The organism is Pseudomonas sp. Irchel s3f19 (assembly GCF_900187555.1).
Lineage (GTDB): Bacteria > Pseudomonadota > Gammaproteobacteria > Pseudomonadales > Pseudomonadaceae > Aquipseudomonas > Aquipseudomonas capeferrum.
This window is the reverse complement of sequence record NZ_FYDW01000002.1, coordinates 800067-881785: the sequence shown is the minus strand read 5'-3', so window position 1 is coordinate 881785 and position 81719 is coordinate 800067. Positions and strand designations below refer to the sequence as shown.

Sequence of the window (81719 nt, the reverse complement as noted above, 5' to 3'; positions counted from 1 at the left end):
GGCTTGGATGAGTACATCCACTACTACAACCATGACCGCATCAAGCTGAGGCTCAATGGCCTGAGCCCTGTCGAGTACAGGACCCAGGCGGCAGCATAGAACTGTCCAACTTTTTGGGGGCAGTCCACAAATGTGGGAGCGGGCTTGCCCCGCGAACCAGGGCGAAGCCCGGGCTATACACACTGGCCGCCTGGGCTGGCCTCTTCGCGGGGCAAGCCCGCTCCCACAAGGAGGTGTATTGGCGCTTGGCAATTTAGCCCGGACGAACGACTTCGCCAGTCGCCAGGTTGCGAATCACACTCGGGTTCTTCCGCCCGCCCAGCGCCCCGCCCAGTACCAGATCCAACTGCCCATGGAAGTACTGCTCCACCCGCAACCGGGTTTTCGCCGCCGGGCGCCCGCCGGGGTTGCACGAGGTGGAAATCAACGGCCCAACCAATGCACACAACTCACGCACCTGCGGGTGGTCGCTGACCCGCAGTGCCACCGTGTCGTGCTCACCTGTCACCCACTCGGGCAACAGGTCCTGGTGCGGCACCAGCCAGGTATTAGGGCCAGGCCAGGTGCTGCCCATGCGGTCGATCCAGTCCTCGGGGAAATCCTCGAACAGGAAGTCGAACTGGCGGATGTTATCGGCGACCAGGATCAGGCCTTTATCCACAGGCCGCGACTTGAGCGCCAGCAGGCGGTACACCGCGTCCTCGTTCCACGGGTCGCAGCCCAGGCCCCAGACCGCTTCAGTCGGGTAGGCAATCACCGCGCCCGCCCGGATCTCACGTGCGGCTTGTTGCACACGAAAACTGCTCACCATTTCTCTCTCTCCGCCTATGAACCTTGCTTGCGCGCAGTGTACTTAGCCCGCACGGGCAAACCAACGCCCGGCTTCATTGCTGACCTGGCCTTGCAGCTCCAGTTCGGTCAGTTGCGCCAGCACGTCGGCCAGCGGCTGCTCGCTGCACCGGGCCAGGCTTTCGGTAGTCTGTGGCGCAGCATGCAGCAGAGCAAGCAGGGGGTGGACATATTCGTCCACTATCGCAGGGGGCAGGTTCTGCCAGCCTCGCAGGCTTTCCAGAATCTGCTCCACGCTTTCCACCAGTAGCGCGCCATCACGGATCAACTGGTGACAGCCTTTGGCCCCTGGGTGGTGGATCGAACCGGGGATGGCGTAAACCTCACGGCCCTGCTCGGCCGCCAGCCGCGCGGTTATCAACGAACCACTGGCCAGGCTCGCCTCCACCACCAGCACGCCCAGCGACAAACCGCTGATGATGCGATTGCGCCGTGGAAAATTGCCCGGCAGCGGCCCGGCATCCAGCGGGTACTCGGAAACCAGTGCGCTACCGCTGTCGATGATCGCCTGGGCAAGCTCGCGGTGGCGCTGTGGATAAAGTTTTTGCAAGCCCGTGCCGAGCACACCGATCGTCCCCCCGCCAGCCTGCAGAGCAGCCCGATGAGCGGCACCGTCGATGCCCAACGCCAGCCCACTGGTAATGGTGAAACCGGCCTGCGACAGGTAACGGGAAAATGCCCTGGCGGTGTCGAGCGCGGGGGGTGAAGCACGCCTGCTGCCCACAATTGCCAGCTGTGGCCGCTCAAGCAAAGCAGGGTCACCGGCGACGAAAAGCAACGGCGGTGGATCGTCGATTTCACCCAGCAACGCTGGGTAGCCAAGGCTGTCCCACATCAGCAAATGCTGGCCGGGATGCTCTAGCCAGGCCATCGCAGCCAGTGCGCCGTCGCGTACTTCGGCGCTGCGCCGCGCGTCGATGGTGGCCTGCGCCATGCCCAGCGCTCGCCAGGCGCCGGCCGGCGCACTCAGCGCTGAAGAGGCGCTGCCGAAGGCTTGCAGCAAGGTGTGAAAACGACGCAGCCCGGTCTCGGGAAGGCGGTGCAGGCGTAATCGCGCTTCCAGTTCGGCAGGCGGGCAAAGCGACGAGTGGGGGATCGGCATCGAGATCATCCTTGATCGAAACAGGGCCATTTACGTGGCACAACCTGTGGATAAGTTTGTGGGTAACACTTTGAAAAGCTGTCCATTAATCGGACGCTATCAAGCCCATAGACACCCTAGACGAGCTTGCCAGGTGCCGAAATCGCCGATTACCTTTATTATGTGTGTTCAGTTTTCAACCGAACGCACAGTGACTGCCCGACCTTATGGCCATCTTGAACATTCTCGAATTCCCGGACCCGCGCCTGCGCACCATCGCCAAACCGGTGACGGTGTTCGACGACGCCCTGAGCCAGCTGATCGACGACATGTTTGAAACCATGTACGAGGCGCCTGGCATCGGCCTGGCGGCGACCCAGGTCAACGTCCACAAACAGCTTGTGGTGATGGACCTGAGCGAAGACCGCAGCGAGCCACGGGTTTTCATCAACCCGGTGGTCGAAGAGCTGACCCACGACATGGGCCAATACCAGGAAGGCTGCCTGTCGGTGCCTGGCTTCTACGAGAACGTCGACCGCCCTCTGCGGGTGCGCGTCAAAGCCCTGGACCGCGACGGCAAGCCCTTTGAGCTCGAAGCCGAAGGCCTGCTGGCCGTGTGCGTGCAGCACGAGTTCGATCACCTCAACGGCAAGCTGTTCGTCGACTACCTGTCCACGCTCAAACGCGACCGAATCAAGAAGAAGCTGGAAAAGCAGCACCGCCAGAACGCCTGATCCCCACCTTCCAGAAGGCTTGCTCCGGCAAGCCTTCTTCTTTTTTGCAGCGAGAACTCCATGCGCATCGTCTTCGCAGGCACTCCAGAGTTTGCCGCCGAACACCTCAAGGCACTGCTCGACAGCCCCTATGAGATCGTGGCCGTCTACACCCAGCCAGACCGCCCCGCCGGCCGTGGCCAGAAGCTCATGCCGAGCGCGGTCAAGGCCCTGGCCGTGGCCCACGACATCCCGGTGCTGCAACCGCCGACCCTGCGCAACGCCGATGCCCAGGCAGAACTCGCCGCGCTCAAGCCCGACCTGATGGTGGTGGTCGCCTACGGCCTGATCCTGCCCCAGGCCGTGCTGGATATTCCCCGCCTGGGCTGCATCAACAGCCACGCCTCGCTGCTGCCACGCTGGCGCGGTGCTGCGCCGATCCAGCGCGCCGTGCAAGCCGGTGACGCCGAGAGCGGCGTAACCGTGATGCGCATGGAAGCCGGCCTGGACACCGGGCCGATGCTGCTCAAGGTGGTCACCCCGATCAGCGCCGAAGACACCGGCGGCACCCTGCACGATCGCCTCGCCGAAATGGGCCCACCGGCCGTCCTACAGGCCATCGCTGGCCTCGCCGCCGGCACGCTGCAAGGTGAAGTCCAGGACGACACCCTGGCCACCTATGCACACAAGCTGAACAAAGACGAAGCGCGCATCGACTGGAGCCGCCCGGCCGTGGAGCTGGAGCGCCTGATCCGTGCCTTCAACCCGTGGCCGGTGTGCCATAGCACCCTGGACGGCGAAAGCGTGAAGGTGCTGGCGGCCAGGTTGTCCACAGGCAAGGGCGCCCCCGGCGAGATCCTGTCTGCCAGCAAAGATGGCCTGGAGGTCGCTTGTGGTGATCAAGCCTTGAGCCTGACCCGCCTGCAACTGCCCGGCGGCAAGGCGCTGAACTTCAGCGACCTGTTCAACAGCCGCCGCGAGAAGTTCGCCAACGGCAAGGTGCTCGGCCAATGAACCCACGCCTGGCCGCCGCCCGTGCCCTTGCCGCTGTGCTCAGCGGCAAGGCCTCGCTGAACAGTTCGTTGCCGGCGCAACTGGACAAGGTCGATGAACGCGACCGTGGCCTGACCCAGGACCTGGCGTTCGGCACCGCCCGCTGGCAGCCGCGCCTCGACCTGTTGGCCGCGCAGTTGCTGCAAAAGCCGTTCAAGGCCGCCGATGCCGATGTGCAGGCACTGCTGCTGGTCGGCTTGTACCAGCTGTTCTACACGCGCATTCCGGCACACGCCGCCATCGGCGAGACCGTTGGCTGCGCCGACAAGCTGAAAAAACCGTGGGCCAAGGCCCTGCTCAATGCCGTGCTGCGCCGCGCCCAGCGTGAAGGCGAAGCGCTGCTCGCCAGCATGGAGCGCGACCCGGTGGTACGCACTGCGCACCCTCGGTGGCTGCAGAAAGCGCTGAAAGCCTTCTGGCCAGAGCAATGGGAAGCCATCTGCGCCGCCAACAACGCCCACCCGCCGATGATCCTGCGGGTCAACCGCCGCCGCCACAGCCGCGATGCCTACCTGGCCTTGCTGGCAGAGGCCGGCGTCGGCGCCAGCGCCTGCCAGTTCAGCCGCGACGGTATCGTGCTGAATGAGCCCTGTGATGTGCGCAGCCTGCCGGGCTTCGCCGAAGGCTGGGTGAGCGTGCAGGACGAGGCCGCGCAATTGTCTGCCGACCTGCTCGAACTGGCCCCCGGCCAACGCGTGCTCGACGCCTGCTGCGCCCCGGGCGGCAAGACCTGCCACTTGCTCGAAGCCGAGGCCGGCCTTGCACACCTGGTGGCCATCGACCTGGAGGCCAAACGCCTGACCCGCGTGCGCGAGAACCTCGAGCGCCTGCAACTGGACGCCGAACTGATCGCCTGTGATGCCCGCGACACCGCCGGCTGGTGGGACGGCAAACCTTTCCAGCGCATCCTGCTCGACGCCCCGTGCTCGGCCACCGGCGTGATCCGCCGCCACCCGGACATCAAGCTGACCCGCCAGGCCGACGACATTCCGGCCCTGGCCACGCTGCAAGGCGAGCTGCTCGATGCCCTGTGGCCAACCCTGGAAGTAGGCGGCATGCTGCTCTACGCCACCTGCTCGAGCCTGCCGACCGAAAACACCGAGGTGATCGAGGCGTTCCTCGCCCGCACCCCGGGCGCCCGTGAGCTGGACCTGGCCACCGAGGCCGGCTTGCGCCAGCCCCACGGCCGCCAGTTGCTGGCCCAGGAAGGCGGCCACGACGGTTTCTATTATGCCAAGCTGATCAAGATCGCCGCTTCACGCGGATAAGCACAACGGTTCAGGGAGTAGCGGATGAAGATCATCATCCTCGGCGCAGGGCAGGTGGGCGGTACGCTGGCAGAGCACCTGGCCAGCGAGGCCAACGACATCACCGTGGTCGACACCGACGGCGAGCGCCTGCGCGACCTCGGCGACCGCCTGGACATCCGCACGGTGCAGGGCCGCGGCTCGCTGCCGACGGTGCTGCGCCAGGCCGGCGCCGACGACGCCGACATGCTGGTGGCGGTGACCAACAGCGACGAGACCAACATGGTGGCCTGCCAGGTCGCCTATTCGCTGTTCCATACCCCGACCAAGATCGCCCGGGTACGCGAATCAGCCTACCTCACCCGCGAAGAGCTGTTCCACAACGACCACATCCCGGTGGACGTGCTGATCAGCCCCGAGCAGGTGGTGACCAACTACATCAAGCGCCTGATCGAGCACCCGGGCTCCTTGCAGGTGATCGACTTCGCCGAAGGCAAGGCGCAACTGGTGGCGGTCAAGGCGTACTACGGCGGCCCACTGGTGGGCCAGCAGCTGCGCCAGATCCGCGCGCACATGCCCAATGTGGACACCCGCGTGGCGGCAATCTTCCGCCGTGACCGGCCGATCACCCCACGCGGTGACACCGTGATCGAGGCCGATGACGAAGTGTTCTTCATCGCCGCGAAAAAAGACATTCGCGCGGTGATGGGCGAGCTGCGGCGCATCGACGAGACCAACAAGCGTGTGGTGATCGCCGGTGGCGGGCAGATCGGCGAGCGCCTGGCCGAGGCCATCGAAAGCCGCTACCAGGTGAAGATCATCGAGATGAACCCGGCCCGCTGCCGCCACCTCTCCGACACCCTGGAAAGCACCGTGGTGCTACAGGGCAGTGCGTCAGACAAAGACCTGATGCTCGAAGAGAACATCGCCGACGCCGACATCTTTCTGGCCCTGACCAACGACGACGAGGCCAACATCATGTCGTCGCTGCTGGCCAAGCGCCTGGGTGCGCGCAAGGTGATGACCATCATCAACAACCCGGCCTACGTGGACCTGGTGCAGGGCGGTGAAATCGACATCGCCATCAGCCCGCAGTTGGCCACCATCGGCACCTTGCTGGCGCACGTGCGGCGTGGCGACATCGTCAGCGTGCACTCCCTGCGCCGCGGCGCGGCCGAGGCCATCGAGGCCGTGGCGCACGGCGATTCGAAATCGAGCAAGGTGGTGGGCAAGGCCATTGAAGACATCGCCCTGCCACCGGGTACCACGATCGGCGCGATCATCCGCGACGAAGAGGTGATGATTGCCCACGACGACACGATGATCGCGTCGGGTGACCACGTGATTCTGTTCGTTGTGGATAAAAAACACATTCGGGATGTGGAGAAGCTGTTCCACGTCGGCTTGAGTTTCTTCTAGGAGAAGTGGGCATGCGCGAGTCGCTGGAGAAAATGCTGGCCAAGGGTGTGGATAACCCACTGCTGAGATTTGGCCTGGGCAAAGGCTGGCTGGATGAGGGCAACGGGGCTGAGGCGGCGGTGCACCTGGCACGGTGCGTGGAGCAGGACCCTAAGTATTCGGCGGCGTGGAAGCTGCTGGGCAAGGCGTATCAGTTGCAGGGTGATTTGGCGGCGGCGCGCAAGGCCTGGGAGGACGGGATCGTGGCGGCGCAGGCCCATGGGGATAAGCAGGCCGAGAAAGAGATGGCGGTGTTCCTCAAGAAGCTGAATAAAGTCTGAAATTGCCGGGGCTGCTTTGCAGCCCATTCGCGGGGCAAGCCCGCTCCCACAAGGTACAGAGTGACCCTCAGGCTGCGCAGGACTTGTGGGAGCGGGCTGGCCCCGCGAATGGGGCGCAAAGCGCCCCCAAAAAATCTCAATACCAGCGCGGCTCACCGGCCGGGCGCTTCTTGAAGCGCTTCATGCTCCACATGTACTGGCTCGGGTACTCGCGCACATACCGTTCGACCACCTTGCTCATGGCCGCCGCCGATTCGGTCACATCCGTGCTGTACATCGCTTCAGGCGCCGCTTCCAGAATCACCCGGAACCCAGAGCCATCCGGCAGCCGCAGCGCATGCAGGAACACCCCTACCGCCTTGCCACCGGCCAGCATGTTCGGCACGAACTTGCTGGTCAGCGCTTGGGTACCGAGAAATGGCACGAACACCCCGGCCGATTCCGCCGGCTCCGGGTCGGCTGGGATGCCCACTTGCCCACCGCGGCGCACTTCCTTGATCACACTGAGGATGCCTTCCTTGGTCGAAGGCGCGACGCGGTTACCCATCTGCACCCGCTGCTCACGCAGCAGGTCATCCACGGCCTTCAGTTTCGGCGGGCGGTAGAAGATGATCGGTTTGCACTGGTTGCAGTAGAAGTGGTTCAACACTTCCCAGTTACCCAGGTGGCTGGTGATGCCGACCACGCCCTTGCCCGAGGCAAGGGCCTGCTCCAGCACTTCCAGGCCTTGCACTTCCTTGACCAGCTCCAGCGAACGCTGCGGTGGCCAGATCCAGGCGCACGCACTCTCGACGAAGGACTTGCCGATATCTCTGAGCGCATGGCCAACCAGCTGCTCACGCGCGACCGGGTCCATCTCGGGGAAACACTTGGCCAGGTTGATACGCACCACGTTGCGCGACCCGTTCGGGACCTTCCACATCAGCCAGCCGATACCGGCGCCGACGCGCTGTACCGCGCCCCAGGGCAACTTGGCGAACAGTCGAAGCACCCCGACCATCAGGGCGCCCTTGAACTTTTCCACAGGCGAATTCCTTATTTCAGCAAGGCGCGCATTGTACCCCTTCAGCGCGCCAAGGCGGCGTAGCGATCACAATCGGTGGTGTGGTCCATGACCATGCCGGTGGCCTGCATGAAGGCGTAGCAGATGGTCGGGCCAACAAAGGTGAAGCCAGCTTTTTGCAAGGCCTTGCTCATCGCCTTGGCTTCGTCGGTGACCGCCGGCACGTCGCTGCGGCCCACGAAATGATTGACCTTGGGCTTGCCGCCGACAAACGACCAGAGCCACTCGGCGGGGTTATCCACAGCCAGCCAGGCCTGGGCGTTGCGCCGGGCGGCCTTGAGCTTGAGGCGGTTGCGGATGATGCCGGCGTCGAGCATCAGCGCTTCGATGCGTTCATCGCTCATCTGCGACAACTTCAACGGATCGAAGCCGTGCAGCACCTCGCGATAGCGCTCGCGTTTACGCAAAACCGTGATCCATGACAGCCCAGCCTGGAACCCTTCGAGCAAAAGCATCTCGAACAGCAACGCCGGATCACGCTGCGGTGTTCCCCATTCCTGGTCGTGGTAGGCCTGGTACAACGGATCGTCGGTACACCAAAAGCAGCGTGGCATAAGGCTCCAATGAGTAGAGGGCGAGGCGAATCAGGTTATACTCCCGCTCTTTACATCCGCATCCCCAGATACAGGTGAATTTCGTGAGCCAGCCTACGCCAGCCGTGCGTACCTTCCAAGACCTGATCCTCGCCCTGCAGAACTACTGGGCAGCTCAAGGTTGTGTGGTGCTTCAGCCCTACGATATGGAAGTAGGCGCCGGCACTTTCCATACCGCCACGTTCCTGCGCGCCGTTGGCCCAGAGACCTGGAACGCCGCCTACGTGCAGCCTAGCCGTCGCCCTGCCGACGGGCGGTATGGCGAAAACCCAAACCGCCTGCAGCACTACTACCAGTTCCAGGTAGTGCTCAAGCCGAACCCGGCCAACTTCCAGGAGCTGTACCTCGGCTCGCTGAAAGCCATCGGCCTGGATCCGCTGGTCCACGACATCCGTTTCGTCGAAGACAACTGGGAATCGCCGACCCTCGGCGCCTGGGGCCTGGGCTGGGAAATCTGGCTGAACGGCATGGAGGTGACCCAGTTCACCTACTTCCAGCAGGTCGGCGGCATCGAGTGCTACCCGGTCACCGGTGAGATTACCTATGGCCTGGAACGCCTGGCCATGTACATCCAGGGCGTCGACTCGGTCTACGACCTGGTCTGGGCCGATGGCCCGTTCGGCAAGGTCACCTACGGCGACGTGTTCCACCAGAACGAAGTGGAGCAGTCGACCTACAACTTCGAACACGCCAACGTCGAGAAGCTGTTCGAGCTGTTCGATTTCTACGAAAGCGAAGCCAACCGCCTGATCAAGCTGGAGCTGCCGCTGCCGACCTACGAAATGGTCCTGAAGGCCTCGCACACCTTCAACCTGCTCGACGCCCGCCGCGCCATCTCGGTGACCGAGCGCCAGCGTTACATCCTGCGTGTACGTACCCTGGCCCGGGACGTGGCGCAAAGCTATCTGCAAGCCCGCGCACGCATGGGCTTCCCGATGGCGACCCCTGAACTGCGTGACGAAGTGTTGGCTAAGCTGGAGGCTGCACAATGAGTGCTCAAGATTTCCTGGTAGAACTGGGCACCGAAGAGCTGCCACCCAAAGCCCTGGCCACCCTCGGCGACGCCTTCCTGGCCGGTATCGAGAAAGGCCTGCAGGCCGCAGGCCTGAACTACGCCGCCAAGTCGGTGTACGCCGCGCCGCGCCGCCTGGCCGTGCTGATTCGCCAGCTCGACGTGCAGCAGCCTGACCGCAGCATCAATATCGATGGCCCGCCCCGCCAGGCGGCCTTCGACGCCGAAGGCAACCCGACCCAGGCCGCCCTGGGCTTCGCCAAGAAGTGCGGCGTCGAGCTGGCCGAGATCGACCAGAGCGGCGCCAAGCTGCGCTTCTCCCAGCACATCCCGGGCAAGGCCACCCTCGGCCTGCTGCCGACCATCGTCGAAGACTCGCTCAACGACCTGCCGATCCCCAAGCGCATGCGCTGGGGCGCCAGCCGCGAAGAGTTCGTGCGCCCGACCCAGTGGCTGGTGATGCTGCTCGGTGACCAGGTCGTCGACTGCACCATCCTCGCCCAGCAAGCCGGCCGTGAGTCCCGCGGGCACCGTTTCCATCACCCGGAAAACGTGGTCATCACTACCCCGGCCAACTACGTTGAAGACCTGCGCAAAGCCTACGTGCTGGCCGACTTCTCCGAGCGCCGCGAGCTGATCGCCAAACGCACTGCGGAACTGGCCATGCAGCAGGAAGGCAGCGCCATCGTGCCGCCCGCGCTGCTGGACGAAGTGACCGCCCTGGTCGAGTGGCCAGTGCCGCTGGTGTGCTCGTTCGAGGAGCGTTTCCTCGACGTGCCGCAAGAAGCCCTGATCACCACCATGCAGGACAACCAGAAGTACTTCTGCCTGCTGGACAGCGAAGGCAAGCTGCTGCCGCGCTTCATTACCGTGGCCAACGTCGAAAGCCGCGACCCGAAGCAGATCGTCGAAGGCAACGAGAAGGTCGTGCGCCCACGCCTTACCGACGCCGAGTTCTTCTTCAAGCAAGACAAGAAGCAGCCGCTGGAAACCTTCAATGAGCGCCTCAAGAACGTGGTGTTCCAGGCTCAGTTGGGCACCGTCTACGACAAGGCCGAACGCGTTTCCAAGCTGGCCGCATTCATCGCGCCACTGATTGGCGGGGATGCCCAGCGCGCCGGCCGCGCCGGCCTGCTGTCCAAGTGCGACCTGGCCACCGAGATGGTCGGCGAATTCCCTGAAATGCAGGGTGTTGCCGGTTACTACTACGCGCTCAACGATGGCGAGCCGCAAGACGTCGCCATGGCCCTGAATGAGCAGTACATGCCGCGTGGCGCTGGCGCTGAACTGCCGCAGACCCTGACCGGTGCTGCCGTGGCCATCGCCGACAAACTCGACACCCTGGTCGGCATCTTCGGTATCGGCATGCTGCCTACCGGTAGCAAAGACCCGTACGCCCTGCGCCGCGCCGCACTGGGTGTGCTGCGCATCCTGATCGAGAAGCAGCTGGACCTGGACCTGACCGGTGCCGCCGAATTCGCGGTCAAGCAGTTCGGCGCCAAGGTCAAGGCCGCTGGCCTGGCCGAGCAAGTGCTGGAGTTCATCTTCGACCGCCTGCGTGCGCGCTACGAAGACGAAGGCATCGACGTTGCCACCTACCTGTCGGTACGTGCCCTGAAGCCGGGCTCTGCCCTGGACTTCGACCAGCGCGTGCAGGCCGTGCAGGCTTTCCGCAAACTGCCGGAAGCCGAAGCCCTGGCGGCGGTGAACAAGCGCGTATCGAACCTGCTGAGCAAGGCCGAGGGCGCCATCGCCGAACAGGTCGAGCCGAAGTACTTCGACAACGCCAACGAGTTCTCCCTGTACTCGGCCATCCAGCAGGCCGACCAGGCTGTGCAACCGATGGCTGCCGCACGCCAGTACAGCGAGTCGCTGGCCCGCCTGGCTGCCCTGCGTGACCCGGTCGACGCCTTCTTCGAGGCGGTGATGGTCAATGCCGAGGACGCCAAGGTCCGCGCCAACCGTTATGCCCTGCTCAGCCGCCTGCGCGGTCTGTTCCTGGGTGTAGCCGACATCTCGCTGCTGGGGTAAGCCTTGAAACTGCTGATTCTCGATCGTGACGGGGTGATCAACTACGACTCCGACGCCTACATCAAGTCGCTGGAAGAGTGGGTCCCCATCCCCGGCTCGGTCGAGGCCATCGCGCAGTTGAGCAAGGCGGGCTGGACGGTGGCCGTGGCCACCAACCAGTCCGGCATTGCCCGTGGCTACTACTCGCTGGATACCCTGGAGGCCATGCACACGCGCCTGCGTGCGTTGGTGGCCGAGCAGGGCGGTGAAGTGGGCCATATCGTGTATTGCCCGCATGGGCCGGACGAGGGCTGCGCTTGCCGCAAGCCCAAGCCGGGCATGCTGCTGGCAATTGCCGAGCATTACCAGGCCGCCCTTGGCGGCGTGTGGTTTGTCGGCGACAGCCAAGGTGACCTTCAGGCCGCCCTGGCCGTCGGTGCACGACCTGTGCTGGTGAAAACCGGCAAGGGTGAGCGGACCCTGGAAAAAGGCGTCCCTGAAACTACACTGATTTTCGACGATCTGGCAGCTATCGCCAGAGAACTAATTTAAACAGTGCGCCTTCTGGCGCATTTTTCTCAAGCGGGCACGCCCGCAATGGTACAAGCCACTATGTCGATCCTGCAGGCGATCAGAATCTTTCTTTTTTACCTGCTGCTGGGCACCAGCTCGTTGCTCTGGTGCACCCTGAGCTTTTTTGTCGCGCCATTCTTGTCATTCCCCAGGCGTTACAAGTTCATCAACGTGTTTTGGTGCCGTTGCGCGTTATTTTTGAGCCGCACCATCCTTGGCATCGATTACAAGATCACCGGCGCCGAAAATGTGCCCAGTGAGCCGTGTGTGATCCTGTCCAACCATCAGAGCACCTGGGAAACCTTCTTCCTTTCCCAGTACTTCTCGCCGCTCAGCCAAGTGCTCAAGCGCGAGCTGCTGTACGTGCCGTTCTTCGGCTGGGCCATGGCCATGCTGCGGCCGATCGCAATCAACCGCGACAACCCAAAGGAAGCCCTGCGCCAGGTCGCCAGCCAAGGTGACGAGCTGCTCAAGCAGGGTGTATGGGTGCTGATCTTCCCGGAAGGTACCCGCGTGCCATTCGGCACCGTCGGCAAGTTCTCCCGCGGCGGTACCGCGCTGGCAGTCAATGCTGGCCTGCCGGTGCTGCCCATTGCGCACAATGCGGGCAAGTTCTGGCCGAAGGCTGGCTGGGGCAAGCGGGCGGGCACCATCGAAGTGGTGATCGGTGAGCCGATGTATGCCAACGGCACCGGCCCGCGTGCCATCGCCGAGCTCAACGACCGCGCCGCCGCCTGGAACGAGGCCACGCAAAGGGCCCTGGGTTCGCTGCCACCGGTGGATGAAAAACCGCACGAGCAGATGGCCTGACGTTCTGTGGATAACTTGTGAGCAGTTTTTTAATGAGCGGTTGCAAGTACGCGTTAAGTGATTGAATTAACTGTTTATTTCTTCACGCTACAGATTTGCGAAAAACGTGCATAAGTTTTTCGGAGGCATAAAAAAACCGGCGCTTAAGCCGGTTTTTTTATGGGCGTTTTACCCCCTCAGACCTTGTCGATATCCACGTCCTTGGTTTCCTTCAGGCAGAAGATCCCTACCACCAGGCTGATGCCGGTCACCAGCACCGGGTACCACAGCCCGTAGAAGATATCCCCGGTATACACCACCAGCGCGAACGACACCGTCGGCAGGAAGCCACCGAACCAGCCGTTGCCGATGTGGTAGGGCAGGGACATCGAGGTATAACGGATACGGGTCGGGAACAGCTCGACCATCACCGCCGCCAGTGGGCCGTAGGTCATGGTCGCGATCAGGATCATCGCCACGATCAGTACCACCACCATCACCTGGTTCACTTGCCCCGGGTCAGCCTTGGCCGGGTACCCCGCCTGCTCGATCGCCGAACGCATGGCGGTTTCGTCGAAACCGTTGATGGTCTTGTCGCCAATGTTGACCACCACCTCGCTGCCGGCCACGCTCACCGAGCTGTACGGCAGCCCCTGCTTGACCAGGAACGTCTTGACCTTGTCGCACGGGCTGTCGAAACGCGCCTTGCCGACCGGGTCGAACTGGAAGGTGCAGCCCTGCGGGTCGGCAGTGACCACGATCGGCGCCTGACGGCTGGCGGCGTCGATCTGTGGGTTGGCGTAATGGCTGAGCGCCTTGAACAGGGGGAAGTACAGCACGGTCGCCAGCAACAGGCCCAGCATCAGAATCGGCTTCCGCCCGATGCGGTCCGACAGCCAACCGAAGAACACGAAGAACGGCGCCCCGATCACCACACTGATGATCAGCAGGGTGTTGGCCTGGGCGGGGTCCATCTTGAGCATCTGGGTCATGAAGAACAGCACGTAGAACTGCGCCGTGTAGAAGGTCACCGCCTGGCCAGCGTTGATGCTGAACAGGGCGGTGAGTACCACCTTGAGGTTCGGCCAGGAGGTGAACGATTCACGGATCGGCGACTTGCTGATCTTGCCCTGGGCCTTCATTTTCACGAAGGCCGGCGACTCGTGCATGCTCATGCGGATCCAGGTGGAGATCGCCAGCAGGAAGATCGACAGCAGGAACGGCAGGCGCCAGCCCCAGGTTTCGAACTGGTCGCCACTGATGTAGCGGCTGCCCAACACCACCAGCAGCGACAGCAGCAAGCCAAGGGTGGCGGTGGACTGGATGAAGCCGGTATGGAAGCCGCGCTTGCCTTGCGGCGCATGCTCGGCCACGTAGGTTGCCGCACCGCCGTACTCACCACCCAGCGCCAGCCCCTGCAGCATGCGCAGGATCACCAGGATGATCGGTGCCGCGATGCCGATGCTGGCATAGGTTGGCAGCAGGCCGACGGCAAAGGTCGACAGGCCCATCAGCACGATGGTCACCAGGAAGGTGTACTTGCGCCCGATCATGTCGCCCAGCCGGCCGAACACCAGCGCACCGAAGGGGCGAACCAGGAAGCCGGCGGCGAAGGCCATGAGGGCAAAGATGAAGGCCGTGGTGTCGTTGACCCCAGCAAAGAACTGCTTGCTGATGACCGCTGCCAGCGCGCCATAGAGAAAAAAGTCATACCACTCGAAAACCGTCCCGAGGGATGACGCGAAAATGATCTTTCGTTCTTCGCGACGGCTGGTGCCGCTGGCCGTCGCACCCTGCTCTTGGATGTAATCCGACATCGTTGCTGTCCTCGGCCCACAGGCCACAGTGATTATTCTTTTTGTTCCACTGTCGGCAGCTTCCGACCGCAAGCTGCCGGTGTTGCACGCACCCGGGTCAGGGCGTCGGTATTGCGTCTTCGTTTAGGTAGGTCTGGGTTGCGGCTCCTTTGAGGATAAGTTGCGCCGCCTTCTCGGCGATCATCAGCGTGGGTGAACAGGTATTGCCGGAGGTGATCTGCGGCATGATCGAGGCATCGGCCACACGCAGGCCGGGTATGCCGTGTACCCGCAACTGGTTATCCACAACATCCAGTGGGCCGCTGCCCATGCGGCAGGTACCCACAGGGTGGAAGATGGTGGTACCGATCTTGCCGGCGGCCTCGAACAGGTCCTCTACACTTTGCAGGGCTGTGCCCGGCAGGTATTCCTGTGGCGCGAACGCGGCGAGGGCAGGGGCCTGGACAATGCGCCGGGTGATCCGGATGGCGTCGGCGGCAACCCGCAAATCTTCAGGGTCACTGAGGTAGTTGGGGTCGATCCGTGGCGCGCTGTGCATATCTGCAGCACCGATGTCGATGCGCCCGCGGCTGAGCGGCCGCAGGTTGCACACCGAGGCGGTGAATGCCGGGAAGCGGTGCAACGGCTCGCCGAAGCGCTCCAGCGACAAGGGCTGCACGTGGTACTGCAAGTTGGCGGTGGCGTGCTCGGGGCTGGAGCGCACGAACGCGCCCAACTGGCTGGGGGCCATGGCCAGTGGGCCGCTGCGGTCGTACAGGTAACGCAGGCCCATGCCCATCTTGCCCCACACGCTGTTGGCCATCTGGTTGAGGGTGCGAGTGTTGCGGACCTGGTAGATCAGGCGCAATTGCAGGTGGTCCTGCAGATTGCCACCGACGCCGGGCATGTCATGGCGCACGCCGATCCCCAAGTCTTCCAGCAATTTGCGCGGGCCGATACCGGAGCGCTGGAGGATGCCCGGCGAGCCCACGGCCCCGGCACACAGAATGATCTCGCGCCGCGCAGCGAATTCGTGCCAGGCATTCTGCCAGCGGGCTTTTACCGCACGCGCACGGGTGTTGTTGAGCAGCACCTGGTCGACTTCCACGCCGGTCAGCACCGTCAGGTTCGGCCGGCTCATCACTGGCCGCAGAAACGCCTTGGACGCATTCCAGCGCACACCGCTGCGCTGGTTGACCTGAAAGTATCCACAGCCCTGGTTATCACCCGTGTTGAAATCGTCGACGTTGGCGATGCCGCTTTGCTCGGCCGCATCGCGGAAGGCGTCGAGAATCGGCCAGCTGTAGCGCTGGCGCTCGACCCGCCATTCACCGGCAGCGCCATGGTGCTCGCTGTCACCGGCAAAGTGGTTTTCGCTGGCCTTGAACAGGGGCAGTACGTCCTGCCAGGCCCAGCCTGAGTTGCCTTGCTCGGCCCAGCGGTCATAGTCGGCCGCCTGGCCGCGCATGTAGATCATGCCGTTGATCGAGGAACAACCGCCAAGCACCTTGCCCCGTGGGTAACCCAGGCTGCGGCCGCCCAGGCCGTTCTGCGCCTCGGTCTTGAAGCACCAGTCGGTGCGGGGGTTACCGATGCAGTAGAGGTAGCCGACAGGAATGTGTATCCAGGGATAGTTGTCACGGCCACCCGCTTCAAGCAGCAGCACGCGGCAGGAAGGGTCGGCGGACAAGCGATTGGCCAGCAGGCACCCGGCAGGACCGGCACCCACGACCACGTAGTCGAAGACAGAATCGGCTGATGGCATGTGCAACCTCGCGCCTGATTATTATTCTTGTCCCGCACCATCTTATTGATTAATTTCGCTGTGGAAACACGAGATTTCGCGCAGCCGCTGTGCGTTTTAGCACAGCGACAACCATTGAACGCACACGGTCATTGTGGGAACGACCGCGTAATCGAGATGCAGGGATCAGCATGTTCGACTGGAACGATTTGCGGTTTTTCCTCGAGTTGCAGCGCAGCGGCCGCCTGCTCACCGCTGCCAAACGCCTCAACACCACCCACAGCACAGTAGCCCGGCATATCGAGAGCATCGAGAAAAGCCTGGGCACGCCCCTGTTCGTGCAGCACGCCCAGGGCTACGACCTGACCCCCTCCGGCCAGGCCTTGCTCAAGCACGCCGAAGCCATGGAAAACGTGGCTTTGCTGGCGCAGGAAGAAATTACCCAGGCCATCACCCCGCTGGGCAAGATCCGCCTGGGGGTGACCGAAGGCATCGGCATCATGTTCTTCACCCCGCGCATGAACGCGCTGTTCGAGCGCTACCCGGGCCTTGAGGTGGAGCTGGTGGCCGTACCGCGCTTCGTCAGCATCCTCAACCGCGAGGCGGAAATCAGCATCCACCTGGAGCGGCCCAATGCCGACCTGCTGATCACCCGTAAGCTCACTGACTATCGCCTGGCCCTGTACGCGAGCCGGGCCTACCTCGACCGCGCGCCGCCGCTGCGCACCCGCGAAGACCTGGCCCGGCACAGCTGGATCGGCTACGTCGATGACCTGCTGTTCAGCCAGGAGCTGCTGTTTCTCAACAGCTTCTGCCGGTCGCCCAGCGTGGCATTTCGCAGCACCAGCGTGATCGCCCAGCAACAAGCCGCACGCGCAGGGCTTGGCATTGCCGTGTTGCCCAACTTCATGGCGCGCCACGACCCGACGCTGGTCCGTGTGCTGCCCAGCGAAACCATCCAGCGCAGTTACTGGATCTGCACGCGGCGTGAGCTGCACAAGTCAGTGCGCCTGCGGGTCGTGTGGGACTACCTGCTGGCGCTGTGTGCCGCCGAACAGGGCGAGCTGTTAGCTCAATAGAACCTTGCCAGCCAGCAGCAGGGCGGCCAACCAACCGGCCACGGCAAACATCTGTTGCAAGCGTGGCCCAGCCAGCCTGGCCGCCAGTGGCCGCGCCAGCAGCAAGCCGGTCACCGCGCCGACCGCAAAGGGGGCACCAACCTGCCAGTGCATTACCCCCGCCAGGCTGGCGCTGACCACGCTACCGGTGGACACCAGCGCAATCACCGCCAGCGAGGTAGAGACGATGCTGGCCATGCGCAGGTTGGTGTAGCGGTTCAAGGCCGGAATAATCACGAAGCCACCGCCCACCCCCAGCAGGCCGGACAACAACCCCGACAGCGCACCGGTCATTGCCAGGGCCCGTGCGCAGGGGAGCGTCCAACGCAAACGCCCTTGCAACGGGTTGAGCACGCAAGGCTCGATGTAGCGGTGCGCATCGTTAGCTTCGCCGCGCAGCTCCCTGGCGGCCTTGCGCCAGATGCGCAGGCAGGCGTAGACCAGCACGCAGGCGAATATCAGCACCAGCGGTGTATTGGGCACGCGGTGCGCCAGCATCAAGCCAAAGGGGGCGACCGCGATGCCGATCAGGGCAATGAACAACGCCGCCCGGTAGCGCACCAGGCCTTGGCGCAAACCCAGCACGGCGCCCACGGCGGCAGCCAGGCCCACGGCCAACAGGCCGACGGGCGCCGCCTCGACCATCGACAGGCCAAGGCCAAACACCAGCAGTGGCACCGCCAGAATACCGCCCCCGGCGCCGGTCAATGCCAACACCGCACCAATGATCGCGCCCAGGCCCGCGCCCAACAGTTGATGTTCGATCACTTGCCGGCCTCGGCTACCAGTGGCTGCGGGCGCGCCAGCCATTCACGCCCTTTGAGCATGCCTTTCCAGTACAAGGGTGGCAGTACCCGTGCCTTCAGCAACCAGGCCAGGCGCGTCGGCTGGCGGCCATCGAGCAACCAGCGCGGGAAGCTCGGCGCCACCTTGCCGCCATAGGTGAACTCGGCCAGCACGATCTTGCCGCGCTCGACGGTCAGTGGGCACGAGCCATAGCCGTCGTACTGGGCGAGGGTAGGCAGCCTGCCCAGCGCCACCAGCACATTGTTGGCCACTACCGGCGCCTGCTTGCGCGCTGCTGCGGCAGTCTTGGCATTGCTGGTGCTGGCCACGTCGCCCAAGGCATGGATGTTGGTGAATTTTCGGTGGCGCAAGGTCTGCGGGTCCACATCGACCCAGCCTGCGCTATCGGCCAGCGGGCTTTCCCGAATGAATTCGGGCGCCACTTGCGGCGGTACCACGTGCAGCATGTCGAAGGGCTCGATGCGGGTTTCATGGCTACCATCGGGCAACGTACGTACGAACGTCGCGCGCTTGCCAGGGCCATCCACCGCCACCAGGCGGTGGGCGTAATTGAGGTCCACGGCGTACTTGTCGATATAGGCCATCAATGCAGGGACGTAGTCGGCTACGCCAAACAGCACGGCACCGGCGTTGAAGAAACTGGCTTTTACATCGCCCAGATGGCCCTGGCGCAGCCAATGATCGCAAGACAGGTACAGCGCCTTCTGCGGCGCGCCGGCACACTTGATCGGCATTGGCGGCTGGGTGAACAGGGCACGGCCTTGCCTGAGATTTTGCACCAGCTGCCAGGTGTAAGGCGCCAGGTCAAAGCGGTAGTTCGAGGTCACGCCGTTGCGGCCAAGGGTCTCGCTCAGGCCGTCGATGGCCTGCCAGTCGAGTTTCAGGCCAGGGCAAACCACCAACTGCTCGTAGCTGATGGCGCGGCCATCCTCAAGCACGACCAGTTGGCCCAACGGGTCGAAGCCCTGCACCCGCGCCTTGATCCATTGCACACCCCGGGGAATGGTCGAGGCCATGGTGCGCGCCGTGCTCGGCGCCTTGAACACACCGGCGCCGACCATCGTCCAGCCCGGCTGGTAGTAGTGCACGTCGGCGGGGTCGATCAGTGCGATGTCCAATGACGGATCACGGCTGATCAGGCTGGACGCCGTGGCGATACCGGCGGCACCGGCACCGACGATGACCACTTTGTGGTGGTCGGTAGCGGAAGCATTGGCAGGGGACAGCAAGGCAGGCATGGCGGTAGTTCCTGGAAATCTCGTTATGGGTAGAAGCGATCAAAGCGTGTTCAGTGGAATCTTCAGGTAGCTCACGCCATTGGCCTCGGGCTCGGGAAAATGACCGCTGCGCATGTTCACCTGCACCGATGGCAGAATCAGCACGGGCATGTCGAGGGTCTTGTCACGGGCCTCGCGCATGGCTACGAAGCTGTCTTCATCAACGCCGTGATGGATGTGAATATTGCTGCCGCGCTGCTCGGCCACGGTCGTGACGTACTGCATCGCGCGCCCGCCAGGCAGGTAGTCGTGGCACAGGAACAACCGGGTCTGGTCGGGGAAGGCCAGCAGGCGGCGGATCGACCGGTACAGGGTGCGTGCGTCGGCGCCGGGGAAGTCGCAGCGCGCCGTACCGTAGTCGGGCATGAACAGCGTGTCGCCGACGAACACCGCCGTTTCACCACCATCCACCACCACATAACTCATGCATGCCGGGGTGTGCCCCGGGGTGTGCAAGGCACGGGCGTGCAAGTTGCCGATGCGAAAACCTTCCTCGTCCTCAAGCAGTACATCGAACTGGCTGCCGTCCCGGGCAAAACCCGGCTCGGCATTGAACAGCGCGCCGAAGACTTTTTGCACCTGGGTGATGTGCGCACCGATGGCGGTGTGGCCGCCAAGTTTTTCCTTCAGGTAGGCGGATGCCGAAAGGTGATCGGCGTGAACATGGGTTTCCAGAATCCACTGCACCTGGCCACCCAGCGCCTCAACCTGGGCGATCAAGCGGTCTGCCGATGCGGTGCAGGTACGCCCGGACTTGGGGTCGTAGTCCAGCACACTGTCGATCAACGCGCACTTGCGCGTCTCGCTGTCCATGAGCAGGTAGCTGATGGTCGAGGTCGCCTCGTCGAAGAAGGCTTCCACGTGAAGGTTGTTACCGATGATCATCACGTTCTCCAAAGTTTCCTGCACCCTTTGTAGAGGCGTAGGCAGTGACCGGAGGTTTATCAAGATACATGCCAGGGTTTTTCATGGGCATGGGCCAATGAATGCGGCCCTGCCTGGCACGCGCCAGGCAACATGGCAGCCACATTGACAGTCGACTGTCAGCCAATGGCAGTGTTTGGCAGTCCTTGCTACCCTCCGCCGGGTTATCACATCGGTGCCCCCATGCCTGAAGCCCATCACATCATCCTAGCGCTGGTTTCCTACCTCGAACACGATGCGCTGCCCACCATCGTGCTGGATACCGACTACAACATCCTCGCCGCCAACGCCGCCTACCGCCGCCAGTTCGGCCGAGACGAGCAGGCGCCGTTGGGTGAAAAGTGCCACAAGGTCTCGCACCACTACGCGGTACCTTGCGACCAGGCAGGTGAACATTGCCCGATGCGCAAGGCGTGGGACAGCAAGGTGCCGGAGCGCGTGCTGCACATTCATCACACCCCGCGAGGCCCTGAGCATGTGGATGTCGAACTGCGGCCGATCCTGGACGAGCAGGGCAGGGTGGTCGCCTTTGTCGAGCGGCTCACCACGATCACCCTAGCCTCGGCGCAGCCCCAGCAAAAAGGCTTGGTCGGGCGGGCGCCAGCGTTCAAGGCGGCACTGGCCAGCCTGCAGCGCGCCGCCCCCGCGCAAATTCCGGTGTTGTTGCAGGGTGAATCGGGTACCGGTAAAGAGCTGTTCGCCCGCGCCATCCACATGGGCAGCCCGCGCGCCAGTGGGCCGTTGGTGGTGGTCGACTGCACCGGTTTGACCGAGTCGCTGTTCGAGAGCGAATTGTTCGGCTACGAGAAGGGCGCGTTCACTGGCGCCAACCAGCGCAAGATCGGCCTGGCCGAAGCGGCCCATGGCGGCACGTTGTTCCTCGATGAAATCGGCGAGGTGCCGATGGCGATGCAGGTGAAGTTGCTGCGCCTGATCGAATCCGGCAGCTTCCGCCCGGTGGGCAGCCTGCGGACCGTGCACGCGGATTTCCGCCTGGTGTCGGCAACACACAAACCGCTCAAGAAGATGGTCGCTGAGGGTACTTTCCGTGAGGATCTGTATTACCGCATCAGTGGCTTTCCGATCCGGCTGCCCGCACTGCGCGAGCGTGTGGAAGACCTGCCATTGCTTGCCGAGAGCCTCCTTCAGCGTATGGCTGGCAAGCCAACGCCGAGCCTGACCGATGGCGCGCTGAAACAGCTAGGCCTGCATCCATTCCCAGGCAACATCCGCGAGCTGCGTAATATCCTGGAAAGGGCAAGGCTGTTTGCCGATGACGGGCTGATCCGCCCCGAGCATCTACCCGAAGATATCGGCCCACAGAGCGCGCCAGGTTTCACCAAGGGCAGGGGGCATGGCGACTTGAGTGAGCTGGCGCAGGCGCTGGATCAGTTTCAGGGGCCACGCAGTGAACTGGCCCGGCATCTTGGCATGAGCGAGCGCACGCTCTATCGGCGGTTGAAGGCGCTGGGCCTGGGCACGATGTGATCGCCTGGTTCACCTTTACCCGACCTTTACCTCTGGCCAAGGATTAGGCTGGCAAAACCGCTGTCTGAACAGTTAACCGCACCAGGCGCTCAGTGAGTTGCGCCGGGCCTTAACATGCAGAGGATCAGCATCACATGAAGAAAACCCTGACCGTGCTTTGCGCCGCGCTGATGTTCAGCGTACCGCTGGCCAGTTTTGCTCAACCTGGCCCGCCCCAGGGGCATGACAACGGTCCCGCCCATCAGGGCAACCCTCAGCATGGCGGCCCCCAACATGGAAAGCAGCCGCAACAAGGGCGCCCGGGCAACGGCCACGCGCCGGCCTACAAAAATCCAAACTACCGCCCTCAAGCGGGGATGCCGGTACCGCATCAGCAATGGCAACGCGGTCATGCCGTTGCCCCCCGTTACCGCGGCGACCGCTATTGGGTGACTGACTGGCGCGCACGTCACCTCTATGCACCGCCGCGTGACCACCGTTGGTTGTCGGTGAACGGCGATTACGTGCTGGTGGCCATCGCCAGCGGGGTGATTGTAAATATTCTCAGTGGGTACTGAGGTCGCCAAAATCGAGGTATAAAAAAGCCCGCTTGCGCGGGCTTTCTTATGGCGGTTGTCTGAACCTGATCAGAAGTCCAGGTTCGACACCGACAACGCATTGCTTTCGATGAACTCGCGGCGAGGCTCCACCGCGTCACCCATCAGGGTGTTGAAGATCTGATCGGCAGCGATCGCGTCTTCGATAGTGACCTTGAGCATGCGGCGCACGGTTGGGTCCATGGTGGTTTCCCACAGCTGGTCCGGGTTCATCTCACCCAGCCCTTTGTATCGCTGGATGGTGTGGCGCTTGGTGCTCTCGTTCATCAGCCAGTCCAGGCCTTCCTTGAACTCGACAATCGCCTTGCGACGCTCACCGCGCTTAACATAGGCACCTTCACCCAGAAGGCTGGACAGCTTGGCACCGATGTTGACCACGGTACGGTAGTCGTTGCTGCCGAAGAAATCGCGGTTGAACGTGATGTAGCTGGCCAGACCGTGCGAGGTGATTTCCACTTCCGGCAGCCAGACATTGCGCTCTTTGTCTTCGCGAAGGCTGGCATTGTAAGCCAGGCCCGACTTCTGGGTATTGCTCAGACGCTCCTGGAACTTGGCCAGCCAGGCCTGCATCACAGCGTGGTCGCCCAACTGCTCCAGGGTGACTTCCGGCAGGTAGATGAAGTGCTCGGTCAGCTCCTGTGGGTACAGGCGCGACAAACGCTTGAGGGTCTTCATCACACCACGGAACTCGTTCACCAGGCTTTCCAGTTGTACACCGGAAACCGCTGGCGCCGACTCGTCCAGGTGCAGGCTGGCATCTTCCAGGGCCGATTGGGTCATGTATTCTTCCATGGCCTCGTCGTCCTTGATGTACTGCTCCTGCTTGCCTTTCTTCACCTTGTACAACGGTGGCTGGGCAATATAGATATAGCCACGCTCGACCAGCTCAGGCAACTGACGGAAGAAGAAGGTCAGCAACAAGGTACGGATGTGCGAACCGTCAACGTCAGCATCGGTCATGATGATGATGTTGTGATAACGCAGCTTGTCGATGTTGTACTCTTCGCGACCGATACCACAGCCCAGCGCAGTGATCAGCGTGCCGACCTCCTGGGACGAGATCATCTTGTCGAAGCGAGCCTTCTCGACGTTGAGGATCTTGCCCTTCAGCGGCAGGATAGCCTGGGTGCGACGGTTGCGACCTTGCTTGGCCGAGCCACCTGCGGAGTCACCCTCCACCAGGTACAGTTCGGAAAGGGCAGGGTCCTTTTCCTGGCAGTCAGCCAACTTGCCAGGCAGGCCAGCGATGTCCAGTGCGCCTTTACGGCGAGTCATCTCACGCGCCTTGCGCGCCGCTTCACGCGCTCGGGCAGCGTCGATCATCTTGCCGACAACAGCTTTGGCTTCGTTCGGGTTTTCCAGCAGGAAGTCCGAGAAGTACTTGTTCATCTCCTGTTCCACGGCAGTCTTCACTTCCGAGGAGACCAGCTTGTCCTTGGTCTGGGAGCTGAACTTGGGGTCCGGGACTTTGACCGAGATAATCGCGGTCAAGCCTTCACGGGCGTCGTCGCCGGTGGTTGCGACCTTGTTCTTCTTGGCCAGGCCTTCCTGCTCGATGTAACTGTTCAGGCTACGGGTCAGCGAAGAACGGAAGCCCACCAGGTGAGTACCGCCATCACGCTGCGGAATGTTGTTGGTGAAGCACAACAGGTTCTCGTTGAAGCTGTCGTTCCACTGCAGGGCGACTTCAACGCCCACGCCATCTTCACGCTGAACACTGAAGTGGAATACCTGGGTGTTAACCGGCGTCTTGTTGGTGTTCAGGTACTCGACGAAAGCCCGCAGGCCACCTTCGTACTTGAAGAACTCTTCCTTACCGCTGCGTTCGTCCTTGAGCAGAATGCCGACGCCCGAGTTGAGGAACGACAGCTCACGGATCCGCTTGGCCAGGATATCCCAGCTGAAGTGGATGTTTTTGAACGTCTCAGCCGAAGGCTTGAAATGGATGTGGGTACCGGTCGTTTCGCTGTCACCGACAATCGCCATCGGCGCCTGGGGGACACCATGAACGTAGGTCTGCTCCCAGATCTTGCCGCTGCGACGTACTGTCAGTACCAGCTTTTCGGACAGAGCGTTCACTACAGAAACACCCACGCCGTGCAGGCCGCCGGAAACTTTGTACGAGTTGTCGTCGAACTTACCGCCGGCGTGCAGCACGGTCATGATGACCTCCGCTGCGGAAACGCCTTCTTCTTTGTGCACATCAACCGGAATGCCGCGACCGTTGTCGCGCACGCTGATGGATTCATCCGTGTGGATGATGACGGTGATGTCATCGCAATGACCGGCGAGGGCTTCGTCGATCGAGTTGTCGACCACTTCGAAGACCATGTGGTGCAGGCCGCTACCATCATCGGTGTCGCCAATGTACATGCCGGGACGCTTGCGTACGGCATCCAAACCTTTCAGCACCTTGATGCTGGAGGAGTCGTACGTTTGATTTTCGCTCATGCCTTCACTCCCGATGGTCGTGGGTCTGGGTGATACAGCCTTGTTCCACGTGGAACAAAGCAACTGGCGTTTCCGTCTGCCAGCCTTCCCTCAGTAATTCGTGATCTACACAGGTGATGAACACCTGGCAGCGTAATTCTTCAAGCAAGCGGCACAATGCGCGGCGGTGTTGCTCGTCCAGTTCTGACGGCAAATCATCCACGAGATAAATACAGTGACCACGGCGAGCCTGACTGACGAGGTGCCCTTGGGCAATGCGTAGCGCACACACCACAAGTTTCTGCTGCCCTCGCGACAGAATGTCGGCTGCGTTGTTGGCAGCCAATCGAAGTCGTAGATCAGCACGCTGCGGACCAGCCTGGGTATGGCCCATCTGCTGATCACGAAGGAGAGAGGAGGCGAGTACTTCGTTGAGTTCCCGGTCCTTGTCCCAGCCTCGGTAATAGCTCAGGGTCAACCCGTCAAGCTCGACCAGTTCGCTCAGGGTTCGCTCGAAGACGGGCTTCAAGGCCATGATGTAGTTGCGACGGTATTCATCTATTTCCGCGCTGGCCAGGCACAATTCCCGGTCCCAGGCGGCTTGCGAAGCTGGGTCAAGTGTACCATGCCGCAACCACGAGTTTCGCTGCCTGAGCGCCTTCTGCAGACGCTGCCAGGCAGGCAAAAACCGAGGTTCCACGTGGAACACTCCCCAATCCAGGAACTGGCGGCGAATTTTCGGGGCGCCCTCCAGCAACCTGAAACTGTCTGGGTTGATCAGCTGCAATGGCAACAGTTCGGCCAGCTGCGCAGCACTTTTGGCATTCTGCCCGTCGATGCGAATTGTGAACTCGCCTTGCCGTTCACGAGATACCCCCAGGTTGCTGGTGCCTCCCGACGTCAACTCGACCTCGCCAAACACGGTGCACGCTGGCTGCTCGTATTGGATGACGGGGTTAAGACGCGTACTGCGGAAGGACCGCGCCAGCCCAAGCAGGTGCACAGCTTCAAGCACACTGGTCTTGCCGCTGCCATTAGCACCGTAGAGGATGTTGATGCGGGGAGAAGGTGAGAGGGTCACCGGGTGCAGGTTGCGCACCGCGGTGACCATGATACGTCGAAGGGACATTCGCTCTGCTACAGGTTACAGACGCATTGGCATGACAACGTAGGACGAATCATCATTGCCAGCCTCCTGCAGCAGCGCACTGCTGTTGGAGTCGGACAGAATCAGACGCACCTGCTCGGTTGTCATGACGCCCAGCACGTCCAGCAGGTAGCTGACGTTGAAGCCGATTTCCAGCGCGCTGCCGTTATAGTCGACGCTGATTTCTTCTTCAGCTTCTTCCTGTTCCGGGTTATTGGCCTGAATCTTCAATTGGCCAGCGGCCAGTTGCAGGCGAATACCGCGGTACTTCTCGTTGGACAGGATGGCAGTACGGCTGAAGGCCTCGCGCAGTGCCTGACGATCACCCACCACCAGTTTGTCGCCGCCCTTGGGCAATACGCGCTCGTAGTCAGGGAACTTGCCGTCCACCAGCTTGGAGGTGAAGGTGAATTCGCCGGTGGTCGCGCGGATATGGTGCTGCCCCAGGACGATACTGACCATGCCTTCAGGGTCGGTCAGCAGACGCGCCAGCTCAAGGATACCTTTGCGCGGCACGATGACCTGATGGCGATCATCCTGCTCGATGGGTGCACTCATCGAGCACAGTGCAAGGCGGTGACCATCGGTAGACACCGCACGCAGGGTGTTACGCGATACCTCCAGCAGCATGCCGTTGAGGTAGTAGCGAACATCTTGCTGGGCCATGGCGAAGCTGGTGCGCTCGATCAGGCGGCGCAGCTTGCTCTGCTCCAGGTTGCAGGTCAGCGAGCCCGGGCCTTCTTCCACAGTCGGGAAGTCATTGGCAGGCAGGGTCGACAGGGTAAAGCGGCTGCGGCCGGCCTTGACCAACAGTTTTTGCTCGTCGACCTTGATATCGATCAGGACGTCGTTCGGCAGGCTTTTGCAGATGTCCATCAGCTTGCGCGCCGGGACAGTGATTTCGCCAGGCTCGGCTGGCTCTTCGAGTTGCACGCGGCCTACCAGTTCGACTTCCAGGTCGGTACCGGTCAACGACAGCTGCTGGCCTTGCACAACCAGCAATACGTTAGACAGGACCGGCAAGGTCTGACGGCGCTCGACGACACCGGCGACCAGTTGCAGGGGTTTCAACAGGGCTTCGCGTTGAATGGTGAAATGCATGGTCTAGTCCCTTGCCTTCAATTAGCTGCGCAGACGGCCATCAGGTCGTCAGCGTCCGCAGCAGGTTCTTGTAGTCCTCGCGGATGTCCGCGTCGGATTCCTTCAGTTCGTTGATCTTGCGGCAGGCGTGCAGCACGGTCGTGTGGTCGCGACCACCAAACATGTCGCCGATCTCCGGCAGACTGTGGTTGGTCAGCTCCTTCGACAGGGCCATGGCCACCTGGCGCGGGCGCGCGACAGAGCGCGAGCGCCGTTTGGACAACAGATCGGAGATCTTGATCTTGTAGTACTCGGCCACGGTGCGCTGGATGTTATCCACACTGACCAATTTGTCCTGCAGTGCCAGCAGATCCTTCAGCGATTCGCGAATCAGTTCGATGGTGATGTCGCGGCCCATGAAGTGCGAGTGAGCAATCACCCGCTTCAGTGCACCTTCAAGTTCACGGACGTTGGACCGGATGCGCTGGGCAATGAAGAAGGCTGCGTCATGCGGCAGCTCGACTTTGGCCTGGTCGGCCTTCTTCATCAGGATCGCCACACGGGTTTCCAGCTCTGGCGGCTCGACTGCAACGGTCAGGCCCCAGCCGAAGCGGGACTTCAGGCGTTCTTCCAGGCCTTCGATTTCTTTCGGGTAGCGGTCGGAGGTGAGGATCACCTGCTGGCCGCCCTCGAGCAGGGCGTTGAAGGTGTGGAAAAACTCTTCCTGCGAGCGCTCCTTGCGGGCGAAGAACTGGATATCGTCGATCAGCAGCGCATCGACCGAGCGATAGAAGCGCTTGAATTCGTTGATGGCATTGAGCTGCAGCGCCTTGACCATGTCGGCGACGAAACGCTCCGAGTGCAGGTAGACCACCTTGGCATTCGGGTTTTTCTTCAGCAGGTGGTTACCCACAGCATGCATCAAGTGGGTTTTGCCCAGGCCGACGCCGCCATAAAGGAAGAGCGGGTTGTAGCCATGCTTGGGGTTGTCGGCGACCTGCCAGGCAGCCGCACGCGCCAGCTGGTTCGACTTACCTTCGACGAACGTGTCGAAGGTGAACGTACGGTTCAGGTAACTGGTGTGCTTGAGCGCGCCTTCAACCTGAACGGTGCGCTGTTCGGTACGGGTGCTGGTAGCCGGCACCGGCGCAGGCTCGGCCATGGCATCGAAGCTGTCGCGCGACGACGGCTCAGCCACCTCGTTGACCAGCACAGGGTCTACCGGTGCAGCGGCAGGTTCTGCCGACACAACAGCGGGCGCAGCCTTGTGTACCTGGGTCTGCGCCAGCGAAGCAGCCACAGCGGCACTGACAGGCGCATTGGGGGCGGCACGCGGCGCCGAACTGCGACGGCTGCCTATTAATAAGGAAAGGGCAGGTGCAATGCCGCTGCCGTTTTCACCCAACAGTTCGAGCAGACGACCCAGGTACTTTTCATTGACCCAATCGAGAACGAAACGGTTAGGCGCATAGACGCGCAACTCGTCGCCTTCGGCTTCGACCTGTAGCGGACGGATCCAGGTGTTGAATTGCTGGGCAGGCAGTTCATCGCGCAGAAGCTCCACGCACTGCTGCCAAAGTTCCACTGACACGGATATCCCCTGAGTTTGAAAGCCGGATGAGGCAAAAGCAAACCGCCATTGTACCGGTCGAGCGATCAGTTATCCACATGTGGATACGTTAGGAGTCATGGCAAAACAGCCATTTATCGACCAAAACGTCTTTATACAGCTGTGCATAAACCCTGTGGATAACAGTACCTGAGGGCTATGCACAACCCTGGGTCGAAATCTGTGGATAATTCAACTGTGGATAAAGCGCGTTTTTATACACAGATTCTACGCAGGCGCAGCACAAGCGCAGCACCGGATACCGACAGGGTTTCAAAACTCTGTACAGCCCGATTTTTCTGGGCTGTAGGATGTTATCCACAGAAAGTTATCCACTTAAGATTTATAAGTTCTTTAAGAAAGCTTTTTAAATGTCTCTTCTTTTTTATCATGTTATCCACGGTGGGGGGATCCCGAATGGCTCGTGTCTGGGCAACCGCTGGCCGAGCAAACGCATCACGCCGTCTATAAGGAATGACTGGTTGGAAATTGACCTATTGCCTTGCTTTCTCTAGAATCGCCGGTCTCTTAAAAAGGGGGCCATCCCGGCCGTCGTCGACAAACCCAGGTAACACGCCATGAAACGTACTTTCCAACCAAGCACCATCAAGCGCGCGCGCACTCACGGTTTCCGTGCTCGTATGGCTACCAAGAACGGCCGCGCTGTTCTGTCGCGTCGTCGTGCCAAAGGCCGTAAGCGTCTGGCCATTTGATTTTTCGGCACAGGTGGTGAGTCAGGACTTCAGTCGGGAAAAGCGACTGCTTACACCCCGACATTTCAAAGCGGTCTTCGACTCCCCAACCGGCAAGGTTCCAGGGAAAAACCTGCTGATCCTTGCTCGCGAGAACGGCCTCGATCATCCACGCCTTGGCCTGGTGATTGGCAAGAAGAGCGTCAAGCTCGCCGTTCAACGCAATCGCCTCAAGCGCTTGATGCGCGATTCCTTTCGTCTGAACCAGCAGATACTCGCTGGCCTGGACATCGTGATCGTCGCGCGCAAGGGATTGGGTGAGGTAGAAAACCCGGAATTGCATCAACACTTTGGCAAGCTCTGGAAACGCCTGGCGCGCAGCCGGCCATCTCCAGCGGTTAGCGCCGATTCCGCAGGGGTAGACAGCCAAGATGCGTAAACTGGCACTCGTTCCGATCCAGTTTTACCGTTATGCCATCAGTCCACTGATGGCCAATCACTGTCGTTTCTTCCCCAGCTGCTCCTGTTACGCTTACGAAGCCATCGAAAACCATGGCCTCTGGCGTGGTGGGTGGCTGGCCGTTCGTCGCCTGGGGCGTTGTCATCCGTGGAACGACGGCGGTTTCGACCCCGTTCCACCCGCTCCTTCCTCCCGAACTTCTTCGATAGCCGAGTAATCATGGATATTAAACGCACGATCCTGATCGCCGCGCTGGCAGTCGTGTCCTACGTCATGGTCCTGAAGTGGAACGATGACTACGGCCAAGCTGCCCTGCCGACTCAGAATACTGCTGCCAGCACTGTTGCTCCGGGCTTGCCCGATGGCGTGCCGGCCGGTAACAACGGTGCCAGCGCCGATGTACCGAGCGCCAACGCCGAATCGAGCCCTGCCGAACTGGCACCGGTCGCACTCAGCAAGGATCTGGTCCGGGTCAAGACCGATGTTCTGGAACTGGCTATCGACCCGGTCGGTGGTGACATCGTCCAGCTGAACCTGCCGAAGTACCCACGCCGTCAGGACCACCCGAACATTCCGTTCCAGCTGTTCGACAATGGCGGCGAGCGTGTGTACCTGGCCCAGAGCGGCCTGACCGGCGCCAACGGCCCGGACGCCCGTTCCACTGGTCGCCCGCTGTACGCGGCCGAGCAGCGCAGCTACCAGCTGGCCGATGGCCAGGAACAACTGGTGGTCGACCTGAAGTTCAGCGACAACGGTGTGAACTACATCAAGCGCTTCAGCTTCAAGCGCGGTGAGTACGACCTGACTGTCAGCTACCTGATCGACAACCAGAGCGCACAGCCCTGGAGCGGCAACATGTTTGCCCAGCTCAAGCGTGACGCCAGTGGCGATCCGTCTTCGAGCACGGCAACCGGCACCGCCACCTACCTGGGCGCCGCCCTGTGGACAGCTGCCGAGCCGTACAAGAAAGTGTCGATGAAAGACATCGACAAAGGTAGTTTGAAAGAAAATGTGTCCGGCGGCTGGGTCGCCTGGCTGCAGCACTACTTCGTAACCGCCTGGATCCCGGCCAAGTCTGACAACAACGTTGTCCAGACCCGCAAGGACAGCCAAGGCAACTACATCATCGGTTACACCGGCCCGGCCATCAGCGTCCCTGCTGGCGGCAAGGTCGAAACCAGCGCCATGCTGTACGCCGGCCCGAAGATCCAATCCAAGCTCAAGGAGTTGTCCCCAGGCCTGGAACTGACCGTCGACTACGGCTTCCTGTGGTTCATTGCCCAGCCGATCTTCTGGCTGCTGCAACATATCCACAGCCTGCTGGGTAACTGGGGCTGGTCGATCATCGTGCTGACCATGCTCATCAAAGGCCTGTTCTTCCCGCTGTCGGCTGCCAGCTACCGCTCGATGGCGCGCATGCGTGCCGTGGCGCCAAAGCTTGCCGCGCTGAAGGAACGCTTCGGCGATGATCGCCAGAAGATGTCCCAGGCGATGATGGAGCTGTACAAGAAAGAGAAGATCAACCCGCTGGGTGGCTGCTTGCCGATCCTGGTTCAGATGCCGGTATTCCTGGCCCTGTACTGGGTACTGCTGGAAAGCGTCGAGATGCGCCAGGCCCCATGGATGCTGTGGATCACTGACCTGTCGATCAAGGATCCGTTCTTCATCCTGCCTATCATCATGGGCGCCACCATGTTCATTCAGCAGCGTCTGAACCCGACGCCGCCGGACCCGATGCAGGCGAAGGTCATGAAAATGATGCCAATCATCTTCACCTTCTTCTTCCTGTGGTTCCCGGCTGGTCTGGTGCTGTACTGGGTTGTGAACAACTGCTTGTCGATTTCCCAGCAGTGGTACATCACCCGCCGTATCGAAGCAGCGAGCAAGAAAGCTGCTGCTTGACGGGCTGCTAGTCTGTGAATAAAAACGCCCCCTAGTGGGGCGTTTTTGCTATCTGTCGTTTTTTGTCGTAGAGGCTTTCGAGCATGAACACTGTGCGTGAGACCATCGCCGCCATCGCTACCGCCCAGGGCCGCGGAGGCGTGGGCATTGTCAGGTTGTCCGGCCCGTTGGCTGCCCAGGCAGGCCAGCTCATCACCGGCCGTACCCTGACGCCTCGCCACGCCCATTACGGGCCGTTTCGCGATGACCAGGGCCTGGTGCTGGACGAAGGCATCGCCTTGTACTTCCCAGGGCCCAACTCGTTCACCGGTGAAGATGTGCTCGAGCTCCAGGGGCATGGCGGGCCTGTGGTCCTGGACATGCTGCTGCAGCGCTGTGTACAACTCGGTTGCCGGCTGGCCCGCCCGGGTGAGTTCAGCGAGCGTGCGTTTCTCAACGACAAGCTCGACCTGGCACAAGCCGAGGCGATCGCCGACCTTATCGAGGCCAGCTCCAGCCAGGCGGCGCGCAATGCCTTGCGCTCGCTGCAGGGGGAGTTCTCCAAGCGTGTGCACAGCCTCACCGAGGCGCTGATCGCCTTGCGCATCTACGTGGAGGCGGCGATCGACTTCCCGGAGGAGGAGATCGACTTCCTCGCCGATGGCCACGTGCTGTCGATGCTGGATACCGTGCGCAGCGAGTTGTCCACAGTACAACGCGAAGCCGGGCAGGGCGCGCTGCTGCGCGATGGTATGACGGTGGTGATCGCCGGCCGCCCGAATGCGGGTAAATCCAGCCTGCTGAACCGCCTTGCCGGTCGCGAAGCGGCCATCGTCACCGACATCGCCGGCACCACCCGGGATATCCTGCGTGAACATATCCACATCGACGGCATGCCGTTGCACGTGGTGGACACCGCAGGCCTGCGTGATACCGATGACCATGTGGAAAAGATAGGTGTCGAGCGGGCGCTCAAGGCCATTGGCGAAGCTGATCGTGTATTGCTGGTGGTCGACTCCACGGCACCCGAAGCCAGCGATCCCTTCGCCCTCTGGCCGGAGTTCCTCGATCAGCGCCCGGACCCTGGCAACGTCACGTTGATCCGTAACAAGGCCGACCTCAGCGGTGAACCCGTGGGCCTGGAGCAGTGTGACGACGGCCATGTGACTATCACCCTCAGCGCCAAGGATGACGATAGCGGCTTGCAGCTGCTGCGTGACCACCTCAAGGCCTGCATGGGCTACGAACAGACTGCAGAGAGCGGTTTCAGTGCCCGCCGGCGCCACTTGGATGCCCTGCGCCAGGCCAGCGATCACCTGGAGCATGGCCGTGCGCAGCTGACCCTGGCTGGCGCCGGTGAACTGCTGGCAGAGGACCTGCGCCAGGCTCAGCACGCCCTGGGAGAGATCACAGGGGCGTTCAGCTCGGATGACCTGCTGGGGCGTATCTTCTCCAGTTTCTGCATCGGCAAGTAATCCACAGGCCTTCACAAGGCCATTGGCGACACCAGGCCGCTCCTTCGGGAGCGGTTTTTTTTTGCTCGTCAGTCACCTCACTGGCTGTGCGTTGGCCAAGAAGGCCGTCCAGATCCTGGTTTTTTTCATCCACAGGTGAAAATAGGTGCGCCTTTACCCTGGGGATAACCCACCTTCAGGTCTCTTGATAACCCACTCTTTTTCTTGAGGAAAAACCGGCCTGTGGGTAAATAGGCATTTAATCCACAGGTTAAATGACGTTATCCATAGCCCTCATGGCACTTGAATAACAGGGTTTAATTTCTCTGTACACAGCGCCAGATAAGGCCTGTGTAACCTTATCCACAGAAAGGTGTGTGCGTAAGAATAAACATAAAAACAAAGCTTTTTAAATTCTTATTCTTTGATTTCTGTTGTTTGCCACTCATCCACAGCCTGATCAAATTTTGCGCAAACGGTTCCTTTGCAAGGGGGTAAGTCCCTATACTTGTCGGCTTACCTTCTCTATTCGCAAAAACAGGCACGAGGTGCGTGGTGGATTTCCCTTCCCGTTTTGAAGTGATCGTCATCGGCGGCGGCCATGCCGGTACCGAGGCTGCGCTTGCGTCTGCACGCATGGGTGTCAAAACCCTGCTGCTGACCCACAACGTGGAAACCCTCGGTCACATGAGCTGCAACCCCGCGATTGGCGGTATTGGCAAAAGCCATCTGGTCAAAGAGATCGATGCGCTCGGCGGCGCCATGGCGCTGGCCACCGACAAGAGCGGCATTCAGTTCCGCGTGTTGAACAACCGCAAAGGCCCGGCCGTACGCGCCACCCGAGCGCAAGCTGACCGCGCCATCTACAAGGCAGTGGTTCGCGAAATCCTGGAAAACCAGCCAAACCTGTGGATATTCCAGCAGTCCTGCGACGACCTGATCGTCGAACAGGACCAGGTCAAAGGCGTGGTAACCCAGATGGGCCTGCGGTTCTTCGCCGAATCCGTGGTGCTGACTACCGGTACCTTCCTCGGTGGGCTTATCCACATCGGGTTGCAAAACCATTCCGGCGGCCGCGCCGGCGATCCGCCCTCGATCGCGCTGGCACACCGCATGCGTGAACTGCCGCTGCGCGTCGGCCGACTGAAAACCGGTACCCCGCCACGTATCGATGGCCGCTCGGTGGACTTCTCGGTGATGACCGAACAACCGGGCGACACACCGATCCCGGTCATGTCGTTCATGGGCAATGCCCAGATGCACCCGCGCCAGGTGAGCTGCTGGATCACCCACACCAACGCACGTACCCACGAGATCATCGCCTCGAACCTCGACCGTTCGCCGATGTACTCTGGTGTGATCGAAGGCGTCGGCCCGCGCTACTGCCCGTCGATCGAAGACAAGATCCATCGCTTCGCCGACAAGGAAAGCCACCAGGTGTTCATCGAGCCGGAAGGCCTGACCACCCATGAGCTGTACCCCAACGGTATTTCGACTTCGCTGCCGTTCGATGTGCAGCTGGAGCTGGTGCGTTCGATCCGCGGCATGGAAAACGCCCACATCGTGCGCCCGGGTTATGCCATCGAGTACGACTACTTCGACCCGCGTGACCTGAAGTACAGCCTCGAGACCAAAGTCATCGGCGGCCTGTTCTTCGCCGGCCAGATCAACGGCACCACCGGTTACGAAGAAGCCGGTGCGCAAGGCCTGCTGGCCGGTACCAACGCTGCGCTGCGTGCGCAAGGCCGCGAAAGCTGGTGCCCGCGCCGCGACGAGGCGTACATCGGCGTACTGGTCGACGACCTGATCACCCTGGGTACCCAGGAGCCGTACCGCATGTTCACCTCGCGTGCCGAATACCGGCTGATCCTGCGCGAGGACAACGCCGACTTGCGTCTGACCGAGAAAGGCCGTGAACTGGGCCTGATCGATGACCAGCGTTGGGCGGCGTTCTGCACCAAGCGTGATGGCATCGAGCGTGAGGAACAGCGCCTCAAGTCGACCTGGGTTCGCCCTAATACCCCGCAGGGGCAGGCGGTTGTGGATAAGTTCGGTACGCCGTTGAGCCACGAATACAGCCTGCTCAACCTGTTGGCACGGCCAGAAGTGGATTACGCCGGCCTGATCGAGGCTACCGGGGGGGATGCCATCGACCCACAGGTTGCCGAACAGGTCGAGATCAAGACCAAGTACGCGGGCTACATCGACCGCCAGCAGGACGAGATCGCCCGTCTGCGCGCCAGTGAAGATACCCGCCTGCCTGTGGATATCGACTACACCACGATTTCCGGCCTGTCCAAGGAGATCCAGGGCAAGCTCGGCCAGACCCGTCCCGAGACGCTGGGCCAGGCTTCGCGTATTCCTGGTGTGACGCCAGCGGCCATTTCGCTGCTGCTGATTCATCTGAAAAAACGCGGCGCAGGCCGCGAATTGGAGCAAAGCGCTTGAGTTCCCTGGTCACCCCGCAACACGCCGAAGAATTGTCCACAGGCGCGCGCCAGCTCGGCATCGAGCTGAGCGCGCAGCAGCACACGATGCTACTGGGCTACCTGGCCCTGTTGATCAAATGGAACAAGGCCTACAACCTCACTGCCGTGCGCGATCCGGACGAGATGGTTTCCCGGCACCTGCTCGACAGCCTCAGCGTCATGTCGTTTATCCACAGCGAGCGCGATAACTGGCTGGATGTCGGCAGCGGGGGTGGCATGCCGGGCATTCCCTTGGCTATCCTGCACCCGCACAAGCGGGTGACGGTGCTGGACAGCAACGGCAAGAAGACCCGCTTCCTGACCCAGGTGAAAATGGAGCTCAAGCTGGACAACCTGCAGGTTATCCACAGCCGGGTTGAAGCCTTCAAACCGGCGCAACCGTTCAGCGGAATCATCTCGCGTGCCTTCAGCAGCATGGAGAACTTCACCAACTGGACCCGCCATCTGGGCGACACCGGGACGCAATGGCTTGCAATGAAGGGGCTGCATCCTGCCGATGAACTGGTAGCATTGCCCGCAGACTTCACAGTGGAAAGCGAGCAGGCCCTGACCGTTCCAGGTTGCCAGGGCCAGCGCCATCTGCTGATACTGCGCCGCAAGGCATGACTGGGAACACGCGCATCAATGGCTAAGGTATTCGCAATCGCGAACCAGAAAGGTGGTGTGGGCAAGACCACCACCTGTATCAATCTCGCGGCATCGCTGGCCGCGACCAAACGTCGTGTGCTGCTGATCGACCTCGATCCGCAAGGCAACGCCACCATGGGCAGCGGTGTCGACAAGCACGAGCTCGAGCACTCGGTATACGACTTGCTGATCGGGGAATGCGACCTGGCTCAGGCCATGCATTACTCCGAGCACGGTGGTTTCCAGCTGTTGCCGGCCAACCGTGACCTGACCGCCGCCGAAGTGGTGCTGCTGGAAATGCAGGTCAAGGAAAGCCGCCTGCGCAACGCCCTGGCGCCGATCCGCGAGAACTACGACTTCATTCTCATCGACTGCCCGCCGTCGTTGTCGATGCTGACCCTCAACGCGTTGGTGGCTTCCGATGGGGTGATCATCCCTATGCAGTGCGAGTACTACGCACTGGAAGGCCTCAGCGACCTTGTGGATAACATCAAGCGCATTGCCGCCCGGCTGAACCCGGAGCTGAAGATCGAAGGCCTGCTGCGGACTATGTTCGATCCGCGCCTGAGCCTGAACAACGATGTTTCGGCCCAGCTCAAGGAGCACTTCGGCGAGCAGCTGTACGACACGGTCATCCCGCGCAACATTCGCCTGGCCGAGGCCCCGAGCTTCGGCATGCCGGCCCTGGCCTACGACAAGCAGTCGCGTGGTGCGCTGGCTTATCTGGCCCTGGCCGGGGAACTGGTGCGCCGTCAGCGCCGTCCATCACGCACTGCACAAACAACTTAAGGAATCCGTATGGCCGTTAAGAAACGAGGTCTCGGACGTGGGTTGGATGCTCTGCTCAGTGGTCCTTCCGTCAGCGCGCTCGAAGAGCAGGCTGTCAAGATCGACCAGAAGGAACTGCAACACCTGCCGGTCGAGCTGATCCAGCGTGGCAAGTACCAGCCGCGTCGCGACATGGACCCGGTGGCGCTGGAAGAACTCGCGCACTCGATTCGCACCCATGGCGTGATGCAGCCGATCGTGGTTCGCCCGGTGGGCGACAACCGCTACGAGATCATCGCCGGTGAGCGCCGCTGGCGCGCTACCCAGCAGGCTGGCCTGGACACCGTGCCGGCCATGGTCCGCGAAGTGGCGGACGAGGCGGCCATCGCCATGGCGCTGATCGAGAACATCCAGCGCGAAGACCTCAACCCGCTGGAAGAGGCCCTCGCCCTGCAGCGCCTGCAGCAGGAGTTCGAACTGACCCAGCAGCAGGTGGCCGATGCCATTGGCAAGTCGCGGGTTACCGTGGCCAACCTGTTGCGCCTGATCACGCTGCCTGAAGCGATCAAGACCATGCTCGCCCATGGCGACCTGGAGATGGGTCATGCTCGCGCTTTGCTCGGCCTTGAAGAGAATCGTCAGGAGGAGGGGGCGCGTCATGTTGTCGCACGTGGCCTCACCGTGCGCCAAACCGAGGCACTGGTACGTCAGTGGCTCAGTGACAAGCCTGATCCGGTCGAACCGAGCAAACCTGATCCGGATATCGCACGCCTTGAACAGCGGCTCGCAGAGCGCCTGGGCTCGGCCGTGCAGATCCGTCATGGGAACAAGGGCAAAGGGCAGTTGGTTATTCGCTACAACTCGCTTGACGAGTTGCAAGGCGTCCTTGCTCACATCCGCTGAAACAATTCCTGTTGTAGCGCGCAGTCGGAAATCACTACCGAAGAGTTGAATAGGGGTTAATCCACCCCTATACTCTGCGCGCATTTTGTCGGCACAAATTATGCCAAGTCATGGCTGACTTGTTGGTCGACTTCCGAGGAGCAGTTGTGATGGAAATCCGCACGCCAAACCGCTTGCCTTTCCATCGCTGGGCGGTTTTTCCGGTACTGTTGACTCAATGTGTAGTACTTCTGCTGGCAACCTTGGTGGTGTGGCAGTGGAAAGGGGCGGTCAGTGGATATTCAGGTCTCTGCGGAGGTTTGATTGCCTGGCTACCCAATGTGTATTTCGCCTGGAAGGCGTTTCGCTTTAGCGGAGCCCGGGCAGCGCAGGCCATCGTCAAGTCGTTCTACGCTGGCGAGGCAGGCAAAATGATTTTGACGGCAGTGCTGTTTGCATTGACCTTCGCAGGAGTGAAGCCATTGGCGCCGTTAGCAGTATTCGGCGTCTTCCTGCTGACCCTAATGGTCAGCTGGTTCGCGCCACTGCTAATGAATAAAAGACTTTCGAGACCTTAGGGCGTTTGAGGCAACCATGGCAGCAGAAACCGCTTCGGGCTATATCCAGCACCACTTGCAGAACCTGACCTACGGTCAACTACCAGACGGCAGCTGGGGCTTTGCCCATTCGGCTGCAGAAGCCAAGGCAATGGGCTTCTGGGCGTTCCACCTGGACACCCTGGGTTGGTCCGTTGCGCTGGGTCTGATCTTCCTGTTCATCTTCCGCATGGCGGCGAAGAAGGCGACCTCCGGCCAACCCGGCGGCCTGCAGAACTTCGTCGAAGTGATGGTCGACTTCGTCAACGGCAGCGTGAAGGACTCCTTCCACGGCCGTAGCCCGGTGATCGCTCCGCTGGCACTGACCATCTTCGTCTGGGTATTCCTGATGAACGCCGTCGACCTGGTACCGGTCGACTGGATTCCTCAGCTGGCCATCCTGATCTCCGGTGATCCGCACATTCCGTTCCGCGCCGTGTCGACTACCGACCCGAACGCGACCCTGGCCATGGCCTTCAGCGTGTTTGCCCTGATCATCTTCTACAGCATCAAGGTCAAGGGCCTGGGCGGCTTCATCGGTGAGCTGACCCTGCACCCGTTCGGCAGCAAGAACATCTTCGTTCAAGCCCTGCTGATCCCGGTGAACTTCCTGCTGGAATTCGTCACCCTGATCGCCAAGCCGATCTCGCTGGCACTGCGTCTGTTCGGCAACATGTACGCCGGTGAGCTGGTGTTCATCCTGATCGCCGTCATGTTCGGCTCGGGCCTGCTGTGGCTGAGCGGCCTGGGTGTGGTGCTGCAATGGGCGTGGGCTGTGTTCCACATCCTGATCATCACCCTGCAAGCTTTCATCTTCATGATGCTGACCATCGTCTACCTGTCGATGGCGCACGAAGATAACCATTAAGACCGCCTGGCGTGTCTGATAGCCTTCCCCGCCGGTACGGGGGGAGGGCTTAAAAAGTCCGCAAGGGCAGCTGTACTCACGATTTGTTTTACCGCTTCAAACTAAAAACCTAACCAATACGACGTAAAAGTCGGGAGGAAAGATGGAAACTGTAGTTGGTCTGACCGCTATCGCTGTTGCTCTGCTGATCGGCCTGGGTGCTCTGGGTACCGCCATTGGTTTCGGCCTGCTGGGCGGCAAATTCCTGGAAGGCGCTGCTCGTCAACCAGAAATGGTTCCGATGCTGCAGGTCAAAATGTTCATCGTTGCCGGTCTGCTCGACGCCGTAACCATGATCGGTGTTGGTATTGCTCTGTTCTTCACCTTCGCGAACCCCTTCGTTGGTCAGATCGCCGGCTAATCACTCGTCACAACGAGTTGATGTGCTGTGATGAATTAAGACCGAGCGAGGTGTTGGCGTGAACATTAATGCAACCCTGATTGGCCAATCCGTTGCTTTCCTGATTTTTGTACTCTTCTGCATGAAGTACGTATGGCCTCCGGTCATCACTGCTCTGCAAGAGCGTCAAAAGAAGATTGCCGACGGCTTGGACGCTGCCAACCGCGCAGCTCGCGACCTGGAGCTGGCCCAAGAGAAAGCGGGTCAGCAACTGCGTGAAGCTAAAGCACAGGCAGCCGAAATCATTGAGCAAAGCAAGAAACGCGCTGCTCAGCTTGTCGAGGAAGCCCGTGATCAGGCCCGCGTCGAAGCTGACCGTGTGAAGGCTCAGGCTCTGGCCGAGATCGAACAGGAACTGAACAGCGCTAAAGACGCCCTGCGTGCCCAAGTGGGTGCCCTGGCCGTTGGCGGTGCTGAAAAGATCCTTGGCGCCACAATCGATCAAAACGCGCATGCGGAGCTGGTTAACAAACTGGCCGCTGAAATTTAAGCGAGGGCGATCATGGCAGAACTGACCACGTTGGCCCGACCTTACGCTAAGGCTGCCTTTGAGCATGCCCAGGCCCATCAGCAACTGGCCAATTGGTCAGCCATGCTCGGCCTGGCTGCTGCGGTGTCGCAAGACGACACCATGCAGCGCCTGCTCAAGGCCCCGCGACTGACGAGCGCAGAAAAGGCCGCCACGTTCATTGACGTGTGCGGTGACAAGTTCAATGCACAGGCACAGAATTTCATTCATGTTGCCGCGGAAAACGACCGTCTCCTGCTTCTGCCGGAGATTGCCGCTCTGTTCGACCTGTACAAGGCCGAGCAAGAGAAATCCGTGGACGTGGAAGTCACCAGTGCCTTCGCGTTGAACCAAGAACAGCAAGACAAACTCGCCAAGGTTCTCAGTGCACGGTTAGGCCAGGAAGTGCGCCTGCACGCGTCGGAGGATGCCAGCCTGATTGGCGGCGTCGTCATCCGCGCTGGTGACCTGGTAATCGATGGCTCTGTTCGCGGCAAAATCGCGAAACTGGCCGAAGCATTGAAATCTTGAGTTTGAAGGGGCAGCAGAGCAATGCAGCAACTCAATCCTTCCGAAATTAGTGAAATCATCAAGGGCCGCATCGACAACCTCGATGTGAGCTCCCAAGCCCGTAACGAAGGTACCGTCGTTTCGGTTTCCGACGGTATCGTGCGGATCCACGGTCTGGCCGACGTCATGTACGGCGAAATGATCGAGTTCCCTGGCGGCGTCTACGGCATGGCCCTGAACCTGGAGCAAGACTCCGTAGGTGCAGTGATCCTGGGTGCCTACGACACCCTCGCCGAAGGCATGAGCGCCAAGTGCACCGGCCGCATCCTGGAAGTTCCAGTTGGTAAGGAACTGCTGGGTCGCGTCGTCGACGCACTGGGCAACCCGATCGACGGCAAAGGTCCTCTGGGCAACACCCAGACCGACGCGGTCGAGAAAGTTGCTCCAGGCGTGATCTGGCGTAAGTCGGTAGACCAGCCTGTACAGACTGGCTACAAATCTGTCGACGCCATGATCCCTGTCGGCCGTGGCCAGCGTGAGCTGATCATCGGTGACCGTCAGATCGGCAAGACCGCCATGGCCATCGACGCCATCATCAACCAGAAAGACTCCGGTATTTTCTGTGTTTATGTTGCTGTCGGCCAGAAGCGTTCCACCGTCGCCAACATCGTTCGCAAGCTGGAAGAAAACGGCGCCCTGGCCAACACCATCGTGGTTGTTGCCAGTGCTTCGGAATCCGCCGCACTGCAATTCCTGGCGCCATACGCCGGTTGCACCATGGGCGAGTTCTTCCGTGACCGCGGTGAAGACGCACTGATCGTTTACGATGACCTGTCCAAGCAGGCTGTTGCCTACCGTCAGATCTCCCTGCTGCTGCGCCGTCCACCAGGACGCGAAGCATACCCAGGCGACGTGTTCTATCTCCACTCCCGTCTGCTGGAGCGTGCATCGCGCGTTTCGGAAGAGTACGTCGAGAAGTTCACCAACGGTGCTGTGACTGGTAAAACCGGTTCCCTGACCGCGCTGCCGATCATCGAAACCCAGGCTGGCGACGTTTCCGCGTTCGTTCCGACCAACGTGATCTCGATCACCGACGGTCAGATCTTCCTGGAATCGGCCATGTTCAACTCGGGCATCCGCCCTGCAGTGAACGCCGGTGTTTCGGTATCCCGCGTAGGTGGTGCCGCTCAGACCAAGATCATCAAGAAGCTGTCCGGTGGTATTCGTACCGCGCTGGCTCAGTACCGTGAACTGGCTGCATTCGCCCAGTTCGCGTCCGATCTGGACGAAGCGACCCGCAAGCAGCTGGAGCATGGTCAGCGCGTTACCGAGCTGATGAAGCAGAAGCAGTACGCGCCGATGTCCATCGCGGACATGGCCCTGTCGCTGTACGCCGCTGAGCGTGGCTTCCTGACCGACGTAGAAGTCTCCAAGATCGGCAGCTTCGAGCAAGCACTGATCGCCTTCTTCAACCGTGATCACGCTGAACTGATGGCGAAGATCAACGTGAAGGGTGACTTCAACGACGAAATCGACGCAGGCCTGAAAGCCGGTATCGAGAAGTTCAAGGCCACCCAGACCTGGTAAGCCGCAGCGGGGGCCCTGGCCCCCGCTTGCTAACCTGATAGGTGATACATGGCAGGCGCAAAAGAGATTCGCAGTAAGATTGCGAGCATCAAAAGCACGCAAAAAATTACCAGCGCCATGGAGAAAGTGGCGGTCAGCAAGATGCGCAGGGCACAAATGCGCATGGCTGCTAGCCGTCCTTACGCGGAGCGTATCCGCCAGGTGATCGGTCATCTGGCCAACGCCAACCCGGAATACCGCCACCCGTTCATGATCGAGCGCCCTGTAAAGCGCGCCGGTTATATCGTGGTGAGCAGTGACCGTGGTCTGTGCGGTGGCTTGAATACCAACCTGTTCAAGGCCCTGGTCAAGGACATGAGCGCAAACCGCGAACAGGGCGTGGAAATCGACCTGTGCGTGATTGGCAGCAAGGGTGCGACTTTCTTCCGCATCTTTGGCGGCAACGTCGTAGCAGCGATCAGCCACTTGGGCGAAGAGCCATCGATCAACGATCTGATCGGCTCCGTCAAAGTGATGCTGGACGCCTACATGGACGGCCGTATCGATCGCCTCTCGGTGGTTTCGAACAAGTTCATCAACACCATGACCCAGAAGCCAACGGTCGAGCAATTGGTACCGTTGGTGGCAACCCCGGATCAGGAACTCAAGCACCACTGGGACTACCTGTACGAACCCGACGCAAAAGAGCTGCTGGACGGCTTGATGGTGCGTTACGTGGAGTCGCAGGTATACCAGGCGGTGGTCGAGAACAACGCTGCTGAACAAGCGGCCCGGATGATCGCCATGAAAAACGCCACAGATAACGCCGGTGATTTGATCAAAGAGCTGCAATTGATCTACAACAAGGCGCGTCAGGCTGCGATCACCCAGGAGATCTCGGAAATCGTCGGCGGCGCTGCCGCGGTTTAACGGTTCACATATTCAGAGGATCCAGCTATGAGTAGCGGACGTATCGTTCAAATCATCGGCGCCGTCATCGACGTGGAATTCCCACGTGACGTCGTGCCGAGTGTATACAACGCGCTGAAAGTACAAGGCGCGGAAACCACCCTCGAAGTTCAGCAGCAGCTGGGCGACGGCGTGGTTCGTACCATTGCGATGGGCTCCACCGAAGGCTTGAAGCGCGGTCTGGATGTCGTCGACACCGGTGCTGCCATTTCCGTTCCTGTTGGTAAGGCCACTCTCGGCCGTATCATGGACGTACTGGGCAACCCGATCGACGAAGCCGGCCCGATCGGTGAAGAAGAGCGTCGCGGTATCCACCAGCCAGCGCCTTCGTTCGCTGACCAGGCAGGCGGCAACGACCTGCTGGAAACCGGCATCAAGGTTATCGACCTGGTTTGCCCGTTCGCCAAGGGTGGTAAGGTTGGTCTGTTCGGTGGTGCCGGTGTCGGCAAGACCGTAAACATGATGGAACTGATCCGTAACATCGCCATGGAACACAGCGGTTACTCCGTGTTCGCTGGTGTGGGTGAGCGTACTCGTGAGGGTAACGACTTCTACCACGAGATGAAGGACTCCAACGTTCTCGACAAAGTAGCGCTGGTCTACGGTCAGATGAACGAGCCACCAGGAAACCGTCTGCGCGTAGCGCTGACCGGCCTGACCATGGCTGAGAAGTTCCGTGACGAAGGTAACGACGTTCTGCTGTTCGTCGACAACATCTATCGTTACACCCTGGCCGGTACCGAAGTATCCGCACTGCTGGGCCGTATGCCTTCGGCAGTAGGTTACCAGCCGACCCTGGCTGAAGAGATGGGCGTTCTGCAAGAGCGCATCACCTCCACCAAGGAAGGTTCGATCACCTCCGTCCAGGCCGTATACGTACCTGCGGACGACTTGACCGACCCGTCGCCAGCGACCACCTTCGCCCACTTGGACGCCACCGTCGTTCTGTCCCGTGACATCGCCTCCCTGGGTATCTACCCAGCGGTCGATCCACTGGACTCGACTTCGCGCCAGCTGGACCCGAACGTGATCGGCAACGAGCACTACGACACCGCTCGTGGCGTTCAGTATGTTCTGCAGCGCTACAAAGAGCTGAAGGACATCATCGCGATCCTGGGTATGGACGAACTGTCCGAGACCGACAAGCAACTGGTAGCCCGCGCTCGTAAGATCCAGCGCTTCCTGTCGCAGCCGTTCTTCGTGGCCGAAGTCTTCACCGGTTCGCCAGGCAAGTACGTTTCCCTGAAAGACACCATCGCTGGCTTCAGCGGCATCCTCAAAGGTGACTACGACCACCTGCCAGAACAAGCGTTCTACATGGTCGGCAGCATCGACGAAGCGATCGAGAAAGCCAAGAAACTGTAATTCCTGCGCCCCGCAAGGGGCGCTATCAGGTTGAGGCAAGCAGATGGCTATGACAGTCCATTGCGATATCGTCAGCGCGGAAGGAGAAATTTTCTCCGGTCTGGTCGAGATGGTGGTTGCGCACGGTAACCTGGGTGATCTTGGTATCGCTCCAGGCCACGCGCCGCTGATCACCAATCTGAAGCCAGGTCCGATCACGCTGACCAAGCAGGGTGGCGCACAAGAGGTGTTCTACATCTCTGGTGGTTTCCTCGAGGTTCAGCCGAACATGGTCAAGGTGCTTGCCGATACCGTGCAACGTGCTGCAGACCTGGATGAAGCGCAGGCTCAGGAAGCCCTCAAGGCTGCCGAGAACGCTCTGAATACGAAAGGCGCGGACTTCGACTACGGCGCCGCCGCCGCACGTCTGGCCGAGGCCGCAGCTCAGCTGCGTACCGTCCAGCAAATGCGCAAAGGCAAGTAATCGGCCACGGCTGATGACTTCTGTTGCGATTGAGTAAAAGGGTAGCCTCGGCTACCCTTTTTCTTTTTTTGATTTCCCCCCCCGGTCATTTCACTGACCGCCCAGGATTGGTAGCCAGTAATGTCACTCGATATCGTTATTCTCGCCGCCGGCCAAGGTACCCGCATGCGCTCGGCGCTGCCCAAGGTACTGCACCCGGTTGCCGGCAACTCCATGCTCGGCCATGTTATCCACAGCGCGCGCCAGCTTCAGCCGCAAGGCATCCACGTGGTCATTGGCCACGGTGCCGAGCAGGTACGAGAGCGCCTGGCAGCTGACGACCTGAACTTCGTCATGCAGGACAAGCAGCTGGGTACAGGCCATGCCGTGGCTCAGGCGCTGCCGGCGTTGACCGCAGATACCGTGCTGGTGCTGTACGGCGATGTGCCGTTGATCGAAGTGGAGACCTTGCAGCGTCTGTTGGCCAAGGCCAACGACCAGCAACTGGGGCTGCTCACGGTCACCCTCGAAGACCCGACCGGCTATGGCCGTATCGTGCGTGACGAGCAGGGCAAGGTAACGGCGATCGTTGAGCACAAGGATGCCAACGACGCGCAGAAAGCGATCAAGGAAGGCAACACCGGTATTCTGGCCCTGCCTGCCGCGCGCCTGGCGGACTGGATGAGCCGTTTGTCGAACAACAATGCCCAGGGCGAGTACTACCTGACCGATGTCATCGCCATGGCGGTGTCCGACGGCCTGGTGGTGGCGACCGAGCAGCCCCATGACCCGATGGAAGTGCAGGGCGCCAACGATCGTCGCCAGCTGTCCGAGCTGGAGCGCCACTATCAGTTGCGCGCAGGCCGCCGCCTGATGGCGCAGGGTGTCACCCTGCGCGACCCGGCGCGGTTCGATGTGCGCGGTGAAGTGACCGTAGGCCGTGATGTGCTGATCGACATCAACGTGATCCTCGAAGGCCAGGTAGTGATCGAGGACGATGTAGAAATCGGCCCCAACTGCGTGATCAAGAACAGCACCCTGCGCAAGGGTGCGGTGGTCAAGGCCAACAGCCACATCGAAGGTGCGGTGATGGGCGAGGGTAGCGATGCTGGCCCGTTCGCGCGCCTGCGCCCGGGCACCGTGCTGGATGCCAAGGCCCATGTGGGTAACTTTGTCGAACTGAAAAATGCTCACCTGGGTGAGGGCGCCAAGGCCGGCCACCTGAGCTACCTGGGCGATGCCGAAATCGGTGCGCGCACCAACATCGGCGCTGGCACCATCACCTGCAACTACGATGGCGCCAACAAGTTCAAGACGGTGATGGGCGAAGACGTGTTCATCGGCTCGAACAACTCGTTGGTGGCGCCTGTGGATATCCAGGCTGGTGCTACTACTGCGGCAGGCTCGACCATCACCCAGACTGTTGAAGCAGGGCAGCTTGCTGTGGGCCGTGCGCGCCAGCGCAACATCGACGGCTGGAAGCGGCCGGAGAAGATCAAGAAGAGCTGAGTTATACACAGTTGTTTCGATCGAAAGCCGACCTGTGTGAATGGGTCGGTTTTTTTTGGGCTGTTGGAAAGCTGGGAGGGCTTTGCCCTCCTTTCGCGATGCGAGGCCGCTCCTACAGGGATACGCGCACCTGGAGAGTAGCGTCAGCGGACGGCAACAGACTTATCCACAGTTCATGGCGCTTGACGAAACGAGCGTCTTAGGTTTTGATTGCAACCATTATCTTTCGAATCGAAACTTAAGCGCTCATGTCGAAACGTAACACCCCCCAACGCCGGCACAACATCCTGGCCATGCTCAGCGAGCAGGGCGAGGTGAGTGTGGACGCGTTGGCCAAGCGCTTCGAAACGTCAGAAGTCACCATTCGCAAGGACCTTGCAGCCCTGGAAACCAATGGCCTGCTATTGCGACGCTACGGCGGTGCGGTGCCGGTGCCGCAAGAGTTGCTCGGCGAACCTACCCAGCCCGTGTCCGCCTACAAGAAGGCCATTGCCCGCGCTGCTGTAGGGCGTATCCGCGAACATGCGCGGATCATCATCGACAGCGGCAGCACCACTGCTGCGATGATCCCTGAATTGGGCCGCCAACCGGGCCTGGTGGTAATGACCAACTCATTGAACGTGGCCCGCGCCATCAGCGACCTGGAGCATGAGCCGGTGTTGCTGATGACCGGCGGCACCTGGGACCCGCACTCCGAGTCGTTCCAGGGGCAGGTGGCCGAGCAGGTGTTGCGTTCCTACGATTTCGACCAGCTGTTCATCGGTGCCGATGGCATCGACCTCAACCGGGGTACCACCACCTTCAACGAGCTGCTTGGTCTGAGCCGAGTCATGGCCGAGGTGGCCCGGGAAGTGATCGTGATGGTCGAGTCCGACAAGGTGGGGCGCAAGATCCCTAACCTCGAGCTGCCCTGGGGCAGCGTGAATACCCTTATTACAGACGAACGCCTGCCCGCAGCGGCACGCGAACACATTCAAGCCCGCGGCATCAACCTGATTTGCGCCGCGATCAGCCAGGAGCAATAACCATGTGTGGAATCGTTGGTGCCGTAGCCGAGCGTAATATTACCGCCATTCTGATCGAAGGCCTCAAGCGCCTCGAATACCGCGGGTACGACAGTGCCGGCCTGGCTGTCTTCAGCCAGCAAGGTGAGCTGGAGCGTCGCCGCCGTATCGGTAAAGTCAGCGAGCTGGAAGCCGCCGTCGCCGCCGACCCTCTCGCCGGCCAGCTGGGCATCGCCCACACCCGTTGGGCCACCCATGGTGCGCCCACCGAAGGCAACGCCCACCCACACTTTTCGGCCAGTGAAGTGGCGGTCGTGCACAACGGCATCATCGAAAACCACGAGGAGCTGCGTGAAGAGCTGAAAGAGCTCGGCTACGTATTCACTTCGCAGACCGATACCGAAGTCATCGTTCACCTGATCCACCACACGCTCAAGACTGTCCCGGACCTGACCGATGCGCTGAAGGCCGCTGTGAAGCGCCTGCACGGTGCCTATGGCCTGGCCGTGATCAGTGCCAAACAGCCAGACCGCCTGGTAGCCGCTCGCAGCGGTAGCCCGCTGGTGATCGGCCTCGGCCTTGGTGAGAACTTCCTGGCTTCGGACCAGTTGGCCCTGCGCCAGGTCACCGACCGTTTCATGTACCTGGAAGAAGGCGACATCGCCGAGATCCGCCGTGACCAAGTCAGCATCTGGGACCAGGCCGGCACCAAGGTCCAGCGTGAAACCGTGCAGTACCACGAAGGCGCTGAGGCGGCCGACAAAGGTACCTACCGTCACTTCATGCTCAAGGAAATCCACGAGCAGCCAAGCGTGGTCCAGCGCACGCTGGAAGGCCGCCTGGGCAAGGACAATGTGCTGGTCCAGGCCTTCGGCCCGAATGCCGCCGAACTGTTTGCCAAGGTTCGCAATGTGCAGATCGTCGCTTGCGGTACCAGCTACCACGCCGGCATGGTTGCCCGTTACTGGCTCGAAAGCCTGGCCGGCATCCCTTGCCAGGTCGAAGTGGCCAGCGAGTTCCGCTACCGCAAGGTCGTGGTCCAGCCAGACACCCTGTTCGTCTCGATCTCGCAATCCGGTGAGACCGCCGACACCCTGGCCGCCCTGCGCAATGCCAAGGAGCTGGGCTTCCTCGGCAGCCTGGCCATCTGCAACGTCGGCATCAGCTCGCTGGTGCGCGAATCCGACCTGACCCTGCTGACCCTGGCCGGCCCGGAGATCGGTGTTGCCTCGACCAAGGCATTCACCACCCAGCTGGTTTCGCTGATGCTGCTGACCCTGGCCCTGGGCCAGGTGCGCGGTACCCTCGAAGCCGGTGTGGAAGCCGAGCTGGTTGAAGAGTTGCGCCGCCTGCCGACCCGCCTGGGCGAGGCATTGGCCATGGACGCGACTGTCGAGAAGATCGCCGAACTGTTCGCCGACAAGCACCACACCCTGTTCCTGGGCCGTGGCGCCCAGTACCCGGTGGCGATGGAAGGTGCCCTCAAGCTCAAGGAGATCTCCTACATCCACGCCGAAGCCTACCCGGCGGGCGAGCTGAAGCACGGCCCGCTGGCGCTTGTGGATAACGACATGCCGGTGGTCACCGTGGCGCCGAACAACGAACTGCTGGAGAAGCTCAAGTCCAACCTGCAGGAAGTACGTGCCCGTGGCGGTGAGCTGGTGGTGTTCGCCGACGAGCACGCTGGCATGACCAACGGTGAAGGCACCCACGTGATCAAGGTGCCGCACATCGCGGACGCCCTGGCGCCGATCCTGTACACCATTCCGCTGCAGCTGCTGTCGTACTACGTCGCCGTGCTCAAGGGTACCGACGTTGACCAGCCGCGTAACCTGGCGAAATCGGTGACAGTCGAGTAAGCCGCAGCGTTTAATGGCGATGGTGGTTTCGTTGCATTAGAACTGTTGTCGAACAATTGAAACTGTTGCCGGTAGAGGGAAGCGCTCGCTTCCCTTCATCGGGCGCTTCACCCTCCTCCCCGCTTCACCCCTCCCTACCTAGATCTGGCGTTCTCTGATGCCCCTTGCCGTTCAGGGTCATGAATCTCTGGGCTCCGTCAGCTTCCGCTATTCGCTCAAGTGCTCTGAGCAGCAGGGTACCGATCCCTGACTTTCGCTGGGCCGGTCCGACAACCCGTGAGCGAATCAGACGAGTCCGACCACTTCCTTAGGGCCCAGAGCGCGGGCTATTTCCTGTTTTATGACGTCCCGTAAGGCGCGGCGATTGTGAATATCTGGTTTAACACATATTCGAATAGGCATATATTCGGATCTCCAGATATTAGTCGTACACGCATTCCCCAGGAGGTCACATGCGGGAAACACTGACTCCCCCCGTCGTTTTCAAATGCCTGGCTGATGACACTCGGGCCCGGATGACCCTGCTGATCGCCCGCGAAGGCGAACTCTGTGTCTGCGAACTTACCAACGCGCTGGAGCTGAGCCAGCCGAAGATCTCCCGGCATTTGGCCCAGTTGCGCGAGGCTGGACTCCTGATGGATCGCCGCAAGGGTCAATGGGTGTACTACCGACTGCACCCCGAACTGCCGCAGTGGGTGGACGCGATGCTGAAGGGAGTGGTCGATGCGAACCAGAAGTGGTTGAGCCCCGATGCGTTGCGCCTTGCCGAAATGGGCGAGCGGCCGCAGAGCCCTGTTGCTTGTGCTTGATACTTCCCTTCGCTGATTGAGTTGTAGTCATGCTGATCGCATTTCTGATTTTTCTGGTGACGATCGTTCTCGTCATCTGGCAGCCCAAGGGCTTAGGCGTGGGCTGGAGTGCAGCTCTAGGAGCTGTCGTGGCGCTGCTGGCTGGCGTCGTGAGCCTGTCCGATATTCCAGTGGTCTGGCAGATCGTGTGGAACGCCACCGCAACTTTTATCGCCGTCATCATCATCAGCCTGCTGCTGGATGAGGCGGGGTTCTTCGAGTGGGCGGCATTGCACGTGGCCCGCTGGGGCAACGGCAGCAGCCGCAAGCTGTTCGCCTTCATCATCCTGCTGGGCGCCGCCGTCTCGGCGCTGTTCGCTAACGACGGTGCGGCACTGATCCTGACCCCGATCGTCATCGCCATGCTGCTGGCCCTGCGCTTCTCCCCGGCGGCGACGCTGGCATTCGTCATGGCGGCGGGCTTCATCGCCGATACCGCGAGCCTTCCGCTGGTGGTTTCCAACCTGGTGAACATCGTCTCCGCCGACTACTTTGGCATTGGCTTCAGCGACTACGCCTCGGTCATGGTGCCGGTGAACCTGGTCAGCATCGCCGCCACCCTGGGAATGCTGCTGTGGTTCTTCCGCAAGGACCTGCCGCGTACCTATGAACTCGACCAACTCAAGGCTCCCGAAGCCGCTATCCGCGACAAGGCGACGTTCGTTGCCGGCTGGTGGGTGCTTGCGCTGTTGCTGGTCAGCTTTTTCGCCATCGAGCCGCTGGGCGTTCCGATCAGCGCCATCGCTGCTGCCTGTGCGCTGATCCTCTACCTGATCGCCGCCCGCGGGCACGTAATTTCTACCCGCAAGGTGCTCAAGGACGCGCCTTGGCAGGTCGTGGTGTTCTCGCTTGGCATGTACCTCGTGGTTTATGGCCTGCGTAACGCCGGCCTCACCGACTACCTGACGCAGATCCTCAATGTCTTCGCCGGCTACGGGATCTGGGGCGCATCCCTCGGCACGGGGCTGCTCGCCGCTGGCCTGTCGTCGGTCATGAATAACATGCCCACTGTGCTGGTAGGGGCCTTGTCGATCCATTCCGCTGAGGCCACCGGCATCGTGCGCGAGGCCATGATCTACGCCAACGTCATCGGCTGTGACCTCGGTCCGAAAATCACCCCCATCGGCAGCCTGGCCACCTTGCTGTGGCTGCACGTGCTGGCCCGCAAGAACATCGTCATCACCTGGGGTTACTACTTGCGCACCGGCATCGTCCTGACGCTGCCGATCCTGCTTGCCACCTTGGCCGCATTGGCCATCCGCTTGAGTTTTTGAACCGGAGATACCTGATGAAAGTCCTGTTCATGTGCACCCACAACAGCTGCCGCAGCATCCTGTCCGAGGCGCTGTTCAATCACCTGGCCCCCGAGGGTATGGACGCTGTGAGCTCGGGCAGCTTCCCAAGCGGCAAGGTCAATGAGCGGGCACTGAAAACCTTGGAAGCCGCCGGTATCCCCACCGCTGGTCTTGCAAGCAAGGCCTCGGATGCCTTCGAGAGCTCTCCTCCCGACATCGTTGTCACCGTGTGCGACCGCGCTGCCGGCGAAGCCTGCCCGATCTTCTTCGGTCCATCGCTCAAAGCCCACTGGGGTCTGGCCGACCCTTCGGCGGTCATCGGGAGTGAGGCCGAAATCGAAGAAGCCTTCCAGACCACACTTGCGAAGATCGATGAGCGCGTGCGCGCCTTCATTGCGCTGCCTCTCTCGCAACTGAGCCAGGACGAACTGAAAGGCGAACTTGCCCGTATTGGCGCCCTGTAGGCCCTGGATCAATGGAGACCGAAATGAACGACCACCTGCCAAATGTCCAACCAGAACTGATTGATTTGCCGTCGCTGGAGCGGCTGGCGCCGAAGGATCCTTCCACGCACAAACCGCGCATCCTGCTGCTGTACGGATCGACCCGCGAACGCTCATTCAGCCGCTTGATGGTTGAGGAAGCTGCGCGCCTGCTGGAAGAGTTCGGCGCCGAAACCCGTATCTTCGACCCTTCCGGCCTGCCGCTGCCGGATGACGCTCCGGACTCCCACGAGAAGGTGCTGGAACTCCGCGAGCTGATGCAATGGTCCGAAGGCCAGGTGTGGTGCTCGCCCGAGCGTCACGGCTCAATGAGTGCTGTCTTCAAGGCGCAGATCGATTGGGTACCGCTGGCCATGGGCGCCGTTCGCCCAACCCAGGGCAAGACCCTCGCGGTGATGCAGGTGTGTGGAGGCTCGCAGTCATTTAACGTGGTGAACCAACTGCGCGTGCTTGGCCGCTGGATGCGTATGTTTACCATCCCGAACCAGTCGTCGGTGCCGAAAGCCTTCCTGGAGTTCGATGAAGCCGGGCGCATGAAGCCGTCTTCTTTCTACGATCGACTGGTCGACGTGATGGAGGAACTGACCAAGTTCACGCTGCTGCTGCGTGATCGCCAGAATTATTTGGTAGACCGCTACTCCGAGCGCAAAGAGTCGGCGCAAGAACTATCCAAGAGAGTCAATATTCGGTCTATTTGAGGTCATGAGCATGTCGCACCCTTACTCATTGAAATCGTTGCCCCATGCTCCGGGTGTGCTGCTTTTGACGCCTTGTCCGGGCACCCCGCTCGACCCGTGAGCGTCACGGCTGTGGAGCGCACCGGGCATGCCCCTCTTGGCACCCTCCAACCCCGCCGCATGCCGGGCCACCCGCCAGCCGAACACAATCGCAGGCCCCAGGGTGGTACCTGGGCCAGGGTAGGTGCCGCGAAAGATCGAGGCCAGGTCATTACCGCAGGCGTATAGCCCCTCGATCACCTGGCCTTGGGTGTCCAGCACCTGGCCGTCGGCGTTGCCGCTCAAGCCTGCGCTGCAGGCGAGGTCGGCGGGTTGTACGGTGACGGCATAGTAAGGCCCCTCGCCCAGCGGGCGCACGCAGGGGTTGGGTGTTTGCTGTGGGTCGCCATTGTGACGGTTCATGGGGCTGCTGCCACGGTTGAATGCCGGGTCTTCACCGTGTGCGGCGGAGGCGTTGTAGGTGTTGACCGTGGTTGCGAGCCCCTCGGCATCGATCTTGAGCTTGCTGGCAAGCTCAGCCAGCGTGCTGGCTTTGACCAGATAGCCGGCCTTGACGAAGCTGGCGATGTTGGCGGCGGTGCGCAGCGGCATCACCAGGCCCAGGCCATAGCGGCGCAAGAAGGCTTCATCGCAGATCAGGTGGGCGGTGGGGCTGCCATCGGCGAGCATGCCCATGACGAAGTCGTGGTAGGAGTCCGACTCATTGACGAAGCGCAGGCCCCGGCGGTTGACTGCGATCAGCCCTGGCTTGGCACGGTCTAGCAGGATGTGTGGCCAGACGGCCTGGTAGCCGTCCTTGCTTGTGCGGATCGAGCAGGGCATCCATAGACCGGGGCTGTCATGGCCGTTGTCGAGCTGGGCGTTAGCCTTCAGCGCGCGATCGATGCCGTCGCCGGTATGGGTCAAGGGCGCCAGTGAAAGGGGTTGGGCCGCGGCCGGGAACAGTTGCTTGCGCAATGTCGGGTGGCGGGTCACGCCGCCGGTGGCCATCACCACGCCTCGGCGGGCGCGGATGCGCTGGGGCTGGCCATTGTGCAGCACCACAGCGCCCACCACCTTGCCGTTCTCCTGGATCAAGTCGTGCAAGGGCGTTTCAAAACGAATGGTAACGTTGCGCTGGCGCAGGCTGTAGAACAGGCGGGCAACCAAGGCGTTACCCATCACCAGGTTGGTGCCACGGGGGTGGCTCAGGCGGTCGATGCAATAGCGGCCGACAACGCTCAGGGTACGGCTCAGGTTTTTCAACGAGGCAAAGGGCGACAGCAGCGCGTCCAGGTCGGCGCGGGGCACCATCATGCCGCCCAGCCCCATGAACTCTGGGCGTGGAGGCCGTACGCGGGCGAAATCTTTCCCCAGTAGCCGGGCGTCGAACGCGAGCGGTGCCAGGGCGCGGCCACCGAACGCTGCTCCTGGGCCGCTGACATAGTCGGGGTGGGCGGCGGCGGCCACGAATTTGACTTCGCTGATGCGCTCCAACTCGTCAATTGCCTGCGGCCCGCTGGTCAGAAAGGCTTCGCGTAAGGCTTCACCACCGCGCTCACCGACCACCGCCTTAAGGAAGGTTGCAGCATCTGCCACGCTGTCCGGTACTCCGGCGCGCTGGCTCTGGGTGGTGCCGGGTACCCAGGTGGTACCGCCTGAGGTCGCACTGATGCCGCCCACGGCAGCGGTTTTTTCACACAGCAGCACGTCCAGCCCGTGGTGCTTGGCCATCAACGCGGTAGTCATGCCTGCGGTGCCTGCGCCGAACACCAACAGGTCGACTTCCTGGTCCCAGCGTGGGGGAAGGGGGGTGATGGTGCTCATCGTACGTTCTCCTGAGTGGTAAGGGCGAAGGGCTTGGAAGCAAACGACATGGGGGATCCCTCGAGGATCAAGGCCTGTAGGCCGGGCGTTATTCGTAGGCTGTGGCGCCAGCCAGGTGGCGCCCGGCGATATAGCCGAAGGTTGCGGCTGGCCCCAGGTTGATTCCGCCGGCCGGGTAGTGCCCGCCCATGATGCTGGCCATGTCGGACCCCGCTGAATAAAGGCCTGCGATCGGCTGCCCGTCAGTGTTGAGGACTTGCGCATGGGCATTGGTCTTGAGGCCTGCGAAGGTGCCGAAGCAGCCTGCCTCGACCTTCACCGCATAGAAAGGGCCCTGCTCGATTGGCGCGACGCAAGGATTTGGCGCGTGCTGCGCATCACCCTGCTTGCGGTTGTAGGGCGTAGTGCCGCGACCGAACTGGGGGTCTTCACCGTTGCGGGCGTGGCGGTTGTACTCGGTCACAGTCTGGCTCAGGCCCGCGGGGTCGATCCCGCACGCCAAGGCCAACGCCTCGATGGAGTGGCCAGTCTTCAGGTAACCCGAGCGGATGAATGGCTCAACGGGCAGTGGGAAAGGCCGGGAAACGCCCAGCCCATAACGCCGCTGAAACGCGCGGGTGCAGATCAACCAGGACGCGACCTCGGTGCCGGGTGCGGCCGCGACCATGGCGGCAACATAGTCATAGTAGCCATTGGCTTCGTTGACGAACCGTTGGCCGTTGGCGAGGACGCCGATGATGCCGGGCTTGCCGCGTTCGATGATATGCGGGAAGTGGCCGGCGCTACCGTCCTTGTAAGGTACTCGAGAAACGGGCGCCCAAGCGGCGGCACTGGCCAGGTCTTCAGCGACCTGGCCGCCGACGCTCTCGCCCAGGCGCAAACCATCGCCATTGACGCCCAGAGGCGGTAACGCCAGATGTTCATGGCCCGTTGGCGTGCGCGGGAACAGTGCCTTGCGTCGTTCGATGTCATTGGCAAAGCCACCTGCAGCCAGCACCACACCTTTGCGTGCCCGAATGGCGATACGGCCTTTTGCTGTTTCGACCACGGCGCCGACGACCCGGTCGTGTTCATGGATCAGTTCAGTGGCCGGCGCTGACTCCCAGAGCTGTACGCCAAGGTCTTCGGCTGACTTGGCCAGGCGGGCGATCAAGGCGACGCCGTTGACGAGGTGCATGGCGCGCCCCTTGAGCGCAAGGTCGATCAAGTGTTTGCCCAAGCGTTGGGTCACGTGCAGCAGCGAACGCCAGGAGCGTGTCAGGGTGAGGAAGGCAGTCAGGTCACGGCCGGCCATGATCGGCATGCCCATGAACGAGGTTTCGCGCATCGTCTTGCGCAGCCGCTTTAGCAGTTTGCCTACCGCGTAGGCATTGTAAGGGGCGGCGATCACCGACCGACCGCCGGTGCCGGCGCCTGGCGTATCCCCGTGGATATCAGCAATTGCGTTACCGTCGGCGAATTGCAAAGCGGTATGGCGCTCAAAAAAGGAGACCATGTTGGGCGCTGCTTCGAGAAAGGCATCGATCATGGTCGGGTCGAAGTGGTCACCCAATTCATGTTCAAGGTAGGTGCGTGGCAGCGAGCGGTCCTCAATGATCCCGGCGCGCTGAGCCAACGGATTGCACGGCACCCACATCCAGCCACCCGACCAGGCGGTGGCACCGCCGAACACCTCATCCTTCTCGACCACGATCACCCGCTGACCATGCCACGCGGCGGTCACGGCTGCGCTAAGCCCGGCTGCACCAGAGCCGATGATCAGGACATCGCAGTCCACCGTGGTGTGCAGGGAAGTGTCGGTAAGCATCAAGAGGTCTCCTGGTGTAGTGGGCTTGGTCAGCGTCAATGATTTACAGCGGCTCAATGATTGCCTTGGCTGCCGCCAACGCCTCTCGGGCCCAAGCCTCTACCCCCACTTGCGCTACCCTGCGGTCATTCGGGATCTCGACACTGACCGGAACCGCGGCTGCCAGGCTGCGCCATATCCTGGCCAGATCGATGTCACCTTCCCCTGGTAGCAAACGCCCGCAGCGCGCCGCCTGGATCAGTCCCTCATGGGTGTCGGGGCGCATCGCAGGGCCGTCGCATATTTGTGCGTAGTGCAGCCACTGCGCTGGGATTCGCTGCAAATCCTCGAAGCGGCTGTCTGAACGATCAAAATGCAGGGCGTCTACCAGGATGCCGCCGTTGGCTCGATCGGCCTGTTCCACAATATGCAGAGCACTGGCCAGGTCATTGACGGCCGTCCACGGCATGAATTCGAGGTCTGCTGAGAGGCCGAAGGGTTGCATTGCGTCGCATAGCCGAGCGTAGTGCTCTACAAGTCGGCCTTGCTCCGGATCGTCGCCGGCTACCAGTACCGCCTTGGCCCCTAGCTGCGCACTAACCTCGAAAAACGGCAGGTAGCGTTGCAGATCGAATTGGGCATCGAGGCGTATCAATTCCAGATCGAAGACCTTCACGCCGGTGTCGTTCATCCGTGCGAGCGTTTCACGCAGCATGCGTGCGTCATCCATCAGTGGATAGGCGACGGCCCCTGGCGCGACGGGTAACAACCGCACGCCAGCCTGGTCATAGCCGGTGCGGGCAGCCAGTTCGATGATTTCGGGCGGGCTGAAATCGAGAGCGGTCAGTTGGGCGATGGAATAGCTAGCTTGCATGGCAGGTCTCCGGAGAGGGGGTTAAGCGCGCTGGAATTCAGTTGGCTGGGGTGGGAATCGCCGACGTTCTGTGCTGACGGCCTTTGACCCATAGCGCCGTGACCCCGAGCAAGGAAGGGATGGCGAGGAACAAGAAGACCTGGCTGAAATCCCATTGGGCAGCCAGCATGAGTGCGCCGATCCCGGCGCCGCTGATAGCGCCCAGGCGACCGATGCCGGTTGCCCAGCACACCCCGGTGGCACGGATCTGGGTTGGGTAGAAAGCGGCTGCCAACGCATAGCCACCGACGTTGACGCCATTGAGGAAGTAGCCCAGCAATAGGATCAGCGGGCAGAGAACCTGCATCGTCGGCTGCTGCAGCGCGATTAGCACCGCGCAGGCGCCACCGCAGAACACCGTAATGCCGACCACTTTATGGTGATCCCAGCGGTCCATCTTCATGCCGACGGTAAAGTTGCCCAGCATGCCGCCAATTTGCAGCAACGAGCCCAGCAGTGCCGCATCGCCCATGCTAAGACCGGCATCGCGGGTCAGCAGCGGCAGCCAGCTCGACAGCAAGTACATGGTCAGCAAGCCCATGAACAGCGTGATCCAGATCATGCAGGTACCGAGGCTATAACCGGACGCGAACAACGCGCTGACCTTGCCAGCCTGTTTGATCGACGCTTCGCTGATATGAAATCGGGTACGGGCGTTGGCCAAGCCAGGGGCAACTTTGTTGATCTCCTTGATCAGTCGTTCCTTCAACGTGCTGTTCTGGGCCAAAAAGCGGATGGACTCCGGCAGGCTGAAAAGCAGCAGGAGCGCAAAGGCAATGGGCAGCACACCGCCGACCACCAATACCGATCGCCAGCCAAAATGGGCGATCAGCCACTCACTGCCCAGGCCACCCAGGGCCGCGCCAAAGGCGAAACCGCAGTAGATGAAAGAGACCATATGAGAGCGGTAACGCTTGGGTGCAAATTCGGAAATCAGTGTCGCGGTATTCGGCATTGATGCACCCAGACCGACCCCGGTCAGAAACCGCAGCACTGTCAGGCTGACGACCCCGGTAGCCCAGGCCGAAGCTAGGCTCCACAGGCCGAACAGCAGCACTGAACCGATGATGACAGGCCTGCGGCCAAAACGATCTGCCAACGATCCGGCAGTCAATGAGCCGAAGGCCAGCCCGAGCAGGCCGCTCATCATCACGGGCCCAAGGTCATGTCGCTGCAAGCCCCAGTCGTCGACCAGCGCGGGTGCTATGAAACCGATCGAGGTCGTATCGAACCCATCAAAGACAAGCACCATGAAGCCCAGAAACAGCACCAGCCATTGCCTGGCGCTCATTTTTCTAGCGTCCATGAAGGTGCTGACATCAAGGTTGGGAGAACTCGACATAGATGACTCCTGTTTTTGTTTTTATCAGAACGCCTTTCTGGCAGCGGCATCTTTTGCAGAACACCAGGCTTTCTCAGTGGGCGGTGATGACACTATCATAAATGGAAGGCCATTCCAAAAGTAAAAAGCATTCCATTTATGATTTTGATCGGCAGGAGTCAGCGCGCTTGGCTTGACGCATTCGACAGCAGGGCTTGAGGAGAGGAGGCGGCCACGTCGGACGACAGGCCGCGTTCGATCGGTGGTCCGATCAGCCGGTCTGATCGGTGATCCGGGAGGTCATCATCGACAGCTTGGGAAGACTGTCCAGACTGATTGCGGTGATTTCTTCGGCGGCCTCGAACAATGCCGCTTTGAGAGCCTGCATACGCTCTTGGGTCAAGCGAACGCTTGGGCCGGCTATGCTGATCACGCCGATGACGTGTCGCTGTGAATCGAGGATTGCGATAGCCATTGCCGCCGCGCCAATTTCAAAACTCTCGTCAACTGACGCATAGCCTTGATCACGTGCGAGCTGCAGGTGTTTAAGCAGCTGGTCGATCGTGGTCGCCGCGTTGGGCCCATATTCACCGGCTTTGGCCAGGCCTTGACGGTAAACCAGCTCCAGCGCGCGTTCGTCACTCAGACAGCTCAACCACGCAAGCCCCGACGCTGTACAGCAGAGTTTGGCTTCGGCACCGGCATCAGGGTCGTAGCGAAGCCCGGAGCGCGTGCCTTGCGCCTTGGAGATCCACACCAGGTTGTCGCCATCGACAATGCTCAAACGCACCAGTTCGCCAGACACACGGGCAAGGCGTTCAAGGATCGGTTTGGCGAGGTCGACGATGTCGCTCTGGGACAGGTGCTTCAGTGCAAGCGATACCACCTTGAGGGCGAGAACATAATTACCGTGCTGAGGGTCTTGGCGCACAAAACCTTGTTCAACCAAGCAATTAAGCATGCGGTGAGTGGCGCTCGGCGGAATGTCCAAGGCTTCGGCAACTTGCTGAAGAGGCAGCCCGGTGCGTTTCCCGGCCAATAGCTCAATAGCGTGCAGGCCGCGTTCCAGCGCATTGCTCATAGTTGTTCCTTGATGTGTGAGAGATGAGCTCCCGTAGAAAATGCATTGAAGGCTACCCATGACGCGTTGCAAAAGAAAGGGATGCCTATATTGACGCCAGCGTACAGGGGCCGCCAATCAGGGGTTATGTGCACGCTGTTAAGGCCTCAGATGCTGAAAAACTTCCTGTAGCAGCCCAATTGCTCACTCAGCATGTAGCTGCCTGGATGCACAGGGTGCCCCAGCGCTTGCGCCTCGCTTAGCAGGCGAGTCTCAACGGGTTGCATGATGATGTCTGCCACCAGCGTTCTGGGGGCCAGGGCAGCCAGATCAACAGGAAGCGGGTCTTCATCCGAGAGCCCTAACGGCGTTGCGTTGATAACGATATCGGCTAGCCCGAGGTGCTGGCGCTGAGCGACCTCACATCGCCCCGGCCAATGTTGGTCCAGCCTGGAGAGCAGTGCATCGGCTTTGACGGTATCCGGTTCTTGCAGAGATAACTGGCCGATTCCTGCTTGCAGTAATGCGACAGCAATCGAACTTCCCGCACCCCCACCTCCGGCCAGTACGACACGCTTGCCGGCCAGCGCGTACCCCTTGCGCTGCAGGCCCAGGACAAACCCTGTCCCGTCGAAGTTGTCAGCTTCCCATACGCCTTGTTCGTTGCGCCGCAATGCGTTGGTGCTGCCGGAGACCTGGACGGCAAGGCTGACCTCATCGGCAAATTCGCGAGCGGCAAACTTGTGAGGAATGGTGATCAGCATGCCCGAGAAATTTTCCATCGCTTGTAGGCCGCGTATTACCGTCGCGAGCTGTTCAGGCCGGGCATGCACTGCAATCATCACCGCGTCCACAGCTTGCTCAGCGAATACCTTGTTGAGCAGCTGCGGGGCCTTCACTTGCTTTACCGGGTCACCTACGACCGCAAAGATTCGGGTATTGCCTGTAGGGCTGGGTATCAACAATTGGGACATTGAGTTCTCCGTGGGTATGCCGCGCCAGCGTTGCAGCACAAACCTATCACACGGATATCGGAATATCATTCCATTTAAGAAATAGATTCCTTTTGGGTGGGCAAATGTGGATAGCGAAGAGTGCCAGGCAATGCCGGGGTCGCATTGCCTGAGCGCGATCTGTCAGATCTGCATTGCCATCCCGTCCACATTCATCGCCGCCTGGCGCAAGGCCTCGGAGCGGGTCGGGTGTGGGTGGCAGGTGAGGGCGATGTCTTCTGCCGAAGCCGAAAACTCCATGGCTACGCAGAACTCGCCGATCATTTCGCTAACGCTCGGGCCCACCAGGTGCACGCCCAGTACTTCATCGGTGTTGGCATCGGCAATGACCTTGGCGAAGCCTTCGGTCTCGTGGTTGATCTTGGCGCGGCTGTTGGCGCTGAAGGGGAACTTGCCGACCTTGTAGGCGCGCCCTTCGGCCTTGAGCTGTTCTTCGGTCTTGCCCACACTGGCCAGTTCCGGGCGGGTATAGATGACGCCGGGGATGAGGTTGTAGTTGACCTCATGGGCCTTGCCGGCGATGCGCTCGATGCACGATACCGCTTCATCTTCGGCCTTGTGCGCGAGCATTGGGCCAGAGGTGACATCGCCGACCACCCAGATGCCGGGCACCGCACTGCGGTGGTGGTCATTGCTCAGCATGCCGCGCTTGTCGGTCGAAAGGCCCACGCTTTCCAGGTTCAGGCCCTGGGTGTACGGGCGGCGGCCGATGGCCACCAGCACATAGTCGGCTTGCAGGGTTTGTGCTTCGCCACCGGCGGCGGGCTCCAGGGTCAGGCTGACGCCATCGGCCGACGGCGTGGCTTGTGTCACCTTGCTGCCGAGCTTGAAGCTCATGCCTTGCTTGGCCAGGGCCTTTTGCAGGGTCTTGGCGGTTTCTTCATCGGTGCCCGGGCAGATGCGGTCGAGGTATTCGATGACGGTGACCTGGCTGCCCAGGCGGCGCCAGACCGAACCCAGCTCCAGGCCGATCACGCCGGCGCCGATGACGATCAGGTGCTTGGGAACCTGGGGCAGGGACAGTGCACCGGTCGAGTCGATGATGCGTTGGTTGTCGATGGTCACGCCTGGCAGGGGTGTGGGTTCTGAGCCGGTGGCAATGACAATGTCCTTGGCCTGCAGCGTGGTTTCGCTGCCGTCTTCGGCCTTGACCACGACCTTGCCAACGCCATCCAGCCTGCCCCAGCCCTTGACCCAGTCAACCTTGTTCTTACGGAACAGGTACTCGATGCCCTTGGTCAGGCCGGTCACGCTCTCGTCCTTCTGTTTCATCATCTGGGCGAGGTTCAAGGTCGGCTTCACTTCGATGCCGAGGTGGGCAAATTCATCGCCGCTGGCGGCCTCGTACAGCTCGGATGCATGCAGCAGCGCCTTGGATGGCATGCAGCCAACATTGAGGCAGGTGCCGCCCAGGGTCGAGCGGCCTTCTACACAGGCAACACTCAGGCCCAGCTGGCCTGCACGGATTGCCGCGTTATAGCCGCCAGGGCCACCGCCGATGATCACCACGTCATAGGATTTCATGGGTTCCACTCCAGGATGAAGAAGCGCGAGAGGGGCACAAGGTTAGTCTGTGTGCTTAGAATTGTATACAATCTGCGTGTTTTTCATGTCGGTTGGTTCTAGACCATCGTCGCGTTTAGCCCAAAATCTGCAGCTATGAACTACCCTGATTCCGTGGCGTCCGAATTTATGAGGCGTGGCGCCCCGTTACCTGAAGGGAGGGTCATTGATGCTTGCGCAACTTCCACCTGCGTTGCAGAGCCTGCATTTACCTTTGCGTCTGAAGTTGTGGGACGGCAACGAGTTCGATCTTGGGCCGAGCCCGCAAGTGACGATCCTGATCAAGGAGCCTCAGCTGATCAGCCAGTTCACCCACCCAAGCCTTAACGAGCTGGGTGAGGCCTTCGTTGAAGGCAAGCTGGAGCTCGAGGGCGATATCGGCGAGGTTATTCGCGTGTGCGACGTACTCAGCGAGGCCCTGCTGAGTGACGATGACGACACGACGCCACAGCGTATTGCCCATGACAAGGACACCGACGCCGAAGCCATTTCCTATCACTACGACCTGTCTAATGCGTTCTACCAGTTGTGGTTGGACCCGGACATGGCCTACTCCTGTGGTTACTTCCGTGAGCCGGACAACACGCTGGCCCAGGCCCAACAGGACAAGTTCGACCACCTGTGCCGCAAGCTGCGCCTGCAGGCGGGTGACTACCTGCTGGATGTGGGCTGTGGCTGGGGCGGCCTGTCACGCTTTGCCGCACGTGAGTATGGGGCCAAGGTATTCGGTATTACCTTGAGCAAGGAGCAGCTCAAGCTGGCCCGTGAGCGGGTGAAGGAAGAGGGGCTGGCCGGGCAGGTCGACCTTCAGATTCTCGACTACCGAGACCTGCCCCAGGATGGCCGTTTCGACAAGGTGGTCAGTGTCGGCATGTTCGAACATGTCGGGCATGCCAACCTGCCTTTGTATTGCCAGAAGCTGTTCGGTGCGGTGCGTGAAGGTGGCCTGGTCATGAACCACGGCATCACCGCCAAGCATGTGGATGGGCGACCGGTAGGGCGGGGGGCGGGGGAGTTCATCGACCGTTATGTCTTCCCCCACGGCGAGCTGCCGCATCTGTCGATGATCAGCGCCAGCATTTGTGAGGCGGGGCTTGAGGTCGTCGATGTAGAAAGCCTGCGCCTGCATTACGCCAAGACCTTGCACCACTGGAGCGAGAACCTGGAAAACCAGCTGCATCGTGCGGCGGCCATGGTGCCGGAAAAGACACTGCGCATCTGGCGGTTGTACCTGGCCGGTTGTGCCTACGCCTTCGAGAAGGGCTGGATCAACCTGCACCAGATATTGGCCGTGAAACCTTATGCCGATGGCCGCCATGACCTGCCATGGACCCGTGAGGATTTGTACCGCTAGGCTGAGTGTTTCACGTTCGACCACACATGCCAGGGGCCGCTATGCGGCCCCTGGTTATTAGTGCATGTTAAAGAATCGGCGAGATCAACCGAGCAATCCGCATCCCAAGTTGTTGCAGGCGATGGGTATCCAGGCTGTCCTCCGCAGTAATCTCCCGAGCCTGCTCGAAGTCGTTGGCCAACATGGTTTGCACCTGATCGGCAAATGCACGGTCCACCGTCAGCAAGGTGATCTCGAAGTTCAGGCGGAACGAACGGTTGTCCAGGTTGGCACTGCCGATCGCGCTCACATCGTCATCCACCAGCACCACCTTCTGATGCAGAAAGCCTGGCTGGTAGCGGAACATGCGCACACCGGCACGTACCGCTTCGAAGGCAAACAGGCTGGAGGCGGCATAGACGATCCGGTGGTCGGGCCGTGACGGAATCAGGATGCGAACATCCACCCCCCGCAGCACCGCCAAGCGCAAGGCGGCGAACACTGCCTCATCGGGGATGAAGTAGGGGCTGGTGATCCACACCCGACGCGTAGCCGAATGGATCGCTTCAAGGAAGAACAGCGAGCAGGTTTCCTGCGGGTCCGCTGGCCCGCTGGCAAGCGCCTGGCACAGTACGCCGTTCTCCGGGTAGGTGTCGGGCAGGATCAACGGTGGCAGTTGGCGGGTTGCCCAGTACCAGTCCTCGGCGAACGACTCCTGCAAGCAGGCCAGCACGGGCCCACCGATTTGCACGTGGGTATCTCGCCAAGGCGACAGTTGCGGATGCGCACCCAGGTACTCATCACCCACATTGTGCCCGCCAATGAAACCGACCAGGCCATCCACCACCACGATCTTGCGGTGGTTACGGAAGTTCACCTGAAAGCGGTTGAACCATCCACGGCGCGTGGCAAAGGCATGAATCTCCACACCACCCGCTCGCAGCACCTGGCTATAGCTTGCCGGCAAAGCATGGCTGCCGACCCGGTCGAAGAGGACGAACACTTTCACCCCTTCGGCCGCTTTGCGCAGCAGCAACTGTTGTAGCGCTTTGCCCAGGTTGTCGTCGTGAATGATGAAAAACTGTACCAGCACCACTTCGCGGGCTTGATTGATTGCGGCGAAGATGGCATCGAACGTCGCTTTGCCATCGATCAACAGCTTTACCTGGTTGTTCGCCAGGCAGGGCATGCGACCGAGCTTTGGCATGGCACGCAGCGCAGCATAGCTTTCGGACTCGCGGGCGGTGAGCGCCTCTTCTACCCAGGGGCGCCAGTTGAGGTTGGCCATGGCCACGTGCATTTCCTGGTTGGCCTGTCGCCGTGCCTTGATGTAGGCATAGAAAGAGCGGGCGCCGAAGATCAGGTAGGGGATCAAGGTCAGGTAGGGAATGAAGACCAGTGGCATGGCCCAGGCAATCGCACCTTGGGCGGTACGCACGGTGAACACTGCATGCAGTGCGGCGATGATGCCCAACAGGTGAATCAGGCCGAGCACATAACCGAAGAAGTAGGGGCTGTGGTAATCCATATGCATCCTGCTTGCCGAGTACACTGTGGGTAACAGAACACGTTCCCGGTCCGGCTTGCAACCTGCAGGTGGATTTGGCGTCTAAGGCTCAGCCCGGCCCGTTGGCCGGTTTATTCCAGGAGCGTTTGCCCATGAAGATTCGTCTGCCACTGTTGGCGTTGGCCCTTGGCCTGAGCAGCCCGTTGGTGCATGCACAGATGTTGCAGCCCGGCTTGTGGGAGCTGACCACCAGCAACATGCAGGTCGATGGCAAGCCGTTACCCGACATGGCGTTCATGCTCGGCCAATTGAAGAACCTGCCGCCGGAGCAGCGCGCCATGATGGAGGGCGTGTTGGCCAAGCAAGGGGTGACAGTGGGGGGTAATGGGGTGCGCTCGTGCCTGACGCCAGAGCAGGTGGCAACCAATGATATTCCGCTGCAAGACCCTAAGTCGGGCTGCACGCAGCAGATTACCGACCGCACTGGCAACGTATGGAAGTTCCAGTTCAGTTGCCCCAAGGCCCAGGGCACTGGCCAGGCTACCTTTCTGAGTGACAGAGAGTTCACCACCCAGGTCAGCGGTACGTTCAATGCGTCGGGTGTGCAGCAGCAAGGCAGCATGAACACCCGTGCGGTCTGGCTCGGCAATGACTGCGGGGCGGTCAAACCGCGTAGCTGATTTGCCACTGCCATTGGCTGGTGGCGACTGCGTCGTGGGCATGCAGGCTCTCTGCATGTTCCACGCGCAGCTTGAAGGCAGTGGCCCATTTCAATTGTCGTAACGACTGGTGCAACCGTCGTGCGGCGTCTTCGCAGAACATCAAGTTCTGTCCGTTGGCCAACGCGAACGCTTGTTCATCTGCGCGCTTGACCGCAGTTTGCACGGCAGTTCCCAGGCTGGCCTCCACACGGTTGATCAACTCGGTCACCGGCAGCTCCAGCACGTTGCTTTTCAAGCGCACGTGAATTTGCGCGCTACTGCGCTGACTATGGGGCGTCGCCACGATGCCCTGGCTGCTACCAAGCCACGCCATCACCCTGTCCTTATCCACCTGCTGCTCGGCAAAATCCGCCTGGAATTGTTGTTGAATCAGCTGCCTTGCAAGCGCAGCCGAACAAGGGCATGTGGATGAGTAGGGCACGGAAACAAATAGTTCCACGTGGAACATCTCACTTTCGATGCGTGCATCGAGAGTTACTGGATAGCTTTTCCAGCCTGCCAACGGGCTGACCAAGGCCGGCCGTTTAAGCAGGTGGTCGAAGGACAGGCGTAGGTAGGCCGCAGAGGAGAGCCCTTCATGGCTGTTCAGGAAATCAGCCAATAGCTGACGAATAACCAGCGCGGTGAGTGGCTGACCTTCCAGTGATTCAAGTGCCAGGTAAAGGCGCGACATGTGGATGCCGCGTGAGCTGCCGTCCACCAGGCTGACACCTGCGTCGACCTTGGCTGCGGCGATACGGCCCTCGAATTGCACCGGCAAGTCAATGCCACACATGCCCACCCAGTCCAGCGGTAAGGCGTGCTGCTGGGCTTGGCTGGCGATATCGGGAAGCTTGAGCTGGGTCATGGGTAATTCCAAATGAAAAGGCGATCAGCGGCAACCGCCGAGCAAGCTGCAGTGCAGGTTGAAGCGCTGCCCGCTGGAGCTGGAAACACGGTTCAAGGTGGTCCATCCGATGCGGCGGCTATAGCCCACCCACGCTTCGCCATCGCTTGCCAGGCCGGTGTAGAAGGTCAACGTGCCGTAGCGGCTGTTGGTTTGTGCCCACAAACGGCGGCTTTCGTAGTCGTACCCACGTAGATAAAACGTGCTGCCTTCGGTGCGCACGCTGTAGTAACTGCCCTTGCCGTCCTGGCAGGCCAACAGGGTTGCGCTGCGGGTGCACAGCGCCAACGGGTTGCCCTGTGGCATAGCCGACAGTACCGATGGCACAACCAGCAATAGCAATAACACCGCACGCGACGGCTTCATATTTCATCTCCGGGGCGCATTCATCCGACGAGAACAGCTTGGCGAAATTGTATTGTTACTTTATAACATTATGCAATGCATCGTTTCGAATGCCTTCGCCTGAAGAGGTTTCGCCATGTCCAACCGTCTCCCCGTTACCGTTCTGTCCGGCTTCCTTGGTGCCGGCAAGAGCACCCTGCTGAACCATGTGCTGCGTAACCGCGACAACCTGCGAGTCGCGGTGATCGTCAACGACATGAGTGAAATCAACATCGATGCCAGCGAGGTTCAGCGCAACGTCAGCCTCAACCGTGCTGAAGAAAAGCTGGTGGAGATGAGCAATGGGTGCATCTGCTGCACGCTGCGTGAAGACCTGCTTGAGGAGGTTGCGCGGTTGGCTGAGGAGGGGCGCTTCGATTACCTGTTGATCGAGTCCACCGGGATCTCGGAGCCGTTGCCGGTGGCCGAGACGTTTACCTTTCGCGACGAGCAAGGCCGTAGCCTCTCCGACATGGCGCGCCTCGATACGATGGTCACCGTGGTCGATGGCCTGAACTTTCTTCGCGACTATCAGGCGGCAGACAGCCTGGCCAGCCGTGGCGAAACCCTGGGTGAGGACGATGAGCGATCGATCAGCGACCTGCTGATCGAACAGGTCGAGTTCGCCGATGTGCTGCTGTTGAGCAAGATCGACCTGATCGGCCAGCACGAACGGGAAGAGCTGATCGCCATTCTGCGCAGCCTCAACGCCAGGGCGCAGATCGTGCCCATGGTCATGGGCGAGGTACCGCTGGCGCGTATCCTCGACACCGGCCTGTTCGACTTCGACCAAGCCGCGCAGGCGCCCGGCTGGTTGCAGGAGTTGCGCGGCGAGCACGTACCGGAAACCGAAGAATACGGCATCGCCGCCAGCACATGGCAGGCTCGGCGTCCGCTTCATCCACAGCGCTTTTTCGACTTTATCCACACCCCTTGGACCAACGGTAGGCTGCTGCGCTCGAAAGGTTTTTTCTGGTTGGCCAGCAAGTATCAAGAGGCCGGCAGCTGGTCGCAGGCAGGTGGCATGATGCGCCATGGCATGGCTGGCCGCTGGTGGCGATTCGTGCCGCGTGAACAGTGGCCACAGGATGTGGATAACACGGCGGCAATACTGAAAAACTGGGCCGTCGAGAGCGGTGACTGCCGCCAGGAGCTGGTGTTCATCGGGCAGAATATTGACTTCGAAAAGTTATCCACAGAGCTGCAATCATGCCTGTTGACGGATGAAGAAATGGGCCTGGGGCCGATGGGCTGGCTGCGCTTGCCAGATCCGTTCGGTCCTTGGCACGAGGAGGCGGCAGCATGATCGTCGCACACAAGCCTGTGGATATCTTTCAGGTGTCGGGTGACTCGCCGCAAATACTGACCGAAGTTCTGCAGGACAATGTGAACCTGGCGGTATGGCGTCGGCGCATGCCGGCTCAACTGGAGGATTTCGCCCAGCTGGTCGTCAGCCTTGATCAACCCCTGGCTGACCAGCGGGTAGTCGATGTGGACGAACAACAGGCACCGGCGTTACCGGGCTTGTTGCATGAAACCGCAGACTTGCAGGGTTATGAGAGCTTTGTCGCCGACGTGGCCTGGCTGGTGGCCGCCTATACCTGCCTGCTCGGCGCACGACGGTTGGGCTTGCGCCTGCGCGTGCTGGATGCACCGATGTGCCCGCGCTTTCATGTGGACCACGTGCCGCTGCGCTTGCTCACAAGCTACGCGGGGCCGGGCAGTGAATGGCTGCAGGAAGGTGCGATAGGCCGGCGTGAACTGCACCAGGCAATGCCTGCTGTGGATAACATTCAACGGCTGCAGGCGGGCGATGTGGCCGTTCTCAAAGGCGAAAAATGGCAAGGCAATGAGGGCGCCGGGCTGGTGCATCGCTCGCCATCCGGGCACCAACGGCGCTTGCTGCTGAGCCTTGACTGGTTGGCGTGACGGCGCATAGTGAGGCCTACCTCCAGCCCGAAGTCATGCCATGTTGCAGAACATTCCTACCCACGTGATTGCCGGCCCACTGGGCGCCGGCAAGACCACATTGATCCGCCATTTGCTGGCGCAGCGCCCGCCTGACGAACGTTGGGCCGTGTTGATCAACGAATTTGGCCTGGTGGGGCTCGACGCTGCGCTACTCAGCCGCGATGAAGACGGCATTGCCATCGGCGAGGTCGCAGGGGGCTGCCTGTGCTGTGTCAACGGCATGCCGTTTCAGGTTGGCTTGGGCCGGTTGCTGCGCAAGTCTCGGCCTGATCGGCTGTTCATCGAGCCCTCCGGCCTCGGCCATCCCTTGCAGCTACTCGCCCAACTCAAGCAGGCCCCTTGGGCAGGAGTGCTGACAATCCAGCCGCTTTTGATGGTTGTGGACGCACAGAAAATGGCACGGGGAGAGGCCCTTCCTGAGGCTCAACTGCAGGCTTTTGATGCTGCCAAGGCTGTGGTTTTCAACAAATCAGAGGCTGTGGATGAATATCATAGGTTGTTGATAACTAAGAAATTTAATGAAAAAGATATCCTTTGGGCCAGCCACGGAAACCTGCCACTTTCGGTGCTTCCCGTTTCATCCACAGGGGCTATTTCCACTGAATATGTGGATAACAGGATTGTCGACAATCTTGGAAATACCCCCGCAGCCCTATGGAATAGGCCCGATGAGCCTATCTGCCTGGTGCAACAAGGTGAGGGGGGCTGGAGTATTGGCTGGCGCTGGCATCCGAGTCGACAGTTTTATCCACAGCGGATTCGGGCGTTTTTACACGGCTGGCCATGGCTCCGCGCCAAGGGAGTTATCCACACTGCGCAAGGCTGGCAATCATTCAATGGGCTTGAGGGCGTGCTGCCGGACTGGCAGCCGAGCGACTGGCGCAGAGATACGCGCATCGAGCTGATTTTTGCTCAAGCTCAACCGCAACCGGCTCTGCAGGCCGTTTTGAGGGAATGCCTTGGCGTCTGATCAGTTGCGCCAGCGGTTATGCTCTTGGCGCCACTGCTGCATCTCGATGACATTGTCGGTGCGTGGCGGCGTCTTGATCTCGAACGGGTAGGGCGCCAGTTCGATCTGCACGCTGTGGGCACCGAACTGGGTCACCGTGCCTGGGTGGCGTTGCTCGCCGGTGACGGTGAACTCGAAGGCGTAGATCCGCGCCAGGCGCTTCTTGCCGTTGGCATCACGAACAAAGCCGATGCGCTTGAGGGCGACGGCATCGTCCAGCAGTTCGAGGTCGAGCTTGGCGCAATGCTGCTTGACCCGCTCCAGGGCTTTTTCGCGCAGCCCATGGTTATGCCACAACCAGGCGCCTGCCGTGGCTACCAGCATCAGGACGAAGACATTCTCCAGGGTCAACATTTGCATATGCTCCAAACAGGTCGAACCAGCTTAACTGCGTCCCTGGCCTGTCGTACAGGTGGCAATCGAGTTCATACTGCGCTGCGCACAATCCTTGAAACAGCTTTGGAAATCTCCCGCATGAAACGTACCCCGCACCTGCTCGCCATCCAGTCCCACGTGGTGTTCGGCCACGCCGGCAACAGCGCTGCGGTGTTTCCCATGCAGCGTATCGGGGTCAATGTCTGGCCGCTCAATACCGTGCAGTTCTCCAATCATACTCAGTATGGCCAGTGGGCTGGCGAAGTGCTTGCTCCCGCGCAAATTCCTGCGTTGGTGGAAGGTATTTCCAACATCGGCGAACTGGGCCACTGCGATGCGGTGCTGTCTGGCTACCTGGGCAGTGCTGAACAAGGGCGGGCGATCCTGGCTGGCGTCGAACGCATCAAGGCGGTGAACCCCAAGGCGTTGTACCTGTGCGACCCGGTCATGGGCCACCCTGAGAAAGGCTGCATCGTGCCGCAGGAGGTCAGCGAGTTTCTGCTGGAGGAGGCGGCCGCCAAGGCGGACATCCTTTGCCCTAACCAGTTGGAGCTGGACAGCTTCTGTGGCCGCCGCGCACAGTCGCTGGAAGACTGCGTGCAGATGGCGCGCAGCCTGCTCGCGCGTGGGCCGCAGGTCGTCGTGGTCAAGCACCTGGCCTACCCGGGGCGCGCCGAAGACCAGTTCGAGATGCTGCTGGTGACGGCCGAGCAAAGCTGGCACCTGCGTCGCCCGCTGCTGGCGTTTCCGCGTCAACCGGTGGGGGTGGGCGACCTGACTTCGGGCCTGTTTCTGGCCCGTGTGTTGCTCGGGGACAACTGGCTGCAGGCGTTCGAGTACGCTGGCGCTGCGGTACATGAAGTACTGCTCGAAACCCAGGCCAGCGCCACCTACGAGTTGCAGCTGGTGCGGGCCCAGGATCGCATCGCCCACCCGCGCGTACGCTTCGAGGCGCAGCGCCTGGCGTACTAGTTGGCGTCGGTTTTCAGGTCCTGGTAGCGCTTTTCCAGCTCTTGGCGGATCTGCCGGCGTTGCTGGCCCTGCAGGAACCGGCGCTTTTCCTCGCTGCTGTGCGGCTGGCGCGGCGGCACCGCTACCGGGCGGCGGCTGTCGTCGACTGCCACCATGGTGAAGAAGCAGCTGTTGGAGTGACGCACGGAGCGTTCGCGAATGTTCTCGGTCACCACCTTGATGCCCACCTCCATCGAGGTGTTGCCGGTGTAGTTGACCGACGCAAGGAATGTCACCAGTTCGCCGACGTGCACGGGTTCGCGGAAAATCACCTGGTCGACCGACAAGGTCACCACGTAGCTGCCGGCATAACGGCTGGCGCAGGCATAAGCCACTTCATCCAGGTACTTGAGCAGGGTGCCGCCGTGCACGTTGCCGGAGAAGTTGGCCATGTCCGGGGTCATCAGGACGGTCATGCTCAGCTGGGCGTTTCCAGGTTCCATAGTGTGCTCACGGTGTGGTTGCGCTGAATCGGGGCGGGTATCTGCTGACACTTCTGTTTCCCCTCTTTGAGTTTGCCTTCCTGGTACGGGACGTTGGCTGACGCTCCGTCGTCACGCTGATCACGCCATCGGCAGCGCTTAACCTGCCGATCTGTTTCTACATATTGCACCGACGTTAAGCGGCGGGGTGCGATGTTAACCTGAGTACGCCCATGCAACATGGGCTTTCCTGCATTCAATACAGTATGTACTTGCTGCTCGCTCGGTTTGCCTTGGCAGAGGAGCGGTCTGCCCGGGCATCGAGAAAAGGAGTATCGCGCCATGCATGCCATCAGCTTCATCCAGGACCTGGCAGTGATCATGCTGGTAGCCGGGGTGGTTACGATTATTTTCCACCGGCTCAAGCAGCCCGTGGTGCTGGGCTACATCGTCGCCGGCTTCATCATCGGCCCGCACACTCCGCCATTTGGCCTGATCCACGACGAAGACACCATCAAGACCCTGGCCGAGCTGGGGGTGATCTTCCTGATGTTCTGCCTGGGCCTTGAGTTCAGCCTGCGCAAGCTGTTCAAGGTCGGTGCCACGGCGTTTATCGCGGCGTTCCTGGAAATCGTGCTGATGATCTGGATCGGTTTCGAGATCGGTCGCTGGTTTGGCTGGAACACCATGGACGCGTTGTTCCTCGGCGCCATCCTGGCCATCTCCTCGACGACCATCATCGTCAAGGCACTCAACGACCTGAAGATGAAGAACGAGCGCTTCGCCCAGCTGATTTTCGGCGTGCTGATCGTCGAGGACATTCTGGGTATCGGCATCATCGCCTTGCTGTCGGGCATCGCCGTCAGCGGCACAGTCAGCTCTGGCGAGGTGTTTTCCACGGTCGGCAAACTGTCGCTGTTCATGATCGTCGCGCTGGTCATCGGCATTTTGCTGGTGCCGCGGTTGCTGGCATATGTGGCGAAATTCGAAAGCAACGAGATGTTGCTGATCACCGTGTTGGGCCTGTGTTTCGGTTTCTGCCTGCTGGTGGTGAAGCTGGAATACAGCATGGTCCTTGGTGCCTTCCTGATTGGCGCGATCATGGCCGAGTCGCGTCAACTGCTGAAGATCGAACGGCTGATCGAACCGGTACGCGATCTGTTCAGTGCCATCTTCTTTGTCGCCATCGGCCTGATGATCGACCCTCAAGTACTGATCGACTACGCCTGGCCGATCGTGGTCATCACCGTGGCGGTAGTGCTGGGCAAGATGTTGTCCTGTGGCATGGGAGCGTTTATCGCCGGTAATGACGGCCGCACTTCGCTGCGGGTAGGCATGGGGCTTTCCCAGATTGGCGAGTTCTCTTTCATCATCGCTGCGCTGGGCATGACGCTGCAGGTAACCAGCGATTTCCTCTACCCGGTGGCCGTGGCGGTTTCGGCAATCACCACGCTGCTGACGCCTTACCTGATCCGTGCGGCCGACCCGCTCTCGCTGAAACTTGGCAAGGTGGTGCCCAGCCGTCTGGCGCGTGTGCTGTCGCTGTATGGCGAGTGGTTGCGCAACATCCAGCCGCAGGGCGAGGGTGCCGTGCTTGCGGCGATGATCCGGCGCATCCTGTTGCAGGTCGGCGTCAACCTGGCGCTGGTGATCGCCATCTTCTTCAGCGGGGGCTACTTTGCCGGGCGCATTGGCAATTGGCTCAGCGAGTGGGTCGCCGATGTCAGCCAGCAAAAGGCGATGATCTGGGGCGCGGCGTTGCTGCTGTCGCTGCCCTTCCTGATTGCGGCGTATCGCAAGCTCAAGGCGCTGTCGATGCTGCTGGCGGAAATGGGCGTTAAGCCTGAAATGGCGGGGCGCCATACCCAGCGAGTGCGGCGGGTGATCGCCGAGGTGATCCCGCTGCTGTCGTTGCTGGTGATCTTCCTGCTGCTGTCGGCGCTATCGGCCAGCATCCTGCCCACCAGTGAACTGCTGCTGGTGATTGCGGTAGTGGCGGCGGTGGTGGTGGCGTTGCTGTGGCGTTGGTTCATCCGCGTGCATACCCGCATGCAGATTGCCTTGCTGGAGACGCTGGAGAACAGCCGCGAGAATACGCATTGAGGCAGCAAGGCTCACTGCGCAAGATTTCACCGTCGCCCGAGGGGATGGAGCGGTAGCGATGTCGCCAGGCGTAGAAAGCCTGGCGACTTGTAGGCGCGCGATCAGCTTTCCAGCCACACGTCCCGCGCCCAGTGCCACACCGATTCCCAGCTGTCTTCACCCACGATCTCGTCTTCGGCATCCCACAGCACAACCGTGCCGTCTTCCTCGACGCAGTAATAGTTATCACCGTCCTGGCAAATCGGGATCAGGTCGCGTGGCACGCCAGCATCCCAGGCATTGGATGCAACGTCCGGCAGGTAGGTATGCGATTGCGGGTCGGTGATCGTGACCGGTTCGAGCGAGCCGTAGACCACATCACTGACGGTCAGCAGGAACTCCTTGAACACAAAGGGAATGTTGATGAACAGCTGTTCTTCGACTTCCACCAGCTGATCTTCATCGGGAAGCTCCAAGGGCACCGGTACCGGCTCATTGGCTTCACGGAGTTGTTCGATCACTTCTTCCACGGTTCACTTCCTCTGACCTTGATGACAACGCTGCGCGTTATACCCTAGTAGGCCGCTGTGGCAAAAGCAAAAACCCCGGGACAGAGCCCGGGGTTTTTGTACAACGCGTGTCGGTTAACCGTTTTGACGGATACCGGCGACCAGCCAAGGCTGGTTCTCGCCCTGGGCGCGAACCATGTGCCAGCTTTCGCTGAACACTTCGCCCTGGTCGAAGCGCGAGGTCTTCGACACGCCACGGAAGGTCAGGGTGGCGTCGGTACGGTCGGCGCGATCATCGACACCATCCAGCTGTACTTCGAGGTTGTCGATGTAGGTAGCCTGGAAGCCATCACCCAACTCGGCGCGCTCGCGCTTGAGGAACTCGAGCATCTGCGGCGTGACGAACTCGGCGATCTTGTCCATCTCGTTGGCATCCCAGTGCTGCTGCAGCGACTGGAAGTGGCTTTGCGCGGCGGCCAGGAAGCTTTGCTCATTGAACCAGGCCGGCGCTTTGATCACCGGAGCGGCTGCGGCAGCAGGTGCGGCCGAACCACCGAAGACCGACGGCTGGGCAGGCTGGCCGTGAGCTTCACGCTGGAACGGCGCATGGCCAGGTGCGGCCATTTGCGGCTGCTGCTGGCGGCGACGCGCGGCAATGAAGCGGAACACCAGAAACGCGATCAGGCCCATGATCAGGAAGTCCATGATCTGCATGCCTTGGAAGCCGTCCCCCATGAACATGGAGGCCAGCAGGCCACCGGCGGCGAGGCCGGCCAGTGGGCCCAGCCAGCGCGAAGCACCGCTGGCGGCGGCCGGCGCACGGCCAGGTGCGGTCGGCGCGGCGGCAGGCGTGGTTGGCGTGGCCTGGCGGGTCTGGTGAATAGGCGCGGAGCCCGAGCTCTTGCCGCCGCCGAAACGCTTGGCGCTGGCGTCCAGGCTCAGCGTCAAGCCGACGCAGAGCGCCAGAGCGATGCTAAGAAAACGTTGCATAAGTGGGATATCCCCTGTTGTGGATTGCACGCGCGTCATGGTGCACAGGTTCCCGGGCACATGACCAGCGACATAATGTTTCGAGCTTTTGCCTGAATGTTACAAGCGTGCCTGTAACCGCCTGTACGCGGGGCTGCCCGCGTACAGCCTCAGATGGCCTCCAGCTTGGCATACCCCAGCATCAGCCACTTGCTGCCTTCGGCAAAGTTCACCTGTACCCGTGCCTGGGCGCCAGAGCCCTCGAAGTTGAGTATCACCCCCTCGCCAAACACCGCATGTTGCACGCGCTGGCCGAGGTTGAAGGCGGTCTGCGGAATATTGGCATTGGCGAACAGGTTGCTGGTGGCGACCTTCGCGCCGCCGAACGGGCGGCTGACACTGTTGGACAAGCGCACTTCCTGAACCAGACCTGGCGGAATCTCGCGTACGAAACGCGACACTTTATTGTAGGTCTCGCTGCCATACAGGCGACGTGTTTCGGCATAGGTCATGACCAGCTGGCGCATGGCACGGGTAATGCCCACATAGGCCAGGCGGCGTTCCTCTTCCAGGCGGCCAGGCTCTTCCAGGCTCATCTTGTGCGGGAACAGCCCTTCTTCCATGCCCACCAGGAACACATAGGGGAATTCCAGGCCTTTGGCGCTGTGCAAGGTCATCAGCTGGATGCTGTCTTCATGTTCATCGGCCTGGGCGTCGCCCGCTTCGAGCGAGGCGTGGCCGAGGAAGGCCGAGAGCGGCGAGAGGTCGGCGTCTTCGTCGCCGGCCTCGAAGTTGCGCGCTGCGCTGACCAGTTCCTCAAGGTTTTCCACCCGTGCCTGGCCCTTTTCACCCTTTTCTTCCTGGTGATAGTTGATCAGGCCGGACTGTTCGATGGTGGTCTGGGTCATGGTATGCAGCGGCATGTCCACGACCTTGGTGGCCAACCCCTCGATCAGTTCGATGAAGGCACCCAACGCACTGGCAGCACGGCCCTTGAGGGCCTTGGCGGCGAGCAGCTGGCACATGGCTTCCCACATCGACAGCTGGCTGTGGCGGGCGTGATCGCGAATGGCTTCGACGGTTTTTTCGCCGATACCGCGCGGCGGCACGTTGATTACCCGCTCCAGCGCCGCATCGTTGCCACGGCCTTCGAGCAGGCGCAGGTAGGCCATGGCGTTCTTGATTTCGGCACGTTCGAAGAAGCGCTGGCCGCCATAGATGCGGTAGGGGATGCGTTCGCGCAACAGGGCTTCTTCCAGCACCCGCGACTGGGCGTTGGAACGATACAGAATAGCGATTTCGTTGCGCGCATTGCCTTGCTTGACCAGGCTCTCGATGGTTTCTACCACATAGCGCGCTTCATCGTGTTCGTTGTAGGCCGCGTACAGGGTCAGGGGCTCGCCTTCGCCCATGTCGGTCCACAGTTCTTTGCCCAGGCGCCCGCTGTTGTTGGCGATCAGGGCGTTGGCCGCCTTGAGGATGCCGCCGGTGGAGCGGTAGTTCTGCTCCAGGCGGATCATTTCGGCGTCTGGGAAGTCGGCCGTGTACTGGTGGATGTTCTCGATCTTGGCGCCGCGCCAGCCATAGATCGACTGGTCATCGTCGCCCACCGCCATCAGGCTCTGGCCGCCGCGCGCGAGCAGGCGCAACCAGGCGTACTGCACGGCGTTGGTGTCCTGGAACTCATCCACCAGCACATGGCTGAAGCGGCGCTGATAGTGCTCCAGCAGCCCGGGGTGATCGCGCCACAGGTCGAGGGCGCGCAGCAGCAGTTCGGAGAAGTCGATGACCCCAGCGCGTTCGCAGGCCTGTTCGTAGGCGGTATAGACATCGCGCATGGTCGACAGGAACAGGTCACCGCCGGCCTGGATATGCTGAGGGCGCAAGCCTTCGTCTTTCTGGCCGTTGATGAACCATTGAGCCTGGCGTGCCGGCCACTTTTGTTCATCCAGGCCGAGCTCGCGCATCACCCGCTTGACCAGGCGCTGTTGGTCGTCGCTGTCGAGAATTTGGAAGTTCTGCACCAGCCGGGCTTCCTGCCAGTGAGCCCGCAGCAAGCGATGGGCCAGGCCGTGGAACGTGCCCACCCACATGCCGGCCGGGTTTATCCCCAGCAACTGCTCGATGCGCTGGCGCATTTCTGCCGCAGCCTTGTTGGTGAAGGTCACCGACAAGATCGAATGCGGCGAGGCCTGCTCGACCTGGATCAGCCAGGCGATGCGGTGCACCAGCACGCGGGTTTTACCGGAACCGGCGCCGGCAAGCACCAGTTGACGCCCGAGCGAGGCGGCTACGGCCTGGCGTTGGGCGTCATTGAGGGAGTTCAGCAGGAGGGAGAGGTCGTCTGTGCGCATCCGGCCATTCTAGGGGCAGGCTGGTTACGGGGCAAACGCCTACTGTATGAATTTCCACCTTTACGTGCTGTCGCTCATCCGGATTGGCCTACAGCACCCTGCCAGACTCAGTTGAGTGCTACCCGGTGGCCGATCTCGACCATTTGCGAACCTTCGGCGTGAATGATCTCCAGCCGCTTCCACGAAGTCCCGCCTTCGCGCCTGAAGAATACCGGCTTCTGGGTCAGGACCTGCGGGTTGATGCCCCCCTTGTCCTCCAGTTTCAGCTGAAGCACTTCCCAGCCACCTTTGTGGCGAATCTTGGGCGCCACCAGAACCGGTTCGATGCCTGGGTGAGCAACGGTCACTGTTCCCTGAACTTCGAAGCAGACCGGTTCGCCTGGTACTTCGCTGTTGTACGCATAGAGGTTTTCGATTTTGCTCATGATGGATCCCTTTGCAGTTTGAGGTGTGCGCCAGCAGGCGCAGCGCTACTGTCTCTGCTCCAAAGGGGTAATGGGATCGGGCAGGCTTTCAGCCATGCCAATGGCTGCCGTGCCTGGCCAGCAGGCTGTTGGCCTGCTCCGGCCCGTTACTCCCGGCGGCGTAATGGCGCGGGGCCTGAAAGTGCTCTTCCCAGCCTTTGATGATCGGGTCTATCCAGGCCCAGGCCGCTTCGACTTCATCGCGGCGCATGAACAGCGTCGAATCACCTTCCAGCACGTCCAGCAGCAGGCGCTCATAGGCTTCCCAGCGGCGGGTCTGGCCGAATACCTGGGCCAGGTTCAGGTCCAGGTCGACCGGCTCCAGGCGCATGCCCTTGCCTGGGCTCTTGGTCATCATGCGCAGGCTGATGCGCTCTTGCGGCTGTAGCTGAATCAGCAGCTGGTTGACCTGGCCGCCGTTGAACAGCTCATGCGGCACGGGCTTGAACTGAATGACGATCTGCGACGAGCGGCGCGCCATGCGCTTGCCGGTGCGCAGGTAGAACGGCACCCCGGCCCAGCGCCAGTTATCGACGTGAGCGTGCACGGCCACGAAGGTTTCGGTGTCGCTGTCGTTGTCCACGTCCTTCTCGAAATAGTAAGCGGGTACTTCCTGGCCGCCGATGTGCCCTGCACCGTACTGCCCGCGCACGGTCTTGTCCTGCACGTCCTGGCCGCAGATCGGCTTGAGCGCCCGCAGAATCTTCACTTTCTCGTCGCGCACGGCCTCGGCCTCGAACTGCGCCGGCGGCTCCATGGCCACCAGGCACAGCAACTGCAGCAGGTGGTTCTGCAGCATGTCGCGGGTCGCGCCGGCGCGGTCGTAGTAGCCGCCGCGGTTCTCAACACCCAGGGTTTCGCAGACGCTGATCTGTACGTGGTCGACCTGGCTGTTGCGCCATACCGGCTCCAGCAGGGCGTTGGCGAAGCGCAGGGCCATCAGGTTCTGCACCGTCTCCTTGCCCAGGTAGTGGTCGATACGGAACACCTGGGCTTCTTCGAACACCGCTCCGATCGCCTCGTTGATGGCTGTGGCGGACGCCAGGGAATGGCCGATCGGCTTTTCCAGCACGATACGGGCTTCGGGGTCGGCCAGGCCGGCGATGCGCAGGTGGTTGGCGATGGGCACGAACAGGTTGGGGGCGGTGGCCAGGTAGAAGATGCGGGTCAGCCCGCCGGGCTCGCCGAGGTAGCGAGCCAGCCGGCCGAAATCGGCACTCTGCGAGGCGTCCATGGGGAAGTAGTCGAGCCGGGCGGAGAACCGTTGCCAGACCTCTTCGTCGAAGTCGTTGCGCGCGATCTGCGCCCGGCAGTGGCGCTCGGCGAGCTTCAGGTAGTCGTTACGTGGCAGGTTGCGCCGCGCCAGGGCGATGATCCGCACCGCGTTGTTCAGACGAGCCTCGCGAAACAGGTGATAGAGCGCCGGGAGCAATTTGTGCAAGGCCAGATCGCCGGTGCCACCGAAGACCAGAATGTCGCAAGGAATAGTCAAACCACCACTCTCCACGTTCGTTTAACTGGGCGGGTTGGCGCCCATGTAGTATAACTACAAGAAAGCTACATCCCGGCCAGCCGATCATAACCGAGTCCAGCCCGTGAATCTGTTGCAACATATCGCCCAATCGCGCCACCTGCTGCGCAAATCGGAACTGAAAGTAGCCGACCACGTGCTGCTAGACCCGGCTGCCGTCATGCACAGCTCGATGGCCGACCTGGCGCACAACGTGGGTATCAGTGAACCGACCATCGTACGTTTCTGCCGGGCGATTGGCTGTTCAGGCTTTCAGGACCTCAAGCTGAAACTCGCGCAAAGCCTGGCCGCCGGGGCCAGCTTTGGGCAGTTCGCGATCCATGAAGACGACTCGGTAGCCGATTACAGCCTGAAGATCTTCGACACTACCTTGCATACGCTGATGGAGGTGCGCGAGCACCTCGATCCACAAGCGCTGCAGCAGGCCGTGAGCGCCATGGCCCAGGCGCAGCGGGTAGAGTTTTATGGCTTTGGCGCATCGGGCGCGGTGGCTGCCGATGCCCAGCACAAGTTCTTCCGCCTGCTGCTCAGCGCGGCGGCCTATTCCGACCCGCACATGCAGGCCATGTCGGCGGTCACCTTGAAGCCGGGCGACGTGGCGGTGTGCATCTCCCAGTCGGGCCGTTCCAAAGACCTGCTGATTACCGCCAACCTGGTGCGTGAGAGTGGCGCCAACCTGATTACCCTGTGCCCGAGCGCCACCCCCTTGGCCGAGCTTTCGACCGTCAACCTGGCCATCGATGTGCATGAAGACACCGAAATCTATACGCCGCTGACCTCGCGTATCGCCCACCTGGTGGTGATCGATGTGCTGGCCATGGGTGTTGCCATGGCGCGTGGACCGAGCCTGGTCAACCACCTCAAGAGCGTGAAGCGCAGCTTGCGCAGCCTGCGCCTATCGCCCAAGTCAATCAAAGCCACCGACGATTGACTTGCGGCGCCTGCGCGGGCCTCATCGCCTGCGCAGGCAAGCAAAATTCACCATTTTGTAACCGCCCTGGCGCAAAACCGTAAACTCCCGAAGCCAGTCTGAAACTCCCGCATCCTAACTGGGAGACAGGCAATGGCTCGTGACTTCGACGGTACGTACCAACCCAACGCCAAGGCTCGCAAGCAGCAGGAAAAGGATCAGCGCCGGATGGAGTATCGCCGCGCTATCGAAAGCTACTGCGACCAGCGTCAATTGCTTCGTGACTTGGTTGACTACCCTGAGCTGCAAGCGCTCACGGTGTGGCAGACTTCGGCAGCATCTTCCCCGAAAAACGCTCAACAATCGCGCTGATCAGCACCCGTTCGCTGCGGATGAACGCCAAGAATGCCAGGGCCACCGGCGACTGCCGCTTGGCCTTGGCCTGTACCACGCACCAACTGCGGTACAGCGGCAGTTCCTCCACCGGCAACTCTTTGAGCACGCCCGCGGCCAGCTCCATGTTCAAGGCATGGCGGGTCAGCAGGGCAATGCCCAAGCCGGCGATCACGCATTCGCGCTGGGCATCTGCCGATGCCACTTCGAGGGTCTGGGTGAAGTGCACGCGTTTGTCCTTGAAGTATTCCTCACAAGCCTTGCGCGTACCCGAACCTTGTTCGCGGACCAGCAGCGTATGAGGCTCAAGGTCTTGCAGGCGCAGGTGGTCGAGCTTGCACAGCGGATGATCCGGCGGGGCCACGGCGACGATCGGATTGTTCAGAAACGGCAGGAATTCCAGCCCCATGTCCTGC

Annotated in this window: 79 protein-coding genes (1 of these 79 only partly in view); 47 read left to right on the top strand and 32 right to left on the bottom strand. The window is 61.1% G+C overall.

The window, feature by feature from the left end:
- Window positions 1-99 (top strand): IS3 family transposase (locus tag CKW22_RS07920; RefSeq protein WP_143500713.1); only part of this gene is annotated, 99 nt, incomplete at its 5' end.
- A gap of 154 nt (window positions 100-253) precedes the next feature.
- On the opposite strand, the gene CKW22_RS07915 is transcribed toward CKW22_RS07920, so the two are convergent.
- Window positions 254-811: an L-threonylcarbamoyladenylate synthase gene (locus CKW22_RS07915; protein WP_033702465.1), complete on the bottom strand. Its 558-nt coding sequence runs from the start codon at window positions 809-811 to the stop codon at window positions 254-256.
- Between the two features lie 42 nt (window positions 812-853).
- Window positions 854-1951, bottom strand: coding sequence for a DNA-processing protein DprA (dprA, locus tag CKW22_RS07910; protein WP_095063964.1), 1098 nt, complete (start codon window positions 1949-1951; stop codon window positions 854-856).
- Window positions 1952-2157: 206 nt separating this feature from the next.
- Between dprA and def the strand changes: the two genes are divergently transcribed.
- The 5 genes from def to CKW22_RS07885 are packed head-to-tail and all read left to right on the top strand — an operon-like array spanning window position 2158 to window position 6682.
- On the top strand, window positions 2158-2664 hold the full coding sequence (def, locus tag CKW22_RS07905; RefSeq protein ID WP_033702463.1) for a peptide deformylase: 507 nt from the start codon (window positions 2158-2160) through the stop codon (window positions 2662-2664).
- 60 nt (window positions 2665-2724) lie between these two features.
- Window positions 2725-3657, top strand: a complete 933-nt coding sequence (gene fmt, locus CKW22_RS07900) for a methionyl-tRNA formyltransferase (protein WP_033702462.1) — start codon at window positions 2725-2727, stop codon at window positions 3655-3657.
- On the top strand, window positions 3654-4964 hold the full coding sequence (rsmB, locus tag CKW22_RS07895; RefSeq protein WP_095063963.1) for a 16S rRNA (cytosine(967)-C(5))-methyltransferase RsmB: 1311 nt from the start codon (window positions 3654-3656) through the stop codon (window positions 4962-4964). The genes fmt and rsmB overlap by 4 nt, the downstream gene beginning before the upstream one ends.
- Before the next feature lie 24 nt (window positions 4965-4988).
- Window positions 4989-6362, top strand: coding sequence for a Trk system potassium transporter TrkA (trkA, locus tag CKW22_RS07890; protein ID WP_033702460.1), 1374 nt, complete (start codon window positions 4989-4991; stop codon window positions 6360-6362).
- A gap of 11 nt (window positions 6363-6373) precedes the next feature.
- Window positions 6374-6682 (top strand): tetratricopeptide repeat protein, encoded by a 309-nt coding sequence (locus tag CKW22_RS07885; protein WP_033702459.1) that lies wholly within the window; start codon window positions 6374-6376, stop codon window positions 6680-6682.
- A 136-nt stretch (window positions 6683-6818) separates the two neighbouring features.
- Here CKW22_RS07885 and CKW22_RS07880 read toward each other — a convergent pair whose 3' ends face one another.
- Both CKW22_RS07880 and CKW22_RS07875 read right to left on the bottom strand, forming a co-directional pair.
- A complete protein-coding gene (locus CKW22_RS07880; RefSeq protein WP_033702458.1) occupies window positions 6819-7706 on the bottom strand; it encodes a lysophospholipid acyltransferase in 888 nt (295 codons plus the stop codon).
- Between the two features lie 41 nt (window positions 7707-7747).
- Window positions 7748-8299, bottom strand: coding sequence for a DNA-3-methyladenine glycosylase I (locus tag CKW22_RS07875; RefSeq protein ID WP_033702457.1), 552 nt, complete (start codon window positions 8297-8299; stop codon window positions 7748-7750).
- Between the two features lie 83 nt (window positions 8300-8382).
- On the opposite strand from CKW22_RS07875, the gene glyQ reads away from it, so the two are divergent.
- From glyQ to CKW22_RS07855, 4 genes are read left to right on the top strand one after another with little or no spacing between them, the layout of a single operon-like run.
- Window positions 8383-9330 carry a glycine--tRNA ligase subunit alpha gene (gene glyQ / locus CKW22_RS07870; RefSeq protein WP_033702456.1) on the top strand — a complete coding sequence of 316 codons (948 nt, stop codon included), beginning with the start codon at window positions 8383-8385 and terminating at the stop codon, window positions 9328-9330.
- The gene (gene glyS, locus CKW22_RS07865; protein WP_095063962.1) at window positions 9327-11381 is read left to right on the top strand and encodes a glycine--tRNA ligase subunit beta; all 2055 of its coding nucleotides are present in this window, start codon (window positions 9327-9329) and stop codon (window positions 11379-11381) included. Before glyQ ends, glyS begins: the two co-directional genes overlap by 4 nt.
- 3 nt (window positions 11382-11384) lie before the next feature.
- A complete protein-coding gene (gmhB, locus tag CKW22_RS07860; protein WP_047582464.1) occupies window positions 11385-11912 on the top strand; it encodes a D-glycero-beta-D-manno-heptose 1,7-bisphosphate 7-phosphatase in 528 nt (175 codons plus the stop codon).
- 45 nt (window positions 11913-11957) lie between these two features.
- Entirely contained in the window at window positions 11958-12743 is a 786-nt protein-coding gene (locus CKW22_RS07855) for a 1-acyl-sn-glycerol-3-phosphate acyltransferase (RefSeq protein WP_033702452.1), read from the top strand.
- A 176-nt stretch (window positions 12744-12919) separates the two neighbouring features.
- On the opposite strand, the gene CKW22_RS07850 is transcribed toward CKW22_RS07855, so the two are convergent.
- A complete protein-coding gene (locus CKW22_RS07850) occupies window positions 12920-14539 on the bottom strand; it encodes an MFS transporter (RefSeq protein WP_033702451.1) in 1620 nt (539 codons plus the stop codon).
- Window positions 14540-14636: 97 nt separating this feature from the next.
- Window positions 14637-16283 carry a GMC family oxidoreductase gene (locus CKW22_RS07845; protein WP_095063961.1) on the bottom strand — a complete coding sequence of 549 codons (1647 nt, stop codon included), beginning with the start codon at window positions 16281-16283 and terminating at the stop codon, window positions 14637-14639.
- A gap of 170 nt (window positions 16284-16453) precedes the next feature.
- Between CKW22_RS07845 and CKW22_RS07840 the strand changes: the two genes are divergently transcribed.
- Window positions 16454-17341 carry a LysR family transcriptional regulator gene (locus CKW22_RS07840; protein WP_033702449.1) on the top strand — a complete coding sequence of 296 codons (888 nt, stop codon included), beginning with the start codon at window positions 16454-16456 and terminating at the stop codon, window positions 17339-17341.
- Here CKW22_RS07840 and CKW22_RS07835 read toward each other — a convergent pair.
- From CKW22_RS07835 to CKW22_RS07825, 3 genes are read right to left on the bottom strand one after another with little or no spacing between them, the layout of a single operon-like run.
- Entirely contained in the window at window positions 17330-18148 is an 819-nt protein-coding gene (locus tag CKW22_RS07835; RefSeq protein ID WP_033702600.1) for a sulfite exporter TauE/SafE family protein, read from the bottom strand. The genes CKW22_RS07840 and CKW22_RS07835 overlap by 12 nt on opposite strands.
- A complete protein-coding gene (locus CKW22_RS07830) occupies window positions 18145-19425 on the bottom strand; it encodes an FAD/NAD(P)-binding oxidoreductase (RefSeq protein WP_033702448.1) in 1281 nt (426 codons plus the stop codon). The genes CKW22_RS07835 and CKW22_RS07830 overlap by 4 nt, the downstream gene beginning before the upstream one ends.
- A 39-nt stretch (window positions 19426-19464) precedes the next feature.
- Window positions 19465-20349: an MBL fold metallo-hydrolase gene (locus CKW22_RS07825; RefSeq protein WP_095063960.1), complete on the bottom strand. Its 885-nt coding sequence runs from the start codon at window positions 20347-20349 to the stop codon at window positions 19465-19467.
- Window positions 20350-20571: 222 nt separating this feature from the next.
- On the opposite strand from CKW22_RS07825, the gene CKW22_RS07820 reads away from it, so the two are divergent.
- Both CKW22_RS07820 and CKW22_RS07815 read left to right on the top strand, forming a co-directional pair.
- Window positions 20572-21876 (top strand): sigma-54-dependent Fis family transcriptional regulator, encoded by a 1305-nt coding sequence (locus tag CKW22_RS07820; RefSeq protein WP_095063959.1) that lies wholly within the window; start codon window positions 20572-20574, stop codon window positions 21874-21876.
- 134 nt (window positions 21877-22010) lie between these two features.
- Complete coding sequence (locus CKW22_RS07815) at window positions 22011-22433, top strand: RcnB family protein (protein ID WP_095063958.1); 423 nt, start codon at window positions 22011-22013, stop codon at window positions 22431-22433.
- 69 nt (window positions 22434-22502) lie between these two features.
- Here the strand turns inward: CKW22_RS07815 and gyrB are convergent, their stop codons facing one another.
- From gyrB to dnaA, 4 genes are read right to left on the bottom strand one after another with little or no spacing between them, the layout of a single operon-like run.
- Window positions 22503-24923 carry a DNA topoisomerase (ATP-hydrolyzing) subunit B gene (gyrB, locus tag CKW22_RS07810; RefSeq protein WP_033702444.1) on the bottom strand — a complete coding sequence of 807 codons (2421 nt, stop codon included), beginning with the start codon at window positions 24921-24923 and terminating at the stop codon, window positions 22503-22505.
- Between the two features lie 4 nt (window positions 24924-24927).
- Entirely contained in the window at window positions 24928-26031 is a 1104-nt protein-coding gene (gene recF, locus CKW22_RS07805; RefSeq protein WP_033702443.1) for a DNA replication/repair protein RecF, read from the bottom strand.
- 15 nt (window positions 26032-26046) lie between these two features.
- Window positions 26047-27150 (bottom strand): DNA polymerase III subunit beta, encoded by a 1104-nt coding sequence (dnaN, locus tag CKW22_RS07800; protein WP_027592068.1) that lies wholly within the window; start codon window positions 27148-27150, stop codon window positions 26047-26049.
- 40 nt (window positions 27151-27190) lie between these two features.
- A complete protein-coding gene (dnaA, locus tag CKW22_RS07795; RefSeq protein ID WP_095063957.1) occupies window positions 27191-28720 on the bottom strand; it encodes a chromosomal replication initiator protein DnaA in 1530 nt (509 codons plus the stop codon).
- Window positions 28721-29316: 596 nt separating this feature from the next.
- Here dnaA and rpmH point away from each other — a divergent pair.
- From rpmH to glmS, 21 genes are all read left to right on the top strand, one after another.
- A complete protein-coding gene (gene rpmH / locus CKW22_RS07790) occupies window positions 29317-29451 on the top strand; it encodes a 50S ribosomal protein L34 (RefSeq protein WP_003253163.1) in 135 nt (44 codons plus the stop codon).
- A 13-nt stretch (window positions 29452-29464) separates the two neighbouring features.
- The gene (gene rnpA / locus CKW22_RS07785) at window positions 29465-29869 is read left to right on the top strand and encodes a ribonuclease P protein component (protein WP_077068714.1); all 405 of its coding nucleotides are present in this window, start codon (window positions 29465-29467) and stop codon (window positions 29867-29869) included.
- Window positions 29862-30107 (top strand): membrane protein insertion efficiency factor YidD, encoded by a 246-nt coding sequence (yidD, locus tag CKW22_RS07780; RefSeq protein ID WP_015268406.1) that lies wholly within the window; start codon window positions 29862-29864, stop codon window positions 30105-30107. Before rnpA ends, yidD begins: the two co-directional genes overlap by 8 nt.
- A gap of 2 nt (window positions 30108-30109) precedes the next feature.
- A complete protein-coding gene (yidC, locus tag CKW22_RS07775; RefSeq protein WP_033702440.1) occupies window positions 30110-31792 on the top strand; it encodes a membrane protein insertase YidC in 1683 nt (560 codons plus the stop codon).
- Between the two features lie 83 nt (window positions 31793-31875).
- Window positions 31876-33246 carry a tRNA uridine-5-carboxymethylaminomethyl(34) synthesis GTPase MnmE gene (gene mnmE, locus CKW22_RS07770; RefSeq protein ID WP_033702439.1) on the top strand — a complete coding sequence of 457 codons (1371 nt, stop codon included), beginning with the start codon at window positions 31876-31878 and terminating at the stop codon, window positions 33244-33246.
- Between the two features lie 534 nt (window positions 33247-33780).
- The gene (mnmG, locus tag CKW22_RS07765) at window positions 33781-35673 is read left to right on the top strand and encodes a tRNA uridine-5-carboxymethylaminomethyl(34) synthesis enzyme MnmG (protein WP_033702599.1); all 1893 of its coding nucleotides are present in this window, start codon (window positions 33781-33783) and stop codon (window positions 35671-35673) included.
- Window positions 35670-36320, top strand: coding sequence for a 16S rRNA (guanine(527)-N(7))-methyltransferase RsmG (rsmG, locus tag CKW22_RS07760; protein WP_033702438.1), 651 nt, complete (start codon window positions 35670-35672; stop codon window positions 36318-36320). Before mnmG ends, rsmG begins: the two co-directional genes overlap by 4 nt.
- 18 nt (window positions 36321-36338) lie before the next feature.
- On the top strand, window positions 36339-37130 hold the full coding sequence (locus CKW22_RS07755; RefSeq protein WP_027592075.1) for a ParA family protein: 792 nt from the start codon (window positions 36339-36341) through the stop codon (window positions 37128-37130).
- Window positions 37131-37139: 9 nt separating this feature from the next.
- On the top strand, window positions 37140-38012 hold the full coding sequence (locus tag CKW22_RS07750) for a ParB/RepB/Spo0J family partition protein (RefSeq protein ID WP_033702437.1): 873 nt from the start codon (window positions 37140-37142) through the stop codon (window positions 38010-38012).
- A 149-nt stretch (window positions 38013-38161) separates the two neighbouring features.
- Window positions 38162-38569 carry a F0F1 ATP synthase subunit I gene (locus tag CKW22_RS07745; RefSeq protein ID WP_033702436.1) on the top strand — a complete coding sequence of 136 codons (408 nt, stop codon included), beginning with the start codon at window positions 38162-38164 and terminating at the stop codon, window positions 38567-38569.
- A 16-nt stretch (window positions 38570-38585) separates the two neighbouring features.
- Window positions 38586-39455 (top strand): F0F1 ATP synthase subunit A, encoded by an 870-nt coding sequence (atpB, locus tag CKW22_RS07740; RefSeq protein ID WP_033702435.1) that lies wholly within the window; start codon window positions 38586-38588, stop codon window positions 39453-39455.
- A 142-nt stretch (window positions 39456-39597) separates the two neighbouring features.
- Entirely contained in the window at window positions 39598-39855 is a 258-nt protein-coding gene (gene atpE / locus CKW22_RS07735; protein WP_003097235.1) for a F0F1 ATP synthase subunit C, read from the top strand.
- Between the two features lie 58 nt (window positions 39856-39913).
- On the top strand, window positions 39914-40384 hold the full coding sequence (locus tag CKW22_RS07730; RefSeq protein ID WP_003260032.1) for a F0F1 ATP synthase subunit B: 471 nt from the start codon (window positions 39914-39916) through the stop codon (window positions 40382-40384).
- A 12-nt stretch (window positions 40385-40396) separates the two neighbouring features.
- The gene (locus tag CKW22_RS07725; protein WP_003253191.1) at window positions 40397-40933 is read left to right on the top strand and encodes a F0F1 ATP synthase subunit delta; all 537 of its coding nucleotides are present in this window, start codon (window positions 40397-40399) and stop codon (window positions 40931-40933) included.
- A gap of 21 nt (window positions 40934-40954) precedes the next feature.
- A complete protein-coding gene (atpA, locus tag CKW22_RS07720) occupies window positions 40955-42499 on the top strand; it encodes a F0F1 ATP synthase subunit alpha (RefSeq protein WP_012274911.1) in 1545 nt (514 codons plus the stop codon).
- 48 nt (window positions 42500-42547) lie between these two features.
- Complete coding sequence (gene atpG / locus CKW22_RS07715; protein WP_033702434.1) at window positions 42548-43408, top strand: F0F1 ATP synthase subunit gamma; 861 nt, start codon at window positions 42548-42550, stop codon at window positions 43406-43408.
- 27 nt (window positions 43409-43435) lie between these two features.
- The gene (gene atpD / locus CKW22_RS07710) at window positions 43436-44812 is read left to right on the top strand and encodes a F0F1 ATP synthase subunit beta (protein ID WP_016489910.1); all 1377 of its coding nucleotides are present in this window, start codon (window positions 43436-43438) and stop codon (window positions 44810-44812) included.
- Between the two features lie 43 nt (window positions 44813-44855).
- Window positions 44856-45275, top strand: a complete 420-nt coding sequence (locus CKW22_RS07705; protein WP_033702433.1) for a F0F1 ATP synthase subunit epsilon — start codon at window positions 44856-44858, stop codon at window positions 45273-45275.
- A gap of 120 nt (window positions 45276-45395) precedes the next feature.
- On the top strand, window positions 45396-46763 hold the full coding sequence (gene glmU / locus CKW22_RS07700; RefSeq protein WP_047582490.1) for a bifunctional UDP-N-acetylglucosamine diphosphorylase/glucosamine-1-phosphate N-acetyltransferase GlmU: 1368 nt from the start codon (window positions 45396-45398) through the stop codon (window positions 46761-46763).
- Window positions 46764-47011: 248 nt separating this feature from the next.
- Entirely contained in the window at window positions 47012-47788 is a 777-nt protein-coding gene (locus CKW22_RS07695; RefSeq protein WP_033702431.1) for a DeoR/GlpR family DNA-binding transcription regulator, read from the top strand.
- Between the two features lie 2 nt (window positions 47789-47790).
- Entirely contained in the window at window positions 47791-49626 is a 1836-nt protein-coding gene (gene glmS / locus CKW22_RS07690) for a glutamine--fructose-6-phosphate transaminase (isomerizing) (protein WP_095063956.1), read from the top strand.
- A 124-nt stretch (window positions 49627-49750) separates the two neighbouring features.
- Here glmS and CKW22_RS28105 read toward each other — a convergent pair whose 3' ends face one another.
- On the bottom strand, window positions 49751-49912 hold the full coding sequence (locus CKW22_RS28105) for a GNAT family N-acetyltransferase (protein WP_227697322.1): 162 nt from the start codon (window positions 49910-49912) through the stop codon (window positions 49751-49753).
- Window positions 49913-50078: 166 nt separating this feature from the next.
- Between CKW22_RS28105 and CKW22_RS07680 the strand changes: the two genes are divergently transcribed.
- The 4 genes from CKW22_RS07680 to arsH are packed head-to-tail and all read left to right on the top strand — an operon-like array spanning window position 50079 to window position 52970.
- Window positions 50079-50435, top strand: coding sequence for a metalloregulator ArsR/SmtB family transcription factor (locus tag CKW22_RS07680; protein ID WP_095063955.1), 357 nt, complete (start codon window positions 50079-50081; stop codon window positions 50433-50435).
- A 29-nt stretch (window positions 50436-50464) separates the two neighbouring features.
- Complete coding sequence (locus tag CKW22_RS07675) at window positions 50465-51748, top strand: arsenic transporter (protein ID WP_095063954.1); 1284 nt, start codon at window positions 50465-50467, stop codon at window positions 51746-51748.
- 14 nt (window positions 51749-51762) lie between these two features.
- Window positions 51763-52233, top strand: a complete 471-nt coding sequence (locus CKW22_RS07670; RefSeq protein ID WP_047582493.1) for an arsenate reductase ArsC — start codon at window positions 51763-51765, stop codon at window positions 52231-52233.
- A 23-nt stretch (window positions 52234-52256) separates the two neighbouring features.
- Window positions 52257-52970, top strand: a complete 714-nt coding sequence (gene arsH / locus CKW22_RS07665) for an arsenical resistance protein ArsH (protein WP_095063953.1) — start codon at window positions 52257-52259, stop codon at window positions 52968-52970.
- Window positions 52971-52991: 21 nt separating this feature from the next.
- Here the strand turns inward: arsH and CKW22_RS07660 are convergent, their stop codons facing one another.
- From CKW22_RS07660 to lpdA, 7 genes are all read right to left on the bottom strand, one after another.
- The gene (locus tag CKW22_RS07660) at window positions 52992-54815 is read right to left on the bottom strand and encodes an FAD-dependent oxidoreductase (protein WP_227696617.1); all 1824 of its coding nucleotides are present in this window, start codon (window positions 54813-54815) and stop codon (window positions 52992-52994) included.
- 88 nt (window positions 54816-54903) lie between these two features.
- Window positions 54904-56622, bottom strand: a complete 1719-nt coding sequence (locus CKW22_RS07655; RefSeq protein WP_095063952.1) for an FAD-dependent oxidoreductase — start codon at window positions 56620-56622, stop codon at window positions 54904-54906.
- 43 nt (window positions 56623-56665) lie between these two features.
- The gene (locus CKW22_RS07650; protein ID WP_095063951.1) at window positions 56666-57475 is read right to left on the bottom strand and encodes a sugar phosphate isomerase/epimerase; all 810 of its coding nucleotides are present in this window, start codon (window positions 57473-57475) and stop codon (window positions 56666-56668) included.
- A gap of 37 nt (window positions 57476-57512) precedes the next feature.
- Window positions 57513-58856, bottom strand: a complete 1344-nt coding sequence (locus CKW22_RS07645; protein ID WP_047582501.1) for an aromatic acid/H+ symport family MFS transporter — start codon at window positions 58854-58856, stop codon at window positions 57513-57515.
- 250 nt (window positions 58857-59106) lie between these two features.
- Window positions 59107-59916, bottom strand: a complete 810-nt coding sequence (locus CKW22_RS07640; protein WP_033702422.1) for an IclR family transcriptional regulator — start codon at window positions 59914-59916, stop codon at window positions 59107-59109.
- A gap of 146 nt (window positions 59917-60062) precedes the next feature.
- A complete protein-coding gene (locus CKW22_RS07635; RefSeq protein ID WP_156309985.1) occupies window positions 60063-60869 on the bottom strand; it encodes a shikimate dehydrogenase in 807 nt (268 codons plus the stop codon).
- Between the two features lie 162 nt (window positions 60870-61031).
- On the bottom strand, window positions 61032-62432 hold the full coding sequence (gene lpdA / locus CKW22_RS07630; RefSeq protein WP_033702421.1) for a dihydrolipoyl dehydrogenase: 1401 nt from the start codon (window positions 62430-62432) through the stop codon (window positions 61032-61034).
- A 208-nt stretch (window positions 62433-62640) separates the two neighbouring features.
- On the opposite strand from lpdA, the gene cfaB reads away from it, so the two are divergent.
- Entirely contained in the window at window positions 62641-63825 is a 1185-nt protein-coding gene (gene cfaB, locus CKW22_RS07625; RefSeq protein WP_095063950.1) for a C17 cyclopropane fatty acid synthase CfaB, read from the top strand.
- 67 nt (window positions 63826-63892) lie between these two features.
- Here cfaB and cls read toward each other — a convergent pair whose 3' ends face one another.
- Window positions 63893-65332: a cardiolipin synthase gene (cls, locus tag CKW22_RS07620; RefSeq protein ID WP_033702419.1), complete on the bottom strand. Its 1440-nt coding sequence runs from the start codon at window positions 65330-65332 to the stop codon at window positions 63893-63895.
- Window positions 65333-65463: 131 nt separating this feature from the next.
- Between cls and CKW22_RS07615 the strand changes: the two genes are divergently transcribed.
- A complete protein-coding gene (locus CKW22_RS07615) occupies window positions 65464-65991 on the top strand; it encodes a DUF3617 domain-containing protein (protein WP_033702418.1) in 528 nt (175 codons plus the stop codon).
- Here CKW22_RS07615 and folE2 read toward each other — a convergent pair.
- Together folE2 and CKW22_RS07605 are read right to left on the bottom strand one after the other, a co-directional pair.
- On the bottom strand, window positions 65975-66880 hold the full coding sequence (folE2, locus tag CKW22_RS07610; protein WP_033702417.1) for a GTP cyclohydrolase FolE2: 906 nt from the start codon (window positions 66878-66880) through the stop codon (window positions 65975-65977). The genes CKW22_RS07615 and folE2 overlap by 17 nt on opposite strands.
- A gap of 24 nt (window positions 66881-66904) precedes the next feature.
- Window positions 66905-67285, bottom strand: coding sequence for a hypothetical protein (locus tag CKW22_RS07605; RefSeq protein ID WP_047582508.1), 381 nt, complete (start codon window positions 67283-67285; stop codon window positions 66905-66907).
- A gap of 115 nt (window positions 67286-67400) precedes the next feature.
- Between CKW22_RS07605 and zigA the strand changes: the two genes are divergently transcribed.
- The 3 genes from zigA to CKW22_RS07590 are packed head-to-tail and all read left to right on the top strand — an operon-like array spanning window position 67401 to window position 70244.
- Window positions 67401-68609: a zinc metallochaperone GTPase ZigA gene (gene zigA, locus CKW22_RS07600; RefSeq protein ID WP_047582510.1), complete on the top strand. Its 1209-nt coding sequence runs from the start codon at window positions 67401-67403 to the stop codon at window positions 68607-68609.
- Window positions 68606-69232, top strand: a complete 627-nt coding sequence (locus tag CKW22_RS07595; RefSeq protein WP_095063949.1) for a DUF1826 domain-containing protein — start codon at window positions 68606-68608, stop codon at window positions 69230-69232. Before zigA ends, CKW22_RS07595 begins: the two co-directional genes overlap by 4 nt.
- 40 nt (window positions 69233-69272) lie before the next feature.
- The gene (locus CKW22_RS07590; protein WP_095063948.1) at window positions 69273-70244 is read left to right on the top strand and encodes a GTP-binding protein; all 972 of its coding nucleotides are present in this window, start codon (window positions 69273-69275) and stop codon (window positions 70242-70244) included.
- Here the strand turns inward: CKW22_RS07590 and CKW22_RS07585 are convergent, their stop codons facing one another.
- A complete protein-coding gene (locus CKW22_RS07585) occupies window positions 70245-70637 on the bottom strand; it encodes a DUF3301 domain-containing protein (protein WP_095063947.1) in 393 nt (130 codons plus the stop codon).
- Between the two features lie 120 nt (window positions 70638-70757).
- Here CKW22_RS07585 and pdxY point away from each other — a divergent pair, with 120 nt between their 5' ends.
- A complete protein-coding gene (pdxY, locus tag CKW22_RS07580) occupies window positions 70758-71630 on the top strand; it encodes a pyridoxal kinase PdxY (RefSeq protein ID WP_095063946.1) in 873 nt (290 codons plus the stop codon).
- On the opposite strand, the gene CKW22_RS07575 is transcribed toward pdxY, so the two are convergent.
- Entirely contained in the window at window positions 71627-72112 is a 486-nt protein-coding gene (locus CKW22_RS07575; protein WP_033702410.1) for an acyl-CoA thioesterase, read from the bottom strand. The two genes, pdxY and CKW22_RS07575, sit on opposite strands and share 4 nt — an antisense overlap.
- A 321-nt stretch (window positions 72113-72433) precedes the next feature.
- On the opposite strand from CKW22_RS07575, the gene CKW22_RS07570 reads away from it, so the two are divergent.
- Window positions 72434-74194 (top strand): cation:proton antiporter, encoded by a 1761-nt coding sequence (locus CKW22_RS07570; RefSeq protein WP_033702409.1) that lies wholly within the window; start codon window positions 72434-72436, stop codon window positions 74192-74194.
- A gap of 101 nt (window positions 74195-74295) precedes the next feature.
- Here the strand turns inward: CKW22_RS07570 and CKW22_RS07565 are convergent, their stop codons facing one another.
- The 5 genes from CKW22_RS07565 to zwf all read right to left on the bottom strand — a co-directional run bounded on the left by CKW22_RS07565 (window position 74296) and on the right by zwf (window position 79961).
- Window positions 74296-74703 (bottom strand): SMI1/KNR4 family protein, encoded by a 408-nt coding sequence (locus CKW22_RS07565; RefSeq protein ID WP_033702408.1) that lies wholly within the window; start codon window positions 74701-74703, stop codon window positions 74296-74298.
- 114 nt (window positions 74704-74817) lie between these two features.
- Window positions 74818-75672 (bottom strand): Tim44 domain-containing protein, encoded by an 855-nt coding sequence (locus tag CKW22_RS07560; RefSeq protein ID WP_033702407.1) that lies wholly within the window; start codon window positions 75670-75672, stop codon window positions 74818-74820.
- A 149-nt stretch (window positions 75673-75821) separates the two neighbouring features.
- Complete coding sequence (gene uvrD / locus CKW22_RS07555) at window positions 75822-78005, bottom strand: DNA helicase II (protein ID WP_033702406.1); 2184 nt, start codon at window positions 78003-78005, stop codon at window positions 75822-75824.
- Between the two features lie 107 nt (window positions 78006-78112).
- On the bottom strand, window positions 78113-78430 hold the full coding sequence (locus CKW22_RS07550; RefSeq protein ID WP_095063945.1) for a hypothetical protein: 318 nt from the start codon (window positions 78428-78430) through the stop codon (window positions 78113-78115).
- An 88-nt stretch (window positions 78431-78518) separates the two neighbouring features.
- Window positions 78519-79961, bottom strand: coding sequence for a glucose-6-phosphate dehydrogenase (gene zwf / locus CKW22_RS07545; RefSeq protein WP_033702404.1), 1443 nt, complete (start codon window positions 79959-79961; stop codon window positions 78519-78521).
- A gap of 103 nt (window positions 79962-80064) precedes the next feature.
- On the opposite strand from zwf, the gene hexR reads away from it, so the two are divergent.
- Both hexR and CKW22_RS27775 read left to right on the top strand, forming a co-directional pair.
- A complete protein-coding gene (hexR, locus tag CKW22_RS07540; RefSeq protein WP_027592102.1) occupies window positions 80065-80931 on the top strand; it encodes a transcriptional regulator HexR in 867 nt (288 codons plus the stop codon).
- 132 nt (window positions 80932-81063) lie between these two features.
- Window positions 81064-81282 carry a PA3496 family putative envelope integrity protein gene (locus CKW22_RS27775; RefSeq protein ID WP_077068708.1) on the top strand — a complete coding sequence of 73 codons (219 nt, stop codon included), beginning with the start codon at window positions 81064-81066 and terminating at the stop codon, window positions 81280-81282.
- Here CKW22_RS27775 and CKW22_RS07530 read toward each other — a convergent pair.
- Window positions 81224-81719, bottom strand: the 3' portion of a protein-coding gene (locus CKW22_RS07530) for a LysR family transcriptional regulator (protein WP_033702403.1). 467 nt of this gene lie beyond the right edge of the window; only the last 496 of its 963 coding nucleotides appear in the window; its start codon lies off the right edge, out of view — the gene reads right to left on this strand; the stop codon is at window positions 81224-81226. The two genes, CKW22_RS27775 and CKW22_RS07530, sit on opposite strands and share 59 nt — an antisense overlap.

Excerpts from the sequence above, each read along its gene's own strand:
- CKW22_RS07915 (WP_033702465.1), bottom strand. The coding sequence starts at position 811 with ATGGTGAGCAGTTTTCGTGTGCAACAAGCCGCACGTGAGATCCGGGCG.
- dprA (WP_095063964.1), bottom strand. The coding sequence starts at position 1,951 with ATGCCGATCCCCCACTCGTCGCTTTGCCCGCCTGCCGAACTGGAAGCG.
- def (WP_033702463.1), top strand. The coding sequence starts at position 2,158 with ATGGCCATCTTGAACATTCTCGAATTCCCGGACCCGCGCCTGCGCACC.
- fmt (WP_033702462.1), top strand. The coding sequence starts at position 2,725 with ATGCGCATCGTCTTCGCAGGCACTCCAGAGTTTGCCGCCGAACACCTC.
- rsmB (WP_095063963.1), top strand. The coding sequence starts at position 3,654 with ATGAACCCACGCCTGGCCGCCGCCCGTGCCCTTGCCGCTGTGCTCAGC.
- trkA (WP_033702460.1), top strand. The coding sequence starts at position 4,989 with ATGAAGATCATCATCCTCGGCGCAGGGCAGGTGGGCGGTACGCTGGCA.
- CKW22_RS07885 (WP_033702459.1), top strand. The coding sequence starts at position 6,374 with ATGCGCGAGTCGCTGGAGAAAATGCTGGCCAAGGGTGTGGATAACCCA.
- CKW22_RS07875 (WP_033702457.1), bottom strand. The coding sequence starts at position 8,299 with ATGCCACGCTGCTTTTGGTGTACCGACGATCCGTTGTACCAGGCCTAC.
- glyS (WP_095063962.1), top strand. The coding sequence starts at position 9,327 with ATGAGTGCTCAAGATTTCCTGGTAGAACTGGGCACCGAAGAGCTGCCA.
- CKW22_RS07855 (WP_033702452.1), top strand. The coding sequence starts at position 11,958 with ATGGTACAAGCCACTATGTCGATCCTGCAGGCGATCAGAATCTTTCTT.
- CKW22_RS07850 (WP_033702451.1), bottom strand. The coding sequence starts at position 14,539 with ATGTCGGATTACATCCAAGAGCAGGGTGCGACGGCCAGCGGCACCAGC.
- CKW22_RS07845 (WP_095063961.1), bottom strand. The coding sequence starts at position 16,283 with ATGCCATCAGCCGATTCTGTCTTCGACTACGTGGTCGTGGGTGCCGGT.
- CKW22_RS07840 (WP_033702449.1), top strand. The coding sequence starts at position 16,454 with ATGTTCGACTGGAACGATTTGCGGTTTTTCCTCGAGTTGCAGCGCAGC.
- CKW22_RS07830 (WP_033702448.1), bottom strand. The coding sequence starts at position 19,425 with ATGCCTGCCTTGCTGTCCCCTGCCAATGCTTCCGCTACCGACCACCAC.
- CKW22_RS07825 (WP_095063960.1), bottom strand. The coding sequence starts at position 20,349 with ATGATCATCGGTAACAACCTTCACGTGGAAGCCTTCTTCGACGAGGCG.
- CKW22_RS07820 (WP_095063959.1), top strand. The coding sequence starts at position 20,572 with ATGCCTGAAGCCCATCACATCATCCTAGCGCTGGTTTCCTACCTCGAA.
- CKW22_RS07815 (WP_095063958.1), top strand. The coding sequence starts at position 22,011 with ATGAAGAAAACCCTGACCGTGCTTTGCGCCGCGCTGATGTTCAGCGTA.
- gyrB (WP_033702444.1), bottom strand. The coding sequence starts at position 24,923 with ATGAGCGAAAATCAAACGTACGACTCCTCCAGCATCAAGGTGCTGAAA.
- recF (WP_033702443.1), bottom strand. The coding sequence starts at position 26,031 with ATGTCCCTTCGACGTATCATGGTCACCGCGGTGCGCAACCTGCACCCG.
- dnaN (WP_027592068.1), bottom strand. The coding sequence starts at position 27,150 with ATGCATTTCACCATTCAACGCGAAGCCCTGTTGAAACCCCTGCAACTG.
- rpmH (WP_003253163.1), top strand. The coding sequence starts at position 29,317 with ATGAAACGTACTTTCCAACCAAGCACCATCAAGCGCGCGCGCACTCAC.
- yidD (WP_015268406.1), top strand. The coding sequence starts at position 29,862 with ATGCGTAAACTGGCACTCGTTCCGATCCAGTTTTACCGTTATGCCATC.
- yidC (WP_033702440.1), top strand. The coding sequence starts at position 30,110 with ATGGATATTAAACGCACGATCCTGATCGCCGCGCTGGCAGTCGTGTCC.
- mnmE (WP_033702439.1), top strand. The coding sequence starts at position 31,876 with ATGAACACTGTGCGTGAGACCATCGCCGCCATCGCTACCGCCCAGGGC.
- CKW22_RS07755 (WP_027592075.1), top strand. The coding sequence starts at position 36,339 with ATGGCTAAGGTATTCGCAATCGCGAACCAGAAAGGTGGTGTGGGCAAG.
- CKW22_RS07750 (WP_033702437.1), top strand. The coding sequence starts at position 37,140 with ATGGCCGTTAAGAAACGAGGTCTCGGACGTGGGTTGGATGCTCTGCTC.
- CKW22_RS07745 (WP_033702436.1), top strand. The coding sequence starts at position 38,162 with ATGGAAATCCGCACGCCAAACCGCTTGCCTTTCCATCGCTGGGCGGTT.
- atpB (WP_033702435.1), top strand. The coding sequence starts at position 38,586 with ATGGCAGCAGAAACCGCTTCGGGCTATATCCAGCACCACTTGCAGAAC.
- atpE (WP_003097235.1), top strand. The coding sequence starts at position 39,598 with ATGGAAACTGTAGTTGGTCTGACCGCTATCGCTGTTGCTCTGCTGATC.
- CKW22_RS07725 (WP_003253191.1), top strand. The coding sequence starts at position 40,397 with ATGGCAGAACTGACCACGTTGGCCCGACCTTACGCTAAGGCTGCCTTT.
- atpA (WP_012274911.1), top strand. The coding sequence starts at position 40,955 with ATGCAGCAACTCAATCCTTCCGAAATTAGTGAAATCATCAAGGGCCGC.
- atpG (WP_033702434.1), top strand. The coding sequence starts at position 42,548 with ATGGCAGGCGCAAAAGAGATTCGCAGTAAGATTGCGAGCATCAAAAGC.
- atpD (WP_016489910.1), top strand. The coding sequence starts at position 43,436 with ATGAGTAGCGGACGTATCGTTCAAATCATCGGCGCCGTCATCGACGTG.
- CKW22_RS07705 (WP_033702433.1), top strand. The coding sequence starts at position 44,856 with ATGGCTATGACAGTCCATTGCGATATCGTCAGCGCGGAAGGAGAAATT.
- glmU (WP_047582490.1), top strand. The coding sequence starts at position 45,396 with ATGTCACTCGATATCGTTATTCTCGCCGCCGGCCAAGGTACCCGCATG.
- CKW22_RS07695 (WP_033702431.1), top strand. The coding sequence starts at position 47,012 with ATGTCGAAACGTAACACCCCCCAACGCCGGCACAACATCCTGGCCATG.
- glmS (WP_095063956.1), top strand. The coding sequence starts at position 47,791 with ATGTGTGGAATCGTTGGTGCCGTAGCCGAGCGTAATATTACCGCCATT.
- CKW22_RS07680 (WP_095063955.1), top strand. The coding sequence starts at position 50,079 with ATGCGGGAAACACTGACTCCCCCCGTCGTTTTCAAATGCCTGGCTGAT.
- CKW22_RS07675 (WP_095063954.1), top strand. The coding sequence starts at position 50,465 with ATGCTGATCGCATTTCTGATTTTTCTGGTGACGATCGTTCTCGTCATC.
- CKW22_RS07670 (WP_047582493.1), top strand. The coding sequence starts at position 51,763 with ATGAAAGTCCTGTTCATGTGCACCCACAACAGCTGCCGCAGCATCCTG.
- arsH (WP_095063953.1), top strand. The coding sequence starts at position 52,257 with ATGAACGACCACCTGCCAAATGTCCAACCAGAACTGATTGATTTGCCG.
- CKW22_RS07660 (WP_227696617.1), bottom strand. The coding sequence starts at position 54,815 with ATGAGCACCATCACCCCCCTTCCCCCACGCTGGGACCAGGAAGTCGAC.
- CKW22_RS07655 (WP_095063952.1), bottom strand. The coding sequence starts at position 56,622 with ATGCTTACCGACACTTCCCTGCACACCACGGTGGACTGCGATGTCCTG.
- CKW22_RS07650 (WP_095063951.1), bottom strand. The coding sequence starts at position 57,475 with ATGCAAGCTAGCTATTCCATCGCCCAACTGACCGCTCTCGATTTCAGC.
- CKW22_RS07645 (WP_047582501.1), bottom strand. The coding sequence starts at position 58,856 with ATGTCGAGTTCTCCCAACCTTGATGTCAGCACCTTCATGGACGCTAGA.
- CKW22_RS07640 (WP_033702422.1), bottom strand. The coding sequence starts at position 59,916 with ATGAGCAATGCGCTGGAACGCGGCCTGCACGCTATTGAGCTATTGGCC.
- CKW22_RS07635 (WP_156309985.1), bottom strand. The coding sequence starts at position 60,869 with ATGTCCCAATTGTTGATACCCAGCCCTACAGGCAATACCCGAATCTTT.
- lpdA (WP_033702421.1), bottom strand. The coding sequence starts at position 62,432 with ATGAAATCCTATGACGTGGTGATCATCGGCGGTGGCCCTGGCGGCTAT.
- cfaB (WP_095063950.1), top strand. The coding sequence starts at position 62,641 with ATGCTTGCGCAACTTCCACCTGCGTTGCAGAGCCTGCATTTACCTTTG.
- cls (WP_033702419.1), bottom strand. The coding sequence starts at position 65,332 with ATGGATTACCACAGCCCCTACTTCTTCGGTTATGTGCTCGGCCTGATT.
- CKW22_RS07615 (WP_033702418.1), top strand. The coding sequence starts at position 65,464 with ATGAAGATTCGTCTGCCACTGTTGGCGTTGGCCCTTGGCCTGAGCAGC.
- folE2 (WP_033702417.1), bottom strand. The coding sequence starts at position 66,880 with ATGACCCAGCTCAAGCTTCCCGATATCGCCAGCCAAGCCCAGCAGCAC.
- CKW22_RS07605 (WP_047582508.1), bottom strand. The coding sequence starts at position 67,285 with ATGAAGCCGTCGCGTGCGGTGTTATTGCTATTGCTGGTTGTGCCATCG.
- zigA (WP_047582510.1), top strand. The coding sequence starts at position 67,401 with ATGTCCAACCGTCTCCCCGTTACCGTTCTGTCCGGCTTCCTTGGTGCC.
- CKW22_RS07595 (WP_095063949.1), top strand. The coding sequence starts at position 68,606 with ATGATCGTCGCACACAAGCCTGTGGATATCTTTCAGGTGTCGGGTGAC.
- CKW22_RS07590 (WP_095063948.1), top strand. The coding sequence starts at position 69,273 with ATGTTGCAGAACATTCCTACCCACGTGATTGCCGGCCCACTGGGCGCC.
- CKW22_RS07585 (WP_095063947.1), bottom strand. The coding sequence starts at position 70,637 with ATGTTGACCCTGGAGAATGTCTTCGTCCTGATGCTGGTAGCCACGGCA.
- pdxY (WP_095063946.1), top strand. The coding sequence starts at position 70,758 with ATGAAACGTACCCCGCACCTGCTCGCCATCCAGTCCCACGTGGTGTTC.
- CKW22_RS07575 (WP_033702410.1), bottom strand. The coding sequence starts at position 72,112 with ATGGAACCTGGAAACGCCCAGCTGAGCATGACCGTCCTGATGACCCCG.
- CKW22_RS07570 (WP_033702409.1), top strand. The coding sequence starts at position 72,434 with ATGCATGCCATCAGCTTCATCCAGGACCTGGCAGTGATCATGCTGGTA.
- CKW22_RS07560 (WP_033702407.1), bottom strand. The coding sequence starts at position 75,672 with ATGCAACGTTTTCTTAGCATCGCTCTGGCGCTCTGCGTCGGCTTGACG.
- uvrD (WP_033702406.1), bottom strand. The coding sequence starts at position 78,005 with ATGCGCACAGACGACCTCTCCCTCCTGCTGAACTCCCTCAATGACGCC.
- CKW22_RS07550 (WP_095063945.1), bottom strand. The coding sequence starts at position 78,430 with ATGAGCAAAATCGAAAACCTCTATGCGTACAACAGCGAAGTACCAGGC.
- CKW22_RS27775 (WP_077068708.1), top strand. The coding sequence starts at position 81,064 with ATGGCTCGTGACTTCGACGGTACGTACCAACCCAACGCCAAGGCTCGC.